Annotated in this window: 103 protein-coding genes, 1 tRNA gene and 2 pseudogenes (1 of these 106 running past the window's edge); 59 read left to right on the forward strand and 47 right to left on the reverse strand. The window is 47.0% G+C overall.

Going from position 1 to position 115,343, the window contains the following annotated elements; genetic code table 11:
• From ACWIP2_RS03935 to ACWIP2_RS03965, 7 genes are all read left to right on the forward strand, one after another.
• A partial coding sequence (locus ACWIP2_RS03935; RefSeq protein ID WP_448518600.1) for a T9SS type A sorting domain-containing protein occupies positions 1–2,925 on the forward strand: 2,925 nt, incomplete at its 5' end.
• Positions 2,926–3,289: 364 nt separating this feature from the next.
• Complete coding sequence (locus ACWIP2_RS03940; protein WP_448518601.1) at positions 3,290–4,444, forward strand: glycosyltransferase; 1,155 nt, start codon at positions 3,290–3,292, stop codon at positions 4,442–4,444.
• 100 nt (positions 4,445–4,544) lie between these two features.
• Positions 4,545–5,291, forward strand: a complete 747-nt coding sequence (locus ACWIP2_RS03945; protein WP_448518724.1) for a thioredoxin fold domain-containing protein — start codon at positions 4,545–4,547, stop codon at positions 5,289–5,291.
• Positions 5,292–5,385: 94 nt separating this feature from the next.
• Positions 5,386–5,736: a 4Fe-4S dicluster domain-containing protein gene (locus ACWIP2_RS03950; RefSeq protein WP_448518602.1), complete on the forward strand. Its 351-nt coding sequence runs from the start codon at positions 5,386–5,388 to the stop codon at positions 5,734–5,736.
• Complete coding sequence (locus ACWIP2_RS03955; protein WP_448518603.1) at positions 5,723–6,469, forward strand: MlaE family ABC transporter permease; 747 nt, start codon at positions 5,723–5,725, stop codon at positions 6,467–6,469. Before ACWIP2_RS03950 ends, ACWIP2_RS03955 begins: the two co-directional genes overlap by 14 nt.
• 32 nt (positions 6,470–6,501) lie before the next feature.
• The gene (locus ACWIP2_RS03960; RefSeq protein WP_448518604.1) at positions 6,502–7,245 is read left to right on the forward strand and encodes an ABC transporter ATP-binding protein; all 744 of its coding nucleotides are present in this window, start codon (positions 6,502–6,504) and stop codon (positions 7,243–7,245) included.
• Positions 7,246–7,314: 69 nt separating this feature from the next.
• Positions 7,315–7,716 (forward strand): hypothetical protein, encoded by a 402-nt coding sequence (locus tag ACWIP2_RS03965; RefSeq protein WP_448518605.1) that lies wholly within the window; start codon positions 7,315–7,317, stop codon positions 7,714–7,716.
• Positions 7,717–7,719: 3 nt separating this feature from the next.
• Here the strand turns inward: ACWIP2_RS03965 and ACWIP2_RS03970 are convergent, their stop codons facing one another.
• The gene (locus ACWIP2_RS03970; protein WP_448518606.1) at positions 7,720–10,674 is read right to left on the reverse strand and encodes a PD-(D/E)XK nuclease family protein; all 2,955 of its coding nucleotides are present in this window, start codon (positions 10,672–10,674) and stop codon (positions 7,720–7,722) included.
• Positions 10,675–10,803: 129 nt separating this feature from the next.
• Here ACWIP2_RS03970 and ACWIP2_RS03975 point away from each other — a divergent pair, with 129 nt between their 5' ends.
• The gene (locus ACWIP2_RS03975) at positions 10,804–13,842 is read left to right on the forward strand and encodes a TonB-dependent receptor domain-containing protein (protein WP_448518607.1); all 3,039 of its coding nucleotides are present in this window, start codon (positions 10,804–10,806) and stop codon (positions 13,840–13,842) included.
• A gap of 183 nt (positions 13,843–14,025) precedes the next feature.
• Here ACWIP2_RS03975 and ACWIP2_RS03980 read toward each other — a convergent pair whose 3' ends face one another.
• Together ACWIP2_RS03980 and ACWIP2_RS03985 are read right to left on the reverse strand one after the other, a co-directional pair.
• Positions 14,026–15,717 (reverse strand): bifunctional metallophosphatase/5'-nucleotidase, encoded by a 1,692-nt coding sequence (locus tag ACWIP2_RS03980; protein WP_448518608.1) that lies wholly within the window; start codon positions 15,715–15,717, stop codon positions 14,026–14,028.
• Positions 15,718–15,722: 5 nt separating this feature from the next.
• Positions 15,723–16,478, reverse strand: coding sequence for a DUF2490 domain-containing protein (locus ACWIP2_RS03985; protein WP_448518609.1), 756 nt, complete (start codon positions 16,476–16,478; stop codon positions 15,723–15,725).
• Between the two features lie 539 nt (positions 16,479–17,017).
• Between ACWIP2_RS03985 and ACWIP2_RS03990 the strand changes: the two genes are divergently transcribed.
• From ACWIP2_RS03990 to ACWIP2_RS04005, 4 genes are all read left to right on the forward strand, one after another.
• Positions 17,018–17,851, forward strand: a complete 834-nt coding sequence (locus ACWIP2_RS03990; protein ID WP_448518610.1) for a PP2C family protein-serine/threonine phosphatase — start codon at positions 17,018–17,020, stop codon at positions 17,849–17,851.
• A 36-nt stretch (positions 17,852–17,887) separates the two neighbouring features.
• The gene (locus ACWIP2_RS03995) at positions 17,888–19,219 is read left to right on the forward strand and encodes a DUF58 domain-containing protein (protein WP_448518611.1); all 1,332 of its coding nucleotides are present in this window, start codon (positions 17,888–17,890) and stop codon (positions 19,217–19,219) included.
• Positions 19,220–19,486: 267 nt separating this feature from the next.
• Complete coding sequence (locus ACWIP2_RS04000) at positions 19,487–19,693, forward strand: hypothetical protein (protein WP_448518612.1); 207 nt, start codon at positions 19,487–19,489, stop codon at positions 19,691–19,693.
• Positions 19,694–19,697: 4 nt separating this feature from the next.
• Positions 19,698–20,498, forward strand: coding sequence for a TIGR02757 family protein (locus ACWIP2_RS04005; protein WP_448518613.1), 801 nt, complete (start codon positions 19,698–19,700; stop codon positions 20,496–20,498).
• 153 nt (positions 20,499–20,651) lie between these two features.
• Here the strand turns inward: ACWIP2_RS04005 and ACWIP2_RS04010 are convergent, their stop codons facing one another.
• Positions 20,652–22,460, reverse strand: coding sequence for a tetratricopeptide repeat-containing sensor histidine kinase (locus ACWIP2_RS04010; protein ID WP_448518614.1), 1,809 nt, complete (start codon positions 22,458–22,460; stop codon positions 20,652–20,654).
• Positions 22,461–22,528: 68 nt separating this feature from the next.
• Here ACWIP2_RS04010 and ACWIP2_RS04015 point away from each other — a divergent pair, with 68 nt between their 5' ends.
• The 8 genes from ACWIP2_RS04015 to ACWIP2_RS04050 all read left to right on the forward strand — a co-directional run bounded on the left by ACWIP2_RS04015 (position 22,529) and on the right by ACWIP2_RS04050 (position 30,400).
• A complete protein-coding gene (locus ACWIP2_RS04015; protein ID WP_448518615.1) occupies positions 22,529–23,281 on the forward strand; it encodes a LytR/AlgR family response regulator transcription factor in 753 nt (250 codons plus the stop codon).
• 11 nt (positions 23,282–23,292) lie between these two features.
• Positions 23,293–24,186: a hypothetical protein gene (locus ACWIP2_RS04020; protein WP_448518616.1), complete on the forward strand. Its 894-nt coding sequence runs from the start codon at positions 23,293–23,295 to the stop codon at positions 24,184–24,186.
• Between the two features lie 44 nt (positions 24,187–24,230).
• Positions 24,231–25,166: a homoserine kinase gene (locus tag ACWIP2_RS04025; protein WP_448518617.1), complete on the forward strand. Its 936-nt coding sequence runs from the start codon at positions 24,231–24,233 to the stop codon at positions 25,164–25,166.
• Positions 25,167–25,240: 74 nt separating this feature from the next.
• Positions 25,241–26,875 (forward strand): tetratricopeptide repeat protein, encoded by a 1,635-nt coding sequence (locus ACWIP2_RS04030; protein ID WP_448518618.1) that lies wholly within the window; start codon positions 25,241–25,243, stop codon positions 26,873–26,875.
• A 67-nt stretch (positions 26,876–26,942) separates the two neighbouring features.
• Positions 26,943–28,130, forward strand: coding sequence for a hypothetical protein (locus ACWIP2_RS04035; protein WP_448518619.1), 1,188 nt, complete (start codon positions 26,943–26,945; stop codon positions 28,128–28,130).
• Positions 28,131–28,196: 66 nt separating this feature from the next.
• Positions 28,197–29,066 carry a DUF2911 domain-containing protein gene (locus tag ACWIP2_RS04040; RefSeq protein ID WP_448518620.1) on the forward strand — a complete coding sequence of 290 codons (870 nt, stop codon included), beginning with the start codon at positions 28,197–28,199 and terminating at the stop codon, positions 29,064–29,066.
• 31 nt (positions 29,067–29,097) lie between these two features.
• Complete coding sequence (locus tag ACWIP2_RS04045) at positions 29,098–29,856, forward strand: alpha/beta fold hydrolase (protein WP_448518621.1); 759 nt, start codon at positions 29,098–29,100, stop codon at positions 29,854–29,856.
• 1 nt (position 29,857) lies between these two features.
• Complete coding sequence (locus tag ACWIP2_RS04050; protein WP_448518622.1) at positions 29,858–30,400, forward strand: hypothetical protein; 543 nt, start codon at positions 29,858–29,860, stop codon at positions 30,398–30,400.
• A gap of 247 nt (positions 30,401–30,647) precedes the next feature.
• Here the strand turns inward: ACWIP2_RS04050 and folE are convergent, their stop codons facing one another.
• Both folE and ACWIP2_RS04060 read right to left on the reverse strand, forming a co-directional pair.
• Positions 30,648–31,406 (reverse strand): GTP cyclohydrolase I FolE, encoded by a 759-nt coding sequence (gene folE, locus ACWIP2_RS04055; protein ID WP_448518623.1) that lies wholly within the window; start codon positions 31,404–31,406, stop codon positions 30,648–30,650.
• On the reverse strand, positions 31,369–31,776 hold the full coding sequence (locus tag ACWIP2_RS04060) for a 6-pyruvoyl trahydropterin synthase family protein (RefSeq protein ID WP_448518624.1): 408 nt from the start codon (positions 31,774–31,776) through the stop codon (positions 31,369–31,371). Before ACWIP2_RS04060 ends, folE begins: the two co-directional genes overlap by 38 nt.
• Before the next feature lie 80 nt (positions 31,777–31,856).
• Between ACWIP2_RS04060 and ACWIP2_RS04065 the strand changes: the two genes are divergently transcribed.
• Positions 31,857–33,353: a phytoene desaturase family protein gene (locus tag ACWIP2_RS04065; protein ID WP_448518625.1), complete on the forward strand. Its 1,497-nt coding sequence runs from the start codon at positions 31,857–31,859 to the stop codon at positions 33,351–33,353.
• A 22-nt stretch (positions 33,354–33,375) separates the two neighbouring features.
• On the forward strand, positions 33,376–33,717 hold the full coding sequence (locus tag ACWIP2_RS04070; RefSeq protein WP_448518626.1) for a hypothetical protein: 342 nt from the start codon (positions 33,376–33,378) through the stop codon (positions 33,715–33,717).
• Between the two features lie 266 nt (positions 33,718–33,983).
• Here ACWIP2_RS04070 and rlmN read toward each other — a convergent pair whose 3' ends face one another.
• A complete protein-coding gene (gene rlmN, locus ACWIP2_RS04075; RefSeq protein ID WP_448518627.1) occupies positions 33,984–35,063 on the reverse strand; it encodes a 23S rRNA (adenine(2503)-C(2))-methyltransferase RlmN in 1,080 nt (359 codons plus the stop codon).
• A 55-nt stretch (positions 35,064–35,118) separates the two neighbouring features.
• Positions 35,119–35,568 (reverse strand): hypothetical protein, encoded by a 450-nt coding sequence (locus ACWIP2_RS04080; RefSeq protein ID WP_448518628.1) that lies wholly within the window; start codon positions 35,566–35,568, stop codon positions 35,119–35,121.
• Positions 35,569–35,972: 404 nt separating this feature from the next.
• Here ACWIP2_RS04080 and ACWIP2_RS04085 point away from each other — a divergent pair, with 404 nt between their 5' ends.
• The 5 genes from ACWIP2_RS04085 to ACWIP2_RS04105 all read left to right on the forward strand — a co-directional run bounded on the left by ACWIP2_RS04085 (position 35,973) and on the right by ACWIP2_RS04105 (position 41,887).
• Positions 35,973–36,740 (forward strand): peptidylprolyl isomerase, encoded by a 768-nt coding sequence (locus tag ACWIP2_RS04085; protein WP_448518629.1) that lies wholly within the window; start codon positions 35,973–35,975, stop codon positions 36,738–36,740.
• The gene (locus ACWIP2_RS04090; protein ID WP_448518630.1) at positions 36,740–37,861 is read left to right on the forward strand and encodes a hypothetical protein; all 1,122 of its coding nucleotides are present in this window, start codon (positions 36,740–36,742) and stop codon (positions 37,859–37,861) included. The genes ACWIP2_RS04085 and ACWIP2_RS04090 overlap by 1 nt, the downstream gene beginning before the upstream one ends.
• A 27-nt stretch (positions 37,862–37,888) precedes the next feature.
• Positions 37,889–39,442 carry a glycosyltransferase family 87 protein gene (locus ACWIP2_RS04095; RefSeq protein ID WP_448518631.1) on the forward strand — a complete coding sequence of 518 codons (1,554 nt, stop codon included), beginning with the start codon at positions 37,889–37,891 and terminating at the stop codon, positions 39,440–39,442.
• 158 nt (positions 39,443–39,600) lie between these two features.
• A complete protein-coding gene (locus ACWIP2_RS04100; RefSeq protein ID WP_448518632.1) occupies positions 39,601–40,833 on the forward strand; it encodes a hypothetical protein in 1,233 nt (410 codons plus the stop codon).
• Between the two features lie 397 nt (positions 40,834–41,230).
• On the forward strand, positions 41,231–41,887 hold the full coding sequence (locus ACWIP2_RS04105; RefSeq protein ID WP_448518633.1) for a WG repeat-containing protein: 657 nt from the start codon (positions 41,231–41,233) through the stop codon (positions 41,885–41,887).
• A gap of 80 nt (positions 41,888–41,967) precedes the next feature.
• Here ACWIP2_RS04105 and ACWIP2_RS04110 read toward each other — a convergent pair whose 3' ends face one another.
• The 3 genes and pseudogenes from ACWIP2_RS04110 to ACWIP2_RS04120 form a co-directional block, all read right to left on the reverse strand.
• A complete protein-coding gene (locus tag ACWIP2_RS04110) occupies positions 41,968–42,603 on the reverse strand; it encodes a WG repeat-containing protein (RefSeq protein WP_448518634.1) in 636 nt (211 codons plus the stop codon).
• A 21-nt stretch (positions 42,604–42,624) separates the two neighbouring features.
• Positions 42,625–42,702, reverse strand: a pseudogene (locus ACWIP2_RS04115) (WG repeat-containing protein); the annotation flags it as partial.
• Entirely contained in the window at positions 42,666–43,295 is a 630-nt protein-coding gene (locus ACWIP2_RS04120) for a WG repeat-containing protein (RefSeq protein ID WP_448518635.1), read from the reverse strand. The gene ACWIP2_RS04120 and the pseudogene ACWIP2_RS04115, both read right to left, overlap by 37 nt.
• A gap of 253 nt (positions 43,296–43,548) precedes the next feature.
• Between ACWIP2_RS04120 and ACWIP2_RS04125 the strand changes: the two genes are divergently transcribed.
• Positions 43,549–44,775 carry an MFS transporter gene (locus ACWIP2_RS04125; protein ID WP_448518636.1) on the forward strand — a complete coding sequence of 409 codons (1,227 nt, stop codon included), beginning with the start codon at positions 43,549–43,551 and terminating at the stop codon, positions 44,773–44,775.
• A gap of 4 nt (positions 44,776–44,779) precedes the next feature.
• On the opposite strand, the gene ACWIP2_RS04130 is transcribed toward ACWIP2_RS04125, so the two are convergent.
• Positions 44,780–46,408, reverse strand: a complete 1,629-nt coding sequence (locus ACWIP2_RS04130) for a SulP family inorganic anion transporter (RefSeq protein WP_448518637.1) — start codon at positions 46,406–46,408, stop codon at positions 44,780–44,782.
• A 562-nt stretch (positions 46,409–46,970) separates the two neighbouring features.
• Here ACWIP2_RS04130 and ACWIP2_RS04135 point away from each other — a divergent pair.
• Positions 46,971–48,284: a dicarboxylate/amino acid:cation symporter gene (locus ACWIP2_RS04135; RefSeq protein ID WP_448518638.1), complete on the forward strand. Its 1,314-nt coding sequence runs from the start codon at positions 46,971–46,973 to the stop codon at positions 48,282–48,284.
• A 9-nt stretch (positions 48,285–48,293) separates the two neighbouring features.
• Positions 48,294–49,304, forward strand: a complete 1,011-nt coding sequence (locus tag ACWIP2_RS04140; RefSeq protein WP_448518639.1) for an ABC transporter ATP-binding protein — start codon at positions 48,294–48,296, stop codon at positions 49,302–49,304.
• Here the strand turns inward: ACWIP2_RS04140 and hemW are convergent.
• Positions 49,286–50,440: a radical SAM family heme chaperone HemW gene (gene hemW, locus ACWIP2_RS04145; protein ID WP_448518640.1), complete on the reverse strand. Its 1,155-nt coding sequence runs from the start codon at positions 50,438–50,440 to the stop codon at positions 49,286–49,288. The two genes, ACWIP2_RS04140 and hemW, sit on opposite strands and share 19 nt — an antisense overlap.
• Before the next feature lie 77 nt (positions 50,441–50,517).
• Here hemW and ACWIP2_RS04150 point away from each other — a divergent pair.
• The 4 genes from ACWIP2_RS04150 (at position 50,518) to ACWIP2_RS04165 (ending at position 55,545) form a co-directional block, all read left to right on the forward strand.
• A tRNA-Arg gene (locus ACWIP2_RS04150) sits at positions 50,518–50,591 on the forward strand.
• Between the two features lie 83 nt (positions 50,592–50,674).
• Entirely contained in the window at positions 50,675–51,043 is a 369-nt protein-coding gene (locus ACWIP2_RS04155; RefSeq protein ID WP_448518641.1) for a hypothetical protein, read from the forward strand.
• Positions 51,044–51,166: 123 nt separating this feature from the next.
• Positions 51,167–53,662 (forward strand): YbcC family protein, encoded by a 2,496-nt coding sequence (locus ACWIP2_RS04160; protein WP_448518642.1) that lies wholly within the window; start codon positions 51,167–51,169, stop codon positions 53,660–53,662.
• Between the two features lie 5 nt (positions 53,663–53,667).
• Complete coding sequence (locus tag ACWIP2_RS04165) at positions 53,668–55,545, forward strand: proton-conducting transporter transmembrane domain-containing protein (RefSeq protein ID WP_448518643.1); 1,878 nt, start codon at positions 53,668–53,670, stop codon at positions 55,543–55,545.
• 302 nt (positions 55,546–55,847) lie between these two features.
• On the opposite strand, the gene thiL is transcribed toward ACWIP2_RS04165, so the two are convergent.
• Together thiL and rimO are read right to left on the reverse strand one after the other, a co-directional pair.
• Positions 55,848–56,888: a thiamine-phosphate kinase gene (thiL, locus tag ACWIP2_RS04170; protein ID WP_448518644.1), complete on the reverse strand. Its 1,041-nt coding sequence runs from the start codon at positions 56,886–56,888 to the stop codon at positions 55,848–55,850.
• 272 nt (positions 56,889–57,160) lie between these two features.
• Entirely contained in the window at positions 57,161–58,495 is a 1,335-nt protein-coding gene (gene rimO, locus ACWIP2_RS04175; RefSeq protein WP_448518645.1) for a 30S ribosomal protein S12 methylthiotransferase RimO, read from the reverse strand.
• On the opposite strand from rimO, the gene ACWIP2_RS04180 reads away from it, so the two are divergent.
• Positions 58,494–59,147, forward strand: a complete 654-nt coding sequence (locus ACWIP2_RS04180) for a hypothetical protein (RefSeq protein ID WP_448518646.1) — start codon at positions 58,494–58,496, stop codon at positions 59,145–59,147. The genes rimO and ACWIP2_RS04180 overlap by 2 nt on opposite strands.
• A 3-nt stretch (positions 59,148–59,150) precedes the next feature.
• Here the strand turns inward: ACWIP2_RS04180 and ACWIP2_RS04185 are convergent, their stop codons facing one another.
• Both ACWIP2_RS04185 and ACWIP2_RS04190 read right to left on the reverse strand, forming a co-directional pair.
• Complete coding sequence (locus ACWIP2_RS04185) at positions 59,151–59,783, reverse strand: acetyltransferase (protein ID WP_448518647.1); 633 nt, start codon at positions 59,781–59,783, stop codon at positions 59,151–59,153.
• A 6-nt stretch (positions 59,784–59,789) separates the two neighbouring features.
• The gene (locus ACWIP2_RS04190) at positions 59,790–61,274 is read right to left on the reverse strand and encodes a nicotinate phosphoribosyltransferase (protein WP_448518648.1); all 1,485 of its coding nucleotides are present in this window, start codon (positions 61,272–61,274) and stop codon (positions 59,790–59,792) included.
• 122 nt (positions 61,275–61,396) lie between these two features.
• Between ACWIP2_RS04190 and ACWIP2_RS04195 the strand changes: the two genes are divergently transcribed.
• From ACWIP2_RS04195 to ACWIP2_RS04215, 5 genes are all read left to right on the forward strand, one after another.
• Positions 61,397–62,239, forward strand: a complete 843-nt coding sequence (locus ACWIP2_RS04195; protein WP_448518649.1) for a CvfB family protein — start codon at positions 61,397–61,399, stop codon at positions 62,237–62,239.
• Between the two features lie 60 nt (positions 62,240–62,299).
• Entirely contained in the window at positions 62,300–62,866 is a 567-nt protein-coding gene (locus tag ACWIP2_RS04200) for a SiaB family protein kinase (RefSeq protein WP_448518650.1), read from the forward strand.
• A gap of 5 nt (positions 62,867–62,871) precedes the next feature.
• Positions 62,872–63,246 (forward strand): DUF1987 domain-containing protein, encoded by a 375-nt coding sequence (locus tag ACWIP2_RS04205; RefSeq protein ID WP_448518651.1) that lies wholly within the window; start codon positions 62,872–62,874, stop codon positions 63,244–63,246.
• 64 nt (positions 63,247–63,310) lie between these two features.
• On the forward strand, positions 63,311–63,805 hold the full coding sequence (locus tag ACWIP2_RS04210) for a hypothetical protein (RefSeq protein ID WP_448518652.1): 495 nt from the start codon (positions 63,311–63,313) through the stop codon (positions 63,803–63,805).
• 6 nt (positions 63,806–63,811) lie between these two features.
• Positions 63,812–64,666: a transglutaminase-like domain-containing protein gene (locus ACWIP2_RS04215; RefSeq protein ID WP_448518653.1), complete on the forward strand. Its 855-nt coding sequence runs from the start codon at positions 63,812–63,814 to the stop codon at positions 64,664–64,666.
• A gap of 399 nt (positions 64,667–65,065) precedes the next feature.
• Here ACWIP2_RS04215 and ACWIP2_RS04220 read toward each other — a convergent pair whose 3' ends face one another.
• Positions 65,066–65,677, reverse strand: coding sequence for a fumarylacetoacetate hydrolase family protein (locus tag ACWIP2_RS04220; RefSeq protein ID WP_448518654.1), 612 nt, complete (start codon positions 65,675–65,677; stop codon positions 65,066–65,068).
• Positions 65,674–66,744: an aminotransferase class V-fold PLP-dependent enzyme gene (locus ACWIP2_RS04225; protein ID WP_448518655.1), complete on the reverse strand. Its 1,071-nt coding sequence runs from the start codon at positions 66,742–66,744 to the stop codon at positions 65,674–65,676. Before ACWIP2_RS04225 ends, ACWIP2_RS04220 begins: the two co-directional genes overlap by 4 nt.
• A 39-nt stretch (positions 66,745–66,783) precedes the next feature.
• On the opposite strand from ACWIP2_RS04225, the gene argB reads away from it, so the two are divergent.
• Positions 66,784–67,587, forward strand: a complete 804-nt coding sequence (gene argB / locus ACWIP2_RS04230; RefSeq protein ID WP_448518656.1) for an acetylglutamate kinase — start codon at positions 66,784–66,786, stop codon at positions 67,585–67,587.
• A 9-nt stretch (positions 67,588–67,596) separates the two neighbouring features.
• Here the strand turns inward: argB and ACWIP2_RS04235 are convergent, their stop codons facing one another.
• From ACWIP2_RS04235 to ACWIP2_RS04255, 5 genes are all read right to left on the reverse strand, one after another.
• Complete coding sequence (locus ACWIP2_RS04235; protein WP_448518657.1) at positions 67,597–68,973, reverse strand: efflux RND transporter periplasmic adaptor subunit; 1,377 nt, start codon at positions 68,971–68,973, stop codon at positions 67,597–67,599.
• 31 nt (positions 68,974–69,004) lie between these two features.
• Positions 69,005–70,426 (reverse strand): TolC family protein, encoded by a 1,422-nt coding sequence (locus ACWIP2_RS04240; RefSeq protein ID WP_448518658.1) that lies wholly within the window; start codon positions 70,424–70,426, stop codon positions 69,005–69,007.
• Between the two features lie 198 nt (positions 70,427–70,624).
• Entirely contained in the window at positions 70,625–71,299 is a 675-nt protein-coding gene (sdaAB, locus tag ACWIP2_RS04245; protein ID WP_448518659.1) for an L-serine ammonia-lyase, iron-sulfur-dependent subunit beta, read from the reverse strand.
• 7 nt (positions 71,300–71,306) lie between these two features.
• Entirely contained in the window at positions 71,307–72,512 is a 1,206-nt protein-coding gene (locus ACWIP2_RS04250; RefSeq protein WP_448518660.1) for an acyl-CoA dehydrogenase family protein, read from the reverse strand.
• A 52-nt stretch (positions 72,513–72,564) separates the two neighbouring features.
• On the reverse strand, positions 72,565–73,515 hold the full coding sequence (locus ACWIP2_RS04255) for a glycosyltransferase (protein WP_448518661.1): 951 nt from the start codon (positions 73,513–73,515) through the stop codon (positions 72,565–72,567).
• Between the two features lie 37 nt (positions 73,516–73,552).
• Here ACWIP2_RS04255 and murQ point away from each other — a divergent pair, with 37 nt between their 5' ends.
• The gene (murQ, locus tag ACWIP2_RS04260; protein WP_448518662.1) at positions 73,553–74,362 is read left to right on the forward strand and encodes an N-acetylmuramic acid 6-phosphate etherase; all 810 of its coding nucleotides are present in this window, start codon (positions 73,553–73,555) and stop codon (positions 74,360–74,362) included.
• Here the strand turns inward: murQ and ACWIP2_RS04265 are convergent.
• Positions 74,350–74,712 (reverse strand): hypothetical protein, encoded by a 363-nt coding sequence (locus tag ACWIP2_RS04265; protein WP_448518663.1) that lies wholly within the window; start codon positions 74,710–74,712, stop codon positions 74,350–74,352. The two genes, murQ and ACWIP2_RS04265, sit on opposite strands and share 13 nt — an antisense overlap.
• Before the next feature lie 107 nt (positions 74,713–74,819).
• On the opposite strand from ACWIP2_RS04265, the gene ACWIP2_RS04270 reads away from it, so the two are divergent.
• Complete coding sequence (locus ACWIP2_RS04270) at positions 74,820–76,424, forward strand: FAD-dependent protein (RefSeq protein ID WP_448518664.1); 1,605 nt, start codon at positions 74,820–74,822, stop codon at positions 76,422–76,424.
• Here the strand turns inward: ACWIP2_RS04270 and ACWIP2_RS04275 are convergent.
• From ACWIP2_RS04275 to ACWIP2_RS04290, 4 genes are all read right to left on the reverse strand, one after another.
• Entirely contained in the window at positions 76,396–77,412 is a 1,017-nt protein-coding gene (locus ACWIP2_RS04275; RefSeq protein WP_448518665.1) for an alcohol dehydrogenase catalytic domain-containing protein, read from the reverse strand. The genes ACWIP2_RS04270 and ACWIP2_RS04275 overlap by 29 nt on opposite strands.
• A gap of 27 nt (positions 77,413–77,439) precedes the next feature.
• On the reverse strand, positions 77,440–78,270 hold the full coding sequence (locus ACWIP2_RS04280; protein WP_448518666.1) for a hypothetical protein: 831 nt from the start codon (positions 78,268–78,270) through the stop codon (positions 77,440–77,442).
• Positions 78,271–78,335: 65 nt separating this feature from the next.
• Entirely contained in the window at positions 78,336–80,465 is a 2,130-nt protein-coding gene (locus ACWIP2_RS04285; RefSeq protein ID WP_448518667.1) for a hypothetical protein, read from the reverse strand.
• A gap of 128 nt (positions 80,466–80,593) precedes the next feature.
• On the reverse strand, positions 80,594–82,483 hold the full coding sequence (locus ACWIP2_RS04290; protein WP_448518668.1) for a D-alanine--D-alanine ligase family protein: 1,890 nt from the start codon (positions 82,481–82,483) through the stop codon (positions 80,594–80,596).
• Between the two features lie 51 nt (positions 82,484–82,534).
• Between ACWIP2_RS04290 and ACWIP2_RS04295 the strand changes: the two genes are divergently transcribed.
• Positions 82,535–83,275: an ABC transporter ATP-binding protein gene (locus tag ACWIP2_RS04295; protein WP_448518669.1), complete on the forward strand. Its 741-nt coding sequence runs from the start codon at positions 82,535–82,537 to the stop codon at positions 83,273–83,275.
• Positions 83,272–83,820 carry a cob(I)yrinic acid a,c-diamide adenosyltransferase gene (locus ACWIP2_RS04300; RefSeq protein ID WP_448518670.1) on the forward strand — a complete coding sequence of 183 codons (549 nt, stop codon included), beginning with the start codon at positions 83,272–83,274 and terminating at the stop codon, positions 83,818–83,820. Before ACWIP2_RS04295 ends, ACWIP2_RS04300 begins: the two co-directional genes overlap by 4 nt.
• An 86-nt stretch (positions 83,821–83,906) precedes the next feature.
• On the opposite strand, the gene ACWIP2_RS04305 is transcribed toward ACWIP2_RS04300, so the two are convergent.
• Positions 83,907–84,464: a ferritin gene (locus ACWIP2_RS04305; protein ID WP_448518671.1), complete on the reverse strand. Its 558-nt coding sequence runs from the start codon at positions 84,462–84,464 to the stop codon at positions 83,907–83,909.
• Between the two features lie 92 nt (positions 84,465–84,556).
• On the opposite strand from ACWIP2_RS04305, the gene ACWIP2_RS04310 reads away from it, so the two are divergent.
• Genes ACWIP2_RS04310 through serS form a run of 3 tightly spaced genes read left to right on the forward strand, consistent with a single transcriptional unit; the run spans position 84,557 to position 87,194 of the window.
• Entirely contained in the window at positions 84,557–85,474 is a 918-nt protein-coding gene (locus ACWIP2_RS04310; protein ID WP_448518672.1) for a hypothetical protein, read from the forward strand.
• Positions 85,475–85,526: 52 nt separating this feature from the next.
• Positions 85,527–85,865: a bacillithiol system redox-active protein YtxJ gene (ytxJ, locus tag ACWIP2_RS04315; RefSeq protein ID WP_448518673.1), complete on the forward strand. Its 339-nt coding sequence runs from the start codon at positions 85,527–85,529 to the stop codon at positions 85,863–85,865.
• Positions 85,866–85,916: 51 nt separating this feature from the next.
• On the forward strand, positions 85,917–87,194 hold the full coding sequence (gene serS / locus ACWIP2_RS04320; protein ID WP_448518674.1) for a serine--tRNA ligase: 1,278 nt from the start codon (positions 85,917–85,919) through the stop codon (positions 87,192–87,194).
• Positions 87,195–87,342: 148 nt separating this feature from the next.
• Here the strand turns inward: serS and ACWIP2_RS04325 are convergent, their stop codons facing one another.
• The 3 genes from ACWIP2_RS04325 to ACWIP2_RS04335 all read right to left on the reverse strand — a co-directional run bounded on the left by ACWIP2_RS04325 (position 87,343) and on the right by ACWIP2_RS04335 (position 90,383).
• The gene (locus tag ACWIP2_RS04325) at positions 87,343–89,274 is read right to left on the reverse strand and encodes a M56 family metallopeptidase (protein WP_448518675.1); all 1,932 of its coding nucleotides are present in this window, start codon (positions 89,272–89,274) and stop codon (positions 87,343–87,345) included.
• Positions 89,271–89,660, reverse strand: a complete 390-nt coding sequence (locus ACWIP2_RS04330) for a BlaI/MecI/CopY family transcriptional regulator (protein WP_448518676.1) — start codon at positions 89,658–89,660, stop codon at positions 89,271–89,273. Before ACWIP2_RS04330 ends, ACWIP2_RS04325 begins: the two co-directional genes overlap by 4 nt.
• A 255-nt stretch (positions 89,661–89,915) precedes the next feature.
• Complete coding sequence (locus ACWIP2_RS04335; protein WP_448518677.1) at positions 89,916–90,383, reverse strand: hypothetical protein; 468 nt, start codon at positions 90,381–90,383, stop codon at positions 89,916–89,918.
• 162 nt (positions 90,384–90,545) lie between these two features.
• On the opposite strand from ACWIP2_RS04335, the gene ACWIP2_RS04340 reads away from it, so the two are divergent.
• The 3 genes and pseudogenes from ACWIP2_RS04340 to ACWIP2_RS04350 all read left to right on the forward strand — a co-directional run bounded on the left by ACWIP2_RS04340 (position 90,546) and on the right by ACWIP2_RS04350 (position 92,574).
• Positions 90,546–90,869: a MazG nucleotide pyrophosphohydrolase domain-containing protein gene (locus ACWIP2_RS04340; RefSeq protein ID WP_448518678.1), complete on the forward strand. Its 324-nt coding sequence runs from the start codon at positions 90,546–90,548 to the stop codon at positions 90,867–90,869.
• A gap of 34 nt (positions 90,870–90,903) precedes the next feature.
• Positions 90,904–91,024, forward strand: a pseudogene (locus ACWIP2_RS04345) (MFS transporter); the annotation flags it as partial.
• An 83-nt stretch (positions 91,025–91,107) separates the two neighbouring features.
• Positions 91,108–92,574, forward strand: coding sequence for a sigma 54-interacting transcriptional regulator (locus ACWIP2_RS04350; protein ID WP_448518679.1), 1,467 nt, complete (start codon positions 91,108–91,110; stop codon positions 92,572–92,574).
• A gap of 248 nt (positions 92,575–92,822) precedes the next feature.
• Here ACWIP2_RS04350 and rseP read toward each other — a convergent pair whose 3' ends face one another.
• The 5 genes from rseP to ACWIP2_RS04375 form a co-directional block, all read right to left on the reverse strand.
• Positions 92,823–94,139 carry an RIP metalloprotease RseP gene (rseP, locus tag ACWIP2_RS04355; protein ID WP_448518680.1) on the reverse strand — a complete coding sequence of 439 codons (1,317 nt, stop codon included), beginning with the start codon at positions 94,137–94,139 and terminating at the stop codon, positions 92,823–92,825.
• Between the two features lie 81 nt (positions 94,140–94,220).
• Complete coding sequence (locus ACWIP2_RS04360) at positions 94,221–95,069, reverse strand: transketolase (protein WP_448518681.1); 849 nt, start codon at positions 95,067–95,069, stop codon at positions 94,221–94,223.
• Between the two features lie 84 nt (positions 95,070–95,153).
• A complete protein-coding gene (locus ACWIP2_RS04365; RefSeq protein WP_448518682.1) occupies positions 95,154–95,933 on the reverse strand; it encodes a DUF3667 domain-containing protein in 780 nt (259 codons plus the stop codon).
• Between the two features lie 64 nt (positions 95,934–95,997).
• The gene (locus tag ACWIP2_RS04370) at positions 95,998–96,129 is read right to left on the reverse strand and encodes a hypothetical protein (RefSeq protein WP_448518683.1); all 132 of its coding nucleotides are present in this window, start codon (positions 96,127–96,129) and stop codon (positions 95,998–96,000) included.
• Positions 96,126–98,642 carry a PIG-L family deacetylase gene (locus tag ACWIP2_RS04375; RefSeq protein ID WP_448518684.1) on the reverse strand — a complete coding sequence of 839 codons (2,517 nt, stop codon included), beginning with the start codon at positions 98,640–98,642 and terminating at the stop codon, positions 96,126–96,128. The genes ACWIP2_RS04370 and ACWIP2_RS04375 overlap by 4 nt, the downstream gene beginning before the upstream one ends.
• A 247-nt stretch (positions 98,643–98,889) precedes the next feature.
• Between ACWIP2_RS04375 and ACWIP2_RS04380 the strand changes: the two genes are divergently transcribed.
• On the forward strand, positions 98,890–99,576 hold the full coding sequence (locus ACWIP2_RS04380) for a DUF3298 domain-containing protein (protein ID WP_448518685.1): 687 nt from the start codon (positions 98,890–98,892) through the stop codon (positions 99,574–99,576).
• A gap of 148 nt (positions 99,577–99,724) precedes the next feature.
• Here the strand turns inward: ACWIP2_RS04380 and guaA are convergent, their stop codons facing one another.
• Complete coding sequence (gene guaA, locus ACWIP2_RS04385; RefSeq protein WP_448518686.1) at positions 99,725–101,251, reverse strand: glutamine-hydrolyzing GMP synthase; 1,527 nt, start codon at positions 101,249–101,251, stop codon at positions 99,725–99,727.
• A gap of 66 nt (positions 101,252–101,317) precedes the next feature.
• On the opposite strand from guaA, the gene ACWIP2_RS04390 reads away from it, so the two are divergent.
• A complete protein-coding gene (locus ACWIP2_RS04390; protein ID WP_448518687.1) occupies positions 101,318–102,145 on the forward strand; it encodes a formylglycine-generating enzyme family protein in 828 nt (275 codons plus the stop codon).
• Here the strand turns inward: ACWIP2_RS04390 and ACWIP2_RS04395 are convergent, their stop codons facing one another.
• Genes ACWIP2_RS04395 through ACWIP2_RS04405 form a run of 3 tightly spaced genes read right to left on the reverse strand, consistent with a single transcriptional unit; the run spans position 102,146 to position 102,589 of the window.
• Positions 102,146–102,289 (reverse strand): hypothetical protein, encoded by a 144-nt coding sequence (locus ACWIP2_RS04395; protein WP_448518688.1) that lies wholly within the window; start codon positions 102,287–102,289, stop codon positions 102,146–102,148.
• Entirely contained in the window at positions 102,273–102,425 is a 153-nt protein-coding gene (locus ACWIP2_RS04400; RefSeq protein WP_448518689.1) for a hypothetical protein, read from the reverse strand. The genes ACWIP2_RS04395 and ACWIP2_RS04400 overlap by 17 nt, the downstream gene beginning before the upstream one ends.
• Positions 102,425–102,589, reverse strand: coding sequence for a hypothetical protein (locus tag ACWIP2_RS04405; RefSeq protein WP_448518690.1), 165 nt, complete (start codon positions 102,587–102,589; stop codon positions 102,425–102,427). The genes ACWIP2_RS04400 and ACWIP2_RS04405 overlap by 1 nt, the downstream gene beginning before the upstream one ends.
• Positions 102,590–102,600: 11 nt before the next feature.
• Here ACWIP2_RS04405 and ade point away from each other — a divergent pair, with 11 nt between their 5' ends.
• From ade to ACWIP2_RS04435, 6 genes are all read left to right on the forward strand, one after another.
• On the forward strand, positions 102,601–104,232 hold the full coding sequence (gene ade / locus ACWIP2_RS04410; RefSeq protein ID WP_448518691.1) for an adenine deaminase: 1,632 nt from the start codon (positions 102,601–102,603) through the stop codon (positions 104,230–104,232).
• A gap of 65 nt (positions 104,233–104,297) precedes the next feature.
• Entirely contained in the window at positions 104,298–104,741 is a 444-nt protein-coding gene (locus ACWIP2_RS04415) for a hypothetical protein (RefSeq protein WP_448518692.1), read from the forward strand.
• A gap of 70 nt (positions 104,742–104,811) precedes the next feature.
• Positions 104,812–105,987 (forward strand): transcription antitermination factor NusB, encoded by a 1,176-nt coding sequence (gene nusB, locus ACWIP2_RS04420; protein WP_448518693.1) that lies wholly within the window; start codon positions 104,812–104,814, stop codon positions 105,985–105,987.
• A gap of 44 nt (positions 105,988–106,031) precedes the next feature.
• The gene (locus ACWIP2_RS04425; RefSeq protein ID WP_448518694.1) at positions 106,032–106,328 is read left to right on the forward strand and encodes a YtxH domain-containing protein; all 297 of its coding nucleotides are present in this window, start codon (positions 106,032–106,034) and stop codon (positions 106,326–106,328) included.
• A 141-nt stretch (positions 106,329–106,469) separates the two neighbouring features.
• Positions 106,470–107,078 (forward strand): LutC/YkgG family protein, encoded by a 609-nt coding sequence (locus ACWIP2_RS04430; RefSeq protein ID WP_448518695.1) that lies wholly within the window; start codon positions 106,470–106,472, stop codon positions 107,076–107,078.
• Positions 107,079–107,169: 91 nt separating this feature from the next.
• On the forward strand, positions 107,170–108,021 hold the full coding sequence (locus ACWIP2_RS04435) for a universal stress protein (RefSeq protein ID WP_448518696.1): 852 nt from the start codon (positions 107,170–107,172) through the stop codon (positions 108,019–108,021).
• Positions 108,022–108,371: 350 nt separating this feature from the next.
• Here the strand turns inward: ACWIP2_RS04435 and ACWIP2_RS04440 are convergent, their stop codons facing one another.
• From ACWIP2_RS04440 to ACWIP2_RS04460, 5 genes are all read right to left on the reverse strand, one after another.
• Entirely contained in the window at positions 108,372–108,836 is a 465-nt protein-coding gene (locus ACWIP2_RS04440) for a DUF4843 domain-containing protein (protein ID WP_448518697.1), read from the reverse strand.
• Positions 108,837–108,927: 91 nt separating this feature from the next.
• Positions 108,928–110,370 (reverse strand): RagB/SusD family nutrient uptake outer membrane protein, encoded by a 1,443-nt coding sequence (locus tag ACWIP2_RS04445; protein WP_448518698.1) that lies wholly within the window; start codon positions 110,368–110,370, stop codon positions 108,928–108,930.
• 21 nt (positions 110,371–110,391) lie between these two features.
• Complete coding sequence (locus ACWIP2_RS04450) at positions 110,392–113,445, reverse strand: SusC/RagA family TonB-linked outer membrane protein (protein WP_448518699.1); 3,054 nt, start codon at positions 113,443–113,445, stop codon at positions 110,392–110,394.
• 265 nt (positions 113,446–113,710) lie between these two features.
• Positions 113,711–115,126: a RagB/SusD family nutrient uptake outer membrane protein gene (locus tag ACWIP2_RS04455; protein WP_448518700.1), complete on the reverse strand. Its 1,416-nt coding sequence runs from the start codon at positions 115,124–115,126 to the stop codon at positions 113,711–113,713.
• A 42-nt stretch (positions 115,127–115,168) separates the two neighbouring features.
• Positions 115,169–115,343, reverse strand: the 3' end of a protein-coding gene (locus ACWIP2_RS04460) for a SusC/RagA family TonB-linked outer membrane protein (protein ID WP_448518701.1). It continues 2,888 nt past the right edge of the window; the window shows 175 of its 3,063 coding nt (coding positions 2,889–3,063); its start codon lies beyond the right edge, outside the window — the gene reads right to left on this strand; the stop codon is at positions 115,169–115,171.

Consider the following 115,343-nt stretch of genomic DNA (forward strand, 5'->3'; position numbering starts at 1 on the left):
TATCGCAACAATACGGGCATAGGGTTGAGCTATCCTTATACCATACCCGGCGTTATTTCCTTTACCGGCACTAATCAAACGCCTTCCACAGGGTTTTACTATTACCTGCACAACATTCAGGTTTCGGCTATTGGTTGCGCCACTACGCCGCGTACCCCCGTGCAAGCCATTCCCGGTCCTGCGACGGCTACCTTGTCCGCTTCATCTACCTCTTTTGAACTTTGCGATGGACAAACCGCCAGTCTCAACGTAGCCTTGACGGGGCGCGCGCCATGGACGCTGACCTATACCAACGGTACGACCAACACAACGGTAACCAACATTACAACCTCACCTTACGTAATTACCGTAAACTCAGCCGGCAACTATTCGCTCGTATCTGTTTCAGATGCCAATAATTGCACGACGGGCAATACGGTAAGCGCTAACGTGATAGCGGTTACTACGCCGGCGCGCATAGCGGTATTGAACGGCGCGACGACGCTCGCTTCGGGCGATGCGATTAACATGGGCGCTACCACCTACGGAACGCCGATAGACCTGACCCTGACGATAAATAACACCTGCAACGGAACACTGAGCATTACCTCGCTGCCTACCACAGGACAATTTAGCGTCATTGGCGCTACCCTACCTATCAACATTCCCGCCGGAGGCTCGGCTAACCTTAACGTGCGGTTGTTAGCAAATGCGGTTGGCGCAGCTAACGGCACGCTGACCATCAATAGCAATGCTACTAATGAACCTGCATTTGTCATTAACCTCACAGGCACGGTAAATAAGGCGACAGCAACGTTTACAGCCAATAACAGAACCGCGTTTGTCAATCAGCCGATTCCTACGCTGACTTTTACGGTAAGTGGTTTGCAGTTTGGGCAAACGCTGGCAACTTCGGGCATTACCGGCGCGCCTGTTTTAGCTACTGTGGCAACAAACGGCAGCCCTGTAGGCACTTATCCGATCACGATTGCAGCAGGCACTTTGGCTTCTGCCAATTACGATTTTGCCTTCGTAGATGGCACGTTGACAATCATGCCTCTCCCAGTGCCTATCTTGCCGCCGCCGTCCGCTCTGAATCTTAGCACGCTGCCTGTGTTGCCCAACACGACGTTCAACCCGAACGCAGGTTTGATTAATCCACAGATGCAGTTACAAAACGGCAACTTGGCGCTGCGCAGCGTTTCAGGTCCAGCAATTCCCGTATTTGAGCGCGGACAATTCCGCGGCTACCGCATCACAGGCGCAGGCACGGTTTGCTTCACCTTCTTTGGCGAATCGGGAACGAACAGCCGCGCGCAAGTGTGCTTCACGGTAGCCCCCGCCGCTTGCGATGAGATTGACTTTGCCGCTTTGAGCGATGTGGCATGGAATACAGCCGGTCAGCGATTGGTTGCTACTTCTCCCTGCGGCGGTGTAAACTTCCGCGTCATCAGCGGCCCTGCCGACGTAGCCGCAGGACTCGTTCGCCCCATGCCGCGTCAAGCAGGAACGGTAACTGTGGAAGCTACTGTCAATGCTGCTTCTTTGGATGTAAACCGCGACGGCACGCCTGATTATGTAGCCCCTGCCCCTGTGCAGCGCAGTTTCCGCGTGCTGCCGGTGGGACAAACCATCACCTTTAACGCCTTGCCTGTTCCTCGCGCCGACGTGGGCGTGCGCCTGCCTTTGAGGGCGTTTGCTTCTTCGGGCTTACCTGTAACGCTGACTGTCGTATCGGGCAACGGACGGATTGAAAACAACGTGTTGGTCATCACCGGCGCGGGTGAAATTGTGGTGGAAGCTACCCAAGCGGGCAATGAGGCATGGTTGGCAGCCGCGCCTGTGCGCCGCAGCATAGAAGGTGTAGAACCCGTTCGCGCGCTGTTGCCGCAAACTATTGCGTTTAACCTGCCGTCAGGCAACCTGCAAAACGGCTTTGCGCTTGCCGCTGTTGCAAGTTCAGGATTGCCGGTGAGTTTTGCCATCGTCGAAGGTCAGGCATTCGCAAGAATTGAAGGGGGCAATGTGGTGATCACAAGCCGTCCGCGCCAAATAACGCGCATCACCGTTGAAGCTACGCAAGGGGGCAACGAGGTGTTTGCCCCAGCCGAGCCGGTGCGTCGCAGTTTCCGACTCTTGCCCGAAGGTGCGCAAACCGTGCTGTTGTCCACAGGGGCATTGTGTCAGGGCAGCGCGATTCGCGCGCAGATTACAGGCGACTTTGGCACAGATGCCGCGCTTCGTTTGATTGTATCAGATAATCAGGGCAACTTCACCGGCGGGGAAGGCTTTGTAGATGCCCGCCCTGAAAATGCCAACACGTTGATAAGCTATCAGACGCACAACTTGCCTTTGGGAACATATCGGGTGCGCATTGATGTGGTAAGCGCCGAAGGTGTGATTATCGGTACGCCATCAGCAGCGAGCTTCCAGTTGGTAGCCACCAACCAAATACTGGGTATCATGCAGGGCTTATCGGCACAAGGCAGAAGAACGCTGACCTCTACAATTGCTACAGGCAATAGCTGGACACGGGATGGTCAGCCGGTAGGCAATACGCAAACCATCGAAGCCACGCAGCCGGGTTGGTATCAGGTAACGGTGCAAGCAGGTAGCTGTACGTTCATGTCAAGCGTGTTCATCTCAGAGAACGGCAGGGTAGAAGCGGCAGCGTCAGCGGTCAATGAACCCGAAGGCAGAAGCGGCTTCCGCGTGTATCCGAACCCAAGCAAAGGCGTTTACACCTTGCAAGGCAGACAAGCAGTGGACGGTGCAGCTGAAGTAGTGATCAGCGACATGCAAGGACGCATCATCAGCCGCCAGACCATCAGCGGTCGTCAGTTCAATGAAACCGTTGACATCAGCCACATGAACAGAGGCGTTTACCTGTTGCAAATCCGTCAGACAGACGGCAAAGTCTGGACGGAGAAGTTGGTGAAAGAGTAAAGCTATACGCTGTCGGCGGTTGCAAGACCTCGACAGCGTATAATTGTGGTTGCTAAGATCTTACAAATGTCGCTATTTGCAAAAAAGACCTGATAGCTCCTTGCGAAGCCATCAGGTCTTTTTTGTTGAACGGCAGGAGTGATAAAGAATGATAGAAGGCATGACCTATTAGCGTTTCCGAGTTGATGGATCTGATGGTAATATTGCTCAGCGAAATCTTTCATTTTGCAAGCATAATGTCCGAAATTTGCGAGAGGTTACAGAGAGAAGTTTTTAAATGCCCGCATCAATCAAGCAAAAGCCTACTCATGTTATTGTTACCACTTTCTGGTCATATAAAGATGCCTTAGTGCAGAATTGCACTTTGCCATATCTGAAAATTATACATAAAAATTTACCTGCAGGCAGCAAGATATTTCTGCTAACCTTAGAACAGAAAAGATTTGCCATCACCGCAAAAGAGCATAAAGAAATACAGAACGAACTTAGGCAATGGAATATCATCCATCGTAGCTATCCGTATTTCAGCTATGGTTTTCGCTCTTACCTAAACTGGATTCGTATTGTTATACGTCTATTGGCAGATGCATGGCTGAACCGCGTTCGATACATACACGCTTTTTGTACTCCTGCCGGTATGTCTGCTTACTTGCTGTCGGTGCTGACCGGGGCTACTTTAGTAATGGATTGCTACGAGCCACATGCAGAGGCTTCCGTTGAAAATAACGATTGGCAGCGCAACAGTTTGCGGTTTCGATTGTTATTTTGGTTAGAAAAACTACAGTCGCATAGGGCATCCTATGTGCTTTCTAATACGGAAGGTATGCGCAACTATGCCTTAGATAAATACGGCGCTACTTTTTCACATTTTTGTGTCCGCCCAAACTGTACCAACCTCGATCAGTTCTCTGAAGCACATATCAAGAAAGCTGACTTGCTTGCCAATTATGGTTTTACGGATAAAATTGTTGGCGTGTACGCAGGTAAATTAGGCGGAATCTATCTGAAAAAAGAAGTATTCGACTTTTTCAAGGTTGCTCATGAGCATTGGGGCGATCGTTTTCGCATACTACTGCTGACCTCCCATACCAGAGATGAGATTGAGCACATGGCAGCAGAAAGCAATCTGGACAGCAGCATTATTACCTCGCTTTTTGCGCCGCATCACCTTGTGCCTGACCTCATGGGGCTTGCAGATTTTGGCATTACACCCGTTAAACCTGTGCCAACCAAGCGTTACTGTTCGCCCGTGAAAGACGGTGAATACTGGGCTTTGGGCTTGCCTGTTGTCATACCCGCAGGCATTGGCGATGATGCCGATATTATTGCCCGTTATGATATTGGTGCAGTGCTTCCTGCACTGAACACAACTGCCTACCGAGAAGCAGTCATAAAAATTGACAGGTTATTACAGGGCGATCGTGTAGCTTTACGAGCTAAAATTCGCCATATTGCAGCACAGTACAGAGGCTTTCATATCGCGGAACGAGTTTACGCAGATATTTACGGAAATGTATAAGTATGCGATAACATCTCTGTTTTTTTGGAATCAACTTTGGTAGCAATTAAAAAAAGCTGAAGCCATGCACAAACAAAAAAAGGTTATTTTTTTTCTGTTGATGTTTTTGCTCATCGCAGGTTGGATATGTGCGCAGCCCTTGCAACATTTTCAAGGATCCTATACGGCATTACAAGCAAAAGCTCGCAAACAAAATAAGCCATATTTCGTGTTTTTTTACACCAATTGGTGTATGCCTTGTCGAAAAATTATGCAAGAAGGATTCTATGATAAAAACCTGATTGCCTATGCCGATGAACATTATCTTTCCTACACCGTAGATGGTGAGTCGCAGGTATCGGAAGGCAAAAAACTTGCTACTTTTTACAATGTTTATTTCTATCCGATGATCCTCGTGTTTACCCCACAGGGAAAAGTAGTAGAACGAATGGACGGCTATCTGAAGCCTGAGGAATTGCTGGCACTGCTGAAGCGAAATGTAAATCTGCGCGGCGAGCCAACAGGGGAGTACCTTTACCGGAACGACGATCCGCCCATGTCGGGGCGTTTGCAACCAACGGGTAAAGGCTTATACAAAGTTTACATAGAAAAGCAGCCTTCCAGCGGATATGGCTGGCAAGTAGGTGTTTATCAGGATTACGAGCAGGTGTTCAAAGAGATGGAAAGGTTGCAGCAAAGGCATCACCGCAATATCATCGTACACATTGGAGAACAGAGTGGGAAAACAGTCTATCATCTGATTTTGGGTCCTTTCAATTCCCAACGTGCAGCACTTACTTATGGCGAGGTATTAGAAAGCCGCTATGGCGAAAAAGGCAAGATCGTTCTTTTGGGTACGATGAAGTAAATGATAGATCCCTTGCCCACTCTTATTTGCATAGCTTCACAGCCCTGCTTAACTTTGTGTAATCAACTTGCTTAACTTTTAAAATTCTCCTGCTATGGCTATTATGATAACTGACGAGTGCATCAATTGTGGTGCATGTGAACCCGAGTGTCCCAATACCGCTATTTACGAAGGCGGAGTAGAGTGGACTTGGGCAGCTGGTACAGAACTGACAATGGTAGAATTAGAGGGCGGTGTGGTAGTAGACGGGCATGAACCTCAAAAGCCCCTTTCTGATGAATTTTATTACATCGTTACTGATAAATGCACCGAGTGCGTAGGCTTTCACGAAGAACCACAGTGTGCCGCCGTTTGTCCTGTAGATTGCTGCGTTCCCGATCCGGATGCGGTAGAAACACGGGAAGAATTACTTGCTAAAAAATCATGGCTCCATGCCGAAGTATAATCCATTAGAAAGTATAGGTGCCTACCTGACCTTCCTCTGGCGGGCCTTTACCAACCGCGAGCCGCTGAGAGTATATTGGAAACTATACATTGATGAGTGTATGCTTATTGGTATAGACTCGCTGACAATTGTGGTTATCACTTCTACTTTCATTGGTGCGGTAACGGCGGTTCAGACTGCCTACAACTTAGTAAGCCCTTTGATCCCGGTGTATATTATCGGTTTGATTGTGCGCGACATGACCATCCTCGAACTTGCCCCGACAGTTACTGCCATTGTATTTGCCGGAAAAGTGGGGTCTAACATTGCCGGGCAACTCGGCACCATGCGTATTACCGAACAGATAGATGCACTGGAGGTTATGGGGATTAATTCCACTTCGTTCCTCGTCCTGCCTAAAATAATTGCGGGCATCACGATGTATCCCCTGCTGGTTATTTTGGCAGGCTTTTTAGCAATTCTGGGTGGTTATCTCGCCGGAACGATTGGTGGGCTAATTACTCCTGATGAATATATTTACGGTATTCGTGCCGATTTTATAGAATTTAATGTAACTTTTGCGCTAATTAAATCATTTGTATTTGCATTTTTGATTACCACTATTTCTGCCTATCAGGGATATTACACACAAGGTGGCGCACTTGAGGTGGGCATATCCAGTACGAAAGCAGTTACTAATAGTTGTATCGCCTTATTGCTGGCAGACTACCTGCTGGCAGAACTTTTAGTTTAATCTGCCTAAGTTTAGTTTAATCTGCCTAAGTTGTGATTGAAGTAAAAAATATCAATAAATCATTTGGCAACAAGCAGGTCTTGTTCGACGTAAGCGCGGTTTTCTACCCCGGTGTTACCAATATGATTATCGGCGGCAGCGGTACAGGCAAGAGTGTCCTGCTAAAAAATATCGTCGGGCTGGTAATACCCGATTCAGGACATGTTTTGTTTAGCGGACGTGATTTTCACAACGCTACACGCGAAGAGAAAAAGTTGCTGCGCCGAGAAATTGGGATGCTGTTTCAGAGTGCTGCTTTGTTTGACTCTAAAACTGTGGAAGAAAATGTGCGTTTTCCGCTTGATATGCTCTCCGACATGTTGCCCGATGAAAAAGAGGATCGCGTAAACTTCTGCCTAAAGCGGGTTGGCCTTGAGAACGCCAATAAAAAAATGCCTTCCGAGCTAAGCGGCGGAATGAAAAAGCGCGTGGGTATCGCCCGTGCAATAGCCTTGCAAACCAAGTATTTGTTTTGCGACGAGCCAAATTCAGGACTTGATCCGCTAACTTCCATCATGATAGATAACCTGATCCATGAAATAACTACCGAATATAACATCACAACCGTTATTGTTTCGCACGACGTAAACTCGATGATGGAAATCGGTGAACATATCATTTTTATGTATCGCGGCGCCAAACTCTGGGAGGGCAACAACGAAACTATTTTTCACTCAGGAGTAAAAGAGTTAGACGAATTCATTTTCTCTAACAAATTGATGCGAAGGTTTAAGTAACGCTTACATCATTTTTATTTTTGCAGAAAAATAACTATCTTTCATTGGTAAACCAAGCGAAAAATAGTTATGGACTATGTAACTATTGACGAAAGCAAATGGCCTATAGTGCTGATTACTTTCAATGAAAACGAACCCACTGTCGAAGAGTTTGACAGATATCTTGACCAAATATATGAACTCTATACCAGAAGGCAGCCCGTTTGCTTTGTTCTCGATGCGACAAAGTCAAAATACCTCTCTTCCGAACTTCGCATCAAACAAGGCAACTGGGTCAAACAGCACAAAGAATTGATTGCCGAATTTCAGCGGTGTATGATTTTCGTTATCCCTAATATGATGGTGCGCTTCATATTTGATGCTGTGCTACTGGTTTCGCCGCTGCCTACACCATATCTTGTGGTAAAGAGCGTTGAGGAGGGCATGGCAGAGGCTGCGCGCATTATGCGATCATCCATGACTGCCCCGTAGCCGCTATCCATCCCCTTCGCTTGCTGCAATGTTTCGCTCCGCAAATGGAACTGCAGGATTCAGCATCTCAGAAATGATTTTTTGGATAAAATTTTCTACGTAAATATTGAATTCAGATACATTTAGCGGCTCGTCTTTCAGGGTATAAGGCTGAAAACCCTCGTTGAGTTTGCGGAAAAAGTAAAATCCTGATATAATGTTGAAATCAGCGGCAAATTGTGCGGCAGCGGCAGGTATTTTTCCTCCTGATCCGTTTTCTAAATATCTGATCAGCAGATATTTATAGATCAGTAGTTGAACTACTTTACTCTTGTCGGGATTAGTGAGCAGTTCATCGAGATTGGCTGCGCTAAGGTCTGTTTTATTGAAAGTTCCTGTCTTATAATCTATAATGCGCAGTTTTCCATTACAAATATCAATACGATCGGCAGTTCCCTTGAGTAAAATTGACAGTCCAGTATTTTCTCCCGGCACGCGAACAGTGAGCGGCACGCGCAAGTCGGTTTCCTGCGCAAGTAATTCGAAGGGGGCAATATCTTTTTCGTTCTCAAGAAACCGCTCAATTAACCAACCTGCAATGTATTTGAGCAAGTAGTTTTTGCCTTTATCGGTAATGATACCGCCTTTTATTTCTGTAATTGCCTCGTTGAGTAGCTGTTCTAATTTTTCGGGTTGTTGGATAAGCGCCTGAATGGTTTGGGAATTGAGTGTCTTTTGTTCATAATCTTTGAATAGTTTCTCCAGCGTTTGATGCACCATCGAGCCAAAAGTATGCTCCATCATTTCTTCCTCCATTTCTTCAGGCTCGCCCAGCGCGAGGATATACCGCTGGAAAAATGCCAACGGGTTGTCTATGTACAGGTTAATTGCAGACGGGGGGATACCTTTTTGCAAGTATTCGCGCACCATTGCCAGCACTTCGGGCGTTTTCTCAACTTGTAGCATAGGCCTTGCCTTTTCGGGCAGGTTGAGTTGCACGCTGTATTGATTGAGGCTAATGTTTGGATATTTGGCAAGTTCAGCCTCCAATTGGGTAATGTAGCGACTTTTTTCGGATGTGTTGATACCTCTGCCGCCAACTGCATCTACATATACCAGCGTTACGTGGCGGGCATGATGCAGTAAACGGTAAAATGTGTAGGCGTAAGTAGCATCGTTTTCGGTGTGCGTAGGCATTCCGAAGCGCTTGCGAATATCCATGGGGATAACCGAGCCAAACTGCTTGCCTTTGGGCATGATACCTTCGTTGCAGGAAAGAATGATGAGGCGTTCAAAATCCAGCGTGCGGCTTTCCAGCATTCCCATGAGTTGCAAGGGGCTAAGCGGCTCTCCCGTAAAAGGCACAACCGCACCGCGAATAGTTTCATACAAGAATTGCTGTAGCGTGCGGGCGTTGATTTGCGTCTTATATGCGCCTAAAACACTGTCTATGCGTTTGAGCAGGGTAAAAAACTGCAATAAAAATTCACTTTCAAGAATATTATTTTCACCATCGAAAAGCTGTGAAAGCACCTCGCAGAGGTCGAAAAGCGCTTGTAGTGCGCGATCGGCGCGGTTGTCCCACCAACGGAAAACAGTGTGATAAAAACTCGTCCCTTCGCCCCATTCCAGCAGGGTTTGCAGCGGAACATATACCAGATTTTCCTTTTGAATATGGATCAGGTGTTCTTGTACCTTGTCGTAGTCTTGTGCAAATTGTGTAGAATATTGCAGGTACGGATGGCGAAGTAGCTTGAAAATATCGCGGAAGTAAACTAATTTTTGTCCGTTTTCATCGGTTGAAAAATTAGACTGCATAGAAAAAAGGTTATCAATCAGGCTGAAGAATGGAGTTTTCTCCATCGAAAGCCCCATCGTAATATTGAGATACTCTTTGGCAGGCAAATCTGCCTCGCCAACTGCAACAGTCGGCAGGGCATACAGCATAGGCAGGAGCATACTTTCATCGGGTAGTAAAACGCCTACATAATTAATAGCCTGTTTGAAAGTAGTAATACCTTCGGCTGTTGAGGGTGCTTCTCGAATTTTTTCCAGTATGGCGCGGTGCAGCAAGTCGCCACAGAGTTTCGCCTGTGTAACTTTATTGCTGACTGAAATTATATCAATTTGTTTAGGTTCGTTGAGCAAGGCGTTACCCCAGCGATAGTCTGTAGGGATGAGTCCTTCGCTTTTGTGGCGACGCAAGTAAAGCCCTGCCTCATGGGGCGGTTGTTTGGCAATGTAAAACTCGTCGGTATCCCAATAGAATTCTGCAATACCTGCCTTTTTAAAGCGTTGAAAAATTTCGGTTTCCGCAGCTGCCAACTGGTTAAAGCCTATGAAAAAAACTTTTTTAAGTTGCTGTTTATCAATGATTTGTTTAGAATTTTCTGCAACAATTCGGTAAGCCATACCCAAGTAGGCGCTGCGTTCGTCGAGCAGTTTGCTACGAAAGTGGAAATAAGTTTTTTTGAGGTACTGCCAAAACTGGTAATAAGCACTGACTGTACTCTGGTCGCCTATTCGGGCTTGCACATAGGCAACATCCTGCCCCAGCTCCTCTGCCCAGCGTTCAATGGCTTTGGCTTCTTCTACATAGTCAAACAGTTCTTCAGCCACGACCAGATTTTTGTCAATCAAATCAAAGTCGCGCAGTAGGGCAGCGCCGAGTGGGGCAAAGCGGTCAAGGTTATGATTGGGGTCTGTATCGAACAGGCGGTAACTTTCGTAAAGCGAAAAAAGCAGCGACACCTGATCGAGAATGGTCAGTCCGGCAATGCGAGCCACGAAGTCATCAGCAGCCAAAATTTCAGGGGCAAGGAACGAGTGCGGGGCTACTTGTGCTAAGTATTGCTTCATGTAGAGGCAGGCACGCCGCGTAGGGAGCACCAAATGCCAAGAAGCAAGTTTCTCCCAGCCCTCCGCTGCGATATGATCATTTAGCAAACTGTTAGCAACGCGCTCAAGAAAGACAGACATAGTTTACAATAATTGCGACGAAATTACAAAGTATTATTTGCCTGTCTTTTGTTAGTTTGTAGAAATTGATTTAAAATTGGAACATACAACCTGATAACCAATCATTACTCATTCAAAACAGTGAAGAAAATGTTAGCAAAACTTACAAAACAAGTATGCTTTGTCTTGGGGCTGCTATTATTAATGGCGGCACAGGCAATGGCGCAGACAACTGTAACCGGTAAGATAACGGATGCAGGATCGAAGGATGCACTCGCGGGTGTAAACATCAAGGTGAAAGACCGGGTAGTAGGCACAATTACTGATAGTAAAGGTAATTTCTCGTTGAAAGTGAGCAGCCCGCCACCTTTCACACTACAAATATCTATTGTAGGCTATCAGAGCAAAGAGGTAGAGGTTACCTCTGATGGTATGAACCTCGAAATTGAATTGAGTGAGCAGACAATCATGGGGCAAGAAGTAGTCGTTTCTGCATCCCGCGTTGAGGAAAGCGTACTCAAGTCGCCCGTTACGGTAGAGCGCATGGACATTATGCAGATTCGCGAAACGCCCGCTGCTAACTTCTACGATGCTTTGCAAAATATGAAAGGTGTGGAAATGAGCACACAGAGTTTGACTTTTCGTTCGTTCAATACGCGTGGCTTCAATGCTAACGGTAACGTGCGTACAGTACAGATGATTGACGGTATGGACAACCAAGCGCCGGGTTTGAATTTCCCGGTAGGTAATATTGTGGGTATTTCGGAGCTGGATCTGGAGTCGCTGGAACTGTTGCCCGGCGCTGCTTCTGCCCTTTACGGACCCAACGCAATCAATGGTATCATCTTGATGAATTCTAAGAGTCCGTTCCAGTATCAAGGTGCGAGCGCTTATGTGCGTGCAGGTCTGATGAACGAAAGAAACCGTTTGAAGCCCGGTACTACCGATGAGCCTCTGGGTTCTACAGGTATGATTGATGCGGCAATTCGCTATGCAAAATCTATTAACGACAAACTGGCATTTAAGATTAATGTTGGTTACTTGCAAGCTGACGACTGGCAGGCATCAGATGTGCGCGACCAGAGCTTGCTAAATGGCTTCAACGTTAGCACAGGCAACCGCGCCAACAATCCGGGCTATAATGGAGTAAACACCTACGGCGACGAAACAAACGTTAACCTCTTTGCCTCTCTGTTTGGCAACGGTCAGCCGGGCACAGGCGCAGGTGGTACTTCGCCTTTCCTTGCTGCCATTGCCGGTTTCCGTTATCCTGCCGGTTTGCCGGGCATCGGCGGCGCTTCTCTGACGCAGTTAACAGGTCAGACACCTCAGCAAATTTTCCAAGCCATTATTCCTAACACTTTCGTGTCTCGCACGGGCTACAACGAACGCGATCTGGCAGATTATACAACCAAGAGTTTGAAATTTAACGGCGCTTTGCACTATCGCCTGAACGACAAAGTAGAAGCTATTTTGCAAGCAAACATAGGTGCAGGCACTACCGTTTACACAGGCGCTGACCGCTACTCGCTGAGCAACTTCAGTTTGTCGCAGTACAAAGCCGAAGTGCGCGGGTCTAACTTCTATGTGCGTGCTTATACAACCCGCGAAAACTCAGGCGATTCATATGCAGTCGGTACGTTAGGTGCAGGTATCAACGAGGCATGGAAGCCAAGCACAACATGGTTCCCTCAATATTTTGGTGCATTCGGTCAAAATGCCCTAACTACTTATGCTACCACTTTTGCAGGCGCTTTAGGTCAAGGTCGCACCCCGGCAGAGGCAGTGGCGGCGGCGGCAGCAGCAGCACAAGCAGGTTTCAACAATTTCCATCAGCAAGCCCGCAGCATTGCCGATCAGGGTCGTTTCCTGCCCGGAACACCTGAGTTCAACCGTGCATCAGAGGCTGTGCGCAGCCGTGCTATTCCCGGTAATGCACAAGGCGTAGGTGCTCGCTTTACCGACAAGACCAGCCTGTACCACTTGGAAGGTATGTACAACTTCTCTAATGAGATCAAATTTGCTGAAATTATCGTCGGCGCTAACTACCGCGTGTATGCATTGAATTCTGAGGGTACGCTCTTTGCACTTCAGGACGATGGAAATGAGTTCAATATCAGAGAGTTTGGCGGTTATGTACAAGCCTCTAAAAAACTCTTTGAAGATAGACTAAAACTCACCGGTTCAGTACGCTATGACAAAAACGAAAACTTCAGAGGTCAGGTAAACCCGCGCGCCTCCGCTGTATTGACCGTAGCCAAAGACCACAACATCCGCGCCTCTTACCAAACCGGTTTCCGCATCCCGACTACGCAGAACCAGTACATTGACTTATTGACTCCTCAGGCACGTCTGTTAGGAGGTTTGCCGCTGTTCCGCGAGCGCTACAACATGATTAACAACCCTGTGTTCACATTGCAGTCAGTACAGGCATATGGCGCTGCTCTGCAGAGAGGTGTTCCTGAAGGAGAGGCGCGTAACTTGTTAGAGCAGTTCCAATTCCGCGAGTTCGAGCCTGAGCGCGTGCGCTCATTCGAGGTTGGTTACAAGAGTTTGATTAAGAACAAACTCTCAATTGATGCTTATTACTACCGCAGCACATTCCTCAACTTTGATGGTGGTGCAGTAGTCGTACAATCCAGACAACCGTTGGCTGCAGATGCTCCTCGGTTGCCGCTCCTGAGCGCTGATACTCGCAACGTGTACAGCTTCCCTGTCAATAGCACCGAGCAACTGAACAGCCATGGTTGGGCTTTGGGCTTAGATTATGCACTTCCTAAAGGCTTTGCTATCGGTGGTAACGTATCTTACAACGAATTGCTCAATACTGATCAACTGCCTGCCGGTTTTGAAACAGCTTTCAACACACCTCTCTACCGCTACAACTTGTCGCTTTCTAACCGCAACTTAGTTAAAAACCTGAGCTTCAGCGTAAACTACCGCTGGCAGGATGAGTTTGTATGGCAAGGCACTTTTGTAGGCCCTGTGATTCGCGGCGCGCAACAGAGCATTGTGCCGGCGTTCAGCACATTAGACGCGCAAGTGAGCTTGAAAATACCTTCTATCAAGTCTATTGTGAAGCTGGGCGGCAGCAACCTGCTCAACCAAAGCTATACACAGGCTTGGGGTAACCCTTCAGTCGGGGCAATCTACTACCTACAGATCACCTTTGACGAGTTCCTGAACTAATCGGACGTACTCGTTTCATAACCAAGAAGATGAACACAGCGGTCTGACCCAAAGGGTCAGACCGCTATTGAAAATGTAGCACAGACTTCAGTCTATAACCATCTGATTGTCAAGTATTTCAATGATCACAGACTAAAGTCTATGTTACTTTTCGGACAGCCTCTTCTTGCTTAAAAAGCAGGTTTACTGGAATTGGTAATCTACGCCGCGCACCTGTGTAAGCAGTTCTTGCGAAACATCTAAGGCTTTGGCAGCAACAGCAGGACGAGGCGTTACGGGACTGTTTGCTTTCAGATAATCCCGCATGATTGTGTGCAGCGTAAAAGGTGTGTTTTTTGTATTTTTGACTCCCTTCATTCGGCACAATACATCTTCCGGGTCGCCGTCGCGCTCGCAGGCGCACAGGGTGTAGGTTTTATTGAGGTCGAGCGGTTCGTCATTGATCAATACACTTTGTACGCGCTGCCCTTTTTCCCCATGCGCAAAGAAGGTGATCTTCATACCTTTAAATTTGATTACCCAGCCGCCGAAACGCTCGGCTGCATTTTTTGCGAATACATTGTTCAGTTCTTTCTCCAACCACTCGCTGATTTGCTTGCCGCTTGCCTGCGCCACACGCACTACGCTATCTACAGGCAGCATTTCATATAAAAAGGCGCTATTGATTGGTATATTACCCGTTTTGTCGGGGGTAGCCCGGGGCGAACAGAAGCGAAACCCATTTGAAAGCACAATATCTACATTGTATTCCTGCTTGAGTTTCCAGTGAAGCGCGTCCAGAATCATGGTGTCAATTGTATTTTCAATCACAAAATAACGATACAGCGGTAGTGTACTGTAGCCGATGATGGTGTTCAAATCCTCTAAAAACGGTTGTTCGTTTGCTGCAATGAGCGCTTCCATTTCCTTGTCTGCTTTGTAGCGCGAACTGCTGATTTCTACCAGTTGGTATTCGTCTTTGACAACTTTGCCGTTTTCTACGGTCAGCTCCAGCCTGCCCACAAAAGAGCCGAATGCTCCCGGCTCGACCACTTTGGCATACTTACATACAATTGGTGTGCGGACACGTTCGTGGGTGTCTCCGCCAAAAATATAGTCTACGCCCTCGCAAACAGGCAGATTGGCTAAATGAATCTGTTGCGACAAACCCAGATGAGACAGCAAAATCACAAAAGCGCACTGTTCCTGATTGCGCAATACATCCACATAGTAGGCAATATTTTCTTCGGGTTGGGTGTAAATAATGCCTTTGCTGTAGTTAGGCGATTGGCGAAGCGGTACCATCGGGTCGGTGTAGCCAATAAATCCGATTTTGATGCCCTTCACATGCCAGATGTGGTAAGGCTGGAAAATAAGCTCGCCTTTTTTACCGTCCAGATCGTGGTACATATTGGTGCAAACTTTGGGTGCGTTTAGCGAACCAAGCAGTTGTTGCATGGCTTTTTTGTAGTAAACTACCTCCCAGTTGCCGGGCAGGTAAAGATCATAGTTAAGCCGATTGAGTATAGGTATGAGCGCTTTGCCTTTGGTTTTTACCGAAAGTTCGCTGCCCTGAAACATGTCGCCCGTATCAATTAGAAAAGTATGCGGATGCTTTTTCCTGAACTCGCTCAGATAGGTCGCCAGGTGCGCATAGCCGCCTGTTTTTCTAAAGACAGCCTTGCCGTTTTCCCAGAATAGTTCGTCGTGTGCGTGTAGTTGGCAATGAACATCTGTTGTTTGCAGTAAATTAATTGTAAAACTCTGATTTTCAAGGTCTGTTGCTTGCTGCTTAGCAGAGCCTTCCGCTGAAAAAGGCAAAGTAGAAAAAGCTGCGCCGCCAATACCAATGGCGCTCAGTTGCTTGAGAAAATCTCTGCGTTCGTGCTTGTTCATGGTCATTAATTTTTGTGTGACTTGGTTTTTCCTGAAGGAAGAGTATAATAAAAATGTGTGATGATGTTGTTCTCATCTATATGGCGCATCTGCTTGCGCATGAGCCGATTGATGTACACATAGCCCAGTTCTATGCGCCAGCCGGGCATGGGCTTGTAATTTAAGTTGAAAATCAGGCGGTTATGATCATAGCGTTGGTTTTGTTCTGCACCAGACGTGTTTATGAATAATTCTTCGGCCAAGACAAATTGCCATTTTGAATCGAGACGATAGCGTAGGCCAATTCGCTGTCTGAATCTCATCATGTCATTGTATAAACCTGTAAAATGCCTGTATTCGATCCATGAGCGAATGGCTAAAGTTAGCTGATCTGCCAATATAGGCTGCCACTCGGCAAGCGCCGAAGGGCGAAACTCGTGCCGCCGAGGCATATCAGCATCGGCCGGTGTACAAATAATGGGGCTCGACGTGAACCATGCCAGCGGAGAGATACCCACAGAAAACAGCTCGGATGGCTTCCAATAGGCAAACAGCCGAATGCTGTGCATCAGATGCTCATTTGCCAAATAGCGCTGCGAATAGTCAAACGGGTTATTCTGCAAGCGGAGCTGTGCTTCCAGTTCGGTATGAAAGACCGTATTAATTGGCTTGCTTACAGAAAAGCGCGTCCACCAGTTGGTGCGTTCCTGACCGTAAACAAATGCTAAATCAAACCCTGTATGGGATAGCACAAGCAGGAAGATCAAGCTAAATTTAGACATATTTTCATATATACATGCGTGTATGTGTAATGATAACAACTTTATTCCACACATGCAAGATTTCCGCAATTCGTTTAACTTTGGGTAAACGATACGATATGTCGCTGCGACCCTTACTTGCTGCCAGCCGAAAAGAACTCAATCAGATTTCTTTTCTGCCGTCGGGACGGTGAACACCAACGGACTGCCTGACGAGGAGCAGTATGCAAACGGAAGTGTCGTGCAGCGAGCCGCAAGCCGACCTACCGCCCTGTAAAGATGGGTATATACTGACCTCGCTTAGCGTACATTATCAACTTTGCGTACATCATATTCATCAATATTATTTTCTTCGTTGCTTTTTGCGACAAGCCATTGCTCAATTTTTTATCTCCAGCGAGTTTCCGGGCTTTTTCGTAGTTGGTTTGGTGTCTTTTTCGATCTCTATCTTTCGTTACTACATCCTGAAAAGTAATTTTATCAACAGCTTGGCACTAAAGAAGACTTTATAGCAATTAGATGAGAAAAATCAGAGTCTCGAGATAGCGCAGGCGGAGCTGATGTCGCAGCAGGAGGAAATTCTGGCACAACGCGACTTTATTACCGTACAAAACAGCGATTTAGAAAACAAAAATCGCATGATTACAGACTCGATCCGTTATGCGCAGCGCATTCAGCAGGCTATTTTGCCGCTTAATGATGCTTTGGCAGGACTGATTCCCGAACACTTTGTACTTTATCAGCCGCGCGATATTGTAAGTGGCGATTTTTACTGGTTACAGGAGAAAAACGGCTACCTCTTTATTGCTGCCGCTGATTGTACAGGACACGGTGTGCCGGGTGCTTTTATGAGCATGATCGGCAATAACCTGCTGGAGCAAACCGTTGTGGAGCGCAATATTCTCTCACCCGATGCTATTCTTGCCGAAATTCGCCTCTCCTTGCAGAAAGTGCTCAAGCAGCGCGAAACCTCTAACAGAGACGGTATGGATATTTCAATCATCCGCATTGACAAGCAGAAAAAGGAACTGATCTATGCAGGCGCAAAAAGTCCGATACTGTTCATACAAAACGGCAGTCTTAACTACATAAAAGGTGATTTAATCAGCATTGGTGGCGATGAGGCTGCCAAATCGGTATTCACCAACCACTATTTTTCTTTTGAGCAGCCAATGACTTGCTACCTGTTTTCCGATGGTTACCAGGATCAGTTTGGCGGCCCCGATAACAAACGCTTTGGCATCCGTCGGCTGCGCGAGCTATTCGCTGAAATTCATAACCTGCCGATGAGCACACAAAGACAGATAATGACAGAGACATTAGAAAGCTGGAAAGAGCAGACTATGCAAAAACAAATTGATGACATCATGGTGATTGGTATGCGCCTGGCATAATTGCTTTTTGCTATTTTTATTCCTATAATTCCAGCTATGCGCCAACTTGCTGCTACTTACCTGCAAAACCGTTTGCTGTTTGCCTGCGGTCTCCTGATTGCTCTTTTGGCTGTTGCTTTCAGTATCGAATGGTTGTTTTTGCCTGCCCGCATATTGGTAGGGGTGCTGCTGATGCTTGTCTTGCTGGACTTTGCGCTGCTTTTCGCCCGAGCCGATGGACTTACTGCACGCCGGATCATGGCGGACAAACTCTCCAACGGTGAGCAGAATCTGATACAAATTGAGGTACAAAATAATTATGATTTCAAGATCAGTCTCGAATTGCTGGACGAAGCGCCCGAACAGTTTCAAGCACGCAACCTGCAACTGCGCAGCAGCATAGACAAGGGACAAAGCCTCAACCTACAGTACTATCTGCGCCCTACCAAACGCGGAACTTACAGTTTCGGTGCGTTGAATGTATTTGTCAGCTCACCGATGGGGCTGCTGGCGCGTCGCTTTCGCTTCGAAGAGGGCAGGAGCGTACCCGTTTATCCTTCTTTTCTGCAAATGCGGAGGTACGAACTCATGGTCATTTCCGACCGCCTGAAAGAGGCAGGACTGAAGCGACTCCGCAAGATCGGGCAAAATATGGAGTTCGAGCAAATCCGCGAATATGTTATCGGCGACGACTACCGTTCGCTGAACTGGAAAGCTACCGCCCGCCGCAACCAGTTGATGGTCAATCAGTTCCAGGACGAGCGCTCGCAGCACGTATACAACGTAATTGACAAAGGACGGGCAATGAAAATGCCTTTTGAAGGGCTGACGCTATTGGATTATGCCATTAATGCGTCTCTGGTCATGTCTAATATCAGTTTGCTCAAAGGCGATAAAGCGGGACTTATTACGTTCAATCATCGGATTGGTACAATGTTGCCTGCCGAACGCAAGCAGGCGCAGATGCAAAAAATTGTAGAAGCACTCTACAGCCAAAAGACTTCCTACAAAGAGCCTGACTACGATCTACTTTTTTCCACCTTGTTGCAAAATATCAGGCAGCGCAGTTTGCTGATTATTTATACCAATTTTGAAACACAGGCTGCTTTGGAACGGCAGTTAGTCGGGCTGAAAAACTTGGCCAAGCGACATTTGGTAGTGGTAGTCCTTTTTAAGAATACCGAGCTTTCCAAATTATTGCAGCTTAATCCGCGCAACTTGGAAGAGGTCTACATGAAAACGACTGCCGAGAAATTCATGCACGAAAAAGATCTGATTGTCAGGCTGTTGGCGCAGCACGGGATCTATTCAGTACTTACAGAACCTGCACAGCTAACGGTTAATACGATTAACAAATACCTCGAATTAAAGGCGCGACATCTGATATAAGTGGCTGCAAACTATGCGGCACGTCCTCTTGGACATATAACCGGTCCAATATCCACAAGAGGCTGTCCAAAAAGTAACATAGACTTTAGTCTGTGATCGTTGAAGTGCTTGATAATCATACGGATACAGACTAAAGTCTATGCTACATGTAGCCTTTCTGGACAGCCTTTACGGAGCGGAAAAAAAGGGCAGGAATAATTAAAACTGCATGGTAGATGATTCGTTTGAGTATAACTTTCTGTTTTTCGTATTTTTAACCCGTTGTTAATGCCTTCTTCGCAGGTATTTATGGCAGCGCGTGCAGATGCGGGCAGTCGTGGGGCATACATGGCGCTGCGTGTAATGTCTTATGCCGGTGCGCATATCTTTGCACCTGTCATAGGCACTTATCCGCAAGAAAACTTCGGCTTCGGTGTGCTTTGCAGGCGCTTGGCTTTCGCCTGCTTGCCCGCAACTGATAATTCATTACATTGACAAAATGCGTAAAAAAGACCTGCAAATATTGCTTGATGAACAGGCAGCATACTACAACCGCCCCGAATTTATTGCAGATGACCCGATTCAGTTGCCGCATCGCTTTGAGCGCTTGCAGGACAGGGAGATCATCGGGCTGTTTGCAGCTGTATTGGCTTGGGGACAGCGGCAGATGATCATCCGCAGCTCCGAAAAAATCATTGCGCTAATGGGCGGGCAGCCTTATCGCTTTGTGCTGCACCACCAACCCGATGACCTGATACCGCTGCAAAATTTTGTGCATCGCACTTTTAATGGTACAGACTTGCTCTATTTCATTCACTTTTTGCGTTGGTACTACGAGCACCATGAGAGTTTAGAAACGGCTTTCAGCGACGGCATCAGCCCTCGCGACCAAACCGTAGAACAAGGACTGATTCATTTTCATCGGCTGTTTTTCAGTTTAGAAGATGCGCCCTCGCGGACGCGCAAGCACATTGCCACGCCCGAACGCAAATCTGCCTGCAAGCGGCTGAATATGTTTTTGCGTTGGATGGTTCGCCGCGACGAGGCAGGCGTGGACTTCGGTTGCTGGCAGCGCATCAGCCCTGCGCAGTTGGTATGTCCGCTGGACGTACACGTAGAGCGCGTAGCACAGCGACTTGGGCTGCTCAAACGCACCCAAAGCGACTGGCAGGCTGCTCTCGAACTGACTGCGAACCTGCGTAAATTCGATAAGAACGACCCCGTGCGCTACGACTTCGCGCTGTTCGGGCTGGGGCTGGCAGACAAAGGCTACCAACTGCCGCCTAATTCAGTACTTTAAAACGCGCTGTAAAAGTTTCCACCGCAAAGTCCGCTAAGTTTTACGCCAAGCACGCGAAGTTTTTTTCTGATGGTCTTCTTCTTTGTGTATTTTGCGATTGCACCTTTGCGAACTCTGCGGTAAAAAGAATGCACTAAACTACTGCTCATCCGCCTACCGATACTTCAACGGAATCGTAAAAATGACTTTGGTGCCACTTTCGGGTGCGGCTTTATCTTCAATTGCGAAATCCACGCGGTAGTTCAGTTGCTTTTCCAGCAATTCCAAACGGCTTTCCAGAATTTGCGAAGCCATAGAGACATGGGCGCGTTCTGCTTTGTGCAGAGTTGCCGCTTCCCTGCCGATGCCGTTGTCTTCTATGCTGATTATCAGCGACTTGTCTTCTTTTTTCTCGAAATTGATTTGAATTTTTCCCTCGCCTGTGGTATTTTTCAGCCCGTGCTCTACTGCATTCTCCACGACAGGCTGCAACAACATCACAGGGATGAGTACTTCTTCTGTTTCCAGACTGTCATCTACGGTGATTTCATAGCTGAATTTATTGTCAAATCTTAGTTTTTGCAAGTCTAAATAATAGCCCAACATTGCTATTTCATCGTCTAAGGTGGTAAACTCCTTTTCCGATTGCTCCAAAGTCTGGCGCATCAGGCGAGAGAACTTAGCAATGTAGTTGCCCGCTTTTTTAGATTCATCTTTCACCAAAACATCCTGCACGGCAGCAAGTGCGTTAAAGAAAAAATGTGGGTTCATTTGCGCCCTCCGCCAGCGCTGCTGCGTGGTCAAAAGGTCAAATTTGGTACGCAACTGTTTGTTATTCAAAAAGATATATACAAAAGCAATGAGTAAAACGGCGCTGATAATGCTTCCGATCAGTAGGGCACTGCGGCGTTCCAATGCCAGTTGCTGAATGAGCGATTCCTGCTCCAAAGTCTTGATTTCGTTCTCTTTGGTTTCCAGATCGAACGCAGCCTGCATTTCTGTTACCTGCTTGCTGCGTTCGGTGTTGAATACGCTGTCGGCATACTGCTTGTGCAGTCTGTGTCGGCTGTAAGCGGCGCGAAAATCCCCGCGAACCGAGTCCAGCGCAGCATAAGTGCCGTAGAGTCGCGCCAACTCGCGGACTGCACCAATTTGCTGTGCTTCGCGGATGCCCTCTTCTATGTACTGTTCGGCGAGTTTGTAGTTGCCGCTTTCCATGTATTTTTCGCCGATGTTGTTGTAAGAAAACACCATCAGGTAGCGGTTTCCGATCAGTTTTTCAATCTCCAACGCTTCTAAATAGCATTTCAGCGCATCCTTTATTTTGCCCTGCTTTTCATAAATGCCTCCCAGAAAGTTAAGCGCATAGGCTTCGCCGGACTTATTGCCCAACTTTCGGTGCAGGGCGAGCGAGCGTTCTACGTAAGTAAGTGCTTTATCGGGCTGTTCCAAGATGTTGTACAGGTTGCCAATATTGCCCGAAATAATCGCTATTGGAAAGGGTTCTTGCAGGCGTTCCATAATTTTGAGCGCTTTGAACATGTAGTTAATCGCCTGTTTATAGTCTTTTGCGTCCTGATAAACGGCGGCGATATTGTTCAGTGCGCGGGCTGTTCCTTTGCGGTCGTTGAGTTTTTCATAAGTGCGGGCAGATTCTTGCAAATAGCCGAGCGATTCGCTGTGCTGCGACTGGTCGCCCAAAAGTGAGCCGAGCCGCAGCGCAGCATCTGCCACTCCGCGCTGCCATTCCTGCGTTTTAGCAAGCGTATAGGCTGTCTTGCAATTGGCGATGGCATCCTTATAGTTGCCTTTGTCCATTTGATTAGAAGCCAGCGCAATCAGCGTTTGCACCTTTAGGGTGTCAGTATCTTCCAGCTTGCCTGCTGCCTGCTGTAAACTATCGGCAGCAGTATTTTGCGCCAATAGCTGAACCGTCGCCGCCATCAACCACATCGGAAAGAATAGTAGGTAAAGCTGCTTCATGTCAATTTTTTGACGCAATTTAGCTATTGGAATGCTTTTTGGCAGCCATTTCCCTGAAAGATAAACCTATGAAAATTGTCGTAATTGATGACGAAGCACACCACAGAAGCTACCTCCAAGCACTACTGCAAGATTATTCTGCTGATATACAGGTGGTTGGCGAAGCAGACGGCGTAGCCGCAGGTGCGCGTTTGATTCGCGAACAAAGCCCCGACGTGGTATTGCTGGACGTAGAAATGCAAGACGGAACAGGCTTTGATCTGTTGCAAAAATTACAATCTGTTGATTTTCAAGTAATTTTCACTACGGCACACCAGACCTTTGCCGTGCAGGCATTCAAGTTCAGCGCGATAGACTATCTGCTCAAACCTGTGGAAGAGGATCTGCTGGCTGCCGCTTTGAAGCGCGCCTCTGAAAACAAGCGCCTCAGCGATGTGCAATTGCAACTGACCGCTTTGATGGGCAATATCCAGAGTCTGAGCAACGAACCTAAGAAAATCGTGCTGAAAGACGCGGACAATATTCACATTGTAGCCATCAGCGATATTATCCGCTTGGAGGCTGCCAGCAACTATACGCAGTTTCATTTAGCCGACAACCGCAAAATTATGATTTCCAAAACCCTGAAAGACTACGAGCGCCTGCTGGAAGAGTATTTCTTTTTCCGTTGCCACCAGTCGCATCTGATAAATTTGCATTATTTGCAGCGGATTGGTAAGAAAGACGGCGGCAGCGTGATTATGAAAGACAACACCGAACTGCCTTTGGCTACGCGTAAACGCGATGCACTCATCGAATTGTTAGAAAAAATTTTTTCCTAAACAACAAATCTATGAAAAATCAAGTGCGCTTTTTTGCGCTGCTTTTGACGCTCGTGCTTTCATGTGCCGTACAGGCACAAGTCAATCAGCAGAAAATCAAAGAGTTGCTGCCGGGCAAACGCTGGGCGCTGGCACTTTACATTGTAGAAAGTTCGCTGGGCAGAGATACTATCCTACGCGTACACGACTGCGCCAATGAATTTCTGGAGGTACTGCCCAACGGCTCATATATTTCCTCTAACCTGCGCAAGCCCGGCACCTGGCAGGTGGTGGACGATTCGACAGTGCTTTTCAAAAAGCCTTCGGGTGCAAAACTGATGATGGCAAAGATTAATTACCTGACGGCGGACAGCTTAGTCATTACCGATTTTGCCAAAAACAAGGATGCCTTTATTCAGACATTCAACAAGTGCCGCGCCGACGATGCTACTTTTGTGGATTCGCGACCCGAATTCAGTTTGCTGGAAAGCTGGTCGCTTATTGCAGGGGCGCAGTATTTCAGGGCGGGACTGGCAGAAATAGGCATTGCCAAAGGTGATTTGACGCTTTGGAACAGCATTTTGTACTCCTACGGCGCACACTTGGAGCTTGCGCCTCAGAATAACATCTACGGGCTGCTGGCACACGGCTGGATCGAGGACAAGCGCTTTTTGTTCGGTGCAGCGGCAGGTGCTTATTACGATACTCAAAATATCTTTCCTGTTTTTCGCCCTTCGTTGGGACTGACAGCTAAACAGTGGTTGCCCAAAGGCTATTCCTTGCATCTGGCTTATGGCTACAACTTCATTTTGAGTGAGCGACGCAACGAAAATATCAACCTGCATAACATCACGCTGCGCCTGCGGATTCCTTTCAGCAAGACCGAACGAAAAGTCCGCCGCTTTGAAAGTCAGGAGTATGAGTAAGTCAAATCCGAATTCGCCGCTATCTTTGAGCAATTAAAACGTCTATGTTAAAAGATTCGGTACGTGTCTATGCACCGGCAACAGTTGCCAATGTTGCCTGCGGTTTCGATGTCTTAGGCTTTGCCCTCTACGACCCGGGCGACGAGGTTGTGATGCGCAAAAACAATAGTGGCAAAACAGAAATTACGTTGATTACCGGCGACGGCGGCAAGCTCAGCCGCGACGCTTCCAAAAATACGGCAGGCGTAGTGGTAGATGCTTTTTTGCAGCACATCGGACAACAAACGGGTATTTCCATAGAGTTACATAAAAAAATGCCTTTGGGCAGCGGCTTGGGGTCAAGCGCGGCAAGTGCGGTAGCGGCGTTGTTTGCCATTAACGAACTGATGGGGCAGCCGCTCACGCGCATGGAAATGCTTCCCTTCGCCATGGAGGCTGAACGCCTTGCCTGCGGTGCGGCACACGCCGATAACGTCGCACCTGCACTGCTGGGCGGCTTTACGCTCGTGCGCAGCTACGAACCCTTAGACGTTATCAAGCTCAATACGCCGCCCGATCTGGTAGCTACCGTTGTGCATCCACATATAGAAATCCGCACAGAAGATGCCCGCAGCATCCTGCGCAAGTCGGTAACGCTCAAAGACGCGATTGTGCAGTGGGGTAACGTCGGTGGTCTGGTCGCCGGGCTGCTTATGTCCGACTACGGGCTGATTGGGCGCTCGCTGCACGACCAGATCGTAGAGCCGCTCCGTGCGCTGCTTATTCCCAATTTTGCCAAAGCAAAACAGGCAGCTTTAGATGCCGGTGCGTTGGGTTGCAGCATTTCAGGTTCGGGGCCTTCTGTATTCGCCCTCAGCACCTCGCCGCAGACAGGACAGCAGATTGCAGCAGCTATCACCGCCGCTTTTACAGAGGTAAACATTGCGACAGATTGTTACGTATCAACTATCAATGCCGAAGGGCCTCGCTTGTTGGATTAAATTTTCCGCCGGCAGAAGCTTTTTGGTAACAAAATTGCCTTTAACATTCTCATCCACCAATCCAACATAGCAAGATGATGCGAAATTACACCTTAGGTAGCCTATTTCTACTGATGTTGTGCCTGATGGCAATGCCTGCCGTTGCACAAAATTGGGATACATTTTTTACACAAGGACAACAGGCACTTGCAAAAAAAGATTACAAAGCTGCGGCTACCGCCTTAGAACGCGCCCTCCCCAGCGCCGAACAGGAGTTCAAAACGCAGCATCCAAACTACGTCAAAACGCTGTATGCTCTCGCAGAAGCATACAAAGGCTTAGGCGACACCAAGAAGGAGCGCACTTGCTACCTAACGCTGATTAACGTTAAAAAAGATTTGCGCGAAGACCGCACCAAAGAGTTTGCACAGTTGCAATTCCTGACAGCTGTTACTTATGTGCAAACTAAGGAAGCGGCCAACGCAGATAATTATTTTACCCAATCGCTGAACCTGCAACGCTACCTCAAGCAGGAGCAAACAGCCGATTTCGTCATTACCCAGCACGAATACGCACGCCTATTGCGCCTGATCAACCGCTTAGACAAGGCAGAGGCACAATATGTCCCCGCCTTTGAGCAAGGCATCAAAACGCTGGGCAACAAAAACCCGCGCATGGCTGAAATGGCTTCTGAAATGGCAGATGTCTATTTCCGCATGAAAAATTATGAAAAAGCCAATGAGTTTAACCTGAAATGGATAGAGTTGGCAAAAGCACAACAAGTTCCGGAAGCGCAGTACTACACGGCTTATCTGCAACTACATTTGGGATATAAATTCCTGAATAATCCGCAGGAAAGTGTTCGCTACGGAAACGAGTATATTAATGGTGTAAAAGCACACAACGGCAATAAACTGATTGAAGAATTAGACAAAATGCTGGCCAGCTACGCAGAGATGAATGCAACCGATGCAGCACTTGCAATCGCCCGCCAAAAAGCAGATGCAGTGAAAGCAGCTAAGACTGAGCAAAGCATGGAATTTGCAACAGCTCTTGCACAAGTGGCTGTTGCCGAACTACGCAAAGATAAAAGCGCAGAGGCAGAGAGCAGTCTTAAAAAAGCCATTGAAATCAGCAAAGCCAATAAAAAAACACCTGAGCACGAGACCCTATACGTAGAACAACTTGCGCAGTTGGCTGCACTCTACAAACAGATGGGCAACAAAAGCAAAGCAGAGTCTGTGCTGTGGGAAGTAGTCGAGCAATCTAAAAAACTTAACGACAAGCAGGTGCAACATGCCCGCGCCATTGACTCGCTTGCATTCTACTACGTTTCGATAGAAAATTTTTCTAAAGCCGATTCATTGTTCAAAGCCAACATAGAACTGCGTAAAAAGAACCTGACCGATAAGAGTCCGGAGTACGGCGCTTCATTGATGAATTATGCCGATTTCCTGATTGCGCAAGACAAGCCGGAGGTTGCCGAGCCGCTGCTCAAGCAGGCAAACATGATAGACGGCACCTATTACGGCAGAGGCAGCATCGAGTTTACGCGCAGTATGCTTAAATTAGGTGATTTAGCCGCATTGCGTAAGAACTATCCCGAAGCACTGCGCATCTACAGAAGTATGCTGAATAACCAGCGCAAACTGCAAGGCGAACAAAGCCCTGACTATCAGGCTACACTCAAAAAGATTGCGGACATCACTGCTGAAATGAACAAGAAATAAAATTTATGCCGCAAATATTCGTTGCTTATGTACAAATCCTTATTAAGACTCTGACATATTAAATCCTATGGTACGTATCATTGCTGTTTGTTTACACGCTCTGTTGCTCGGATCTTTTTCCGTATTGGCTCAAGACGAGCCTATCCAATTGGAAAATGTGCGTGTGTTGCTGGATGGCGGTAATAAGTTTACGTCAAGCCCAATAGTTACACTCAAAATAGAGGCTGCCGGAGCGCGTCAGATGATGGTAAGCCGCTCTCCTAATATGGAAGGTGCTGTGTGGCAGGAATTTAAAAACGACTACGGGCAGATTAATCTTGGCAATGAAGAAGGTGAAAAAAAGGTTTATGTAAAACTCAAAGACAAGTACGGCAACGTTACCGAACCAATTGAAGCTAAAATCTTGCTGGATCGTACACCCCCAAAAAATCCTAAAATCACGATCAATGCAGAAGGCGGATTTGTAAACAATCCAGAGCGAATGGTAACGTTAGAAATACACGCGGACGATGCCAAATACATGATGATCAGCAACTTAGCGACTTTTAAAGATGCACGCTGGCAGGTCTATCGCCCGAACGTACCTAATTGGAAGTTAGAGCCCGGCGAAGGGCCCCGAAAAGTGTTTGTCAAGTTTCGCGATGAGGCACGCAACGAGTCTGCCGTAGCTTCTGCCGAAATCTTTGTAGATGCAGTACCGCCTTTAGATCCGCGCATTACTATTAACGGCGACCAGAAATTTACAAACGATGCCAGCGGGAAGGTTATGCTGACTATCTTTGCACGTGGAGCTAAGGACATGAAGGTGAGTGAAAAAAGCGACTTTTCCGATGCTGAATGGCAGCCCTACAAAACTACTATGGAATGGAGGTTCGATCCGGAACAGCAGGGTGAGCGAGTAATATTCGTCAAGTTTCGCGATCAGGCACAGAATGAATCTGCCGTTGCCTCTGATAATATTATCTTCGACAGCACGCCCCCTGAAGACTGTTCGATTGTAATCAACGATGGGGCTAAATACGCTGAAAACCCCGATAGATTTGTTGACCTGAAACTCTCTGCTAAGGGCGCGGTCTTTATGATGATTAGCAACAACCTCAATTTTGCAGGTGCGCGATGGGAACCCTTCCGTGAGTATTATCCCAAGTGGCGACTGGCGGGCGATAACGGCGAAAAGACAGTTTACGTCCGCTTTAAAGATGAGTACGGCAACGAAACGGGTATTGTCAAAGCCAGCATCATTCTGGCAATTTAGCACACGTCTGCACATTAGCCTAAAGTTAGCGATGAGAAGGTTTTTCTTATCGCTAATTTTGCTTGTATGATACAGCAATCTTTTGTAGCATGGGTGCTGATAGCACTGCTCATTGGCCTTGGCTTGTCGGCGCAGGCACAGGAATTACCACTTGCCAGCCCTCGTTGTGAGTATAGCCAAATAGTAGGACTTACCAAAATCAGCATGAACTATGGTCGCCCGGGAGTGAAGGGTAGAAAAATATGGGGTAGTCTCGTGCCTTACGATGTAACATGGCGTACAGGGGCTAACGAAGCTACGGTGATTACTTTTTCTGACGATGTGTGGCTAAATGATCTGCGGATTGCAGCAGGCAGCTATGCTTTGTACACCATCCCGCATCGGCGCGGCGATTGGGACGTGATCTTGAACCGGAATGTACGTTCGTGGGGCACAACCGGTTTCCGACCTGAAGACAATGTGCTTTCGATCAAAGCCCGCAGTCGCAAAATCCCGTTTACAGAAACTTTTACGCTGGACATAGAAAATCTGACGCGTACAACGGCGCAGTTGGTAATGCGATGGGAGCGCATCGCTGTCAGCATCCTCATCCGCGTAGAGGTAGATGAAAAAGCCAACCGAAATATAACCGAAGCAATCCGCACGGCAGGCAACAACTGGAAGGTATATGCCAATGCCGCCGAGTATTGCCTGCGCAATAATATCCGACTTAGCGAGGCAAAAGAGTGGATAGACAAAGCAATGGAACTGAAACCGGATAATTTTTTTCCGCATTGGCTACGCGCAGACTATGCCGCGCTGCAAGGTAATTTTAAGGAAGCGATCATAGCCGCGCAAGAAGCTATGCGGCTGGGTATCGCAGAGAACGGAAGCAATTTTTTATACAAACAAGACTTAGAAAAATCAATTGCTTTATGGCGTTCTAAAATCAACTGATTATTTTGCCGAACTGTTCAAAAAGCATGCTATGCAATATCAGATACATCAGACGAAAGATTTCCGCTACATTGATGAGGGGCAGGGCGAAACGATGCTGTTGCTGCACGGACTTTTTGGCGCACTTAGCAACTGGGAACACGTAGTTACACACTTTTCGAGCCGTTACCGTGTAGTAATTCCCATGCTGCCCATCTACGACATGCCGCTGTCCAATGCCGGGCTGGAAGGGCTGACAGCTTTTGTCTCTGACTTTTTGAAAGAAGTGCCTTTAGGCAAACTGACACTGCTTGGTAATTCATTGGGGGGGCATATTGCGCTTATTTTTGCGCGGAAAAATCCTGCAATGGTGCGGCGCATCGTCCTGACAGGCAGCTCAGGGCTGTTCGAAAATGCCATGGGAGGCTCGTATCCCAAGCGCGGTAACTACGAGTTTGTCAAGGAGCGCGTTGAATATACTTTCTACGACCCCAACGTGGCTACTACCGAACTCGTAGATGAGGTTTTTGAGGTTACCAAAAGCATTAGTAAATGTATGCGGATGGTTGCTATTGCCAAGTCTGCACAGCGCAATAATTTGGCAAGCGAACTTTCGCATATCAAAGCGCCCACACTGCTGATCTGGGGGCTGAATGATACCATTACCCCCCCCAATGTCGCTCACGAGTTTGACGAGTTGATCCCTAATACTGAGTTGCGATTCATAGATAATTGTGGGCATGCACCGATGATGGAGCATCCCGAACTTTTCAATCGCTATGTTGACGATTTTTTGTTGAGAAATCCCTAAGATGAGCAACAACGAATTTTCTACCGAAAGTTTGATTACAACGATTGCCGTCATGCTGTTTGCGCTGACGGTCATTTTTCTTTTTCTGGTCAATAAGTCGCAGTGGATCGAAGAAAAAAAGGAAATGCAGATCCGCTACGACAGCCTGAGGATAGCTCAAAGCGGTTGGGGAAGCAAAGCACAAGAGGCACTCATCGCAGATTCTTTGCAAAAGCAGTATTTTCGCAACAATCGGTACGATCCTCTGGTCAGCAATGATTTTCGCATGTATGGACTGTTTAAAGATTTTGATAATACCTACACCATCAGCGAAGTAGCAGCGAAATTCAACATTTCCAACGTTAGGTCTATCAAAGTAAGTGAGGCAGATGGACAAAACTGGTACATCGTTCCTGTTAAGGGCATTCATCTGGTTCGCCCAAGAGAAACGATAGGAAGTATCGCTCGCTACTACTACCGCAACCTTTCCGACTCGGTATTGATTAAACGCTTCAACCAACGAATCATTAGCGGGCAAGTAATTTTTATTCCTTTCGACAAGTGAGTGATCAGTCAAGTCAAAGTGCGCTTATTGCTTTTAAGCCCTGTTGTGCTGCACGCCTGCAATCGTCTCATGGTGTTTTAGTCAATAAAATTACACTCAGATGAATCACCTACCATGCAGTTTTTATTCCGTATGGATTGTATGTTGGTAGCATACACCCGTATTTTGCCTAAAAACCAAAGATAATCCAAACAATTAGAGGCTGCCCGGATAGTCAGGACAGCCTCGCGGGAAATTTTATCGGCTGTTATGCCTTGTTGTAAACATATTTCAGAAACTCGCTGCGAACAGATTCATCTTTGAACTTACCGCCGTAAAATGAAGTTACAGTACTTGAATTAACATCCTGTACGCCGCGCGAACATACACACATGTGCGTAGCATCCATAATTACGGCAACGTCTTCAGTTTGTAGTACCTCCTGAAGCTCCTTAGCAATCTGATTGGTAAGGCGCTCCTGTACTTGCGGGCGGCGCGAGAAATACTGTACAATTCGGTTCAACTTAGACAGTCCAATTACCTTACCGCTGGAAATATAGGCAACGTGGGCGCGTCCAAAAATCGGAACAAAATGGTGTTCACAGTTTGAATAAAATGTGATGTCGCGCTCTACCAGCATTTCTCCGTATTGAAATTTATTGTCAAAAAGTTTAACAGCAGGCTTGTGCGCAGGATTAAGTCCGCTAAAAATTTCTTTGACATACATTTTCGCAACCCGGTGCGGAGTTCCCTTGAGACTGTCATCGGTCAGGTCTAAACCGAGGATGTCCATGATATGACGAAAATGTTCTTCTATTTTCTTGATTTTTGTTGCATCGTCCATCGCAAAGGCATCTGCCCGCATAGGAGTGTCATAAGAGGTTGCGACGTGTTCGTCGCCGATTTGGTCTATGAGGTCTTCAATGCTGTGGTCGTGGTCGCAACTGCAATCATGTGCATGACCGTTTTTGTGGGCATGCCCATTACCGTTAGGCTGGAAATTCAACAAAATTTCGTTCTGTTTCATAAAGTGTTACTTTTAGGTCGAGTGATGGATGGATGTGTTCCCTTAAAAGATGCCAAATAACCACAGCAATATTCTCTGCAGTTGGGTTGAGATTCTTGAAGTCATCTACATCTAAGTTTAAATTTTTGTGATCAAAACGGTCGGTTACGTGTTCCTTAATCAGGTCTGAGAGAACTTTCATGTCCATTACATAACCTGTTTTAGGATCCGGTTCGCCTACGACTTTCACAATCAGGTCGTAGTTATGCCCGTGATAGTTTGCGTTATTACATTTGCCAAAAATCTTTGCGTTTTCCTCTTCGCTCAATGCAGGGTTGTGTAGGCGATGGGCAGCGTTAAAATGTTCTTTTCTACAAACAGCTACTTTCATGTCTTAGTTCAAACCATAGTTAAAACCTTCTTAGGCTTCGTTTTGTTTAACCTTTGCCTGAATATAATTAGACAATTGGATTGGAAACGACATTTGATGCAGTGATTATTGGCAGCGGTATGGGGTCTCTAAGCGCTGCGGCGCTGCTGGCTGCCGATGGGTTAAAGGTAGCTGTTTTGGAACAAAACTGGCTGCCCGGCGGCTGTACAAGCGCTTACTGGCGCAAAGGATTTGTATTTGAAGCCGGTGCAACTACACTGGTGGGTTTAGACGAAGGTATGCCTTTGTGGGCAGTTTTGCAGCGAACAGGTATCCGAATCAATGCCGTACCTCTGCAAATCCCTATGCGCGTTCATCTGGCAAACGGAGAAGTGCTCACCCGGTATCAGGATCTGAACCAATGGATCGCCGAGGCAGAGCGCGTATTCGGTGCAAGTGGTCAGCGGGCTTTTTGGGAATTTTGCTACCGTATCAGCCGGTTTGTGTGGCGAACTTCGCTGCGGCAGACGGCTTTCCCCCCCACTTCAGCAGGCGACCTGCTGCAATGTGCACTGCGGGCAACACCCGAACAACTGCGCTATGCAGGCTATTCACTCTTCTCTACCGAGTGGCTGCTCAAAAAGTTTGGGCTGGATCGAAACGAACTTTTCGTTAGCTTTGTCAACGAACAGTTGTTGATCACTGCGCAAAATTATGCCTCAGAAGTCAATGTACTTTTCGGTGCAACGGCGCTATGTTACACTAATTTTGGCAACTATTACGTCAACGGCGGGCTGATTAATCTGGTGCAGCCGTTCGTGGACTACATCAAGCAGCGCGGTGGACAGGTTTTTCTGCGGCACAAGGTTATAGCCGTAAGTCCGAATGCGGAGGGTTATCGGGTCAGGGCGCAGATCAAAGGCAAGGAAGTAATTGATTTTCAGTGTCGTTTCCTGATTTCAGGAATTCCGATTAATAACACGCTGCCGCTTTTCAATGGCAGTACACCCACTGCTGTACAAAAACGCCTACAGCAATTGGAGCGCCTAATGATGGATTCACCGCAACTCAACAGTGCCTTCCAAATGGGCATCGGGTTTCGCCCGCACAAACGATATGACTGCCTGCATCATCAAATTCACCTGCGCGAGCCGCTGCCGGAAACAGGTTCTGCAAGCATTTTCCTGAGCCTGAACCACCCCGATGATGCTACGCGCAGCGACGAGCCGGGACTTGCCGTTGCTTCTGTAAGTACACACGTAGCCAATCCGGAAAAGAACATGCACTTCGACAAGGCGCTGGCAGAGCAGGCTGTTATCAGCAGGCTGGCAGAACTTGTCCTCATCAAGCCCGAAAATATTGTTTACGCCCACTCTTCCACTCCTGCAGCTTGGGAAAAATGGACGCAGCGCAAGTTTGGCTTCGTCGGTGGCTATCCGCAGTTGATGCGCATTAAGCCATGGCAGATGCTCGATGCGCGTTTAGACGGACACCGCGCTTACATTTGCGGCGATACGACCTATCCGGGACAAGGCATACCCGGAGTTGCGCTGAGCGGAATTATTGCCTATGAAAAACTGAAGCGCGACTGGCTCTAAACACCAACCGTTTTTTGTGTACATGCAATCCGTGAAAGCATTGATCATCGGGCTTTTGTGCCTGCCTTTCCTTAGTTTCGCACAGCCGCGACCAATGGGTTTTATCGCGCAGGATTCGCTGCTACAGTTGTATTACACCCCAAAAATTACTTGGGCAGATTCTATTGTGCAAGTAATCAGACAGCAGGCAACGGGGCATACCTCAGATGCTATCTATAGGCAAATCAAAGCGTTGCAATATAAAACTCAGACAGCCAATACCCCTCCTACCCCATCGCCTACGGCACACAGCGCAACTATTGCAGAAGAAATTCCCCCGAAAAAGAAGCCGCGCAAGAATAAAGAGGGCACCGGCAAAAAGTAGCCTTCAATGCACATTACTACCTGACCCGCTGCAACTTGCGCGCAATCGAGTCGGCGAGTGGTAGCTGCCTATCGGCGGGTAAGACTGTCCACGTATAGGTTTCACATTTGGAAAACTGCAATCCAATGCCAAAGGCTGATCGGGACGCGTAGCGCAGGAACGCACTGCTGCAACGAAGCAAAACATCTGCCCAACTCTCTCCGAGATGGATATTGGTACAATTAGATCAGGTGTGTAGCATCGGAAAGTAGCATTTATAGTCGCACTTACTTATTCCTGATAGCTAACTGCCCGCAGGCTGCATCAATATCTTTACCACGGCTGCGGCGCACATTGACAACTACACCGCGTTTTTCCAGATAGGCAGCAAATTTTTCCAGCGTTTGCGGATCGGTATTTGCGTACTGTGCCTCAGAAATCGGGTTATATTCGATAATATTGACTTTTACAGGGACGTGCTTTGTGAACCGATACAACTCTTCGGCATCCTGCAAGGTATCGTTGAACTTATAAAAAACGATATATTCAAACGTAATATCGCCTTTGGTTTTGGCATAAAAATATTTCAGCGCATCGCGAAGGGCTATCAGGCTATTGCTCTCATTAATCGGCATGATCTGATTGCGCTTTTCATCGTTGGCTGCATGAAGGGAAAGCGCAAGATTAAATTTTACCTTATCATCGCCTAATTTGCGGATCATTTTGGCGATGCCTGCCGTAGAAACTGTGATGCGCTTAGCCGACCAGCCCAGTCCCTCAGGCGAAGTAATCAGGCGAATGGATTCCAGTACGTTGGCATAATTCAGCAGCGGCTCGCCCATGCCCATATAGACAATATTGGTGAGCGGCATGTTGTAATTTTGCTTTGCCAATCGGTCAATCAAAACTACCTGATCGTAGATTTCTGCAGCGTCGAGGTTGCGCAACCTGTCCATGTAGCCGGTTGCGCAGAACTTGCAGGTCAGCGAACAACCTACCTGCGAAGATACGCAGGCGGTCATCCGCGTTTCTGTCGGGATGAGTACGCCCTCTACCAGATGTTTGTCGTGCAGTTGCAGCCCAAGTTTGATCGTACCGTCGTTGCTTTTTTGTTGCTGAGCAATCGTTACAGGCAAAATATCAAACTGTTCGGATAGTTGCTCGCGCAGGGCTTGTGGCAAATTGCTCATCTGTGTCAGATCTGTTACCGACTTTTTCCAGAGCCATTCCTGAATTTGTTTGGCACGAAAAGCAGGTTGCCCTCGTTCAGACATAAAAGCCTGCAAATCGGCAACTGTTGTTTTGCGCAGATCTTTTTTTGTATTGCTTGCGGGTGCAGTTATTTTGGGCTTGACAGACATCTCCATGCTGCAAAGTTCGCATATTTACCGCAGAGAAGCAACCAATCTAATTTCCTGATTATCAAATCATTTGTTTCTCCAGCCAAGCGAGTGCGGCTGTCTGGTCTTCAAAGACTTTTTGACGGGCATCTATCAGGTGCGCATTGGGCATCTGCATAATAGTATGAGCAGCACCCTGGATGTACTCCTCCATACTGATGCGATTGAAGGGATCTGTGGATATGATCAGTGCCCCGCGGAAACGTCCTACTTTGATATACAAGGGAATCATCTCTCGGTTGAACCACTCAATCGCACTTAGCGATACGGCTTCCGATTCGCTGAAATCTGTAAGAAAAGCAAGTTGCGGCTCGTGTTTCCGCATTTCTACGAAAAACTCATAGGCTTTTCGGTGAAACTCCATGAATTCTTCATCTGTGTTATATCCTTTGTAAGTAAGTTTTAAACACGGCGGGTACGCCAAGCGAGTAAGCGTAATACCAGCCACTCTCAGCAGAACTTCGCTGTTCATCGTCATCGTCATTTTCATATTCGTTTATACCATAAGCCTTTGTAGCAATATAGTAAAATGAAAGAAAGTGCGCAAATATTACGTTATTTCCCATCCGATACTATCCCAAAATAGGTGTAAGCAATCAGTCCGCTGAACAGGTTAACAAACATACCTATTAGCGACCGATGCTGACTATCAGGCTATTCGTGCATAATTCGCGTTAAATGATAAAATCCGCGATAGGCTATAAAGATAGCAGTCCTACGAAGCTTTCCTGACAAAAGCCGTTAGGCTTGTTATCTTTGTAGCATGACAACATCTTTTTTATTGACCAAATGCCGTAGTCATAACATCTGTAAATTTAGCATACTGCGAAGTTGAATTCATTGTAGTATAAGTTTGATCGCAAAAAACGATTTCCCATGAACCGAATACTTTATTCCTTAGCCCTGCTTTGTCTGTTGGCTGCCTGCGAGAGCAAAGCCCCCGCAGAACGTCGCGCCCTTGCCCAACAGCAAGGTAAAACCGACTTAAAACAGCCCCAAAAGCCTGCTTTTCCTGAACTCAGCGAGGAAAACGTGGTGGAAGAATTAATGCGTTATGGTGCAGAAAACCCTGAAAATGAGGTAGAAATACAAACTCCGCTGGGAAATATCCGCCTGCGGCTCTACGAGGATACACCGCTGCATCGCGCCAATTTCATCCGCCTTGCCAAAATGGGCTATTTCGATAAAACCGAATTTTACCGCGTCATCAAAGGCTTTATGATTCAAGGGGGCGGCTCGGAGCGTCCTGTGATGAACATTGGCAAATATACGATTCCTTCAGAAATCAACGGCAAGTATCTGCACGAGCGCGGCGCACTGGCAATGGCACGCGAGTACAAAGACAACCCCGACAAGCGCTCTGCTTCCCACGATTTTTATATTGTGCAGGGCGCGCGCTATACCGCCGCTGAATTGGATGCCACAGCCAAACAAAATAATTTCAAAGTAAGCCCTGCACAGCGTACAACTTATGCCAAAGTACCCGGTGCTCCACATCTGGACGGCGAGCATACTGTTTTTGGCCAAGTCATCAGCGGGATGGACGTAGTAGATAAAATCGCAGCCCTCGAAACCGATGAGGGCTACTGGCCTTTGCAGGATGTCCCTATAAAAGTTGTAATTTTAAAAAAAAATAGCGTCTAATGCCACGTAAATATCAAAAGACCAAGCCTGTTGCTGACGAATCACAGGCAAACTCCTGTGAAATCGTTTTAAGTATTCAGCCCGATAACGACAAGGGATTAAACGCCACACAGCGCGAGTTTAACCGTTTGGTGCAATCCATTGAGCAAAATAAGCGCGAAATGGAGCGGGTAAAAGCTGTTGTAGAGAAAGCAAGAGATAAATTCCGCACTGAATTTGCACCGCTCTTTGCAGAGTTGAAAGAAAAACAGTTAGCATGGTTGCGGCGCTTAGACGAAGTGCACGACACGATGTCGCTCACTAAGGGACAAAAGAAAACGCTGGCAGCCTTCATTCTCAGCGAGGCAGACCAATTGTCCGAAACACTGGACGATGAGTTTGTAGATTCGTTGTTGGAAAAATACGAAACCGAAGAGGACATCGCCTTCCGCAAAGAGCGGGAAAAGATAGCCAATGAGATATTCGAGCAAATGTTTGGCTTCAATCCCGATGCGGAAGACGCAGAAGAAAAAGTAGAGGCATTTTTTGAGCGGATGCACGAGCGCATGAATCAGAACTCACAGGGTAAGCACTGGAATGAACCTGAACACGAGAAAGGAAACAAAAAGGAAACAGCTCGCGAAAAGCGCATAAAAGAAAAGGCACAAATGGAAGCCAAAGATGTACGCAATATATACACTTCGCTGGTCAAAGCGCTACACCCCGATTTGGAACAAGATCCGCAACTGCGCGAACAAAAAACCGAGTTGATGAAAAAAGTAACACAGGCATACGAGCGCAACGACCTCTACGAACTCATGCGCCTGCAACTGGAACACAATGCACAGGGAATGGACAAAATGGCTGCGGTGGTGGAAGAGCAACTGAAACGCTATTGTAACATACTGCGCAAGCAACTCAGCCAAATGCAGATGGAGTTTTGGTCATATACGCAACGCAGCGAAGACGCGCCAATTATTAGGGATTTTCTGACCTATAAATACGATTTCAGCGCTGCTAAATTCCGCAACCGCAAAAAAAAATTGATGGAAGACATCAACCGCACGCAGATGTACATAGACGAGTTGCGCAATAAAGAATCTGTCGTCAATTTCCTGAAAATTGTGAAACAAAGTTCATAGCACAGATGCTATTAAAACCAACCATCCATGTGGAATAAGCAACAACTCTGGATAGCTACTACCCTACTGGCGTTTATTTATTTTGCCTACTCATTTAGCGCAAATGGCTTTTATCAACAGGACGAGGCGGCACATTTCCTTTCGATGCGCGGCTTTTGGTTCAGCCCCCACTCGATCTTGAGCAACTGGGCAAAGCCGGGCTATAAACTCATCTACGCGCTGCCTGCATTGGCAGGCGCAACTTTTGTAACCTTTTTCAACTGCACAGTAGCAGCCCTGACGGCTTTCATGGCTTATCGGATTGCCGAACAATTGGGCAGTAAAATACCGGCGCTGGCTTTTGTGGCACTTGCCTTGCAGCCGCTGTGGTTCAATCTGGCATTCCGCAACTATTCTGAAATAATTACTGCCCTGCTGCTAACGCTGAGTGTGTGGATGCACCTACGGCAACAGTGGATTTTTGCAGCACTTGCTCTTAGCTATGCGGCATTTATCAGACAGGAATTGTATCCCTTCGTTGGCTTGTATTTCCTTTGGCTGGGCTACCGCAAACAGTGGATAGCGGCTTTGCTGCTTGGCACGTTCCCGTTGCTGCAAAATGTGTGGGGCTGGGCCGTCAGCGGCGATCCGCTCTATCTGATTAACCAGATCCTCAAGTCGAGCGGAGAGATTGGCGGAGCATATCCCCGCAAGGGCTTCAATCACTATTTCCTGATGTCTATCACCATCTATGGCGCTCCTGTCGTACTGGCAGCCCTTGTCTATCTGACTATGACCATCGCCAGCGTGCGCGGCAATATGGACAATTTGTTCAAAAAACCCGACGTAGTTGTTTGGTTGGTTTTTGTACTCTATTTCCTGATGTACAGCGTGTTCAACTGGCAGGCAGTCGAAATCGGACCTTCGGGCGGTGGCAATCTGCGCTACTTATTAGTTATTTCACCGCTGGGGGCTGTTATGACAGCTTTCGCTGTGGAATGGTGGGAAGAGTTCCAGCCTAAAAACCTGCTCTTGTATGCGATGGGCGGCTTGGCGGTGCTTGTAGCCTTGTTTATGAGCTATGAACATAACTACGTTGTTTTCACCGAAGAGCGCGACTGGCGACCTTTCGTGCTGGTTATGTTGGGTATCCTGATCCTGCTTTTTCCGCTAAAAAAGGAGCAAAAATGGATGGCTTTCAGTGGATTAATATTGCTTTCTGCCTTAGTTACCGTGCGCCCGATCAAACTTTCGGGCGAGGATGCTGCCTGCCAGCGACTGGCGGCATGGTACAGCAACTACGAGCAAAGCAACGGCGAGCCACCTGCACTCTACCTGCACCACGATATGTTCTATTATTACTTGGGCAGAACGCGCTATGAGTTCAACACACGCCCGCAGTTTATCACCGACGAAAACGTGAAAGCCGCCCCTAAAGGAAGCCTCATCATTTGGGACTCGCACTATTCCTACCGCCCTGAACTGCGAAAAGAAAGCCTTACCTACGATTACTTTACAAGTAAGCCCGACCAATACGAAATTGTTCACGAAGTCATCAGCGACGATCAGACTTTCGGTGCGCTGGTTTTCCGCAAGCGATAGCAGAGACTATCAAAAGTGTCTTGGCGGTTACATAAAGGTAGTTTTCATCATTTGAAAAATTTGGTCATTATTTAGAAAAATAAAATATGCTGTAAATAGTTATTATTGCGATAGGTACTTGAAACCGCCCTCTGGTAGGCAATTTCAATCAGTAACATATGCAACGATATTTCTTTACCCTATTGATTTTTTCAGTATTTGCATTTGTTGAAACAGTAAAAGGACAGCAGATCGTTCGCGAGTTTCCTTATGCCGGTACTACCTATCGCTATAGAATTGTGCCTATACAGGACAGTTCGGCCTACAGCCTTGAGATTCAGGCATTAAAAAGCCGCGACAAAGGTACTATCGTTCACAAAGGGCGCATAGCAGCCGTATTCAATCATCCACGGCGCTGGCGCATCATCATCTACGCTGCACAAAAGAAAAAAAGCGGCTGGACAACCCAACAAGACAGCTACTTAGAAACTACCTTCGACTTGCAACAGAAAACCGTATCGCATTTTGACAACGGCGCATTAGTAGATGCGGTAGAGCAGCAACTAACCGATAACTTCTCCGCGGAGTGGGCACAAGCCAGCAGCCATATGGCACTCGCTACGACAGTAGAGTATTTTATCATCAACTACAACCGTGCGCTGGGCAAACACGACGAAGGCGAAGAGCTTGAAACCGAAGAGGCGATTATGCTCGAGCAAATGATGGCAGAGCGACAAGCCGAACGCGATCGTCAGATTGCGGCAGTGCTTGAACAGCGGCAACAGAAAGCCGATTCGCTTGCTCAGGCAGTAGCGGCAGCCACTACACCCGATGTCGTAGTCAATCCTCCCGATTCGCTGATGAGTTTAACGCTTGCCGATACTTCATCGGCAGCAACAGATTCTCTGGCGCTTGCTGCTATTCCGACAGCGCCGCAGCTCCGATTGGAGGGCAATTTTGAACTGCCTTTTATAAGCCAGTTGCCTGTAGATGACAAAGTGTTTTTCGTGGAAGCGCGTATAGATGAACTGAATCGGATAGAGTTGCGCCTGCGCAAATACGACGCGGACAGCAACCGCAACGAACTCGTGTATGTCAGCTACCTCCGCATCAAAGACAGCACCGATGTAAGCGGCAAATACAACGTACTGATCCATCTGGCAGAAAACAACGGCTATGAGTGGAAGACCTATCCGGGTAGCTATTTGGAATGCTCGTTGGACATTGAGCAACGCAAGATGTGTTACCGCACAGTCGGCAAATTAGCCAACCTCCTGCGCAGCCCCGACAACCGCCAGTCGGAGGAGGAACTCACAGCAGATGCCACAGTGCTCAACAAGCAGGATGTTCTGCTGGCAGCGGCGCGTTTTTTCATCAAAGAATGCCCGAAGGTGTTGGTGGGCGCGAATTGAGGTGTGCTATATTGGATTTAACAGTCTAATTATGTTGTAAAAAATATAGGCGTAACATCGAAGTCCCTCAAAACTCAGGTGGCGGATGCCGAAAAGCCGATAGAGTAGGTTTGTCATATCCAATTTAAATACTTATGAAAAAGTTACTTCTCAATTTACTTCTTCTATTCAACGCTTTCCATTCACTTGCTCAAAATATTAGAGTTTTTGGAATTTAATATACTGATAATCACTTACTTGAATATTTTGATTTGTAATTATATAAGCCTGCACTTAGTTGAAAATTCTCAAGAATCTGTTCTCTTTGCTGAAAGCGACCGTTCCACGTCGGTTCTGATTTGATTGATAAAAAAGCGCTTACAGCCAGCTAAAGCATTTTCTACACGTACTCTACGGCTTGGCATTAGTAAGAATAAAAGTAAAAAAGGGATTTGAGTTTGCCTTCATTGATAAATCTGGCAATGAAGTTTTTGGCAGATTTGACTATTTGTATCCCTTTCAGGATGGATTAGCGCTGACTCTAAAAAATGGTATCTACAAACTCATCGATAGAAATGGAAAAGAATCTCTTCAGTCTGTAACTTCTGCATATAAAATCATTGGGCGTTATGGAAGTGGACTTATCCCTTTTCAACAGGATGATCTGTGGGGATTTGTAGATTTAAATCGGGTAGTCAAAATACCACCAAAATGGATCGGACTGACAGGAGATGAAAAAGGATTTGTAGATGGATTGTGCTTTGTACGCATCGATCCAGGTATGGGACACGCAGAAGATATTCAATGGACTGCAATAGATGTTTTTGGAGAAGAGGTAATGATTTTTAACACAGGTGTCCTTCTGACTATCACAAAAGATGGTTTGATACGAACTAAATTTACAAGGGAAGGTCCGTATATATACATAGATTTGAAGGGTAATCAATACCTAAAAAGAAAGGTATATGTCTCAGATAACAGTAGCAGGAATAGCTCTGTAAGTTATGGTCCACCTCCCCCTATGTATAAGTATAATCCCCCAAGCCCTCAATCGCGGACGCTTTCGCCCAGATGATTGGCTGTCTGAATAGTTTTCCTGTACAATAGCAGCCTCCTGTACATAGTAGATGATTCATTCTAGCATAATTGATTGGGTTAAAGCCTCACTGTGTGATAATCCTCATAATACTCTATGCCCTCGCAGCTGATATAGAACCACTTGCCGTTCTTTTTTGCCCATTCCATGCCATTGTGAAAGAAACCACGATAAGAACTCTCTCCAATATAGTCATATTCACAGGGAATAACCGATTCCCCTCTGGTATTAATAAAGCCATATTTTTTGTTTTCTTTCACCTTTGCTACGCCCTTGCTAAAAAATCCTGCCCACTCATACTTAAAGGGAATGGCTTTGCGACCGCCGCGGTTGATATAGCCGTACCTGTTGCGATCTTTCACCACTGCCAGACCTTCGCAGAAACTACCCACTTCATCGTACTTGAAGGGAATGACCAATTTACCATTGCGATTGATGAAGCCCCAAGCCACCAAACCCCACTTATCCTTTCCTTGCACTGCTGCCAAACCCTGACTGAACGCCGATACGTCATCATAATCGCAGGGAATTGCCAACTGACCGCTACGGTTGACAAAGCCGTATTTGCCGTTCTTTTCTACCTCTAATAGGTCTTCATCAAAAGAACCGGATACCCAGTCGTATTCGCAGGGAACAACCAACTGACCGCTGTAATTAATCAAGCCATCTTTGCGATTAACCGTTACCTCTGCCAATCCTTCGTAGAAAGATGATGCTTCATCGTATTCAAAGGGGATTACTAATTGGTCGTTACGGTCTATGAATCCGTATTTTTTATTTTTTTTTTGACATATGCCAAACCTTCGTCAAATGATCCTGCCACATCGTATTTGCAAGGGATTACTATCTGCCCGCTGTGGTTGATGTAGCCATCTTTGCCGTCCTTTTGTACCGATGCCAATCCCTCATTAAAACCATATGCGTTCTCATATATGCAGGGAATGACCAACTGTCCGTTCAGGTCTATATAGCCGTGTTTGCCGTTCTTTTCAACCCCTGCCAAACCCTCGCTGAAATAAGATATATCATCATACTCACAGGGCGCTACTAATTGTCCATTGTAATCTATCAATCCATACTTCCTATCCTTGGTTACTTTGATGACTGTTGCCAACTCTTCACTAAAATGTGTTGCCGACATATACTCGCAGGGTATTACCAACTTGCCACTTGCGTCAATAAATCCCCAGTATTCACCCTTTTTTACCCTTGCCAAACCTTGGTGGAACAGCTTTACCTCATCGTATATGCAGGGAATAATGATTTCCTTCTGCGGATTACAAAAGCCGTATTTCTCACCTTTGAGGTAGGGAATCAAGTCGGGCAGATGGGGATTGTAGGCGTGGGCTTTCTTTTTCAAAAACCTTTTTACAGTATTGAGAATCATAGCGTTGTTTTTCGTAGCCTACGAGCTAATTTCTAACTTCCGCAATCTTATACTAAAATGAACTTAACCTCAGTGCTCTCCGCGTAAAACTCGGCGTTCTTTGCAGTAAAAAAGGCTCTATCACAAAGAACGCAATGATTTTTTGCAAAGTCCGCAAAGAAGTATTACCTGTTGTAAGACTCATAATGGTATAATAATACCAAAAAATTTTATCTTTCGGCAAAACAACTTCACTCGCAAATACAAAGTAAGTATGAATCAAAACATCAACAGGGATCGCTTGTTTCTGGCAAGCTGTTTAGCGCTGATTACTACAGCTATGGCCTTTGCTATCCGTGCAGGCATTATGAACGACCTAACCGAAACACTGGGACTATCGGATACAGAAAAAGGCTGGATCAATCAAATGGCATTTCTGGGTTTCCCTATTGCCACAATGATCGGCGGCCCGCTGTACAACAGTCTCGGGCCTAAGAAGTTGGGCTTCATCGCCTTTTTCGGACACCTGCTAGGCATTACTTTTACACTTCTTTCGGGTAGCTTCTGGCCTTTGTTTCTCTCCACTTTCCTGATCGGTTTTGCTAACGGCATGGTAGAAGCAGCGTTTAACCCGCTGATTGCCAACATGTACGATGAAAATAAAACAACCATGCTCAACCGCTTCCACGTGTGGTTTCCGGGCGGGATTGTCATAGGCTCGCTAATCGCTTTTGTACTGACGCAAATGGCGATGCCTTGGCAGGTAAAAATTGCGACTATGTACGTGCCTGCACTGATCTACGGCTTCCTGTTTTTCGGGCAGCAGTTTCCTGAACAGACGGGCAGGGCTATTTCCTCTTCTAATGCTGAAAATTTCAAAGCCATCTTCACTTCGCCGCTATTTTGGTTTATGATGGTTTGTATGACGATGACCGCAACAACAGAACTTGGTACGCAACAATGGGTAGAGCGCATTTTGGGCAACTCAGGCGCAGAACCACTGCTGGTACTTGCATTGGTAACAGGGCTGATGGCGGTAGGACGCTTTTTTGCAGGCCCCGTGGTGCATCGCCTCAACATTACAGGCGTTCTTTTAGCCTCCGCTATCATTTCGGCTATCGCTATTTACCTGATGAGTGCTGCCACCGGCGCAATGGTGTACGTCTATGCCGTACTTTTTGCCGTAGGCGTATGCTATTTCTGGCCTAACATGATTTCGTTTGTTGCTGAATATATGCCCAAAACAGGCGCACTTGGCATGTCGCTAATTGGTGGTGCAGGAATGTTTGGTGCGTCTATTTTCCAACCAATCATCGGCAGATGGTTAGATGAGAACCGCATTGAGGCAGCTAAAAGCGGTGTATCGGCAGCAGACGTAGATCTGGTTGCAGGACAGGCAACGCTAGCAAATATCGCCATTATCCCAACGATCCTGATTGTTGCTTTTGGCTTCCTGTTTTTCATGATGCGCAACAAAAAGCCCGCAGGAAGCGGGCATTAATCACTCAGTCTTGCGCATAAACACGCTTACGCCCCGCCAGCGGATGCTCAGAAAAGGGGCGGTGATGTTCCAATCCATTGATAGTAACGCTGCCCCCGTTGCGTTCATACTCGTGTGCAAAATTCTGGATGCGCTCCATAAAAGTGTGGTCAATAATGGATGCTTCCAAAAAATTCAGCACCAACTTTTTACCTGCAGGTATTTTTGCAAGTAGTTTCCTGAAGATCAAATAGTTGGAAAAAAGGGCTGCATCCTGAAATCTAACAGTTACTACCTGTCCATCTGTTGCTGAAGTTATAAGCGAAGCCCGAAAGAACGAACGGAGCTTTGCACCCTGACCAAGCAAAACCAGCATTTTTACCACAATACCGGCCAATACGCCTAATAGCAGATCTGTAGCCAACGTTACTATAATCGTTACTACAAAAATCAGCAGTTGTTCCTTGCCTATTTTCCATGCGTGATAGAAATGTTGCGGCGCAGCCAGTTTATAGCCTGTATATACCAGCATAGCCGCCAGCGCAGCTAAGGGAATCCTGTGAATCAGTCCGGGCAGCAAAGCCACAAAAAGCAGCAAAAACAAGCCATGAAACCAGTTGGCCCAACGGGTTTTTGCGCCGTTATTCACATTGGCAGAACTGCGTACAACCTCGGCAATCATCGGTAAGCCACCGATCATTCCACAAATTACATTGCCTACGCCAACGGCAAACAAATCTTTATTAGCATCAGATTTACGCTTGTAAGGGTCTAAATGATCTATCGCCTCGACAGTCAGTAGCGACTCTAAGCTACCTACCAGCGCAAACATGATAACATACTGTAAGGCTGTAGCAGTCAAAATCTGCGAAAAATCGGGGAAAGTGATGCCGCTAAGTAAATTTTCGGGCAGATTGACCAGAAAATCTCTACCGATGTGATAACTGCGCCCGCTAAACACATAGTCGTGTTCGCGGTCGAGATCGAAAAAATACCCTGCGGGTATAGCAAAAAGGATGACTACTAAAGGCGCAGGAATTTTGCGGACAAACTGATTTTTGATCTGCGGCAACAGCACCAGTAGCAACAGACTCATTAGTCCAATGAAAGCAATTTCTGGATTTAGCTCCAATAAACTCCGCGGAATTTCTTCCAGTAGCGCCAGCGGCTCTTTTGCAGCAGGTTTCACGCCCAGCAATACGTGTACTTGTTTGCTGATGATAATAATGCCGATAGCGGCAAGCATCCCATGAACAGCAGAAGCAGGAAAAAACTCGCCCAGCGCACCTGCTTTGAGGACTCCGAACAATACTTGCAATACGCCCGCCACGACAATGATAGCCAGCGTAAACCTGTAACCTGCCAGCATGTCGCCTTGTCCGAAGGTTTCCACAGCCCCAATGGCAATTGCAATCAGCCCGGCAGCAGGCCCTTTTATGGTCAGATGCGAGCCGGCAAATAACCCGACAATCAGCCCACCGACGATAGCAGTCAGTACACCTGCCAAGGGTGGGAATCCGCTGGCAAGGGCAATCCCCAGCGAAAGCGGCAAAGCGATCAGAAAAACTAAAAAGCCTGCAACGGCATCTGTTCGATAATATTTGGAAAGTCCCGCCCATCCATCGGCAGGCGGTTGAATTTTATGAATTTGCATAGATGATGTGTTTGATAGAAGTTTAGATAAGACAGTTTGAGGCACGCCTCTTGATGACTACCCTAACCCCAAACTATAAACGCCAATTGCAAAAAATAAGAAAGCGCCTGCAAATGTGTGCAGCGCTTGTATGAATTTTAGGCGCGGATTGGATGCTTGCAGCTAAGCAGTCGTACCTATTGCCGGGAGGTGCAGCAAAGTGCGTACGTCCTTTGCAATTATCCTCTGTGCATTCCTCGACTTCTTCGACTGCTTCCTGCCGGTAGTTCGATTCAACGGCCGGCGAAACAACTACCCGGTCAGTACTGGTGTGCAAAGGTGCGGTTGTGATCTCACAAATCCCTCCAAGCGTAGGCACAGGAGAGCTGTCAGCAAATCTGAAGGCAAACAGCAGCATTACAACTGCAAAAAATGCAAAGTGCCTGAAGAAAAACATATCAATTTTTGAACGCCAAAATATGCGATTTAGTTTCTGATTTCAAAATTTTACTGCCAAATTGCACCTTATTTTCTGTAAAATCCCCACAGATATTGTATGATCCCAAGCAGTAACTCAACCGAAATGAAAACAAAAAAGTTGCCTTTGTATTTGCAAATCCTGATCGGGCTTATATTAGGCTTGTGCTGGGGGCTGGCAAGTGCATGGCTGAAATTCCCCGCTTACCTGACCATAGAATTTATCAAACCGCTGGGAACAATTTTCGTTACGCTGCTGAAAATGATTGCTGTGCCGTTGGTACTGGCCTCATTGATTGTAGGCGTAGCAAGTTTACACGATATTCGCAAACTTTCGCGCATTGGCGGCAAAACGATTGGTATTTATATCGGTACAACCATTGTAGCCATCATCATCGGTTTGTCTATTGCCAACATCGTTAAACCCGGCAAGCGACTGCCCGAAAATACACGCCAGCAGTTGATAAGTGTCTATACAGAAAAAACATCGAGTAGCGTCAGCGCTGTAGAGAAACTCAAGGAGCGCCCGATCTTGCAGCCGCTGATAGATATTTTTCCCGATAATATTACCAGCGCAGCAGCAGACAATACGCGCATGTTGCAGGTTGTCTTTTTTGCCATGATTATGGGCGTAGCGCTGATTAAAATAGCGCCTGATAAACGCGATACACTCGTGGGCTTTTTTGATGCGCTCAATGATGCCATCATCCAAATTGTTGATTTTATCATGCTTTTTGCGCCTGTTGGCGTGTTTGCGCTGGTTGGCGCGCTGATCGTAGAAATAGCGGGCGATGATATTTCTCAAGCTGCCAGCCTGCTGAGCGGACTGGCTTGGTACACAGGTTGTGTGCTGGTTGGTTTATTTATTCACGCATATCTGTTCTATCCTATCTTGTTTCGCTCGATAGCAAAAATCGGCTATATACAGTTTTTTCATGCCATTCGCGCAGCGCAGTTGGTAGGTTTAGGTACCAGTTCGAGCAATGCTACGCTTCCTATTACCATGAAGCGCTGCCAAGAAGCGCTGGGTATGCCCGAAGAAATCACCAGTTTCGTATTGCCAATTGGCGCTACAATCAATATGGATGGCACAAGCCTTTACCAAGGCGTTGCGTCGGTATTTATTGCGCAGGCGCTGGGTATTGACCTCACACTGACCGATCAGCTGATGATTTTGCTAACGGCAACGCTGGCTTCTATCGGCTCGGCAGGTGTACCGGGTGCAGGTATGGTGATGCTGGTGATTGTGCTGGAGGCTATTCAGGTGCCCTCGGCGGGGATTGCACTGATCGTAGCCGTAGATCGGATTTTGGATATGGCCCGTACCGTTGTAAATGTTACGGGCGATGCTACCGTTGCAGCATTAATTACTGCTACCGAAAGTAAATTCGAACCAATCGTTGCCACCGAAGAAAGCTAATACTCGTTCATGCTGCTCAGTTTTTTAGAAATAGAGAAAATTCACAAACAATATCCAGGACAAACCCGGGCAGCGCTGTCGGGCGTATCTTTTACGGCCAATCAAAGTGAAATTATTGCCATCCTCGGCGAAAGCGGTGCAGGTAAAAGCACTTTGCTGCGCATCATGGCGGGTTTGGAAATGCCTGATAGTGGGCATATCTGGTTAGACGGTCGGCCTGTTCCCGATCCTTCGCAAAAGTTAGTGCCCGGCGATCCGCGAATCGCCCTCATCCAGCAAGATTTTGGCTTGTTCAACAAAATGAATGTTGCTGATAATATCGCCTATCCAATTATCTCTCAGCCTCTTGCTCGTCAGCAGGAACGCGTGCGCGAATTGCTGGAACTGGTACGCTTGCCGGGCATAGAAAAGAAACTGCCTGCCCAACTTTCGGGCGGGGAGCGCCAACGGGTAGCCGTTGCACGGGCGCTGGCAGCCAAACCGCGCCTGCTGCTGATGGACGAACCTTTCAGCCAAATGGACTACCCTATGCGTCGCAGTTTGCGCAAAGATTTGAAAAGAATCATCCTGCACGAGCAAACAACCGTTGTGATGGTTACGCACGAGCCGCTCCATGCGCTCGCCGTGGCAGATAAACTGGCTGTAATGCGCAATGGACAGATCCTTCAAATCGGTACTTCGGAAGAAATCTACCGCTATCCGCATACAGCATACGTAGCAATGGCAACAGGCGAGGTAAATGTGCTGCCCGCAGAAGCACTACCGCTTGCTCTCCGCGCTGATTTGAATCATCCAACTGCCAAAGTATGCCTGCGTCCAGAAGATTTGGAACTGGTATCCGAAAAGGAAGCCTTAATGCGAGGCACTGTACTTAGCAGTGAATTTGCCGGAGCTTATCGCTTGGTTTCTGTACTGCTACCCAGCGGATATGAAGTAAAAGTATTGCATACGGGCAAGCCGCCTGTCAGCGGGGCACAAATCGGAGTTATTATCCGGCGCATTCATACGCTCAAATCTTGATCCTCATCGGGAATAAATAATTCCAATGCAATGCTATCCGCAAGCAGCCTGCCTTTATTGGTCAGTATTAGGTACTGATCGCTCAAAACTGCCTGCCTATCAGCAATCAGTTGCTGTAAATAAGCAGCCTGCGCTTGTTGGAGGTCGTAGTCATAGTTCGTTTTCAGCCAGTGCAGATCGCAGCCCCACTGCGTCCTGAGCGAGGTCATCAGGTATTCGTTGATGTGATCGCGGCGGCTGAGCGTCTCTGTATCCGCAGGCAGTTGTCCCGCCCCTATCGCCTTGATATACTGCGCATTATTGGCTACGTTGTAGCTCCGCTGCTGCCCGTTGTAGCTGTGCGCCGAAGGGCCAATGCCAATGTAAGTGCCTTTTTTCCAGTAATTGGAGTTGTGGCGCGAGTAGTGTCCGGGTTTTGCAAAATTGGATATTTCGTAATGCTCAAATCCAGCGGCAGTTAGCGCCTGTGTCATCATTTCAAACTGGCGGGCGGCAAATTCGTCGTCAATCGGGCGCATATTGCCTTTCTTGAGCCAGTTGCCAAATGCCGTCCGCTCTTCTATCGTGAGGCAATAGGCAGAAATATGCCGCACATCGAGCGCGATTGCAGTCTGCAAATCCTTTTCCCAAATCTCGTGTGTAGCTGCAGGTATGGCATAGATCAGATCTATGCTAATATTATCGAAGCCGGCCTGCTGTGCCTTGGCTACACAGCCGAGCGCATCCTCTGCATTGTGCGCCCGATTCATCCACCGCAGGTGCGGTTCGTGGAAACTCTGGATGCCGATACTCAGGCGATTGATGCCAAGGGTGCGCAAATCTCGCAATTTTGCAGCCGTAAGGTCATCCGGGTTGGCCTCCAGCGTAATTTCAGCGCTGTCAGCAATTCCGAAAACTGAGGCTGCTTTGTCTATCAGGCGCTGCAAGTCGGCCACAGGCAAAAGCGAGGGAGTACCTCCGCCGAAGTAAACACTTGCAGCCGGCACGGTGCGCTCTGCTGCCCGCAGTTCTATTTCCTGTAATAAAGCCTCCGTCATGGCTGACACGCCTTTCAGCGAGGTGCTGAAATGAAAATCGCAATAGTGGCAGGCCTGCTTGCAAAAAGGAATGTGGAAGTAGATAGCGGAGGTAATCACCCTGCAAGTTACAAAAAACAGGCGCAAAATTTTGTAAATCCAAAAGGCTAAACTACCTTTGCAGTCCCAAAAATAATGTTTTCGTAGCTTAATTGGATAGAGCATCTGACTACGGATCAGAAGGTTGCAGGTTCGAGTCCTGCCGAGAACACGCTAAACCATTCTGAACTATCAGAATGGTTTTTTTGTTAACCTTACAGTAGATTTGTTTTTTATTTGCGTAATTCGCGCAATATGCATACAAAGATCGAACGTTGGGTAATGCTTGTTGGCATAGTGGTGCTACTGATGAGTAGCAGAACCCCTACAACATACTGTTGCACCTTACAGGAATTTCTCAACGGGTCGGTTATTTCTCTTGCTGCTTCCAAAGCATCCCACCAACTTGCGCAGGCAATTGCAATGCCTGAGGGCTGTGCAGAAGAAGTTACTGCAAATGCGCCTATAACATCGGAAAATCCCCTGCCCAAAACACTCGCTTCCGATGCTTTTAGATTACTTCAACATTTGCAGGTAGCTTTAGGTCAGGTCAGTACAGATCCTTTGCAGACCCGGCAGCCTTTCAGGGCGCTTTTCCTGATTTATTGCAACTGGAGGTTGTAAATAAAATAAATAGATAGCAAATCAAACAAAGGCACTGCACCCTATCAGGTGTATATTGCACATAGCTTACCTGCTGCACAAGCATTTATTTTATTTATGTAAATTTTTTAATCCCCAATCTCTATGGATTCTGTTGCTGTATTCGACGAAGTGCATACGCTGCACAAGTTGAAACACTATCTGCCCTCGCAGGGCCCCTTAAAAGACTTTATCCACCATAATACCCTTCACGCTTTTCAGCACCAGAAATTTCATCAGGCGCTGCATCAGGCTTCGGAAATATTCGGCTATCAGACCTATCTGCCACTGGAAGAGTACCGCCACCTGCACAAAAGCGGCGAGATCAGGGACGCAGTTATCCGTCGCGTCATCATCCGCAACAAAGGAGAAGCCCAATTGGCATACTGGCGGGAAAAGATGCATCGCACATTAGAGGATATTACTTTCCAACAGCGGATTGGCCAACTGCGCCGATATTGGAAAGAACTTTACAAACTCAACTTGGAAAAAGAAATAAATCCCTTGCTATTTCGGGTGATAGCAGCATACTTAGACCAAGGCATTGCACTACAAAAGTTTCCCGTTAGTCGGCATGGGTTTCTGGCTTCGCTGCGGCAGCTGGAGCGCAACAACTTTACGAGCATTTTTCGCAAACCTACTGCCCGCCGATTATTGCTTCATACCGACTGCGCCCTGCCTGAATTGCTAAAATTGATCGTTGGCGACGAACGCTACTACGAGCAATACCTCTTCGATCAGCAATTTGCACATCCCGGCTGGTCGGGTATGGTAGCTGTACTGGAAGAAAAACCCGACAGCCTCTTTGACAGGCGAGCAATCACTCTACGCGATTTTATTGCATTTGAACTATTGCTGGAAATAGACGCACTGGAAAATAAATTAGGCAAAAACTGGCAACCTTTTTCACAGGCTGTCAAATTGCCACAGGTGGATTTATTCGCGCCGCCTGCCTCAAACGAGTATTTTGAGGTATGTGCGCTTTGGCAAGAAGCGATGGAATGGAGCTATTACGACCAGGTGCTGCGCGGGATGCAACTTACCCAAGTCAATGGCGTACATCATGCCACCGAAATTAGTTTGCAAGCGATATTTTGCATAGACGATCGCGAATGCTCGATTCGCCGACACATAGAGCGCTTAGATCCCCACGCCCAAACTTTTGGAACTGCGGGTTTTTTCAACATCGAGTTTCTTTTTCAGCCCGAACACAGTAAGTTCACGACTAAGTCCTGCCCTGCACCCATGCAGCCGCGACATATCATCCGCGAGCGGGAGGCACGAAAACGCCATAGTAAAGATGCACACCTCAGCAGGCGCTCGCGTGGCTTCTGGGCAGGGCTAATTGTTGCGCCTGCCTTAGGGCTGGCTGCAGCGGCAAGGCTTGCATGGAGCATCTTCAAGCCCATAGAAACCTCAACGATGGTGTCCTCTTTCAATCACATGGACAAAAATGGCACTTTAGACATTCATTGCAAAGATGCAAAACGCAGTGCGCATGGCTATCAGTTTGGCTTTACTACCGAAGAAATGGCAGACCGCATAGAAGGGCTGTTGCGAAGCATCGGATTGATAGAAAATTTTGCGCCCTTAGTCTATATTATCGGACACGGTGCAAGCAGCGTCAATAATACGCACTATGCGGGCTACGACTGCGGCGCGTGCAGCGGACGTGCAGGCTCGGTAAATGCACGTGCCGCCGCTACAATGGCAAATATGCCTGAAGTCCGCGCATTGCTGGCAGCGCGTGGCATCCATATTCCGGACAGCACCCACTTCGTCGGCGGACTGCACGATACGACACGCGACTTGGCAGATTTTTTTGACGAACATCTGCTACCCGAATCCCTGAAACAGCTACATCAGGAATACAAAGCATTGATAGACAAGGCACTATCATTGAACGCCAAAGAACGTTCGCGCCGCTTTTTGCTGATTGATTCGGAAGAAAACGTTGAAAAAGTACACAAACAAGTGCAAAAACGCGCACTTTCGCTGTTTGAACCGCGCCCCGAATGGAATCATGCAACCAACGCGCTGTGCATTGTCGGACGGCGGGCTTCCAACAAACACCTCTTTTTAGACAGACGGGCATTCCTGAACTCTTACGACTACGCAACTGACCCCGAAGGCAAGTACCTGCTTGGTATTCTGAAAGCGGTTGCGCCCGTTTGCGGCGGCATCAATCTGGAATATTACTTTTCGCGGGTTGACAACGAGCGGCTGGGTGCAGGCAGCAAATTGCCGCACAACGTTGTCGGGCTGATTGGCGTTGCTAATGGGCTGGAGGGCGACCTGCGCACCGGACTGCCGCGACAGATGATTAACATCCATCAGCCGCTGCGCCTCATGGTGATTGTAGAGCATGTGCCTGAGATCGTCCTGCAAACCATCCGACAGCATGCTCCAACCTACGACTGGTTCGCCAATGAGTGGGTGCATCTTGCCGTTGTTCACCCGCAAAGCAAAGAGATTTATTACTTTGAAAATGAGGAATTTAAGCCTTATCAGCCACTGTTGAACACGCTGGAAATCCGCACCAATCTCATGCCTGAATTTGAGACTGTTCACGATAACCTGCCCGTTTACCTGATGCAATAATCCCGATGGAAACCAATTATTTTATCCTGAGTTTCGTACTCATTCCGCTGCTGGCTTTTGCAGCAACGCTTTTTGTGGCAGAAAAACGCGAATTTACGCTTGCCAATATTTCTTACTATAGTGTGCTGTTGCACCTGCTCGTAGTTACTTTTTTTATCGGATTTTGGCTGTACAGAGGCGCACCGTACATCAACATACGCGAAATAACTATCTACGATTCACCCGATTATACCTTTCTGATAGACTTTTGCTTTGACCGCAATACTGCCTTTTTCCTCTGGATAGGCAGCTTTATTTCGCTGCTGATTGTGCGCTATTGCAGCTATTATCTGCATATGGAAGCCGGTTACAAGCGATTTTTCAACACGGTGCTGTTCTTTTTTCTGGCATACAACCTAACCATTCTAGCAGGAAATTTTGAAACGCTGTTTATTGGCTGGGAAATGCTGGGAATTTCATCATTTTTGTTGATTTCTTTTTACAGAGAGCGCTATTTGCCCGTGCGCAATGCGCTGAAGGTGTTTTCCATTTACCGCATCGGCGATGTGGGGATTTTGCTTGCAGCATGGGCAAGCCATCACCTCTGGCACGAGAACATTACTTTTTTTAAGCTCAACAACTACCATTTGGTACACGATCACTTGCTCAGCCACAGCGGTATCGGCATTTTCATTTCTATTTGTTTGCTGATAGCTGCGACAGCCAAGTCGGCACAGTTTCCGTTTTCCTCGTGGCTGCCTCGCGCAATGGAGGGGCCAACCCCGTCCAGCGCTATTTTCTACGGTTCGCTGTCTGTTCATTTGGGAGTTTATCTGCTGCTGCGCATGGAGCATTTCTGGGAACATCAGCCACTGGTGCGCGTACTGATTGGCTTGATAGGATTCACAACAGCCGTTTTGAGTTACTTTGTCGCAAGGGTGCAGTCTAATATCAAAACGCAGATAGCCTATGCCTCGCTCACGCAAATCGGGCTGATGTTTATTGAACTTTCGCTGGGCTGGACTACGCTCGTGCTGATTCACTTTGCAGGCAATGCCTTTTTGCGCACCTATCAACTGCTGGTGTCGCCTTCGACGGTCAGTTATCTGATTCGCGAGCAGTTTTATCATTTTACGCCGCATCGCTTCCGATTTTACAAAGGCATTTCGCACAAGCTGCAAAATACCTTGTACTTACTGGCGCTGAAAGAGTGGAATTTAGATCAAATAATCAACAGTCTGCTTTTTAAACCTATCCGCAAACTGGGGCACAAATTAGATTTTCTTACTCCTGCCAATCTATTGCTTTATGTATTGCCTGCTTATCTGGTAGCGATGATTTTCCTGTGGCAGCGCGAGTGGATTCCTGCGGCGGTGCGCCCTGCTGTCCCTGCGCTGATAGCTTTTGTTGGGCTGGTGATGGTTTTCAAGGCTTTTTCGGAACGAAAATATCCACGTGTGGCATGGAGCTTAGTGATGCTCAATCACTTCTGGACAGCACTGGCGGTTTCATTCAACGAAGATTTTGATATGATGCACACAGCGTTTTACCTCAGCGGAGTTATCGTATCGGGGCTGGTCGGATTGGTTTGTCTGCAAATACTGAAACAGCGCGAACCTGCATTTTTTGATTTGGAAAATTACTACGGACACATCTACGAATATCCGAAAATGGGCTTCGTATTTTTGCTCGCAACGCTGGGCATGATAGGTTTCCCGATCACGCTGACTTTTATCGGCGAAGACTTGCTGCTCAGCCACGTACACGAAAACCAGTACCTGCTTGCATTTTTTATTGCGCTCAGTTTTGTAATGGATTGTGTAGCGTTGCTGCGGCTCTATTCCCGCCTGTTCATGGGGCCGCACGTTAAACGCTACCACGCTACGCCGCTGCGGAGTGCATAATGAGAACCTACTTCAGCTAATAAATACCAATCATCCGGCACGCCGACAAGGCAGATTACACAGATTTTCAATTAACAGCGTTTATCTGTGTAATCTGCCTATAATTGCCCTGTAACATGCCCTTCAGAGTGTGCTTATGTAAAACATTTCCATGCTACCCCTTATGCAATTCTTACGGGATAAAAACTGCATGGTAGGTGATTCACTTCAGTATTACACAACTGCTGTGTACAAGTCATATTAAAGAAGGTTATCTCTTTTTTGGCCTACTTCTTAGTTAGTCCGATTGTCGGATGCTTGTGCTAAAAGTGCACCCATCCTTGTGCTGTAACAGGGACTTTTTGACCTGCTCGCGTTACCATTTGGTAGCCTTCGGAAGCGTCTGCCATGTAGCCAATGAATGAAATATCGTCGTGTAGTTTAATTTTTTCGTAATCCTTTTGCGCAATAGTAAACAAGAGTTCATAATCTTCACCGCCGTTGAGGGCGCAAACTGATGGAATGAACTTAAATTCGTTGATCGCTGTATCGTAAGTTTGTTGCGCAATCGGTATTTTATCTTCATAAATGACAGCGCCTAATTTGCTGCTTTTGGCGATGTGCAGCAGTTCGGAAGCCAGCCCGTCTGAAATATCAATCATGGCAGTTGGTACGACTCCCAACTCTGCCAATTCGTAGATGAGCGATGTCTTGGCTATGGGGCGCAACTGCCTGCCTACCACGTAAGCAAATGCGTCTAACTGCGGCTGCATATCAGGATTGGCAGAAAACTCTGCTTTTTCGCGCAGGAGCAACTGCAAGCCTACATAAGCGCCGCCCAAATCGCCTGATACACAAAGAATATCGCCTTTTTTGGCAGTGTGTCGGCAAGTAATTTTTTCTTTCGGTGCGCGTCCGATGGCGGTGATGGAAATGATCAATCCGCTGCGGGAGCTGGTCGTGTCGCCACCCACAAGGTCAATTTTATAGTCTTTGCAAGCTGCCAGTATTCCCTCGTAAAGTGCGTCGACAGCCTCTACTGAAAAGCGATTGCTCAACGCGATGCTTATCACAAGCTGTTCGGGCGTAGCATTCATAGCGGCTATATCCGACACATTGACCGAAACAGCCTTGTAGCCTAAGTGTTGCAGGGGTGTAAAAGAAAGGTCAAAATGAATGCCTTCGGCAAGTAAATCAGTAGAAACTACCTGATAGTAGCCATTACCAATATCAATAATGGCAGCGTCATCGCCGATACCAAGGATGCTGCTATTGTTTTGTAGGGTTACCCCCGCTTTGATGCGGTTTATTAATCCAAACTCGCCAATAGAAGTAAGTTCGGTTCGTTTATTAGATTGTTCCATAGTTAAGTAAGTGAACAAAGTTCAGTTTTCTGTGGTCATATGCAAGAATTTACAGCCGTCATGCCTACGGCATTTTGTCAATAAAAAATGCATAGTTTTGCTGTAAAGATAGCAGACCTAATGGCTTTTATCATATAAAGCCGATAGGGCTGCTACCTTTGTAGTTTCATATGTAGCCTTTGTAACTGAAAACACCAGTAGGTATGGCATCTTAAGGGGGCGAATCCCATAGTGCTTAAAAGCAATAGGGAACATATGAATTTGGCTAATTACTAAATAGCAACTGTGCCGAATAAATCAAATTCCGTAGCAGAAGTAATGGTCACCGGCGCAAAATCGCCTACGCGCACGTAGTTGGCTTTTGCGTCTACCAGCACTTCGTTGTCCACTTCAGGCGAGTCGAATTCTGTGCGCCCGATAAAGTAGCCGCCTTCCTTGCGGTCAAAAAGAACTTTAAATGTTTTACCGACTTTTTGGGCGTTCATTTCATAGCTGATCTGCTGTTGCAGCTCCATGATGTATGCAGCCCGTTCTTCTTTTACTTCCTGCGGCACATCGTCAGGCATAGTGAAGGAATGGGTTTGGTCTTCGTGTGAGTAAGTGAAAATTCCGAGGCGATCGAATCGCATGCGCTCTACGAAATCAACCATTTCAGCAAAATGCTCCTCTGTTTCGCCGGGATGCCCTGCAATCAGTGTGGTGCGCAGCGCAATACCGGGCACTTTTTCGCGGATGGTTTGGATCAGATCTTCGGTTTTTTGGCGAGTGATGCCGCGACGCATAATCTTCAGCATTTCGGTAGAACCGTGTTGCAGCGGCATATCTAAGTATTTACAGATGTTGTCGCGCTCTGCTATTACGTCCAGAATTTCCAGCGGAAAGCCCGAAGGGTAGGCATATTGCAGGCGAATCCAGTCAATGCCGTTTACATCGGACAGGCGGTGCAGCAGGTCGGCGAGGGTGCGCTTTTTATACATATCCAGCCCGTAGTAGGTCAGATCCTGCGCAATTAGGATGATTTCTTTCGTTCCGTTTTGGGCAAGGTTGGCGGCTTCTTGCACAATCTGCTCTATTGGCTTGGAAACATGCTTGCCACGCATCAGCGGGATAGCGCAAAATGAACAGGGGCGATCGCAGCCTTCCGATATTTTCAGGTAAGCATAATGGCGGGCAGTAGTTGTCAGGCGCTCGCCGATCAGTTCGTGTTTGTAGTCTGCATTGAAGCGCTTGAGCAGCAGGGGCAGCTCCATTGTGCCGAAATAAGCATCTACCTCAGGGATTTCTTCTTCCAGTTGGTCTTTGTAGCGCTGTACAAGACAGCCGGTTACGTACAATTTTTCAATGCTCCCCTCGTTTTTTGCCTCTGCGTAGCGCAAAATGGTGTCTATAGATTCCTGCTTGGCACGATCAATGAAACCACACGTATTAATAATGATGATATTAGCATCATCTTTTCGTGATTCGTGTTCAGCATTAAGCTGATTGCCTTTGAGCTGTGTCAGTAAAACTTCTGAATCTACCAGATTCTTTGAGCAACCCAGCGTTATGATGTTGATCTTATCTTGTTTATATGATGGAGCTTTAGTTTTCAAAATGCCTTTTTTCATGCAAAAGTATTACTTTTGGAAGCAATTCCACAACAACTTATTCGTTACGGATTTGTACTATTTAGCCCCTTTCAATGTTAAGAATATGATGAAGCAATTATTTACGGTGGTTACTTTTTTGTTTGTCTGTGCAGTGCCGTTTGTGGGATACGGACAAGAGCAGGCATCTGTAATTGAGAATGGGACATTTGACTCTTCTAAAGGCTGGTTCAATCACGTGGAAGGTAATGGTAGTATAGAGGTTCTGACAGGAGAACTGATTGTTACGGGGCCTAATCGAGATGAGGATGATATACCCAATCCAATACCTGCTACTGTATATGCCTATCAGGATATACAAGTTATCCGCCCCGGATCCTTAGTGTTCAAATTGGTTAGCTATGCTTCCATTGGAGACAGCGGCAATAACGATTACCCCGTTTTTATTTTAGACAACGAAATACTTAAACTGTACGAAAACGGCAGTGTAGAAGGCCATGGTGGCTCGGGCAGGCAAATTAACAACGATCGGACAACAGGCAACCATATTACCTATGTTGTTAAGCTAAAGCCCGGCAAATACCGCATTGGCTTTGGGGTACACACCATAGACGGCTACTATGGCAGAGGAGTAGCCGTTTTTGATGAGGTAATGTTCAAATTTGACAGGTAGTAGTTACACTTTTTTGGCAGGTACGCCAAACACAGTTTCGCCGTCAGCAACATCGCTAATGACGACCGATCCGGCACCTATGCGCGCATTCTTACCGATAGTTACGCCGGCAACTACAGTTACGCCGGTTCCGATAAATGCGCCCTCTTTGATCGTAACTTTACTGTTGATGAGGCTGCCTACGCCGATTTGTACAAAGTCGCCGATAGTGGTTTCATAGTCTATAATTGCACCTGCATTGATGATGCAATGGCTGCCGATTTGTACAGAACTACCGATAAAGACACGTGCGGCAATTAGGTTGCCATGCCCGATAGTTGCTGAGGTTTCAATAAATGCTTGTTGATGGATAGCATTGACGGGCATTTTTTTGCGCTTTTCTATCAAGTATTTTACTAATGATTTGCGCAGGCGGTTGTCGTCGGTCGCAACAAAAGCCTCACACCTATCCCCGATCATGCGCAGGTATTCTTCGCTGTCTGTTGTGGCTGCAATTGGTATGGCGTTGATTTCTTGCCCGTGCAGCGACTTGTCGTCGTCCAGCAGGCAGTAAACCAGTACATCGTTGCTTTGGAAAATATCTAGTGCGGTGCGGCCCAATCCACTAGCGCCAAAAATAATAACAGGGTTTTCCATGAGTTGTTAGGCTAAATGACGGAGTTTCAAAACTAAGTTGGTTTTTAGTTCAAACAAGCCTTTTTCCAAACCTACGGGGTATTGGTGCGGGTTGGTAAAACGGCGAATGGTTGGGTGCAGGGTTTGCAGTTGTTGCTGCGCATAAGTTCTAATGCTGTGAATATCCGGGGATTCATAGCACTTCTTGCCTTGTTTGAAAATCGGTTTCAGCAATAGCTGATGATTGTCTTCCATGTGTACAATCTTGCGGCGCGTAGCATCTAATGGATCAACAATTATTGCCTGTGGCTGCTGTGCAGGGACAAAACTCTCTTCATCGTAAATCATATCGGCGATGCAAAGTCCGTTTTCATCATAAAAGCGCTGCACCTGCAACAGTCCGGGATTGGAAATCTTGATTGCCTGCTCCGAGAGTTTGAGTTTGTAGTCCCATTGCCCTGCATCATTTTTGAGGGCTGTAATTTTGTACACGCCGCCGAGCGCAGGCTGCTCAAATGCAGTAACAAGTTTGGTTCCGATGCCCCATACATTTATTTGCGCTTCCTGTTGTTTCAAACTGGCTACAATATTTTCATCCAAGTCATTGCTGGCTACAATATTGGTATTGACAAATCCTGCCTCATCGAGCATTTGGCGAGCTTTGATGCTCAGGTAGGCAAGATCGCCGGAATCTAATCGGATGCCTGCCATATGGTAGCCCTGTGCTTGGAGTTCTTTGCCAACCTCGATAGCATTTTTTACGCCCTCCAGCGTATCGTATGTATCAACTACAAACACACAGTTGTTGGGCATGGCTTTGGCATAGGTTCTAAAAGCCATCTTTTCATCGGGGAAAGACATCACCCAACTGTGCGCGTGCGTACCGCGCACGGGAATGCCAAAAAATTTGCCTGCCAACACATTGGATGTGGCTGTGCAGCCGCCGATGTATGCAGCACGGCTTGCAGCAAGTCCGCCGTCTATGCCCTGCGCCCGTCGCAGACCAAATTCCAGTACCGGATCGCCGTTGGCAGCCTGACATACGCGGGCAGCTTTTGTAGCAATCAGGCTCTGAAAGTTAATCATGTTGAGCAGTGCAGTTTCCAACAACTGCCCCTGAATCAGTGGGCCTTTGACGCGCAGCAGCGGCTGCTGTGGAAACACGACCGTTCCTTCGGGGATAGCGTCCACGTCGCAGGTAAACTCTATATTAGACAGGTAATCCAGAAATGCCTGCTCGAAAAGTGGCTTGCCATCAGCGCCTGTCAGTGTTTGCAAATAGCTGATGTCGCTTGTATCGAAGCGGAAATTTTCCAGAAAATCTATTACATAGGCAAGTCCGCCGGCAATTGTGTAGCCTCCCTGAAAAGGATTTTTTCTGAAAAATAAGTTGAACACGGCTTCGCGTTCGGTCATTTGTGCTTTCCAATAGCCATAAGCCATCGTAATCTGGTATAAATCGGTCAGCAGTGCAAGAGAACTGCTGTAGATGCTGTTTTGCAGATTCTTCATAAAAAGTTAAGTATCAATAAGTGTAAAAATCACACTAAGAATTAACCCGACAAACCTTGTTCCGGCAAAATGGTTATGCGGGCGCATATTTTGATTGAAAAAGTTATGCTTACCTTTACGGTATGTCAGAGAATATCATAGGTCGGTATCATACCTTTCGCGTGGTAAAGTTAGTAGATTTCGGTGCATATTTGGACACACCGCTGGGCGAACTGCTATTGCCTAAAAAATACATGCCGGAAGGTTTACAACCCAACGACTACATAGAAGTTTTCGTTTATCACGATTCGGAGGATCGCCCAATTGCTACCACGCTGCGCCCATATGCGCAATTAGGCGAGTTTGCTTGTTTGGAGGTAACCCACACCACCGATTTTGGCGCTTTTCTGGACTGGGGCTTAGAGAAAGACCTGTTTGTTCCGCTGAAAGAGCAGCACCGCACCATGCGCAAGGGACAGGTGCATGTCGTTCGTATAAGTACAGACCCGCGCACCGGCAGGCTGATTGGGATTGGTAAAATAGGATCTTTTCTCAATAAAAGACAACCCGATCTGTACCAGAATCAGGAAGTAGATTTGCTCATCTATGAAAAAACTGATTTAGGTTACATGTGCATTATTAACAACACTTATGCAGGAATCCTATACCATTCCGAACTGTTCGAGCCACTTGTCATAGGGCACAGATGCAAGGGATTTGTAAAAAAAATCAGAGAAGATTATAAGATTGATCTTAGTTTGCGGAAACAAGGCTATTTTGGCATCAAAAACCAACAGGACGTTATTTTAGATGCGCTGCAAGCGGCAGGCGGCTTTTTACCTTATCACGACAAAACCGACCCGGAAACGATACGCCGAGCGTTTAAGATGAGCAAAAAAACATTCAAAACACTCATTGGTAATCTGTTCAAAGCAGGAAAAATTAAACTTTCTGAAAAAGGTATTAACTTTGCGAAAAGCAGTTGAGTCGTTAGATAATGATCTGAGAAAAATGCACCTATTTGTCAATCCTAAAACTACAAAGAATTGAACGCCCGGGATTTTTGTGAACAATTTCAGAGTCAAGACATTATCATGTCTTACAAAGGCAATGCAAATGGTGATTTGCTTAACAACTTAATAGACGTTGTACAAGCGAAACTTGCTGAAATCGAGCCGAAATCCAGCGTAAAGAAGCGTGTATTCAATATTCTTGTAGAAGTACTTCAGAATATTTATCACCACTGCGGACACCTTCCACTTGAGGCATTTTCCGATGCGGAGGGCGTTACTTTCGTATTAGCTAAGTATCAACAAGATTACTATATTATTGCCGGAAATTATATTTTAAACAAAGAAGTCCCTGTTTTGAAAGCGCGGCTCGACCTGATTAACAGCCTGTCGGCCGAAAAACTAAAACAGGTTTACATGGAGACACTAGGCAATGGCGTGATTTCCGATAAGGGTGGTGCTGGTCTTGGACTGATTGAAATAGCACGTAAGTCGGGCAGAAAACTGTCTTATCAGTTTGGCAAGGTCAGCAAAGATCTCTCATTCTTTAGTTTAATGGTCATTATTCCTACAGCTTTGTCAGCTGTAGCCCAAGCTAACTAGAAAATATGGAAAATTTTTTTCTGGAAGAAACTTCAAAAACCCCTAAGCTGCATTTCGATGCAAGTTCAGGTAAATTTTTAATGTCGGGGCGCTCTATTCCCGAAAACGCCATCGAGTTCTATAAACCACTTTTTGAGTGGCTGGACGAATATGTCAAACATCCTTGTACAAAGACAGACTTCGAGATTCGGCTGGAGTATTTTAATACAAGTTCTTCCAAATGTTTGGTCGAAATTTTCCGCCGCTTGGAAAAGATTAAAGATAAAGAGGTTGTTATCAACTGGTACTACGAGGAAGACGACGAAGACATGCAGGAATCCGGCGAAGATTTTAAAGAACTTATAGACATTCCAATCGTTCTCAACATGATCGAAAACTGACAAAAAAGCCGCTGGTAAAGCGGCTTTTTTAATATAATTTTGCCATAATCACCCGGTTGGAAATATGAGCAGGCAACCTGAAAAATATCAGGTATTTGAGAAAGAAAATGAAATTCTCAGGCATTCCAAAGATCTGTTGGCAAGGCCCGAGTTGCTTTCTGATCAATCCTGGCAGCAAGAGTACGAACAGCTAGTACAAAGCTATGCCCAATTGCTTGGCGAGGTAAAGTTGCTCACATCTGTCAGCGACCGCCTCCAAAGTAAGCTCAACAAGGCTAATGAGGGTATTACCCGCAAAAATGAGGAACTCGCCCAAACATTAGACATGCTGGTGCGCGAGCGGGTAAGCAAGCGTGCAACGGCTATTGTGCTGGTGTTGGCTGCTTTATTTTTTGTCGTATCCGAACTGTTCATAGATCCGCGAATAGAAGAAAATGTAACTATTTTGGGGCTTTCAGGTGTGATTGTACTGAAAATAGTAGCTGTAGTGATGCTCAAACCCATAGAAATAGTATTAGAAAATTTGCTGCTAAAGACGGCAGCCCCCAAAAAATTATAGCCATGTATGATGCTGACCCCTAACGAACTTAAAGCGCTGGTTTCTCTACTGGACGACAACGACCCTGAAATACGCTTGCATGTAACGCAGAAGATCATAGAAGCAGGAAAGGCTGTCCTGCCTTTTTTGGAGGAAGAATGGCAGCACACCTTGCAAAAAGGCGAACAGAAATATATCGAAGAACTTATTCATCAGATACAGTTCAGTGCATTGATACAGGCTTTTAGGGATTGGTTCAGCAGTAGCGAGCGCGACTTGCTTACCGGCCTGTGTTTGATTGCCCGCTATCAATATCCCGATCTGCAACTTGCTGATCTACAGCATATTATTCAACAACTGTACATCGAGGCTTGGCTGTCTTTCAAACCTGACCTGCACCCGATAGATCAAATCCGCGAGTTCAATTATATATTTTTTAATAAACTTCGCTTTACTGCCAATACCAGCAATTTTACAGCGGTGAGTAACTCTATGTTCAATCAGGTACTTGAGAGTCGTAAAGGAAACCCGATTAGTTTGTGTGTAGCTTACATGCTCATCGCCCAAAAACTGGGGATGCCTGTCTATGGGGTGAATATGCCCAATCTGTTCATTCTCATGTACCGATCCGATGCCTTTACTTCGTTTTATATCAATGCGTTCAATCGCGGGCGGATCTACAGCCGCAAGGACATCGAGAGTTATTTGCAACAACTACAACTCCCTATGCGCGCCTCTTTCTACGAGCCTTGTGAAAATATTGACATCGTGCGTAGAATGTTGCGCAACCTGATTGTTTCCTTCGACAAACTCAATAAGCCGACTAAAGTAGAAGAGGTAAAACAACTGTTGGCAGCTATTTCACCCGAAGAGCCAATGTGATACTATTATGAATTGCACGATGGATAAATTGAGGCTGTCCAAAAAGTAACACAGACTTTAGTCTTTGATTTTTTAATCACTTGATAATCACATAGCTACAGACTAAAGTCGGTGCTACATTCATCCTTTTTGAACAGCCTAAGAAAACGGGGGCAGGGATGATTTTAATGCTACCAACATGCAGTTCCTACGGGATAAAATCTACGTGGCATATGATTCATTTCAGTATAAAATGATGAGATAGACTACAAGAATAGCAGTATGCGTATTTTTTTTAACAAAAAGCTATTAGGCTTGCTATCTTTGTAGTAAAATCATGTATTTTTCATTGACAAAATGCCGTAGGCATGGCAGCTATAATTTACCGCATACGACAATTGAACATTGAATTTTGCAGAATTACTTAACCTCAAAATCGAAAAATATTTCCTGTTCGATAGCACCTTTGAGGCGGTCGCCGATTGCAACTGAGGCAACTCCCGCAGGTGTACCTGTGAAAATAATATCGCCTTTTTTCAAAGTAAAAAATTGAGATACATAGCTGATGATCGTTGCGAAATCGAACAACATCATCGAAGTATTTCCTTGCTGGCGAATTTCGCCGTTTACTTCCAAGCTAAAGTTCAGATTTTTGAGGTCGGGATAAGTACTTATTGGTACAAAATGAGAAACAACCGCCGAGTGGTTAAATGCTTTGGAAATTTCCCAAGGTAGTCCTTTGGCTTTCAGTTTAGACTGCAAATCGCGGGCAGTGAAATCAATACCCAACCCGATTTCTTCAAAGTAGTTATGTGCAAACTTAGGGGCTATGTACTTGCCTTCCTTGCTGATTTTCAGCAGTATTTCAACCTCGTGGTGAATATCATTGGAAAATTCGGGCAGGTAGAAGGGTTGGTTGTCTTTGAGCAATGCTGTATCGGGCTTTAGGAATACAACAGGCTCTTCGTTGCGCTCGTTTTTCAGTTCTTCGATGTGCGCCGCATAATTGCGTCCAATGCAGATAAATTTCATTGTTGGTGTTGGTTTGCGGCATGAAAAGTAAGCAGAAAATTGCGAAGCGTCATCACTTCATGTGTTTTTATGGCTGGAAAGTTGGCAATCCTTACAGTTGTGTCTTTCCATGCGCCATAGCCGTTGCCGAGTACGAAACCTGCTGATTCTGCCGATTTTTTTAACTGTTCGATCTGCTCTTTGCTGCTGCGAATACATATAACTGTCGGGCTGCGTACAGCCGCATTTTCGATGAGCAAGTCAAAGTCATTTTGCACCAGCCAATCGTACCACTCGTCTGCCTGATGCTGCAATCTGTTGTGTATTTCCTGTATCGGTGCAGCATTTTCCATCAACTTCATTAGCAGGCAAATGCCAAGAATATTAGGCGTATGTGTGGTTTGGTACTGTTGTGCGAGCGGCAGGCTGCTTGCAAGGCTGTTGTAGTGCATTTTATTGTCAAGTTGCAGCGCCCGCGCTGTGGCTCGTGGCGAGCAAATCAACACAGCCATGCCCGAAGGTAAACCTAAGCACTTCTGTACGGAAGCAAATACATAATCTACCGCCTGCCAGGGAATAATAATTCCCCCCAGCGAGGAAGTCGCATCTAAAGCCAGCAGCCGTTCAGGATAGAGTTTTCGAGTGCTAACTATCTGATTTGCTGTGAGATAGGTTCCATTAGAAGTTTCACAGTGCGTCAGACAAATCCAATCAGAAGGTGGCAAATCTTCGGCCAGTGGTAGGGGCAACTCACAGTCGTAGTGCAGCGTTTGGACAGCGCTTCCCAATTTGCGGCTGATACTTGCCCATTTTTCGCCAAATGCGCCATTGAAAATATGCAACAACTGATCTGTCGGAAAAGACTGCGATAAAATCTCCCAGCATTCGGTAGCCGAAGAGGTAAATAAAACTGTGTAGTCGGCAGGGACTCCCAATTTTTCCTGCAAACCTGCTACGGCTTTTTGGTAGCAAGAAATGATTGCAGGGCTGCGGTGATTGCGGCTCGTCAGACCTTCGGTAAATATTTCCATCGTCCACTGCGGTACGAGCGGGTGCAATTTGGCAGGCCCGGGATAAAAAAAGTGCATTTTAGTCGAGGTTTATCCATTGCAAATTTCCCAAATTGCGTGGAAAAGAATGAGGTTATGCTGACAGTTGTGAAAATTGGGGGCAATATCATAGATGACCCTCAAAAACTATCGGATTTTTTGACAGATTTTGCTGCTTTAGAAGGTTTCAAAATACTTGTTCACGGCGGAGGTAAATTGGCTACCCGCTTTTCCGAGCGACTTGGCATTCCCGTGCAGATGCACGACGGCAGACGCATTACCGATACGGAAACACTGGAGGTGATTACAATGGTTTACGGCGGCTTGGTCAACAAGCAAATTGTAGCAGCCCTGCAAGGCAAAAAATGTAACGCTTTGGGCTTGATTGGTGCAGATCTCAATATCATTACAGCCACAAAGCGTCCCATCAGGAATGGCATTGACTACGGTTGGGCAGGTGATATTCAGAAAGTAGATCCTTTGGCACTGATTAAGTTGATTGAGGCAGGTGCAGCGCCCGTTATTGCCCCAATGACCCACGATGGACACGGGCAACTGCTCAATACCAATGCCGACACCATAGCATCGGCAATAGCTACTGCGCTTGCACCGCACTTTACTACGCGGCTAATGTACTGCTTTGAAAAAAAAGGCGTGCTCATCAGTCCTACAGACGAGGACAGTGTAATTACAAAAATCAATCGGCAACTTTTTGAACAATACAAAGCAGCCGGCACTATATCGGGCGGAATGATTCCCAAGCTGGAGAATGCGCTTGCTGCCATAGAGCAAGGTATCGAGCAGGTAATTATTGCCCATGCAGATATGCTTAGCTACATAGGCACTCCTGATTTTGTAGGTACGTGCATTAGCAAAGCATGAACTGCCTACCTACTTGTCTTTTTTCTTGTCTTCTTTAACGGCTACAATCGGATCGCCATCTTTGAGGGTTTTAGAAACCATCAAAAATGGGCCTGATACGATCTCGTCGCCTTCTTTAAGGCCTGCGATGATTTCGATGTTTTCAAAGTCGCTGATGCCGGTTTTGACTTCTACCATTTTGGCTCTGCCGTTGTCATTGACAAAAACCACCTCTCGGATGGTTTCTTTCAAGCTAGACTTTTTAGTGTCGCGACTGACCTGCGGGCTGTTCGGGTCGCTTGAGGCAGTGCTGGCACCTACTACTTCTTTTTTATCTGCACGGGTGGTTACGGAAGCTAACGGAACGGCAAGCACGCCGTTTTTGCGGGCAGTGATGATCTCTACGTTGGCTGTCATGCCCGGACGGAAAGGTTCTTCGCCTTTGCGTTCCTTAATGAGTTGTTCGTAAGAGCTGCGCAATATGCGGATGCGAACTTCAAACTCTGTGATGGCATCGAGCGATTGTCCGGGGGTTTCTTTGGCACTGTTAGCAATTTTGGTTACAATACCGCTGAATTTTATACCCTGAAAAGAGTAGGAATCTACTTCTACAACTACCGAATCGCCTTTGTTGACGCGAATAATATCATTTTCGTTAACATCTACGCGCACTTCCATTGTGCTTAGGTCGGCGATGCGGAGCAATTCTGTACCTGCCATCTGCGAAGTACCCACGACGCGCTCGCCTTTTTCGATACTTAACTTAGATACGATGCCGCTCATCGGGGCGGTAATAGTTGTAAAAGAAAGATTTTCATTGGCTTCTTTCACCTGCGCTTCGGCGCTGAGAACAGTGAAACGGGCTGCTTCTACGCTTTGTTCTGCTGATTTTAACTCTGCTTCGGCTACTTCGTAGTTGGTAATGGCGGTTTCTAACTCTGCATCGGCAACGGCTTTTTGTTTGTGCAGTATTCTTGTGCGGTCAAGATCTTGTTTGCGACGTATCAACTGTGCCTTTGCCTGCTCTACGCGTGCTTTTGCCTGCGAAAGATTAGCACGCTGTGCATTCAGGTTGGCTTCCACACGATCGAGGATCGAGCGGAGGTTGTCGGGCTTGATCTTGACCAACACCTGACCTACTGTTACCGAGTCGCCCTCTTTGACCAGCACATCAATCACCTCGCCGGAAACCAAAGGCGAAATCTTGACTTCGGTTTCTGGTTGAACTTTGCCCGATGCACTTATTTTTTCGATGATATCAGTTTTTTGGACTTTTGTCAAAATTACCTCGCTAGCTTTTGCTGTACCTATCCAGCCCTGCTTGCGGGCGACTGCCACAAATACAATCAGCAGGACAAGTGCGCCACCGCCTATGAGGTAAAGTTTATTGAGTTTTTGCTTGGCCATTGTTTTTTATTGTTTTCACAGGTAGAATAACTCAGAATTTCAACTCCTTACCCGCATAAAAATCGAGGATTTTCATACGAAATATGTATTCAAATTTGGATCGTACCAGATCGGACTGTGCGATATTGAGATTGTTGCGTGCCAATGCATAATCAAGCGAGTTGGCAGCTCCTGCGGCAAATCGCTGATCTACTATGCGAAAAGATTCTTCCAGTGCCTTTGCCCTTGTCTGGTTGGCAATAAATTGCTTTTGTGCAGCTTTTGCATCGGCGTATGCTTGCTCGATTGTCTGCCGCAACTGGTTACGAACTATTTGTCCCTGCAACACGCTGCGGTTGTACTGTATCTTAGCATTGGCAATACCTGCTCTTACTTGATAGCGGTTAAAAATCGGGATTTGGATTTGCAAACCGATACTATTGCGCAGATTGTTTTCCAACTGCTCAAAATAAGGCGTGCGTTCGCTCTTTATAATTCTGTTCTGGAGTGTAGAAACGGTTTGCGTAGGGTCATTGCTCAAAAAACCAATAACAGTTGCTACGGGCATCCCGAAGGTATTGGTTCGTGTTTGGCTGGACGTGCCCGAAAGTAAGTTACCAAAAATTGAAATCGTTGGCATAGCATTGCCACGCGCCAAGTCAATGCCGTAGCGGGCAACTTCTATATTTTTGTCTGCACTGCTGACATTGGGCTGTAAACTTTCTGCAATAGCGTACACATCTGCCGCAGACATAATCAGATCTGCTGCTGAGGGATCCGGTAGGGGAGGAATAACTACCTCAAAAGGGGTTTCGATTGGCAACTGGAGCAAGAGTTTCAGCCTTACGATAGCAATATCTAAGTTGTTTTCTGCTGTTGTAATGCGGTTTTCGTCATTGGCTTTCTGTGAGATGACATCGTACTGGCTGGCTTCTGCCAATGCACCTGCCCTAATGAGATTCATGGTACGCGTGAGTTGCTCATTGGTGCTTTCTAACTGTGTTCGTGCTACGTCGAGCAGCTCCTTATTAAAAAGGATTTGTAGATAGGCACTGACAATATTGAGCATCAGGTCGTTTTTTGCTTGCGCAACGTCCATTCGGCTGGCTTCTAAGGCCGCTTCGCTCTGCTTAATGGTGTTGTTCAATCGAAAACCGTTGAAAACTGTTATGTTGGTGTTCAGTCCGGCATTGAAGTTGGCAACCGATTGGTTGGTAAACTGGTTAGTAAAAAAGTCAATAGAACGTCCTTGATTCCATTGTTGGTTAGCGTTCATATTCAGGTTTGGCAGGCGTGCCATTTTGGCTTGTAACAAAGCAACTTGGTTAGCTTCAATATTGAGCAGTGAGGTTTTCAGTTGTAAATTGTTCTCGACTGCGTAGTTGATGCAACGTTCCAGATCCCAACGATTATCTTGTGCGAAAGATACTTGAGAAACAAAAACAAGGGTAATGGTAGCGACCCATAGGCGCATATAACTGTACATTTTTTCCCGTAACATTTTGAAAGCGTGAATTTAATGTAATCATAGAAAGTTGTGTCGCTTCTATGAACCGGAGATAGGAAAAAAAACTACCTAAACTCAAAAAGTCAAGTGTGATGTGGTTGAGACGCTTTTGCAAATTAACCCTAAATTTTTGTACGCAGACGTGCTGCGGAATGTTTTTGCAATTTAATCAATCGGCATCAATACATTCACTTTTTTGACCCATGGAAGGCTGCGAATGTAGTCAATAGTAAGCGCACGCGGCGGCGAATCCATTTCCACAAAATGACAAGCCAAATCATTTTTGCCTTTGCGGGAAACAGACATGGTAGCTATGTTGCAGTTCTCATTGGCCAAAATGCTGGCAATAAAGGCGATTGTTCCTTTCACATCGTCTGCCAGTATGATCAGTGTGTGCAGCGTTGCGCTTAGATTGGCAACAAATCCGTTTACTTCTTCTATACCAATCACACCGCCGCCTTTGCTAATACCGATTACTTCCACCGACTCATCGCCGTATGAAAGATTAATCTTAATGGTATTGGGGTGAAAAGTAGAGGCATTGCCAACTGTTTTGAATGAATACTGCAAACCCTGCGCTGCTGCATGGCTGAACGAGTCGCGGATGCGGATGTCGTCAGTGGGGAAGTCCAACAGCCCAGCTATGATCGCGCGGTCGCTGCCGTGTCCTTCGTAGGTGCGGGCAAAGGAATTGTAAAAAGTAATGTCTGCTTTTTGAGGAATGTGTCCCAAGATGTTGGTGGCGGTGCGGCCGATGCGCACCACTCCTGCTGTGTGCGAACTTGAGGGCCCGATCATAACAGGCCCGATCATATCGAAAATACTGCTGCGTTCGGGCATGTGCGGATCAGATTTTTACACCGTAATTTTTTAATGTTTCGCGGGCAACTACGTGCTTGTGTACCTCATCGGGGCCGTCGTAGATGCGTGCGCCGCGCTCGTGGCGATACCAGAATGAAAGCAGTGTATCTTCGGTAATACCCAGCGCACCATGCGTCTGAATGGCTCTGTCAATAACCTGCATGAGCACGTTGGCAACAAAAAATTTGATGGTAGAAATTTCTACGCGCATCGCGTGAGTACCTTTTTGGTCAATGCCCATGGCGGTGTGCAGCACCATCAGGCGGGCAGCGTTGATCTGTGCCCGCGATTCTGCGATCCAATGCTGTACGACTTGCTTGGAAGCAATCGGATGGTTTTCCGAAAGTTCGCGATGAGCAGCATAACGACACATCATGTCGAAAGCGCGTTCGCAAATGCCGATCCAACGCATACAGTGGTGGATGCGCCCCGGTCCGAGGCGTTCCTGCGCCAGTTTGAAGCCTTCGCCCTCGTTTCCGACCAGATTTTCTAAGGGAACAGTACAGTTTTCATAGCGCACCTCGCTGTGGCTCATATAGCCGCTGCCTGCCTCGCCCATAATCGGGATGCGGCGCACGTGCACAAAACCCGGTGTTTCTAAAGGCACAATAATCATACTGGCACGGGCATGGGGGGCAGCTTCGGGGTTGGTAACAGCCATTACTACAGCAAAGGCTGCCCCATCTGCCGACGAAGTGAACCATTTGTGTCCGTTGATGACGTAATTATTAGCAACTTTTGTTGCCGTAGTAGCCATGCGTACAGGATTTGAGCCGGCAAACTCCGGTTCGGTCATAGAAAAACAAGAACGGATCTGTCCTTCCATCAGCGGATGCAGATAGCGCTCTTTTAATGCAGGAGAGGCGTACTTGTTTAGTAACTCCATATTGCCGATATCCGGAGCTTGGCAGTTGAATGCGTAGTGTCCCAACGGAGAAGTGCCTAGCAACTCGCTTACTTGTCCAAATTCGGTCAGGTTCAGCCCCACCCCGCCTTCTTCTTCCGAGAGGTGAGGTGCCCAGAGTCCTGCATCTTTGACCTTTTGACGCAGATTTCTTAACTGGTTTTGTTCTAGTTCTATGTATGGGCGGGTAAGAAATAATTTGTCTAAGGGATAAACCTCCTCGTGCATGAATTCGCGCAGGCGCGGCAGCAAGGTTCGTAGTTTAGGTGTTAGAAATAAATCGGACATGTTTTTTTAATGGTTGCTTAAATGTGGTCTTAGGATGGCTTAAAGCTAAAACTTACGCATAAAAAAACCTAAAAAGTCTGCTAAATAACAGCGGTAGCACTGTCAGTCGGTCTGTTGCAGTAATGGTTGTTATTTGCTGCAAGAGACTGTAAAATCCTTGTAAATTTATCCAGTCTCTGTATCGCAGGCAAAGCCGCATCTGGTAGCGCACCATGCGTGCAAGCGCCGCATTTTCCGCTGCCGTTTGGTTGAGCGCCTTTGCTTTTTGGCAAACCTTTAATGTGCTTTGCCTGTGTATGCTGAATCCTTTGCGGTACATCTTTTTGCCGTGCGATTGGGGGATCTCCCGCTTGATAGTAGTGATTTGATCTATGAAGAGGTAATGCCAGCGGCGGGCAGTTTGCACCCAGAAATCGTAGTCTTCGTAGCTCAGCGATTCGTCGTAGCCGCCCAACTCATCGAGTACAGCCTTGCGGATCATCATGGTGGGGGCGCAGATGCAATGGCGATAGAGAAGTTCGGTGTAGATGTTACCTGAGGGAACAGCCTCCCGTAAATTGCCGGCTGTATCTCTGCGATAAAACGTGCGTTGTGGGCGGGCTTGCGTATCGGCAATCCACGCATCGGAAAATACAACGCCTGTCTCGGGCGGAGCAGCCGTGAAAGCAGCAACCTGTTGGGCGATCCGATCGGGGAGAAGTAGATCGTCTGCTGCCAAATCAATAACGTATGTGCCTGTTGCCATGCGGAACGCATGATTAAAGGCCTTGCAGTTGCCCAGATTCTGCGATAAAAAAATGGTTTTCAATGAAATATCCGAAGGAATTTCAGGTAACAAACTGCGAATAGTCTGCACAGAACCGTCTGAACTTCCATCGTCTGCAATAATCAATTCTATCGGGCGGTGGGTTTGCGCTATTACCGAGCGGATCGCTTCCTGTACGTATGCCGCTTGATTGTAGCACAGGCAAATCACAGAAACTTTGGGGGAATTTTCATACATTTGTCTTTTGACTGATCGCCGAAAATTAAGTTTTTTTATGCAAGCCGTAACCGAATCGCAGTCGCATTACGACCATCTGGAGCAGATGAGCATTCGAGAATTGCTCGTCAATATCAACAACGAAGATAAAACAGTTCCATTGGCAGTAGAAAAAGCCTTGCCGCAATTAGAGGCGCTGATCGCAGCGATTGTTCCGCGTATGAAGCGGGGCGGTCGTCTGTTCTACATAGGTGCGGGAACTAGCGGCAGGCTGGGTATTGTAGATGCCTCGGAATGCCCCCCTACCTACGGCGTCGAGCACGGATTGGTCGTTGGGCTAATTGCAGGCGGCGATACTGCTATCCGTAAAGCTGTAGAATTTGCCGAAGACGATCCCGAACAAGCATGGAAAGACATCAGCGAATACCTACCCAACGAATTGGATACGGTAATAGGCATCGCAGCATCGGGGCGCACACCTTATGTGATCGGGGGCTTGCAAATGGCTCGCGAAAGAGGCTTGCTTACAGGCTGTATTGTTTGCAATCCGGGTTCGCCTGTGGCTGCTGCCGCCGAGTTTCCTGTTGAAATTGTAGTAGGGCCTGAGTTTGTAACAGGTAGTACGCGCATGAAGAGTGGAACTGCACAAAAATTGGCACTCAACATGATTTCTACAACTGTAATGATTCAGTTGGGAAGGGTACGCGGCAATAAAATGGTAGATATGCAACTGAGCAACCTCAAACTGATAGACAGAGGTACAAAAATAGTGATGGATCAGTTGAAGATCAGCTACGAGGCAGCAGCTGATCTTCTGAAAACATACGGCAGCGTAAGAAAAGCCATTGACGCGTATCAAGCCAACTGATTGTTGAACTGCGCATAATATCTTTTTCGCTCTTCGAGTATCTTGATTAATTGATGAATGAGATCCATCAGTTGTTGCTGTGCTGTGTTGATTTGCTCGACTGTGCCTTTGGTCAAGTGCCGCTGTAGTTCTGCTTGTGCTTCGAGTACAGGCACAGCCTCCAAAGTGTTGATCATAGATTTGACCTTGTGGTTCAGAAAGCGATAAGCGTTGACATTTTTTGCGCCGACAATTTCCGGAATCTGGCGTATGTAATCCTCTAACTCGCCAAGATACATGCCTAAAAGATCATGTGCAAAGGCTTTATCCTGCATCGTAACTTTTTCAAAAGTGGTAAAAGTCAAATTCATCGCTAATCTGGCATTTGTGAACTTAAAGTTACAACGAAAGATTTATTAAATCGGTATAGCAAGTAGGGAAAAAATGTTTCGACTAATTTTGTGCCTGAACCGACGCTATGAAAAAGCTGATAGACCTTGTCCTTGCGCCCGAAATAGCCTTTGATCGTGAGGCATTTGAGCAGTACGTTGCCCGGCAAGGTCAATGGCAACAGGCGCAGGCAGACGGACAACTTGCCATACGCATGTTGCGCCGTTCGATAGATGCGCGCGCAAAAAAAGTAAGGGTCAATGTGAGCGCAGCGGTTTATGTGAACGAATCGCCCGAACCGCTGATTGGCTACCGCCGCGACTATCCCGATGTGAGTCGCGCACCGCAGGCGATTATTGTTGGCGCCGGTCCGGCGGGTATGTTTGCTGCACTGCGATTGATAGAGCTGGGTATCAAGCCCGTCATATTGGAGCGCGGAGGCGATGTACGCGCCCGTCGCCGCGATCTGGCTGCTATCAACAAAGACCACGTAGTTAATCCTGAATCGAACTATTGCTTTGGCGAAGGTGGCGCAGGGACTTATTCCGATGGAAAACTTTACACCCGCTCTAAAAAACGCGGCGATTTTCGTCGCATATTGGAAATATTTGTTGCGCATGGAGCTACTCCAGAAATCCTGATAGATGCCCATCCGCATATTGGTACAAATAAGTTGCCTGCCATTGTTACGAATATCCGCGAAAGCATTTTGCAGGCAGGCGGTGAAATTCATTTCAATACAAAAGTTACCGACTTTATCATTGCCAACAAGCACATGAAAGGCGTGCGCTTGCACAACGGCGACACTGTGGAAGGCATCGGCGTAATCTTAGCGACGGGGCATTCTGCCCGCGATATTTTTCATCTGCTCAAAAACCGCAAGGTGCTGATCGAGACTAAGCCCTTTGCACTTGGGGTGCGGATTGAGCATCCGCAGTCGCTCATAGACAGCTACCAGTACCACTGCGAAAATCGCGGCGATTTTTTGCCCGCTGCGTCCTATGCGCTGGTGAGCCAGATTGCCTACAAAGGGCGTGAGAAAGGCGTTTTTTCGTTTTGCATGTGTCCGGGCGGGTTTATTGTTCCGGCAGCTACTGCTCCGGGCGAAATTGTCGTGAACGGCATGTCGCCCTCGCGCCGAAATTCGCGTTTTGCCAACTCAGGCATTGTCGTTGCGATTGACCAAGAGGATCTGGCTCCCTACGCCCGCTACGGCGAACTGGCGGGGCTGATGTTTCAACGTGAAGTCGAGCAACGCGCCTGCCAAATGGCAGGCGGCAATCAAACCGCGCCCGCCCAGCGAATGCTTGATTTTGTGAACCGAAAAGTTTCTGCTTCTTTGCCCGAATGCTCCTACCAGCCGGGGCTTGCTTCTGTGGCGATGGACGAGGTATTGCCTGTGCAGATAGCCCACCGCCTGCGCGAAGGATTCAAGGACTTTGGCAAGAAGATGAAAGGCTACCTGACCAATGAGGCGCAGATTGTAGGCGTAGAAAGCCGCACCTCCTCGCCTGTGCGGATTCCCCGCGACCGCCAAACACTGGAGCATCCACAGATTACGGGGCTGTTTCCTTGTGGCGAAGGAGCGGGCTATGCCGGCGGCATCGCATCGGCAGCGATGGATGGCGAACGATGCGCTGAAATGCTTGCAGCCCGCTACGCTGCTATTTTCCCGAAGGATGCATCTCAATAAGAATTTTTCCTCTTGAGAAATTGTGCAACTCTTTGGGTAACTGTTCGGGAACAGCTGCCAAAGGAATGCGCACAGCTACCTGTGATCGCAGATCTGTTTCGAGCAGTTTGCTAATCTTGTTGATTTCCAGCAGAGTTGTGAGCAAATTCCGATCAGCCAGCCAGTATTTGAGCCAAAAGCCTTTGACGATTTTGTTTTCAAAAATGAAACATCCGGGATGGATCTGCGCGGCAGCCAGCGAAAGCGCACCGTAAATATGTAGTTCGGAGTTGTTAGGCATAGCAGCCAGCACCCTGCCCGATAGTTCGCCTGCAACAGCATCAATGGCATAACGAGCATCGAGCATATGCGCCAATTCCTTCAGAGAAGGATCAAAATCAGGTGCAGAGCTGTCCAGTACGTAGGCAGCACCCATGTCGCGCAGTTCCTGCACCAACTCAGGGCGGTGTACGATATTGATGAGAGGCTTGTCATAGCGTTGTGCCAGCCTGATAACCATGCGTCCGAGCTGTCCGGCGGCGGCTGTCTGGATCATTGCCTTGAACCTACTGCGACGCAGCGGCTCGAATAAAGCCCATGCAGATACAGGATTGACCAAAGCACAAGCAGCAATATCGTCGGGAATATTCGCGCCAACGGGCAGGCAGGTTGCGGCATCTGCCAGCAGATATTCTGCCCATGTGCCGTCGGATTCTTGCGTGCCGCAACTGACTCTTTTGCCCAGTAGCCATTTAGCCATCAAGCCGCCGCCGTGCGCAACCACTGTGCCGCAGCCCTCAAAGCCCGGCGTAGTCGGCAGATTGCGTTGCACACCGTACAAATTCTGACAAAACATAATATCAGAAGGATTGACAGGAGCGGCGTGCATACGGACAAGTACCTGACCTGATTTAGGTACAGGCACAGGCACAGGCACTTGTTCCAGTTTGACCTGTTGGATACCTTCCCATGTATGAATGCGAAGGCTTTGCATGTATTGAGGAATCATTGGGCAAATTAAAATTTACCCGTGAATTTAGGGCATCGAGCGTTCAATCGTGATCTTGCCTACCGTGATTGTAATTTTTTTATCGCATTCTCCGTTGCCCCAGTCTGCAAAAACTGTCAGGCTGCCGCTTCGGATTTCGTAGCGTCCGCTGACAGGATAGAATGTATTGGCGCGAACGCACGAACCTTTCATCAGAATTGGGGTGATGATAGTCGAGGTGAAGGCGCGTCCGTCTTCTGCTGTGCCAACGGTTGAGCCTGTAACCTGCATTTCGTCATCTGAAAGGTCAAGCGGACGGATACCAAAATTGTAGCGAACAGCGCGGCGGAATTCGCTGATTTGCATTTGCTTACCGTTGGGGCGGGTAATAGTCAGATTAGTGCCCAGTACGTTATAGCTCAGGATGTTGCCTGTAAGCGTGCGATCCGACACAACGATTGTACCGGTAACGGTGTGCCTGCCGTTGTTGTAATTGTCCAATACGATCGTGCGCTCTGCAAATATGTTGCGTATACCGCGATAAGTAATGGTGATTTTTCCTTTGCGGGTGCGGTTGCCGCCAATATTGCAGCCATTGCCAAAATCTACGGTGATTGTACGGGCATTGTCGTTGATGCGAACAGTTGCGCATCGTTCGATTTCTTCGCTTCGTCCGTTGCGCAGTCCGTCATCTACACCATCGAAGGCATCCTCCGCCGCGTCAATCGCATCCTGTACGGCATCTTCTGTCTCGTTGTTTTGCATAGATACAGCTTCAGCGTCAGCATCTGCTATCTCATCTTTTTTGTTCAGATCGCATCCTGTAAAGAATACAGTGGTTGCCAGCAGCATAAGGGCTGCATAAAATCCGGTTTTCATATGTCTGAATCGTTTGATAAAGTTTGTAATTAGACCAATATGCGCATCAAAAGTTTAATTGGCGCTTAAATAGGTTTCAGGGCGCTGTGATATTCCAGAATGAAAGCGCGGATAGCCGAGCGAATAGCATTGCGTTCCGAAAACTCCTGAGGGACTACTTTTTGACGGGGGAAATCCTGCGGATAGCCGTGATTGCGGTCAATGCTGCGGGAAATGTAGCCAAAGGGTTGCAAATCTAAAGTGGACTGATTCTGCCTGAAAATACAAGTCAGATAGTCATTTTCGCTGATGTTCCACGAGTAGCCTGTCATGCGCGAACCGAGCACATCTACCTCAATTATGCCATCCGACGAGCGGTTGGTTCTAACGATGCTGTTGAATACCAGATTGGACTTATCGTTTACAACAGCCTGAATTTCAAGGCGAAAGCGGTTGCTGGTGCCTATGCGCTTAACTTTGTAGTAGTAGAAGGTGTTGCCGCGCTTAATATCGCCCGAAAACCAGTTGGGGCTGTCGGAGGTGTAGTAGAAAAACATTCGCTCGCCTTCAGGTTGCAACCACGGATCGAAGAGTAGCATCGGCTTGGCGCGTTCTATTTGCTCGACCGTTGGCGCTTCGCCAACGATGTCGCGGATAATTTTTGACTTGGCAAAGTTGGTTAGGCGCATCTGCTCGGCTATAATGCGGCGGTTGTTGGCTTCCCAAACAGTCCGATCTGCACGCGATAGGTTGCGCGGCATGGGCTGAGGCTTGGGCAGCGAATTAAGCAGGTTGCTGATGAACGCCTTGCCTTCGTTGATGTTGTTGAATCGCGTATCCTCAATAGTTCCTTGCGCGTAGAAAAATGGCATATTGGTGCTGTCTATCCCCAGTTGTGCAAATCGCAGTTGCAGCGCCTCCGCCAACGGTGGGGTAATGCTTTGAAGCCATTTGTTTTGCTTCAATTCCTCGTAGAACGCAATGGCACGGCGCGGGCTGCTTGCCTGCCGGAGTACCTCAGCACATTTCCTTTGTAGTTGTATCTGGTAGGCGTTGGCATTCGAGTCGCCTACTAACTGGCGGATTACAGGTTTTTCGAGTTCTGTTTTGAAGGCGAGCAGTTGCCTCACTTCGCCGTTGAAATGATTCCGCCACAGGTCAGCGTCTATTTTGAAGCCCGTCAGCCCGTAGGTTTGCTGCAATTCTGCCAGTCCTTCGATCGTTGCAGCCTTTTGCTCAAAACTCTTTAGTTCATTAAACAAAGGTTCGGCAAAGCCAAGTTCGTCTGCTTGCAGGTTAGTTTTAATAGCAGAAAGGCGACGCAGTGTCATAATTTTATCATTGCCGTTCTGGTATTTGGCAAGCAGGCAAAGCGCTTTGAGCTGCATTTCGGCAGCATAAGCAGTTTTCCACTGCTGCTCGATCTGGTTAAAAAGTGCCACTGCCTCTTCGGTCTTCAGGCGCTGCCCTGCAAACTGCGAGGGTTTGAGTGCTTCAAATGCAAGTTCGGTTTTAGCGAGCATGCTGCCCTGTTGTGCATGGCGGCGCAAAATCTCAAAGAGTTGGGCGCGGTCTAAGTTGGCATTGCCGCTCTGCCTGAACTTGAGAAGCTCTGCCTCGTAGCGATTGGCTAAGTAGGCTGCATCGGGTTGGCCTGCCGCCCGATCAAGTAATTGCACCGCTGTCGGATAGTGAATTTTGTAGCGATAACTCATCATAGCAGCCCGAAGTGCAGCATTGGTATCGCCTGTTTGTGCCTCCTCGTATGCCTGAAAGAAATCTTTGAGGTACAAATTGGGCATGTAGTCGCTGATGAGCGGCAGCGGATTAAGCGCACAAGCCTCTGCATGGTTCATTTTTGCCAGTGCCAGATCTTGCTTAATACCATATCCACCCACAAAATACAACTGAAAGAGATTGAACTTGATAGTAAACTGCTGCTCGGCGGTAGGATTACTCATTGCAGCTTTCTGATACCAACGCAGTGCGTTGCGGTAGTCTTTAAAGGCATCATCGGTCAGCATATCGCCTCGGAAGGCCGCTGCTACGGTCAGCATGGCAGCTACATCGCCTTTTTTTGCACGACTTATATCAGCTTTGTAAGCATCCATGTTAGGTTTGCCCCGCTTGGGCAACTGCGCCATAGTAGTTGTAGCAAGCGTCAAAAACGTAAGCCAGAGAATAGCTGTAGCTTTGGTAAAATGACTGAATTTCATAGTTGATGGTTTAGGGCAATGTCAGATGTTTGCGAAAAAGGACAACAACAATCACATTCTCACGACAAAAACAAGTGAACTTTCGCTTGGAATAAGTCAAAAAAATAATGCCAAATTATAGCAAAGACTTAGGCTGCCTGAAACCATTCTAATCCAACGGATTGCAAGAATTTTTGTATGCTGTAATCATCGTCGCTTTGTGGGGTATCTACAACGGCTATGTACACACGCTTGACGTACTGCGCAAGTTCTTCGTAGGAAAGATGGCTGACCGTCTGATCAAAATAGCCCGTGTACTTGGCAGTAATTGCTTCTGCATGGGCAATGCACTCCAAAATGAAGGGATGCTTCTCTGCATAGAGGCTTTCTTTGATCAATTCTACATTTTCTTTGTATAGCAAATTGACAGGTATTTTGTGCAGTACATGCTTTGTAGGGCTTCCTGTCAGCAAAACAGGTACGGGAAAGTACTTTCCTTCTGATGCAAGTCGAGAGTAGGTGTGCTGTGCAAGTGCAAGAGATTCTTCCAACTTATCTAACACTCCGCCGAAAAGTATAGCTACACGGGGCCGCTCGCTTAGGCGGGCGACTTCTTTGTCTATCATTCGATCCAGATTGTCGAGCAGTTGCTCCATCTGCCATGTATTCTTGCCTGTTTTGGCACGGTCTTGCAGCGAAGCCCGAATCAGGTAAGTTAGCGTTTGCACAGGGCTGAGTCCAATTTCAACCATTTGCTTGAATATCAGCGAAGTAGGCGACATGCCGGGGATCGTATTCGGATCGTGCAGCGATACTGTGCCGTCGGGCTTAACAAAACCATCAATGCGAACACACACACTCATGCGTAGCCCTTCTGCAACTGCTTTGACCTGACGGTGAATTTCCTGCAATTGCTCCATTGGCACATTAACGGGGATGCTTTTGCGCGTAGCACTGCTGATGTACTTCGCCTGAAAATCATAGGTTGCCACGGCAGGCTCGATGCCCGTAGGAGGCAGCGCAATCGGTCGGTCTTCCTCGTCCTGAATGACACCACAGGAAAACTCTTTGCCGTGAATAAATTCTTCGATAAGCACAGATGTCTCCCCATTAACAGAGGTCAAAATGGCGTTTGTATCGGAATAAGAGAAATAATCATCCAACTTTTCTAGCAGATCTTGCGGGTGAGCATAGATAATAGTGCCTTTGTCAACCAGCGAATCAGCCTCGAAAACCAGCGGAAAGCCAATGCTTTCTTCTACGTTGGCAATCTGTTGGAGGTAGGATTCCTTAGCTTGCTGACTCATGGCAACCCATTGTTCTTTGGTCAGTGTCAGCCTGAAAAGACACTGCTCAACACCTTTGACAAAGGCATCGAGGTTGTCTTCTTTGACAATAGCTACACCAATAGAAGAGCCTCCGTGCGGCGCTTTGACTACAAACGGCAGCCCCAAAATAGCTTTGACCCTCTCAAATAGTTCTTCGTGGTCTTCTGTGTCCCAAGTAGCTTTGCGGATAGTCATTTGCTGTTTTTCTACGCCTGTAATGCGTTCAATCAGTTCATTTTGAAGCGTTTTATCAATGCCCGCTGCCGAGCCGAAAATACCCGGGGCAGAGTAGGGGATACCGTACCACTCCAGCAAACCCTGCAAACTGCCGTCTTCGCCCGGCGCACCGTGCATGGCAAGAAATACGAAATCGAAGTACTTCTTAAAGTCATGGGGCTGAATCGGCTGACCAACTGCATTGATCATTTCTATGAAGTTTTTATCTGAAAGTTTGCCTAGCGATTCAGCATATACTTTGAACTTCGTACTTTTTTTTGCGTTTTTTACAACCGATACCGGCGGATAAAAGTCCCTGATTTTTTGGTAATCAAATATCTGTTTGTCGGTCAGGATGAAGTTGCCCAAACTGTCCACAAAAACGGGGACAGGTTCAAAAAGTGTGCGGTCTAAGTTGTTGAACACAGTTTTACCACCTGCGAAAGAAATTTCGCGCTCGCGCGAAGGGCCACCGAAAAATATTGCGACTCTCATCTGTCGTAGATTTGTATTAATTTGCAGCTAAGATATTCAAAAAAAATACGCATGGTACAAGAAGTCATTAGAACGGACAAAATTTCAAAACGCTACGTTATGGGCAGTGAAACTATCCATGCGCTCAAGTCTATTTCCATTACGATCAATCGCGGCGAGTATGTTGCTTTTATGGGCCCTTCGGGTTCAGGAAAGTCCACGCTAATGAACATCATTGGCTGTCTGGATACCCCCAGCGGCGGCACGTACATTTTGGCAGGCAAAGACGTAAGTAATATGACCGAAGACGAACTTGCCGACATCCGCAACCGTGAAATCGGCTTCGTTTTCCAGACGTTCAACCTGTTGCCGCGCTCCACTTCGCTCGAAAATGTGGCCCTGCCATTGGTCTATGCAGGTTACAGTAGGTCAGAACGTGAAGAGAAAGCGATGCAGGCGCTCATCAGCGTAGGGCTGGGCGATCGCGCCAAGCACAAACCTAACGAACTTTCCGGCGGTCAGCGACAGCGCGTGGCAGTTGCCCGCGCATTGGTTAACAATCCCAGTATCATCCTTGCCGATGAACCCACAGGTAACTTAGATACGCGTACCTCCTACGAAATCATGGAGCTGTTCGACCACCTGCACAGAAAAGGCAATACCATCATCGTTGTTACTCACGAAGACGATATTGCCCGCTATGCCCATCGCATTGTGCGCCTGCGCGATGGTCTGATAGAGTCCGATACCCCAAATACCGATATTACCAATCCGACAGAAATGAAAATGGCTTTAGCTGCGAAGGGAAAATGAAAATCTACACCAAAACAGGCGATAAGGGGCAAACCTCACTCATCGGCGGCACGCGGGTGTCCAAGTCCGATCTGCGCATAGATACCTACGGCACAGTGGATGAACTGAACAGCTACATCGGGCTGGTGCGCGACCTGAATACCGACGAGGCTCGCCGTGCGCTGCTCAAAGAAGTACAGGACAGGCTTTTCACCATCGGCTCTAATCTGGCTGCCGAACCTGAACAACAAAAAAAGGTGCTTCCCGACCTGACAAACGAGGATATTGAGTTGCTCGAAAAAGCAATGGACGAAATGGATGCTGTGCTGCCTCCGCTCCGCCACTTTGTGCTACCGGGCGGACATACTTCTGTGTCTTTTTGCCACATTGCCCGAACGGTTTGCCGCCGCGCCGAGCGTCTGGTAATCGCCCTCACAGAAGAGAGTGAGGTTCACCCGATGATTGTACCCTACCTGAACCGTCTATCTGACTATTTGTTTGTGCTTTCTCGCAAAATGGCGCAGGAACTGGGCGCGGAGGAAGTTAAATGGCAGCCGCGTGTATGATGAATTGACTGATAAAAAGCCACAAACCCGACGGGTTTCCAAAAGACTCGTCGGGTTTATATTCAGACGTTTGTACAGCCTTCTATTTAAGCCGCTTCGCCTTCAGCAGCGCGTTCTGCTTTGATCTGCTTTAACATTTTGCCGATTTCCTGATCTATCAGCCAAATGCCCTGTCCTTCTTCACCGATAATTTCGAATAATTCTACCAAGCGGCGAGCTATAGATTCTTCTTCCCGTTGTTCAGCTACATACCACTGTAGGAATTGGAAGGATGCAAAATCTTTCTCTTTGAAGCAGAAATCAGCCAGATTATTAATCGCACGACTAACAGCGATTTCATGCTCGAGAATTTGGTCAAAGACTTCGCGGAAACTGCTGTATTCATAGCGCAGGTTTGTAATTTCAGGCGCCAGTGCATGACCGCCTGCTTCGTTGATGTAGCGCATGAGTTTCAGCATGTGCATTTTTTCTTCTTCAAAGTGGTCGTATAAAAACTCTGCTGCATTGACGAAGCCTCTGTTTTCGCACCATGAAGCCATGGAAAGGTAGTAGAAAGCCGAAATACCTTCCATGCGTACCTGTTTATTTAGTTTGCTCTCCACTTCAGGTGTCAGTGAAGTTTTTGTTGTTATCGAAGTTTTCATGATTTTGCTTTGCTTTTAATTGCATCAATATAATGCTTTTGTGGCGTAAAATGTTTCTCAATTCGTCAAATTTGGAGCTATTCTAATTCTAAATGAAGCTCAGACGCTTAAAACCTTTGCTTGCGCGCATCGTTGGTGGCTGCCTGTTCCTCTTTTGGCTGTTGTGGCTTTTTTGGGTATTTACAGACGAGCCTCCCGATTCCGGCTTGGTGAATCAATTTGGCGGATCGCCGCAGGTGGTAGGCTACGTGGCTGCGCCTGAACTGCGCGAAATGTCCGGCTTGGTAGCTTCGCAACAGCACCCGGAATGCTTCTGGACACACAACGACAGCGGCGATGATAGCTTTTTCTACCTGATTGCCCGTTCGGGCAGGCTGCTTGCTACTTATCAGTTGCAGGCTATCACTGCTTACGACTGGGAGGAAATAGCGCTTGCACGCATACAAGGCAAACCCATGCTGTTCATTGCCGATATTGGCGACAATCGCGCCCGCCGTAAAAGCATCCGCATACACATACTCTCCGAACCCGCCGATTGCCGCAGCCATCGCATTCCGCGTGCGGAAGTAGCAACACTCAAACTGAGCTATCCCGACGGGGCAAGAGACGCAGAGGCTATGCTGATAGATGTAGCTCATAACGAACTGATTATCATTACGAAGCGCGAGCGAAACGCAAGGGTCTATACAACTCCGCTACTACCGCTCAAAAGCCGCAAAGCAATGCTTACTTTTCAGGGAATTTTACCTTTGAACATGGTAACAGCGGCTTCCTTATCGCCCGATGGCAGGGAGGTGCTTGTGAAAAACTACGAGCAAATTTTTTACTGGAAACGTCAAGGGCTACAGCAGCCGCTGCGTGATTTGCTGCAAGCGCTGCCACAGCGCATCGGCTACCTGCCCGAGCCACAGGGCGAAGCGATCGCATGGGCAACAGACGGCGCGGGCTTTTATACAACGAGCGAACGACCCTTTTTTATGGGCGCACCTTTGGTTTTCTACCGCCGCTAGTTTTTTCCCGTCAGTATTTCGCTCTAACTTTGCCGATTATCTATTTGTTGCCATGAACTGGAACACCATCACCTCTGCCGCTGATTTGGCAGCCCTTACGCAGGCATCGCACGAGCATCCGGCACTTATTTTCAAGCATAGCACGCGCTGTTCGATCAGTGCTACTGCTTTGAACCGTCTGGAGCGTCGCTGGGACGGTTCGCGTGCGGGTAATCTTGTACCCTACTTTCTCGATTTGATTGCTTACCGATCGGTTTCTAATCAGATTGCGCGGGACTTTGGCGTACAGCACCAGTCGCCGCAGGTGCTGCTGATTCATCAAGGGAAGTGCATCTACCATGCCTCGCATCTGGACATAGACTTTGAGGAGATTGTGCAACATAATAAATAAATAGTACGCACCCCAACGGGTACGACACATTTCAAGCTGACTAAAAAAATCATGTTACAGGTAAACTACCTTCGCGAACATACAGAAAAAGCACTCGCAGGGCTACACAAACGCAATTTCCCCAATGCGGAGCAGGCAATAGCCGACGTATTGGCTACGGACGATGCCCGCAAACAAACGCAGGCAGAATTAGACAAAGTAAATGCCCGTATCAATGCGCTTTCTAAAGAAATTGGGGCAATGATGAAGGCAGGGAAAAAAGAAGAAGCTGAAGCCGCCAAAGCAGAAACCATAGGACTGAAAACAGCCTCTAAGGAGCTTGGTGAGAAAATGTCCGCTTTGGAAAAAGAACTTGTCCAGCTCCTGTACAAGATCCCGAATATTCCGCATGAGACTGTGCCGCATGGTCGCTCGGCAGATGATAATGAAGTCGTGTTTCAGCATGGCGAAATCCCCGTACTGGACGATGCCGCACTGCCCCATTGGGATTTGATTAAAAAGTTGGACATTATTGATTTTGAGTTAGGTACCAAAATCAGCGGCGCGGGTTTTCCTGTTTACAAGGGCAAAGGCGCAAGGCTCCAACGTGCGTTGATGAACTTCTTTCTGGATCGGGCCGATGCGGCAGGCTATCAGGAAATTCAGCCGCCTGTAGTGGTGAATGAGGCTTCGGGCTACGGCACGGGGCAACTACCCGACAAGGAGGGGCAGATGTACCACGTTGCAGCCGATGGTTTGTACCTCATCCCAACGGCAGAGGTGCCGATTACGAACCTTTATCGCGACGTTATCCTACGCAAAGAAGATTTACCAATTAAGAACGTTGGATTTACACCTTGCTTCCGCCGCGAGGCAGGTTCTTGGGGAACGCACGTGCGCGGCTTGAACCGCCTGCATCAGTTTGAAAAAGTGGAAATTGTACAGATACAAGCCCCCGAAAAATCTTACGACACTTTGCAGGAAATGTGCGAATATGTCAAAGGGTTGCTGATGGCGCTTGAGTTGCCGTTCCGTATCCTGAAGCTCTGCGGCGGCGATATGGGATTTACCTCTGCCCTGACCTACGATTTTGAGGTGTACTCTGCCGCACAGCAACGCTGGTTAGAGGTGAGTTCGGTCAGCAACTTTGAGACATATCAGGCGAATCGTCTCAAGTTGCGCTACCGCGATGAAAATAATAAAACCCAACTGCTGCACACGCTGAACGGCAGTGCGCTGGCTTTTCCGCGCATTGTAGCCGCCATTCTGGAAAATAACCAAAAAGCCGGCGAGGGTATCCGTATCCCGCAGGCGCTCGTGCCTTATACCGGCTTTGAAAGGATTTTATAGAACAATTAAAAAAGAGGCTGTCCAAAAGGTAACACGGACTTTAGTCTGTCATTTGTTAGATGCTTGATAATCAAATAGTTACAGACCGAAGACTGTGCTACATTCGTCTTTTTTGGACAGTCTCTTTTGTATGAAAAAAGGCAAGAGATTAATTGCCACCTTTGGTAGTGATGCGGATGACACCTTTCTCAGCGCCCTTTAATTTTTGCACTTCCACCGATTTGATTTTGGCTGGCGCTAACTTTTGCACCTCCTCCCGACTGACAGGTTTCCCGTCTATGAAGTAATCCGCATCTTCAGAGTAGATAAACTGACCTGTCATATCTTTTCGGATAATGACACTGTTGCCTACAGCGCCGAGTGGTTGTCGGATACCTTCTATTTCGATCATGGAGATAATGTTTCGCCCATGTAATCTGCCCAGACTGTCTATTTTTTTGCGCGCTTCCTGTATTTCTTTACGCGCCTTTTGCATTGCCTCGCGTACCTCCTGCTTTTGCTTTTGGCTCAGTTTGCTGATCTTATCCAGTTCTTCCATCATTTTTTCTAACAGCAGGCGATCTTGGTCCATTTGCAGTTCGTTAATGATGAAGGGCGCTGCGGCAGAAAGGCTGTCCGAAAGTCTGTATATCTTGTTGAAGGACTTATTGTCGAATTCAAAGCGGAAGGTAGGCAGCAACCGGAAAGTATTGCTGTCAATCCGGGTATAGAAACGGCGCATATTGCTGTCTAACTTAATAGTTGCGATCTTGTAACTAAATAGAGAGTCTATTTTTAGCTTTGAATCGCCTGCAACAGTTACTTTGCGGTTGCCGAAATCTACCATGATTTCATCTGCCTCCATTACGACTGTATCGCGGCGCTCGCCATCTTTTTTGACAACGGTAACTTTTTGACGTTCTTTTTTGGTGGTATCTTCCAAAGTACCCAGCAGGCGATCGAGTTTAATTTCAGCCTTATGGACAATTTCTTTTGCAGTGCTGCGCACTTCTTCTGCCAGTATTGTTGCCTTAGTAGAAAAAGCAAACAGTGCTAGCGAACAGAACAAGGTCAGCGCAACAGCAAAGCGGGTAGAGAAATACTGTAGGGCGTAGCTTTCGGCGCGGTGTGGCTGTGCAATGCGCATGATGCGTTGCAAAAGTCCGCCCTTTTGTCCGGTAGCCGCCATTGCATAGCTTGGAACGGTAGCAGGCTTCAAGGTAAAGTCAGCCAGATTGGCAAGTGCCTTGATGTAGGCTAATGTATTGCCCGTAGCAGCTATCGCCAGATCGTCGCAGCAGTTTTCGCGCTCCCGATTGATTTGAGCAGATAGCCACCAGATAGCGGGATGATAAAACAGCAGCACCTCCACGAGCGACTGCCCAATGTGTACCAAAAAGTCATTGCGGCGGATATGTGCCAGTTCATGTGCGAGGATACCTGCAATTTCCTGCGGTGGTAGCGCAGCCAGCAAGCCAACCGGAAAGAGTATGACAGGTTTGAGCCATCCGATAACCATCGGCACATGTATCATCGCCGACTCGTAGAACTGCACAGGCTTTTTGAGGTGCATGCGCTTTGCCATTTCCCGTACAGCATCTGCCCACTCATCTGCGACAGGGCTTATACCGACGGTGCGCAGGCGTTGTGTTTGCAGCAGCCCCAGACCCAACCGCACAGCAAATATGGCTGCACCAATACACCAAACGGCTACTACAACAGGCAACTGCGTACCCAACCACTGCATGATAAAAAAATAGTAATCGGTAGGGGTGCGGCAGTCTGCCCAGGTCATTACTGCCTGATTGGTGAGCCGACTGTAGTTAATAGTAAAGGCTTGCTCGGCAGCAGAAGACCAACCTGCGGCAGCATTGGCAGGTTCGTAGAGCCAAATAAATGTACCAAAAAAGGCAATAAAAGCGGCCGCCATAAACGACAGCGCAACGCCGTAGCGCAAGTGCGCACTTTTTTTACACAAAATAACCAGTGAAATACCGCAAAGCAGCGCAATAAGTGAAGTTTGCCACAGCGAGTGAATAATTGCCCAGCCGAAAGCATCCATCAGGGCGCGATTTTGTACCAAATGCTCAAAAGGTGTCATTGTGCGCCTCCTTTCTCCATATCGTCAATCAACTTGCGGATTTCGCGCAGTTCGTCGGCAGAGGTTTGGTTATTTCCTAATGCCTGCATGACCAAACTGGTAGTTGAACCCTTGAATACACTTTTTAAAAATTTATCCAAGAGTTGCTTCTGCGTGTCTTGTTCTTGTACAGCGGGCAGATAAACGTGTGTGCGCTGGCTGTCATCGCGGATGAGCAAGCCCTTTTCGGTCATAATCTGCATGATCTTGAGGGTGGTGGTGTAGCCGGTTTCTCTGCGCAGATTGAGATGCTCGTTAACTTCTCGGACAGTAGATGCCCCCTTTGCCCACAGCACTTGAAGAATCTCTAATTCGGATTCTGTCGGTTTCAAATGTTCCTGTTTCATAACTGAAGTGGTTTAAGTTTTTATACAAACGAACCCAACGATGAAGTACGAGTGGTTTCGTAGTTCAAAGATATACGAAATTTTTCGTAATCCAAATTTTAGTACGAATTTTTTCGTAGATGCTCGCTGATGCTTGGGTAATGGGTATATTTTACAAGGTATAGCACGTCCTTTAGGATGTGTAAGTAATTGATAATCAGCAGGTAACTAATGCGCACCCTAAAGGGTACGATACGTTTTAATTTGCTTGATTACTTACTCCTTCCATCGTTCAAGGGAGTGGAGCAGTTCGGTAAGTTGCTGTTTGTTGAGCAGCGATACGCTCACAGGTGGATAGGGGAGTAGTGCGGCACGCTCTTGGATCACCAGTACAAGGGTTTTGCTCATGCCGTAGTTGTAGCTGCTGAGTTCGTAGTTGCGGAACTCGTCCTTTCGGATCTCGATTACCTTACCTCCCCGACGGACAAATGGCAACTGCAACAGGTTGTAGAAATGCAGACGCATTACCTTGCCGTTGTTTTCATAGCGGATGTAAGTAGGCTTCATCATAAGAAAACTACCAATCACCAGCGTAACTACTACAAAAACCAGCAGGCGAAGGTCAAACATACTTATGCCTAACGATTCGCGGAAAAAAATCAACAACAACGGAATAGCAACTAACAGCGCAGCTAAAAAGTAAAAACGGCGCACTTGATTGATATTGTCTATAAATGTTGTCATAGGCTGCCTGTCGGGTTGCGTTCAAAATTAAAGAATAAATTGATTTGCCCTGCACTGCCTGCCTCCAAAACCCTATTTCCTGTAATGCCTGTAGAATGAACCTTGCATATCTGCAATCATTTTAGCATACATTAGCAGTTCATTCAAACAAATACACTACTGATGGCACAACTTCCCGAAAAACCAACATTGGCAGATTATCAGGCTTACATGGAACAAGTCTGCGCGGAGCGCGGATGGGCAAAAAATACAGAATTAGAGCTTTTTCTGCTCTTTTCTGAAGAAGTCGGCGAGCTGGCAAAAGCAATCCGCCGCCACCGCAAACTCTATATCGAACCTTCCAAAGCCCACAAACAGCCCAATTTGGAGGAGGAATTTGCGGATGTATTCGGCTATTTGTTAGATTTAGCCAATCATTTTGGGATTGACCTGGAAAAGGCATTCCGCGACAAAGAAGCAATCAACAGCCAACGCCACTGGAACTAATACGGAGACAATCTTTCGCCTTCGCCTGTCGGCAATGATGTTCCTGCAATTTTTTATGTGGGGAGCATGGTACGGACAGATGAGCAAATACATGTTTGCCCATCGGGCTGATTGCCGACCTTTACTTCGCTGCGCAAAAAGTACTCGGCATACTCTTTGTTCGGCTTTCTCCTTCGCAACAGGGCAGATTTATACCGATTTAAAAGCTGGAGATGCGATTAAGTCGCAAGCATAAGCAATGGAAAATGTGTTGGTTTCATGGTTAGACTACCGTTTCGATTTTGAAAACGAGCGTCCGCATATACCTGCCGTTAGCGGCATGACTTGGCGGCTGCACAGGTACTATATGCCTGCACACGACTGCGACAGGCACTATCTGCTTTCCACCAAAGCCTCGCCGCGCGAAGATCCGCAGATGGGCACGATCTTGCAAAAGCTGAGCAAGGACTTTCCCGCACATCGGATCACACCTGTGTACATGAATATTCCCGATCCGATAGACCTTGCGCGGATCAAAGGGGAGGTCGAGCCTTTTTTGCTCTCTCTTCGCGACAACAGCAAAGTAAATATCTTCTACAATTCGGGTTATCAGATGATGCAGTTGGCTTGGGTATTGTGCTGCATGACCTCCTGCCGCGATTTTACGCGCTTGTTCCATATGCGCAAACCTGAATTTACCGAAAGCGGAATACCTGAAATATTGGAAATTGATCTGACCAAAGAGCAATCTACACAGGCATACGGGCTATTGGTACACACCCGTGGCGATAGCCGATCGGCGGAGACCATAATCACAGATGCGATGCAGGCCGCCTACCGACGGGCGCGTCAGGTAGCTTCGCTGCCCAACTTTCCTACGCTGATTACAGGGCCTTCGGGTTCGGGCAAAGAACAGGTTGCGCGTTATATCCATAGCATATCGGGCAGAGGGCGCTTTATTGCGATTAACTGCGCGGCTATGCCCGACGAACTACTCCGCGCCGAACTCTTCGGGTACAAAAAGGGCGCTTTTACGGGAGCTGCCGAAAATCGAGCAGGCTATTTTGAAGTAGCTAATGGCGGTACGTTATTTCTGGACGAAATCGGCGATGCCTCGCTGTTGCTCCAACAGTCGCTGCTGCGTGTATTGCAAGATGGTTTGGTTACGCCGCTTGGCGATACGCGTCCTAAAAAAGTCAATGTGCGAATCATTGCCGCTACGCATCGCCACCTGCCGCAGATGATCGCCCAAAACCGCTTTCGCGACGACCTGTACTACCGGCTGAACCCTGCTCCGATTCGCCTGCCCGCCTGGGCAGATCTGCCCGAAAAGGACCGTCGGCAACTGTTCGATTTCCTATGGCAGCAGCAAGCCAATAAGCTCAACCATCGGATAGTGGCTGCTATCAGCCCGGAAGCAGTTGATTTTATCATCCGCTGCAACTTTCCGGGCAATATCAGGCAACTGCAAAATCTGATTGCCGGTTTGTACGTATTCTATCGCCACGAGCCGCGCATCACTATTGACATGGTGCTTAACGAAATTGATTTCGACGAAACAGAAATCAAGGTGCAGTCAACAGGCTGGGATATGGACAGTATGGAACGGGAGCATATCAAAAGGGCTTTGCAACACTTTCGCCACAACCTTTCGCATACTGCCAAAGCATTGGGTATCAGCCTGAATACGCTGAAATCAAAAATGAAAAAACTGCATCTTGCCTAAGCGACTATCTCCCGATCTGCGAGTGAAGCATTGTCGGGTTGTTTCCCAAAAGCAACCGATTCACTTCAGTATTAGCTTAGCGCATAGTTTTTTCATGCGGCGATCTGAAAAAAGAGGCTGTCCAAAAAGTAACACGGACTTTAGTTTGTGATTTGTTAATCACTTGATAATCAAATAGCTGCAGACTGAAGTCTGTGCCACATTCAGCCTTTTTAGACAGCCTCCTTGCGTTAATCAGTATGGGTTCATTAATTGAAAATCAGTTTGTAAATGTCGTTGCCGAAGGCAAATACCATCAGACCCAACAGCAGTATCATGCCTACTTTTTGTGCGCCTTCGAGAAACTCTTGTGAAGGAGTGCGTCCCGAAATTATTTCATAGGTCAGGAATACCGCATGACCGCCGTCTAATGCAGGGATAGGCAGCAGGTTCATAAATGCCAGTACCATAGAAAGCAGCCCCACCAGCGACCAGAAGCGCACCCAGTCCCAAGTACCGCCAAACACTTTGGCAATTCCAATCGGGCCGCTGAGCGATTTGGTTACGGACATTTCGCCACGAAACATTTTGCCAAAGGCTTTCAGCTGTACAAAAACCACGTCGAAGGCATTGACTGTACCGCGTACCACTGACTCGCCCAAGCTATATTTGCGCGTAGCAGCCTGCAAAAGAAATTCCGGGCGAAAGCCGATCGTTCCTTCAGGGGTGATTTGCACGCGTTTGGTCAATTGTTCGCCATTGCGCTCGATCGTTAGCTCTACCTCTTCACCTTTATTTTTTTCCAAAAAGGCTTTCAAATGCTGAAAATAGGCAACGAGTGTCCCATTAGCAGCGATGATTTTATCGCCCGGCTGCAAACCTGCTTTTCCGGCGGGCATATCAGCCTGCACCTCGCCAATTGCAAACGGGTAGAGTGGCTCAATGAAAGATGCGTTTTGCTTATCGCCAAGTTTGTCCATCAGGTCGGCAGGAATCGGAATCATCATTTCTTTGCCATCGCGCAGGATAGTGTAGTAGCTGCCTTGCTCCAGAAAGAAACTCGGGTTGCGCGCATCTTCATAGCGCTCTAAGGGTTTACCGTTGATCGCGATGAGTCTGTCGCCTTCTTTCAGCCCGATTTCTTCGGCTATTTTACTTACGTGGATGCCATGCTTGTTTACCTCGCTTACAGGTAGATAGCTTTCACCTAAGCAATAAGCCAATCCGATGAATACGATAATGCCTGTCAGCACATTCACGGTGATGCCTCCGAGCATCACAATCAGTCGCTGATAGGCTGGTTTGGAGCGGTATTCCCATGGCTGGGGTGTTGATGCTAAACTATTAGTATCGAGCGATTCATCTACCATACCCGAAATCTTAACGAAACCTCCCAGTGGCAATGCGCCTACCATGTACTCAGTTTCGCCTTTTTTAAATCCAAAAAGTTTGGGTGGAAATCCGATAGAAAATTTCTCTACCCGCATGCCGAACCACTTGGCCGGCAACATATGCCCTAATTCGTGCAGACCTACCATAATGGTGATCGCCAGAATTAACTGGGCGGTCATAATTAATCCTTCCATGCTTAAAGTTTAGAAAGTCAATACAGTTTTTGGGCTGTATCGTTTACGTGGTTAATAACGCGCTATGCGGTAATAAAGTTCTCAATAGTCTTTAAACTCTGTTTCGGGGAGTTGTGCCAGCGCGGTTGCCAGCTGCTCATCGTTAGGCGCTACACCGTGCCACCTGTGCGAGTGCATCATAAAATCTACTCCATAGCCCATTTCGGTGTGCATTAGCATGAGCACCGGTTTGCCTTTTCCGGCTAAAGTTTTGGCATGTTGCAGAGCCGCAATTACTTGCTCCAAGTCGTTACCCTCAGCGCATTCAATTACCTGCCAGCCAAAGGCGCGGTATTTAGCGCCCAAGTCTATCAAGTCCATTACTTTGCTAACAGGGCCGTCAATCTGCTGACCATTCAGATCAACAGTTGCAATTAGATTATCAACTTTATGGTGGGCGGCGTACATAGCAGCTTCCCAGATTTGTCCTTCCTGTTGTTCGCCATCGCCCATCAGTACATAGACCAAGTGCGAGTCGTTGTTGAGTTTTTTGGCTTGTGCCGCGCCAACAGCTACGGAAAGTCCCTGACCCAGCGAGCCGGAAGCTACGCGAACGCCGGGCAATCCTTCTTCGGTAGCGGGATGCCCTTGCAGCCGAGAGTTGATTTTACGAAAAGTAGCCAACTCTTCGGTTTTAAAATAGCCAAAACGCGCCAGCGTACTATACCATACAGGCGAAATATGTCCATTAGAGAGAAAGAAGAGGTCTTCGCCAATGCCGTCAGGTTGAAAGCGCGGGTTGTGTTTCATCACCGAGCCGTAGAGGGCGACAAAATACTCGACACAGCCCAGCGAACCGCCCGGATGACCTGACTGAACGGCATGCACCATGCGCAAAATGTCGCGCCTGATTTGTGTGGCAAGCGTTTTGAGTTTTTGTATATCGCTCATGATAAAATTTTTATGATAACGTGATTTGGCTTGAACAAACCAAGCGTTTTGCAACAGGCTGCAAGTTAGCAAAACTAAATGGAATTAAGTTGTGCTGACAATGTTGTAAACCTTGATTACAAGGTTTGTCGCAAGCAGTACGATATAGCAGCCGACAAATAACATCATGCCGATGGAAAAAGTTAGCAGGGTGTAAATAACGGTTTTAATCCATGTCCATTGGCTTAGGCTTTTGTAAACGAACAAAAGACTAGAAAAATAACATAACGCATAGATGGTGAATATTAGATTGAGCGATTCGGGGAATAATTTGAGAAAAGGAAAATATGCAACCAAGGCAAAGTTCCAAAAACCTGAAAGATAGGTATGTACGATTATGTGCTCGCCGAAAAACAGTCGGTTTTTAGGAAAAGATATGTATGAGACAAGCGCTACTATTGGTATGAAAAGCAAATAAGAAATGCCGAAGGTGTCATTGACCAACTCAACCATTAAAGTTACCATGTTTGATTTTGAAGAGAAAAGTTGCATAATCTTATTGTCTATCTCATCATCAACGCTATCTTTCTGAGCCTGCTGAGGAAAATCATCTATTTGCAACGAAATGGCATCCTTGAAAGCTTGCGTTTTTAGCAGTAGAAACGTTATGATGGTAATGCTAATGACTAAAAATCTAAACGGATTAATTAATCGGCTTCGGTCTTCAAATAAATAGGTTGCAATCGCCTTATGTGGTCGTATCAGCAGGTTGTAGAAGGTATAAACGATGCCTTTTTCTATATCGAAGGCATCCAGCAAATCTTTCCATAACTTATTGACGCTCAAGCGTGGCAGCGATTGAGTTTCATTGATGAGAACTTTCATGAACTTCGGATAGTTGGTTGATAATACGCAAATAAAGGGCGTTGGTTTACAAAAATTAGTTACGCTATCTCATCCAAAGCGAAAAAGCATACATTAGCCCGATTAACAGCGCCCAATAAACTATCAGCGCGATGTACATTTGCCGCCAAGAGCGGAAAAATGGCGGCAGGCGGTCTTTTTCTTCTTCGCTGCTCATTTGCCGTAAGAAATAAGGTTGGTAAACAAACGATACGCGCCTGATACTCCTGCGGGCAGTTGTCGGAAGAAAGCGTAGCCTGTATAAATAAACGCTCCTTTGCCATATTTGGCAACAAGCAAGCCGCCTTTTAATTGGTCAGAACCGGGGTCGGCGCAAGAGATGACGGTTTCGTACCTCTCATCCCAGTGGTCGGCGAAGTACAAGCCGCGCTCCTGCACCCAGTCTTTGAAATCGTCTTGCGTAATTTTATTGGGAGCGTTCAGCAGCGGATGGTCGGGATTGACAAAGTTGATAGGCGCATCTTCTAACGTTACACGCTCGCGGGAGATGCGAAATGGATAAGGTCCGATTTGCTGCGTTCCCAAGCCAAAATTGACGTTGTATTGGACAATCAGCGTGCCTCCTTTTTCTACATATTCCAATAATTTCGGACTGTGGAATTTGATGCGAGGTCGGGCGTTGTAGGCGCGTACTCCCGTAATAATCGCATCAAATTGAGAAAGATTCATGTTGTCAAAATTTTCATCGGTCAGATTGATTACCTGATAGCCGATTTGGCGCAAACTGGCAGGAATTTCATCACCTGCGCCGTCGTAGTAGCCGATGACTTTGCCCCGTGTCTGAATATCTAATTTCACCACTCTGGCAGCTGCCTTCGGATAAAGTAACTGAATCGGAATATGCGGATAGTTGATTTCGTCTAAGCTGTGCGCCGGCTGCCCGTTGATAAGCACGCCGATTTCTGCGGTGCTGCCTCCTTCGGGTGGGAACAGTTGGAAACTGATGGTTTTTTCCTCCTTTTTAACGGCAAGCGAAAAATCTATGGCAGCAGGTTCAGTGCGCCATCCCTGCGGCATTTGCAAGGCTACACTGCCTTTTACCTGATTGCGTCCTGCTTTCAGTACAAGCCGCACTTCTTTGGGGCTGCGGTCGGAAAATACATAAACTTTGTCTTTGATATTAGCAGTAACGGGCGGCACAATCTCAAAGGGGCGGTACTGTTCGCCGTCCACGCGGTGCGTCCATTTGTACATCATCGGGATGCGGTAGCTGAGTATTACGCCGTCTAATTCCACTCCAAAAAGAACAGTATGTTGGGGAGGCGTTTCGGGCAAACCGACCAAGTTCCAGTCATCCACCTGATACATGCCTTTGTTGAGCGGCTTGATGAGCCAGTAGGGCTGCGAAATGGCTAATTTTTCCGATAAACGATGTTTAGATTTGACTATTTGCGGAATATTATTGGCAAGAGCAATATCCTTGTTAGTTTTTCCACCCTTAGATTTGTCAAACTCCTGCGCAAATTCTACATCGTAAATGCGCCATTTGAAAGGTAGGGGGCTGCGGTTGATCACCGTTGTTGTGGTTTGGATACTGTCGCCTGCTACGGCAGAGTAATCCTCCGCCACTATTTCAAACCAAAGCCCCGCACATTCGCGGATAACCTCTTTGATTTCTTCCTTTTTCACCGCTACCCAATAGCGCTCATCGTCGTTAGCAGCTTTCCACGTGTCTAATTGGCGGTATGCCTGCAAGAGCGTCGGCACAATCGCTGAAGGGTTTTCAGGGTTGAATTTTGCGATGGCTTCATCAATCAGCTTGCCGATTTTTTCACCACCTTTGATGCGTGCCCAGCTTGTATTGATGTTGTCAAAAATATCTTTCTGTGCGCGGTCGCCCATGATGTGCTGGACGTACTCCATGCGCGTACCGCGTTCTTTGGCAGCGCCGAAGCCCTGACTTTTGTGCTGGCTGCGGCTGTCCATTGCAATATCGTAGTAACTTTCGCCGAGCAGCGGATTGTACGTGCCCACGTCCATTGGCAGAAACTGACTTTCATCAATTTTAGCCGTATCATTCACGCCGCGCCATTTGTTCCAGAGCAGGCGTTTGGGTTGCCATGTGCGCACATATTGCAGTTGTTCGGGGAACATTTTCGGGTCTGCTGCGGCGCGGAATGCATCTTCGGCAAGCAGGGCAGAGGCTGTATGATGTCCGTGCCCGCCGCTGCCATCGGTTGGGAAGCGCGTAATAAGCACATCGGGGCGGAACTTGCGAATCACCCAAACCATGTCTGCCAGTACGCGGGCGCTGTCCCACAACAGCATGGTTTCCACGGGGTTGCGCGAAAAACCGAAGTCGTTGGCGGTGCTGAAAAACTGTTTGCCTCCGTCAATGCGCCGTGCAGCGAGCAGCTCCTGCGTGCGAATGATGCCGAGCAAATAGCCCTGTTCGCTGCCGATGAGGTTTTGCCCCCCGTCGCCTCTAGTAAGCGAGAGGTAGGCGGTTTCGTAGTGCCTATGTTTAGCTAGATAAGCAATGAGGCGCGTGTTTTCATCGTCGGGGTGGGCAGCAATGTAGAGTACTGAGCCTAAGACACCTAACTTTTTGAGCGACAGTTGTAATTCGCCCGTTTTCATAGGCTTTAATGCCTGTGCCTGCGCACCAAGAGGGAACAAAAGCAACCATACACAGCAGCGCACAAACTGTTTCAGATCTAATTTCTTCATTATCATATCCCTTCAATTCGGGCGAAATTAAACAGTTATCGGCAATGTACCGCCGCTAATGCGATACAATTATTATATTAGCTGCCCGATTGAAAACGCTAAACCTATGCAAAAAAATATTTCATTCCTTCTGGCTGCCTGTTTTATTTGCTTAATGGTAGGATGTAGTAAAAAAAATGCTAACAATGAAGAACCTTCCTTTAGATTAGATACTGAAAGTATTGAACGAGAGTTAATTACGGTTTACATGCGAAGTTCAGATACTTCGGTTGTGGATACAGTACGGCACATCCTGTCAATTAATTATCCTGTCATCAGCGATTGGCACAACGAAGAAGCAGCACAGATTTTCAATACATGGGTTAAAAATCTGGTGGACGAAAATGTGAAAATATTTGAAAAAGAGATGATTCCGCCTGATTATCAGGAGAAAATCTGGTTAGACTCTGCCGCAGCAGCAACTTACACAAATATCGGGAAAAACACTTCGCTTTATATCAATTATCAACCGGGCATCATCACTGATGATTTTATTGCTATTCAGTTTGCTTTTGATTCCTTTTATGGCGGAGCGCATGGTATGCAGTATTTTCATCAAGTCAATTTTGATGTAGGCAATAAAAAATTTTTAGAACTTCCTGATCTTTTTAATCCTGAAAGCGACTATATCAATCAAATAGCTAAATACTGCCAAAATGATTTGCTGAGTCGTTTAGAGGAAATCGGTTCAGACTCTGCGAGGGTCTTGGCAGGATTAGAGCCTAACATTGATAATTTCAAAGATTTTGAATTGACTTCGCAAGGGCTGAAGATCTATTTTGCGCCTTATCAGGTTGCGCCTTACGCCTCAGGTCCGCAGGAAGTGAAAATTCCATATGCCGTATTAGATAAAGTGCTGTTAGCCAACGGCATATGGAAAAAAGTGCGCAAATAATACTAAATGAATTGCACCTCAGTGTCCTGACATTCTCCGTGTAAAACTTGGCATTCTTTGCGGTAAAAAAGGCTCTACCGGAAAAGGCGCAATGATTTTTCGCAAAGTCCGCAGCGAAGTATTACCTGTTGTAAGATTCATCATGGTATCATTCCCACTCAATCGTTGCAGGTGGCTTGCTGCTGATGTCGTAAACAACGCGGTTGACACCTTTTACCCGATTGATAATCCGGTTAGAGATTTCTGCCAAAAACTCATAGGGCAGTCGGCACCAGTCGGCCGTCATACCATCTACACTGGTAACAGCGCGGAGGGCAACCACATTCTCATAGGTGCGCTCATCGCCCATCACTCCTACACTCTGGATAGGTAGCAAGATAGCGCCTGCCTGCCACACCTGATCGTAGATTTCATGCTCGCGCAAGCCATTGATAAAAATATGATCTACTTCTTGCAAAACAGCTACCTTTTCAGGTGTAATTTCGCCCAGAATGCGGATAGCCAATCCCGGTCCTGGGAACGGATGGCGACCCAGCAGCGTATCGGGCATACCCAACGCGCGGCCTACCGCACGCACCTCATCTTTGAATAGCAGACGCAATGGCTCAACTACTTTGAGCTTCATCGTTTCAGGTAAGCCGCCTACGTTGTGGTGGCTTTTAATCGTTGCTGAAGGGCCTTTCACCGATACCGACTCGATCACGTCGGGGTAAATAGTTCCCTGCCCCAGCCATTTTACATCTGAAATACTATGTGCCTCGTGGTCAAATACTTCTATAAAAACTCTGCCGATCGCTTTTCGCTTCTGCTCAGGGTCTGAAAGTCCTTTGAGTGCATCGTAGAAACGCGCTTTGGCATCTACCCCGCGTACATTCAGCCCCATGTCTTGATAGGAATGCAGCACTTGGGCAAACTCATTTTTGCGCAGCAATCCATTATCTACAAAAATGCAGTACAAGTTACTACCGATTGCGCGATGAAGCAGTTGCGCTGCTACAGAAGAATCTACACCGCCGGAAAGCCCTAGCACGACCTTATCGTTACCTAACTGGGCACGCAGTTCGGATACAGTGTTATCTATGAAAGCCTCCGAAGTCCAATCCTGTTTGCAGTGGCAAATATCTACTACGAAGTTGCGCAAGAGTTGCCTGCCCTCCAGCGAATGCGTTACCTCAGGGTGGAACTGGATGCCGTAAATAGGTGCTGATTTGTGTCTGTAGGCAGCTACTTTGACAGTAGCCGTACTGGCAGTAATCTCAAACTCATCAGATAGGGCAGCAATAGTATCGCCATGCGACATCCACACCTGCGACTGTGGCGAAAGGTATCGAAAAAGCGGATCGCCTTCGTGGATATAAGTCAGATTAGCTCTGCCATATTCTCGGATCGTTGAGGGAAGTACGTTGCCGCCTGCCTTTTGTGCTATCAACTGCGCACCGTAGCACACCCCCAGAACAGGCAGCGAGCCAAAGTCAGCCAAATTAACATCCGGTGCGCCTGCATCGCGCACCGAGCAGGGACTTCCGGAAAGGATAACTCCCTTTACCGTTGCATCTATGGTAGGATAGTGATTAAACGGATAAATTTCGCAGTACACATTCAGTTCGCGTACCCGACGCGCAATCAACTGCGTATATTGTGAACCAAAGTCGAGGATAAGTATCTTTGCCGTCATGCCTCAAAGGTAGTATTTTTAGGTTAGGTATGTTTATTGCTATTGCTACGTCGGAGAGATATTTCTATGAAAAAAAACTTATCGTTTGCCTGCTTTTTCTGCTTATTTATTAGTGCAGCAACTGCGCAAACGCCTTTCAAAGGTACGGAGAAAGCCGTTATTTCAGCAGCAGCCCGCAAACAGGAAATACCTTCTGTACTAAAAAATCCACCTGAAGTAGTATTTGTAGAAGGCGGTGCTTTCCTTATGGGTAGCGAAGACGGAGAACCGGAAGAGCAACCTATACACAAAGTATATGTAAGTAGTTTTTACATTGGCAAATACGAAGTTACAGTGGCGCAGTACCGCGAATTTTGTAAGGAAACAGGACGCGCAATGCCCGAAACTCCCAAATGGGGCTGGCAAGACAATGCACCAATTGTCAATGTCAGTTGGAACGATGCCAACGCCTACTGCAAGTGGCTGGTACAAAGAACAGGGCAACCCTACCGCTTGCCAACCGAAGCCGAATGGGAATTTGCAGCACGCGGGGGGATTAAAACGCGAAAAACACGCTTTGCAGGTTCTAACCAATTGGAAGAGGTTGGCTGGTTCGATAAAAATTCCAACAAACGCGCACAGCCTGTAGGTGAAAAGTCTGCTAACGAACTCGGGCTATACGACATGAGCGGCAACGTGTGGGAGTGGGTACAAGACTGGTTCGACAGCGATTATTATTCCAAAAGTCCTGAAAAAGACCCTCAGGGACCACCCAAAGGCTCTATGCGCGTCATGCGCAGCGGCTCGTGGATCAACTATGCCGAAGATAACCGCATTGCCATTCGCATCAGTAATATGCCCAACGATATAGGGCCGTTTTTCGGCTTTCGGGTAGCTATGAGCCTGACAAAATAGTTAACAATCTTTGACGGGGCAGGGAATTGGCTTACCTCTTTTTACCTTTTTGCCTTTTTTGCCCGAAACACAGCCTGAAAAAAGCGTTGCTACTACCAGCAAGCCCATCATCAGCCAACGAAAGTAGTTAACGCGGGTAAACATCAGGCTTGATTCTTTTAGGTTTTACAGGAGTCCACGCAGTGCGTGGCGCATGGTAGCAACTCATCATACCTACAATGCTCAGCAGCAGCAAAAATTTGCCTGCCGAAAAATAACGGAAGAATATCCCCTTTTTCATTACCACATTCGAATGCGTTTGTTCACTTTTGTATATTCGGTGGGCTTCCCGGTACGGATTGGCTTAGACTTGCGAGGTGTCCAACCGGTATTAGGCGCATGCAGACAGGAAGTAAATCCCATCGTCAGTATGCAAAACAGCATGAAATAAATGGCTTTTCTCATATCAAAGGGTTATGAATCATCTTATTAGCATACGCGCAAATGTAGTAAATATTGCAGAGCGGCGCATTTTTCCCGCAGAAGTGCAAATCAGCAAGGGTAAAATTAATGCCATTCATCCGACTGACTTACCTTGTAAGTATTTTTTGTTGCCCGGCTTTATTGATGCGCATGTACACGTTGAAAGTTCGATGCTTGTACCTGCACAATTTGCCCGGTTGGCAGTGTTGCACGGCACAGTAGCTACCGTCTCCGATCCACATGAAATAGCTAACGTAGCAGGCATAGCAGGAGTGCGCTATATGATACGCAATGGCAATAGCGTTCCTTTCAAATTTTGCTTTGGCGTACCCTCGTGTGTGCCTGCCACTGCTTTTGAAACAGCAGGCGATACAATTGGTCCGGAACAGGTCAGGGAACTTTTTCAGGTAGATCATCTCAAATATCTTGCCGAGATGATGAACTGGCCAGGGGTTTTACATCGCGATGCGGGGGTAGCTGCTAAAATCAGTATCGCCCGCCAACTTGGCAAACCGATTGATGGACACGCACCCGGACTGCGCGGCGAGCAAGCGCGGCAATATGCAGCCGCAGGCATAAGCACCGATCATGAGTGTTTTACCGCCGAAGAAGCCCTAGACAAATTAGCCGCCGGCATGAAGATCATCATCAGAGAAGGCAGCGCGGCCAGAAACTTTCATGCGCTTGCCCCCTTGCTCCACGAGCACTGGCAGCAAATCATGTTCTGTTCAGACGACAAACACCCCGACAGCTTGCTGGAGGGACACATCAACCAATTGGCAGCTCGCGCCGTTGCCTTAGGCGTAGATGTGTTTAAGGTACTACAGGCCGCCTGCCTCAACCCCATCCGACACTATGGACTGGAAGTAGGACAGCTTCGCCTCGGCGACCCCGCAGATTGTATTCTGGTAGAAGATCTACAGCAGTTCAAGGTGCTTCAAACATGGATCAACGGAGAGTTGGTAGCCGAAAACGGCAAATCTTTTATCAAAGCACCTGCAGCAGCTGCCATTAACCGATTCAGTTGCCGACCTGTGAGCGAAAAATCGCTTCAGATCAAGGCAACATCTGATAAAGTTCGCGCTATTGTTGCGCTCGATGGACAACTGATTACCCGCGAGGAGATTGTGCCTGCTAACGTTCAGGATGGCTTTGCCATAGCCGACCCTGCAAGAGATCTGTTGAAAATTGTGGTGATGAACCGTTATCGGGACAGCCCTCCTGCCATTGGTTTTATCCGTGGTTTTGGACTGCAAGCGGGTGCCATAGCTTCCTCAGTTGCTCATGATTCGCATAATATAGTAGCCGTTGGCACACACGATGTCTTCCTCTGCAAAGCTATTAATGCAATTATTGAAGCGCAGGGAGGTATTTCGGCGTGCAGCAGCACAGAGGTGCAGTTGCTGCCGCTCCCTATAGCAGGGCTAATGTCAGACAGAGATGCCTTTCAAGTGGCGCAAGCCTATCAGGATATTGATACCTTTGCCAAAAAATTGGGAACACCACTGGCAGCACCTTTTATGACGCTGAGTTTTATGGCGCTGTTAGTGATTCCGGCGCTTAAGATGAGCGACTTAGGCTTATTTGATGGTAACAAATTTCAATTTGCAGAGGTTTTTAATTGACAGTTTGTTAATTGCTGATCGAATTACGTTATTTGTGTTGATTTTTATTCCTACTCAACAAGTCAATGGATCATACATTATTATCTCAAGCGCCTGAAGACGGTTCTGTTCTGGAACTCAAAAATGAGGGCGGATATGTATATATGTTTCTTGAGCCTGATATATCCCTGCAACAACTTTACTATAAATGGCGCGGCTTCCTGCTCATGGACGAGTTAATTACCGGCTACGGCAAAATTGCAGAAGTAGTACGCACAAAAGGTATTCGCTCGCTTGTCGCAGACCACTCAAGTATTGTTGGCCCATGGAATGAGATCATTGATTGGCTGGTTTCTGAGTGGACACCACAAATGAATGAAGCTGGTTTGAAAAAAATGGCGATTATCTCAACCACAGACCTTTTTGCCAATATTTCGCTTGAATTATTTCTGATGGACAACAGCCAAGCCAAATACGCCATCGAAGTATTCGATACGCTTGCAGAAGCAAAAAAATGGGCCGCTCAATAGCTCACACGCTTCCCTTTTTTCGTACATTTGCGCCGCTTTATGCCTGTGTAAGGCGGTTTAACATTTTTATATGCTCAATCGGCGACTACTTCGTGCTAAAGCTGTACAAAGCCTATATGCTTACCAGCAATGCCAACAATCGGACTATGAACTTGCTTTAGATAAAATTGCATCTGATTTCCTGCCGGATCTAAATTCGATGGAAGTGCAAGATCCTGTCAAACTGGCAGCAGAAAGAGATCAGGCACAGGAACTCTTTAAAGAACAATATCTCAACAAAGTGTTGCGATTGGACAAGCCTGTTAGCCCCAAGATAGAGCAATCAGTCTCCGAAGCAATTAAATTTTATCATCAAGCACTCAAAAAAGACTACGACAACCTGAGCCGTTCGCTGGTTCGGGAAACCGAAAAGATATTCGATAACTACCTCAAGTTTTTACTGCTGCTCGTAGAAATGCGCGCTCAGGCAAAAAAAGAACAACAGGATCACCTGAACAGGAAATTTACACAGGTAACAGTTGCCGAATACACATTCAAGCTATCCAAAAATCCTATCCTCGCTAAACTGGCTGAGCATCGGGCGCTAAAAGACGAAGCGCTGCGCCGCAATATCGCATGGGACAGCGAGCAGGTTCGCGAGTGGTACAAATTAATGCTCAAAGAAGAGTTTTACCAGCAATACCGCAACCTGCCGGAGGTATCCGATAAAGATGAACTGGAAATCGTACTCAGCCTTGTCAAGCAGTTTTTACTTAGCAACGATGCTGTTGTTACCTATTTTGAGGAAAGCGACATTGGCTGGGCAGACAATATGCCTGTTATTAAGAGTATGGCTATCAAAACAATTAAGCGCATAGCCGAAACACCCGCAGGCGAACAGATACCTTTGCAAGAGCTTTCGCCCAACTGGGCAGACGACAGGGAATATCTGATCGAACTCTTCGCCAAAGGAGTAGAAGAGGCCGAACTGGCACAAAAGACAATAGCCGAACGCACCCAAAACTGGGACATTGACCGCATTACCGCATTAGATAAAGCGATTCTCAACTTAGCTATCAGCGAGATGATTCACTTCCCAAGCATTCCCATCAAGGTAACAATTAACGAATTCATCGAAATTTCGAAACTATACAGTACTCCAAAGAGCTATTTCTTCGTTAATGGTTTACTCAATACCATTGCGACCGACTTGCAGCGCATGGGCAAAATTCGTAAAAGTGGACGCGGACTGATTGACAACAAATAAGCCGGATTTTTCGTATATTTGAAAATAACAATACTTCAATAGTCATGAGCAAAGCAGGAAGAACACTTCTGGGTTTCATAGTCGGTGCAGCAACAGGATTTGTAGCAGGTATGCTTTTCGCCCCGGATAAAGGAGTCAATTTACGCGACAGACTAAGTTATCGTTTGGATAAGTATCTGGATGCCCTCAAAGAACTCAGAGAGGCGCTGGCAGAAAAGAAAGACGAACCGATCAACAGCGCTAAGGCCGACGGTCAGCGCGTAGTTGGTGATATTCTTAAGGAAGCTGAGAAAATTTACAGCGATATGCACGATTTGGAGTTTCGTATCAAGCAAAAGTGAGAGGCGATTGCAACCAATTTATGATACACGTTGTTTTATCTATAAAGGTTTTAAGTTGTTTTAATAGGTTTATGTTCCAAACACCCTGCTGCATTTTGTAGCAGGGTGTTTCTATTATCTATTACACCCCATCAACAGCATATGAAAACAAACAGCAACAGCCGCGAGCATATCCTCGCAGCCATCCGAAAAAACAAACCCGATCCGGTTACAACTCCTTGTATCCCTCCATTCTCTGCCGCTGATGCGACGATAACAGCGCTGCGGCAACAATTTACAGACATGCTGAGAAGCATCAGCGCAACTGTTGCCTTTACCGACTCGGCAGAATCCCTGCAAAAAGCTATCAGCGAATGCTACCCGAATGCCGCCACTATTTGCAGCGTCCATCCGTCTGTTACAGGTAATGTTGCTATCGCAGACATACAACATCCTGCTGAGCTTGCAGGAGTAGATCTTGCAATTGTTGAAGGCCTGTTTGGCGTGGCAGAAAACGGCGCGATCTGGCTAACAGAAGCCCAAATGGGACACAGAGCGCTTCCCTTTATTACACAGCACTTGGTCATCGTGCTTCCCGCCGATCGCTTAGTCGGCAATATGCACGAAGCCTACGCAAACATCAGGAGCATTGACAGTGGATTTGGCATCTTTATATCTGGGCCATCGCGGACGGCAGACATTGAGCAATCGCTTGTAGTAGGTGCGCACGGCGCTCGCAGCCTACTCGTATGCCTGCACCAAACCAAATAGTTGTATTTTTTTTGCAAAAGATGCCTTAAGACATTGTTTGTCAGATCTATGTCTTATATATTGCTAAACCTTACAATCTACCAACAGATTTATGAAAACCATTCTCGTACCTACCGATTTTTCTGATAATGCGCTCAAAGCTATGCAATATGCTATTCGCTTTGCCGGCATCACTGGCAGCCACTTGGTCTTCTTCAAAGCGACAGATACTATTGTTCCTGAAACAGCACCTGTACACCTGTACCACGAATTAGTGAAAAGCGACATCGAAGAGAACACAGAAGAGCTGCGTGCTCAAGTAGCAAAAGCATATGCAAACACAGGTATTACGGCTAACCCCGAGCAGTATGCCATAGATGTGGAATACGGTGCTTTTAAACATATGATCCACATAGTTATCGAAAAACATAAGGCAGACATGATCATCATGGGGACGCAGGGGGCAAGCGGGCTGAAAAAAGTATTCTTTGGCAGTAATACGGCAAATCTCATTACGAATGTAGACATACCTTTACTTGCAGTACCTGTAGATACACCTATCAACAGCATTACCAAAATCGGCTATGCTTCAGATCTAACAGATTTTGGCGATGAACTGGAACGTATTATAGATTTTGCCAAACCATTTGACGCCCTGATTGATATTTTCCACGTCTATCCTGTCTATCCGCAGCTGGTAGATATTACTAAGTTCGACAAAGAAAAAACGCTTAACCTACTCACCTCCAAGTTTGATTACAGTAAAATACACATCACATTGGTTCAGACCGAATATGATAACGACATTATAGCAGGTATCGAGCAGTATATAGCAGAAGAGAAGCCCTCGCTTTTAGTAATGTTTACACACAAGCGCTCGTGGTTCGATAAAATATTTAACCCAAGCATCAGCCAGACTGTTGCCTTCGATACGAAAACACCGCTGTTAGTTTTCAAAAAGTAATTGGATGCTCATATAAAAAACCCGACAGATCTTACAAGCTGTCGGGTTTTTTATTGCAGTTTTTATTTCGTAGGGATTGCATATGGGTAGCATTAAAATTAACCCTGTCCCCCTTTTTCCTGCTCTATAGGAGCTATGCAAGTAATTTGTCAAGTTCTCAATGGAGCAATGGAAAAAGAGGGGCAATGATTATACTACCGATATTGAGAAGGTGTCCAAAAAATAGCACAGATTTATTCTGTGATTTGTTAATCACTTGATAATCAAATATCTACAGACTAAAGTCTGTGCTAAATTCAGCCTTTTTTAATAGCCTCGATTTATCCATTGTGCAATTCATAATGGTATAGCTACAGATTCAGACGGAAACCGATACGGCGGTAGTTTTCGCTTGGTTTGAGATTTTCGTTACCTTCCAGATTAAATACAAACACAACGTTTGTTCCCGGAGCAGGTGCAGGATTCAGCACATCTACTTCTAAGAAACCAAAGCTACTGTTTGCTGGGATAGTAACACGTCCGCCATTGCGCATATTGAAATGCGTACCTTCGCGGCCTGTGCTCACAGGATCTACAGATACAGTAACTACCTCATCGTTCGGACGCTGCGCACCTACCAGATTGATACGCGTGCGAATAGTAGCGCCACGAGTAGTGTTAATAATCGGATATCTTACGCCCAGCGCAGGAGTAATGGTAACAGCTTGGTCAAACTCGACTACAGCACCTCTCCAAACTACACGATTATCTTCAAAGCAAGAGCTTGCAACAAGGGCAATGCCTACGAACAAAAACAGGTTAAATATCTTTTTCATGGTCTTTACGTTTTGAAATAACTCACTTTCATTCAAGGTCGGTAGTACACAAGGCGCATACAACCGACCCTAAAAAAGTCAGGTTAATGGATTAATAGCCAAAGTTTTGTTGCAAATTAGGATTCGCCTGTATTTCACGTACCGGAATTGGAGCCAGTATGCGAAAATCAATGAAAGGCACAGTCTGTGCAGGAGCAGCCTTTACAATATCGCGGCCCAGACGCTTCAGCGTAAACCAACGATCACCCTCAAAGGCTAACTCGATACGACGCTGTTTCAGGATTTCTTCCAGCAACGCCGGCCCAGACAAAGTTACTGCTGGCAGCCCCGCACGTGTACGAATACGGTTTAAGTCAGCCAAGGCCAATGCATCATTTCCTTGCATTGCATGAGCTTCAGCACGGTTCAAGAATACCTCAGAAATACGGATAACAGGGATATGGTCTAAGTTAGGCTGACCACCTTTGCCCATAAACTTCGTACACTCGATTTCGGCAGGCCCACGACCTGTAGTACCCAACTCGTACAACTGACGACGTACGTCGTTGCCTTCCGATTCCATCAAGCTCAGCAATTGAGCAGTAGGAACCAAATCGCCGAAGCCACCTGTACGTGTACGATCGCCAACAGCTAACAGTGTAGTGTAAGTAGTTTGGAGTGCTTCGTTTACACCAAGATTCTCGTTAGTTACATACTGCAACTCGAAAATAGACTCTGGGTGGATCAGCGATCTCCAGCTACTCACATACTGTGCAGTTGTTACGAATGTTCCTACGTTTCTACTCAATGCAGCATCTGCAAAGCGTACCACATTTGCATAGTCGCGGCGGTACAAGGCTACACGACTATATAAGGCTTCAGCAGCGGCACGAGTTGCATAAAAAGGTGCACGGCTGTTAGGTGTAGTAGCCAGTTTAACGATAGCCTCATCCAAATCTTTGTAGATTTGTGCATATACTTCATCAATGGATGCACGAGATAACTTTTCGATCTGATCGGAGCTCAAAATAGGAGTCAGTGCTAAGGGAACACCTCCGCGATTATTTTGTGCTATAATTGCACCCGGATCGTAAGCATATACGCGCATCAAGTTATGATAAATCAAAGCACGCAGGAAATGTGCCTGACCTTCGATATTATTGCGCGTATTGACAGGCATGTTTACACGTGGTGCATTATCCAGAATCAGGTTAATCTGATTGATAGCAAAATAGGATAGCTGCCAAGTACCTGCACCAAAATGTGCGTTAGGCTGATTCAAAAACTCAGGAAATAAGCGACCTGATTTGTTGGTTGCGCGCCCGTTATCGGAAAGAGCTTCAGGCAAAGCAACAAAGTCGCGGCCGTACATACGAAGCTGTTGCAAACGGTCGTATATACCCGAAACTGCAGCCTCCAGCGCTTCTTGATTATTAAGAGCTGTAGAAGAGTCAATTGACTGACGCGGATCTACGTTCAGGAAGTTGCTGCAAGAAGCGAAAAACAGAGTTCCCGCCAGCGCCAATGCTTTTACAGCTAATGAAATCTTCTTCATAGTTTTTCGTCATTTTAAGGATTAGAAGCCAATTTCAACACCGAAAGTATAGTTACGAGCCTGAGGAATAACACCATTGTTACCGGCACCCAGATTGACAAATTCAGGGTCAAAACCAGTCCATTTAGTAAATGTCAACAGGTTAATAACCTGCGCATACACACGGGCACGACTAATCTTTGCCTTTTGTATCAGACCTTGCGGAAGATTGTAAGCCAATGTCAATTGCTTCAGACGGATGTAAGACGCATCTTCCAGTGTACGAGAACCCGACAGATGGCTTGCACCACGCACCTCTGCGTTGCCATTAATTGGACGAGGTACGTCGGTGATTTGTCCCGGAGTTGTCCACCGGCGCTCGTAAATATCAACCAATGAGTTGAATATACGACCACCGTTTTCCATTAGGAAACCTGTTTGATTATTAAATGCTTTACGGCCATACTCATACTGGAAGAAAACTGTCAGCTCCAAACCTTTGTAAGAGAATGAATTATTAAAGCCACCAAACAAGGTTGCAAGGTTAGCACCCAATACGCGGAAGTCTACAGGGTTCAATGGCAGATAAGTCAAGTTGTTATTTGCATCAAACCACATCGGACGACCTGTAGCAGGGTTTACACCGGCATACTGAGAGGTGAAGTTAGCGCCAATCGGATGACCGATACGAACACTAGGGTTACCGGGCAATACAGTATCTGCACCGGTCAGACGAGTTACTTTGTTCTCTAACTTGGTAATATTAAATGAGGTTACCCACTTGAAACCGCCCGCATCTACGTTTACAGTGTTCAATTCAAATTCAACACCGCGGTTGTACAAACGACCTACGTTGCTTGTGATGCTGCCGAAGCCACTCGTCCAAGGTACAGGCTGGTTCAACAACAAGTCGCGGCTTTCTTTGTTAAAATAGCCAATAGTCGAAGTAATACGGCGGTTGAAGAATGCCAGATCTAAACCTACTTCAGAGTTGATTTGACGCTCCCAACGCAGTGTTGGGTTGTTCAAACTGGTAGGCGCAATGCCAGCGTCGTTGCCGTAGTTGAAACCACCACCAAACAGACCGCGGGAATCGAAGTTGCCAATTTGTGAGTTACCTGTAGAACCATAGCTACCACGCAGTTTAATCTCATCAATCCACTCAACCCGATCTTTTAGGAAGGCTTCTTCTGTAATCAACCATGCTGCAGAAACTGAACCGAATGTACCGAAACGATTTTGATTTCCGAAACGAGATGAACCATCGCGACGAACAACTGCGTTGATAAAGTAGCGGTTTTTGAAGCCATATTGTGTGCTGCCTACAACACCACCACGCTGGTAGCTTGTCCAGAAACCACCGATAGCTACAGGAGTAGCGCCTGTGTTAGGTGTACGGAACTGCGAAGTAGGGAAGGTAGTAATCTGCTGGGTCAGCCCTTCAAATACCTCTTGTACATACTCTGTAGCAAGCGTAGTGTTAATCTTGTGATCAGATCCAAGGTTTTTTGCAAAGTTGATGATGATTGGGTTGGCAGTGAAAGTAGCATTGTACTCGCTTTCGCTGGTCAGACGACCTCTTACGCCAAAACCATCAGCCGTACGTGGGTCAGCATAGTATTCACCTTTGATCTCACGGTAATCCAAACCATAGAAACTACTTATAGTAACTTCTTTGAACGGATTCCAAACAGCCTTTGCATTGCCTACTACCTGACGGATAACACTCTTAATTGTGTTGAACTTTGCATTCATGATAACATTCTGGTTCAGAATACCTGCCAGACCTCCTGTTGCAGGGGTACCAAAGAATGAGCCGTCTTCGTTGAAGATTGGGTTAGTAGGGATAATCAATGGAGAAGAGAACGAAGGAGAACCTAAGAAAGCACCACCATCGGGGTTACCGAAGGGACCACCCTGTGTGATATTACTTAGGTTGACGGATGTCTCAAAACGCAGTTTGTTGTTTACCTGATGCTGTACAGCCAAACGACCTGTTGCACGTTTGAAATCAACAGCGATCACGTTTGCATCCTGCTGGTTGTAAGAACCGGATAGTGCAAAAGTTGTCTTATCGTTGCCACCGCGAGCAGAAAGTTCGATGTTGTTAATAACACCTTGGCGATAAGCGGCACGTTGCCAGTCATAAGTGGGCAATGCAGCAATTTGCTCCGGAGTCAGGTTACCGGGCAAACGAATACCTGTCAAAGCAGAAGCACGCGCCTGCGCTTCTGTCAGTGAAGGGTTCTGATTGCGGATAGCTTCTGTACGCACCTGAATCCACTGCTGGCTGTTCAGTACATTCATGTAGCGAATAGGCTCAACGCTACCGTAGAAATAGTTCAGATTGAACTCTGTCTTGCCGGCACGACCTTTTTTAGTAGTAACCAAAACCACACCGTTACCCGCCTGTGCACCGTAGATAGATGCAGCAGCGGCATCTTTCAATACCTCGATAGATTCAATATCGTTTGGGTTTAGGAATGCCAGCGGGTTTGAGCTGGAGAAGTTTGTGGTGCTGGCATTGTTCATTACCACACCGTCTACAATGTACAAAGGTTCATTACCTGCTGAGATAGAACCTACGCCACGGATGCGTACCTGCACAGCACCACCGGGAACACCGTTGGCAGCCTGCACCAATACACCCGCCGCACGACCTTGCAAAGCGCGGTCAAAACTCTGCATCGGCAAGTTCTGGATCACGTCTCCTTTAATAGATGAGATAGAACCCGTAATCTCGCGCTTTTCCAACGCGCTGTAACCGGTGACAACTACCTCTGAGAGTACTTTTTCATCGGTCTCCATTTTCACATCAATGGAAGAACGATTGCCGACAGCAACTTCGAGGGTTTTCAAACCCACAAAACGAAATACTAAAATACCATTCTCAGGGGCAGAGAGACTGAACTTGCCATCGACATCTGTCTGCGTACCTGTGTTGGTACCTTTTAACTGTACGGTAACACCGGGAAGTGGCGAACCGTCTTCAGAAGAAGTAACCCTTCCGGATACTGTTCTGGTCTGTGCCCATGCGGCACTTGCGAGGAGCATTGCAATCATCCATACAAAGCTCAGTTGTAACAATCGCTTCATCATTACTTGGTTATTGGTTACAAGAATGTGTCTTTCGCAAATGAACCATTTTTTTTTAAATCACAAAACAACAAAAAATAATATCCTCCGTTAAAAAACTTAAGGCTTGTCCGAAAAACAATGTTTTAACAAGTATGTCAGGAGCTTCGACAGCCTGATTATCAAAAAATTAGGCAGATAAACGACCTTTGAAAAAGTCAATTTATCTGCCTGAAAAAAATTTTTTGGATATGTTACACTTTGTTAGCTGACAGACAAGCTAAGGCTAATAACCATTATTTTGCACCAGGCTTGAATTAGCTTGCAGTTCGCGCAAAGGGATAGGTGCCAGGTAGCGCGGATCGCCAAACTGTAGGTTGCCGGTCGCCTTGATAACATCGCGACCGAGTCTTTTCAGATCAAACCAACGATCGCCCTCAAAAGCCAGTTCCAAACGGCGCTGCAAAAATATTTCATTGAGCAATGCCTCTCCCGAAAGCCCTGCCAAAGGTTGCAGACCCGCACGTGTACGAATGGTGTTTACATCTGCTAGTGCCTGAGCTGCATTACCTAATCTGGCCTGGGCCTCTGCCCGAATCAAAATCATTTCAGAAACACGCAGTACAGGAATATGATCCATATAGATTGTTCCCGTTTTACCTAAAAACTTGGTGCATTCTTCTACAACGATATTGGAGCGATTTACGCCATTCTGGTACAACTGACGACGGATGTCGCCGGTTTGATGCAATGCAAGAAACTCCGGTGTAGGGACTACCGCACCCCAGCCGCCTAAAGCATTGGAGGTAAGCGACACGCGAGTTGTAAATGCAGACTGATTGGACTCGTTTACCCCATGAGATTCTGCATCTATTTGGAAAAGAATTTCAAAAATAGACTCGGGATGTACACGCTCGCGCCAGGCAGGTATGTAGTTAGCATTGGTTACCAATCTGCCAACATTAGAGTTGATTGCATTAGTTGCATAACGGGCTGCATTTTCCCAGTCTGTGTTGTAGAGCGCGACCTTGGCAAAGATGGCAAAAGCTGCCCCTCTGGTAATGCGATGAGGCCCACCGGTAGTAGGTGCTTTCTGTATCGCCTCTTGCAAGTCGCGGTACAGCTGCTGGTACATGTCGCGAATAGGTGCGCGTGCAGGCTGTGTAATCTGTGTCAGTTTGCTGATGCCTGTCAGCATCAATGGTACACTCCCCTTGTCAAACTGCGACACTACAGCACCGGGATCCCAACCGTAGATACGAGACATATTGAAGTACAGCAGCGCACGAATACAACGCAACTCACCTTCAATTTCCGAACGGCGTGTTTCTGTAAAGGCTACCCCGGGCAATGCTTCCAGAATCAGGTTAATCTCATTGACAGCAGCAAAGTAAGTTGCCCATCCGCCTACGTGAGAACCCAACACGTTGTTGCCCTGATTGACATAACGCCCACCCGCACGGTTGATGATGCGCGAATTATCGGCCATAGCCTCCACAGTTGCAATAAGATCTCTACCATATAATACCTGTGCTTTCAGGTAGCTGTAAACATTAGTAATGGCAGCATTGACAGCTTCGGGCGAGTTCAATGCTCTTGAGGCATCTATCGACTGCCGAGGCTCTATGTTTAATGCACTCTGGCAACTCCAAAGGCTGAAACCTGCTAGCAATACCAGAAAATATTTTTGGATTTTTTTCATTGCATTTGAAAATTTTCAATTCAACATTGTTTTCATTGGAGATTAGAAGCGCGCTTGCACACCAAAGGTATAATTACGCGCCTGCGGGATGATCCCCTGGTTACCTGTGCCCAAATCCACAAACTCAGGGTCAAATCCTGTCCACTTTGTCCATGTCAGTAAGTTTACAGCCTGTGCATACACGCGCAAGCCATTCAGCTTTGCCTTAGAAACCCAT

It is taken from the genome of Rhodoflexus sp., from assembly GCF_053489755.1.

Coding starts and splice junctions, on each gene's coding strand:
- ACWIP2_RS03945 (WP_448518724.1), top strand. CDS start 4,545: ATGTTTTTGCTCATCGCAGGTTGGATATGTGCGCAGCCCTTGCAACAT.
- ACWIP2_RS03950 (WP_448518602.1), top strand. CDS start 5,386: ATGGCTATTATGATAACTGACGAGTGCATCAATTGTGGTGCATGTGAA.
- ACWIP2_RS03955 (WP_448518603.1), top strand. CDS start 5,723: ATGCCGAAGTATAATCCATTAGAAAGTATAGGTGCCTACCTGACCTTC.
- ACWIP2_RS03965 (WP_448518605.1), top strand. CDS start 7,315: ATGGACTATGTAACTATTGACGAAAGCAAATGGCCTATAGTGCTGATT.
- ACWIP2_RS03970 (WP_448518606.1), bottom strand. CDS start 10,674: ATGTCTGTCTTTCTTGAGCGCGTTGCTAACAGTTTGCTAAATGATCAT.
- ACWIP2_RS03975 (WP_448518607.1), top strand. CDS start 10,804: ATGTTAGCAAAACTTACAAAACAAGTATGCTTTGTCTTGGGGCTGCTA.
- ACWIP2_RS03980 (WP_448518608.1), bottom strand. CDS start 15,717: ATGAACAAGCACGAACGCAGAGATTTTCTCAAGCAACTGAGCGCCATT.
- ACWIP2_RS03985 (WP_448518609.1), bottom strand. CDS start 16,478: ATGTCTAAATTTAGCTTGATCTTCCTGCTTGTGCTATCCCATACAGGG.
- ACWIP2_RS03990 (WP_448518610.1), top strand. CDS start 17,018: ATGTCGCAGCAGGAGGAAATTCTGGCACAACGCGACTTTATTACCGTA.
- ACWIP2_RS03995 (WP_448518611.1), top strand. CDS start 17,888: ATGCGCCAACTTGCTGCTACTTACCTGCAAAACCGTTTGCTGTTTGCC.
- ACWIP2_RS04000 (WP_448518612.1), top strand. CDS start 19,487: ATGCCTTCTTCGCAGGTATTTATGGCAGCGCGTGCAGATGCGGGCAGT.
- ACWIP2_RS04005 (WP_448518613.1), top strand. CDS start 19,698: ATGCGTAAAAAAGACCTGCAAATATTGCTTGATGAACAGGCAGCATAC.
- ACWIP2_RS04010 (WP_448518614.1), bottom strand. CDS start 22,460: ATGAAGCAGCTTTACCTACTATTCTTTCCGATGTGGTTGATGGCGGCG.
- ACWIP2_RS04015 (WP_448518615.1), top strand. CDS start 22,529: ATGAAAATTGTCGTAATTGATGACGAAGCACACCACAGAAGCTACCTC.
- ACWIP2_RS04020 (WP_448518616.1), top strand. CDS start 23,293: ATGAAAAATCAAGTGCGCTTTTTTGCGCTGCTTTTGACGCTCGTGCTT.
- ACWIP2_RS04025 (WP_448518617.1), top strand. CDS start 24,231: ATGTTAAAAGATTCGGTACGTGTCTATGCACCGGCAACAGTTGCCAAT.
- ACWIP2_RS04030 (WP_448518618.1), top strand. CDS start 25,241: ATGATGCGAAATTACACCTTAGGTAGCCTATTTCTACTGATGTTGTGC.
- ACWIP2_RS04035 (WP_448518619.1), top strand. CDS start 26,943: ATGGTACGTATCATTGCTGTTTGTTTACACGCTCTGTTGCTCGGATCT.
- ACWIP2_RS04040 (WP_448518620.1), top strand. CDS start 28,197: ATGATACAGCAATCTTTTGTAGCATGGGTGCTGATAGCACTGCTCATT.
- ACWIP2_RS04045 (WP_448518621.1), top strand. CDS start 29,098: ATGCAATATCAGATACATCAGACGAAAGATTTCCGCTACATTGATGAG.
- ACWIP2_RS04050 (WP_448518622.1), top strand. CDS start 29,858: ATGAGCAACAACGAATTTTCTACCGAAAGTTTGATTACAACGATTGCC.
- folE (WP_448518623.1), bottom strand. CDS start 31,406: ATGAAACAGAACGAAATTTTGTTGAATTTCCAGCCTAACGGTAATGGG.
- ACWIP2_RS04060 (WP_448518624.1), bottom strand. CDS start 31,776: ATGAAAGTAGCTGTTTGTAGAAAAGAACATTTTAACGCTGCCCATCGC.
- ACWIP2_RS04070 (WP_448518626.1), top strand. CDS start 33,376: ATGCAATCCGTGAAAGCATTGATCATCGGGCTTTTGTGCCTGCCTTTC.
- rlmN (WP_448518627.1), bottom strand. CDS start 35,063: ATGGAGATGTCTGTCAAGCCCAAAATAACTGCACCCGCAAGCAATACA.
- ACWIP2_RS04080 (WP_448518628.1), bottom strand. CDS start 35,568: ATGAACAGCGAAGTTCTGCTGAGAGTGGCTGGTATTACGCTTACTCGC.
- ACWIP2_RS04085 (WP_448518629.1), top strand. CDS start 35,973: ATGAACCGAATACTTTATTCCTTAGCCCTGCTTTGTCTGTTGGCTGCC.
- ACWIP2_RS04090 (WP_448518630.1), top strand. CDS start 36,740: ATGCCACGTAAATATCAAAAGACCAAGCCTGTTGCTGACGAATCACAG.
- ACWIP2_RS04095 (WP_448518631.1), top strand. CDS start 37,889: ATGTGGAATAAGCAACAACTCTGGATAGCTACTACCCTACTGGCGTTT.
- ACWIP2_RS04100 (WP_448518632.1), top strand. CDS start 39,601: ATGCAACGATATTTCTTTACCCTATTGATTTTTTCAGTATTTGCATTT.
- ACWIP2_RS04120 (WP_448518635.1), bottom strand. CDS start 43,295: ATGATTCTCAATACTGTAAAAAGGTTTTTGAAAAAGAAAGCCCACGCC.
- ACWIP2_RS04125 (WP_448518636.1), top strand. CDS start 43,549: ATGAATCAAAACATCAACAGGGATCGCTTGTTTCTGGCAAGCTGTTTA.
- ACWIP2_RS04130 (WP_448518637.1), bottom strand. CDS start 46,408: ATGCAAATTCATAAAATTCAACCGCCTGCCGATGGATGGGCGGGACTT.
- ACWIP2_RS04135 (WP_448518638.1), top strand. CDS start 46,971: ATGAAAACAAAAAAGTTGCCTTTGTATTTGCAAATCCTGATCGGGCTT.
- ACWIP2_RS04140 (WP_448518639.1), top strand. CDS start 48,294: ATGCTGCTCAGTTTTTTAGAAATAGAGAAAATTCACAAACAATATCCA.
- ACWIP2_RS04155 (WP_448518641.1), top strand. CDS start 50,675: ATGCATACAAAGATCGAACGTTGGGTAATGCTTGTTGGCATAGTGGTG.
- ACWIP2_RS04160 (WP_448518642.1), top strand. CDS start 51,167: ATGGATTCTGTTGCTGTATTCGACGAAGTGCATACGCTGCACAAGTTG.
- ACWIP2_RS04165 (WP_448518643.1), top strand. CDS start 53,668: ATGGAAACCAATTATTTTATCCTGAGTTTCGTACTCATTCCGCTGCTG.
- thiL (WP_448518644.1), bottom strand. CDS start 56,888: ATGGAACAATCTAATAAACGAACCGAACTTACTTCTATTGGCGAGTTT.
- ACWIP2_RS04180 (WP_448518646.1), top strand. CDS start 58,494: ATGCAAAAGTATTACTTTTGGAAGCAATTCCACAACAACTTATTCGTT.
- rimO (WP_448518645.1), bottom strand. CDS start 58,495: ATGAAAAAAGGCATTTTGAAAACTAAAGCTCCATCATATAAACAAGAT.
- ACWIP2_RS04185 (WP_448518647.1), bottom strand. CDS start 59,783: ATGGAAAACCCTGTTATTATTTTTGGCGCTAGTGGATTGGGCCGCACC.
- ACWIP2_RS04190 (WP_448518648.1), bottom strand. CDS start 61,274: ATGAAGAATCTGCAAAACAGCATCTACAGCAGTTCTCTTGCACTGCTG.
- ACWIP2_RS04195 (WP_448518649.1), top strand. CDS start 61,397: ATGTCAGAGAATATCATAGGTCGGTATCATACCTTTCGCGTGGTAAAG.
- ACWIP2_RS04205 (WP_448518651.1), top strand. CDS start 62,872: ATGGAAAATTTTTTTCTGGAAGAAACTTCAAAAACCCCTAAGCTGCAT.
- ACWIP2_RS04210 (WP_448518652.1), top strand. CDS start 63,311: ATGAGCAGGCAACCTGAAAAATATCAGGTATTTGAGAAAGAAAATGAA.
- ACWIP2_RS04215 (WP_448518653.1), top strand. CDS start 63,812: ATGATGCTGACCCCTAACGAACTTAAAGCGCTGGTTTCTCTACTGGAC.
- ACWIP2_RS04220 (WP_448518654.1), bottom strand. CDS start 65,677: ATGAAATTTATCTGCATTGGACGCAATTATGCGGCGCACATCGAAGAA.
- ACWIP2_RS04225 (WP_448518655.1), bottom strand. CDS start 66,744: ATGCACTTTTTTTATCCCGGGCCTGCCAAATTGCACCCGCTCGTACCG.
- ACWIP2_RS04235 (WP_448518657.1), bottom strand. CDS start 68,973: ATGGCCAAGCAAAAACTCAATAAACTTTACCTCATAGGCGGTGGCGCA.
- ACWIP2_RS04240 (WP_448518658.1), bottom strand. CDS start 70,426: ATGCGCCTATGGGTCGCTACCATTACCCTTGTTTTTGTTTCTCAAGTA.
- sdaAB (WP_448518659.1), bottom strand. CDS start 71,299: ATGCCCGAACGCAGCAGTATTTTCGATATGATCGGGCCTGTTATGATC.
- ACWIP2_RS04250 (WP_448518660.1), bottom strand. CDS start 72,512: ATGTCCGATTTATTTCTAACACCTAAACTACGAACCTTGCTGCCGCGC.
- ACWIP2_RS04255 (WP_448518661.1), bottom strand. CDS start 73,515: ATGTATGAAAATTCCCCCAAAGTTTCTGTGATTTGCCTGTGCTACAAT.
- murQ (WP_448518662.1), top strand. CDS start 73,553: ATGCAAGCCGTAACCGAATCGCAGTCGCATTACGACCATCTGGAGCAG.
- ACWIP2_RS04265 (WP_448518663.1), bottom strand. CDS start 74,712: ATGAATTTGACTTTTACCACTTTTGAAAAAGTTACGATGCAGGATAAA.
- ACWIP2_RS04270 (WP_448518664.1), top strand. CDS start 74,820: ATGAAAAAGCTGATAGACCTTGTCCTTGCGCCCGAAATAGCCTTTGAT.
- ACWIP2_RS04275 (WP_448518665.1), bottom strand. CDS start 77,412: ATGATTCCTCAATACATGCAAAGCCTTCGCATTCATACATGGGAAGGT.
- ACWIP2_RS04280 (WP_448518666.1), bottom strand. CDS start 78,270: ATGAAAACCGGATTTTATGCAGCCCTTATGCTGCTGGCAACCACTGTA.
- ACWIP2_RS04285 (WP_448518667.1), bottom strand. CDS start 80,465: ATGAAATTCAGTCATTTTACCAAAGCTACAGCTATTCTCTGGCTTACG.
- ACWIP2_RS04290 (WP_448518668.1), bottom strand. CDS start 82,483: ATGAGAGTCGCAATATTTTTCGGTGGCCCTTCGCGCGAGCGCGAAATT.
- ACWIP2_RS04295 (WP_448518669.1), top strand. CDS start 82,535: ATGGTACAAGAAGTCATTAGAACGGACAAAATTTCAAAACGCTACGTT.
- ACWIP2_RS04300 (WP_448518670.1), top strand. CDS start 83,272: ATGAAAATCTACACCAAAACAGGCGATAAGGGGCAAACCTCACTCATC.
- ACWIP2_RS04305 (WP_448518671.1), bottom strand. CDS start 84,464: ATGAAAACTTCGATAACAACAAAAACTTCACTGACACCTGAAGTGGAG.
- ACWIP2_RS04310 (WP_448518672.1), top strand. CDS start 84,557: ATGAAGCTCAGACGCTTAAAACCTTTGCTTGCGCGCATCGTTGGTGGC.
- ytxJ (WP_448518673.1), top strand. CDS start 85,527: ATGAACTGGAACACCATCACCTCTGCCGCTGATTTGGCAGCCCTTACG.
- serS (WP_448518674.1), top strand. CDS start 85,917: ATGTTACAGGTAAACTACCTTCGCGAACATACAGAAAAAGCACTCGCA.
- ACWIP2_RS04325 (WP_448518675.1), bottom strand. CDS start 89,274: ATGACACCTTTTGAGCATTTGGTACAAAATCGCGCCCTGATGGATGCT.
- ACWIP2_RS04330 (WP_448518676.1), bottom strand. CDS start 89,660: ATGAAACAGGAACATTTGAAACCGACAGAATCCGAATTAGAGATTCTT.
- ACWIP2_RS04335 (WP_448518677.1), bottom strand. CDS start 90,383: ATGACAACATTTATAGACAATATCAATCAAGTGCGCCGTTTTTACTTT.
- ACWIP2_RS04340 (WP_448518678.1), top strand. CDS start 90,546: ATGGCACAACTTCCCGAAAAACCAACATTGGCAGATTATCAGGCTTAC.
- ACWIP2_RS04350 (WP_448518679.1), top strand. CDS start 91,108: ATGGAAAATGTGTTGGTTTCATGGTTAGACTACCGTTTCGATTTTGAA.
- rseP (WP_448518680.1), bottom strand. CDS start 94,139: ATGGAAGGATTAATTATGACCGCCCAGTTAATTCTGGCGATCACCATT.
- ACWIP2_RS04360 (WP_448518681.1), bottom strand. CDS start 95,069: ATGAGCGATATACAAAAACTCAAAACGCTTGCCACACAAATCAGGCGC.
- ACWIP2_RS04365 (WP_448518682.1), bottom strand. CDS start 95,933: ATGAAAGTTCTCATCAATGAAACTCAATCGCTGCCACGCTTGAGCGTC.
- ACWIP2_RS04370 (WP_448518683.1), bottom strand. CDS start 96,129: ATGAGCAGCGAAGAAGAAAAAGACCGCCTGCCGCCATTTTTCCGCTCT.
- ACWIP2_RS04375 (WP_448518684.1), bottom strand. CDS start 98,642: ATGAAGAAATTAGATCTGAAACAGTTTGTGCGCTGCTGTGTATGGTTG.
- ACWIP2_RS04380 (WP_448518685.1), top strand. CDS start 98,890: ATGCGAAGTTCAGATACTTCGGTTGTGGATACAGTACGGCACATCCTG.
- guaA (WP_448518686.1), bottom strand. CDS start 101,251: ATGACGGCAAAGATACTTATCCTCGACTTTGGTTCACAATATACGCAG.
- ACWIP2_RS04390 (WP_448518687.1), top strand. CDS start 101,318: ATGAAAAAAAACTTATCGTTTGCCTGCTTTTTCTGCTTATTTATTAGT.
- ACWIP2_RS04395 (WP_448518688.1), bottom strand. CDS start 102,289: ATGTTTACCCGCGTTAACTACTTTCGTTGGCTGATGATGGGCTTGCTG.
- ACWIP2_RS04400 (WP_448518689.1), bottom strand. CDS start 102,425: ATGAAAAAGGGGATATTCTTCCGTTATTTTTCGGCAGGCAAATTTTTG.
- ACWIP2_RS04405 (WP_448518690.1), bottom strand. CDS start 102,589: ATGAGAAAAGCCATTTATTTCATGCTGTTTTGCATACTGACGATGGGA.
- ade (WP_448518691.1), top strand. CDS start 102,601: ATGAATCATCTTATTAGCATACGCGCAAATGTAGTAAATATTGCAGAG.
- ACWIP2_RS04415 (WP_448518692.1), top strand. CDS start 104,298: ATGGATCATACATTATTATCTCAAGCGCCTGAAGACGGTTCTGTTCTG.
- nusB (WP_448518693.1), top strand. CDS start 104,812: ATGCTCAATCGGCGACTACTTCGTGCTAAAGCTGTACAAAGCCTATAT.
- ACWIP2_RS04425 (WP_448518694.1), top strand. CDS start 106,032: ATGAGCAAAGCAGGAAGAACACTTCTGGGTTTCATAGTCGGTGCAGCA.
- ACWIP2_RS04430 (WP_448518695.1), top strand. CDS start 106,470: ATGAAAACAAACAGCAACAGCCGCGAGCATATCCTCGCAGCCATCCGA.
- ACWIP2_RS04435 (WP_448518696.1), top strand. CDS start 107,170: ATGAAAACCATTCTCGTACCTACCGATTTTTCTGATAATGCGCTCAAA.
- ACWIP2_RS04440 (WP_448518697.1), bottom strand. CDS start 108,836: ATGAAAAAGATATTTAACCTGTTTTTGTTCGTAGGCATTGCCCTTGTT.
- ACWIP2_RS04445 (WP_448518698.1), bottom strand. CDS start 110,370: ATGAAGAAGATTTCATTAGCTGTAAAAGCATTGGCGCTGGCGGGAACT.
- ACWIP2_RS04450 (WP_448518699.1), bottom strand. CDS start 113,445: ATGAAGCGATTGTTACAACTGAGCTTTGTATGGATGATTGCAATGCTC.
- ACWIP2_RS04455 (WP_448518700.1), bottom strand. CDS start 115,126: ATGAAAAAAATCCAAAAATATTTTCTGGTATTGCTAGCAGGTTTCAGC.